This window comes from Bhargavaea beijingensis, from assembly GCF_900101985.1.
GTDB classification, from domain to species: Bacteria; Bacillota; Bacilli; order Bacillales_A; family Planococcaceae; genus Bhargavaea; species Bhargavaea beijingensis.
Map to the genome: position 1 here is coordinate 1 of NZ_FNAR01000004.1, position 115,343 is coordinate 115,343.

The 115,343-nt window shown below is 53.8% G+C and carries 112 protein-coding genes, 1 rRNA gene, 1 other RNA gene, 1 pseudogene and 2 riboswitches (1 of these 117 running past the window's edge); of the genes and pseudogenes, 11 read left to right on the top strand and 104 right to left on the bottom strand.

All coding sequences use genetic code 11. From position 1 onward, the window contains the following. The 7 genes from BLT01_RS04395 to BLT01_RS04420 all read right to left on the bottom strand — a co-directional run. Positions 1 to 167: ribosomal RNA gene (locus BLT01_RS04395) — 16S ribosomal RNA — on the bottom strand; the annotation flags it as partial. 704 nt (positions 168 to 871) lie between these two features. After that, positions 872 to 1,696 carry an alpha/beta fold hydrolase gene (locus tag BLT01_RS04400; RefSeq protein ID WP_092095013.1) on the bottom strand — a complete coding sequence of 275 codons (825 nt, stop codon included), beginning with the start codon at positions 1,694 to 1,696 and terminating at the stop codon, positions 872 to 874. Positions 1,697 to 1,809: 113 nt separating this feature from the next. Beyond that, on the bottom strand, positions 1,810 to 2,169 hold the full coding sequence (locus tag BLT01_RS04405) for a hypothetical protein (RefSeq protein WP_092095015.1): 360 nt from the start codon (positions 2,167 to 2,169) through the stop codon (positions 1,810 to 1,812). A gap of 30 nt (positions 2,170 to 2,199) precedes the next feature. Continuing rightward, positions 2,200 to 2,769, bottom strand: coding sequence for a hypothetical protein (locus BLT01_RS04410; protein ID WP_092095017.1), 570 nt, complete (start codon positions 2,767 to 2,769; stop codon positions 2,200 to 2,202). 101 nt (positions 2,770 to 2,870) lie between these two features. Then, positions 2,871 to 3,023, bottom strand: a complete 153-nt coding sequence (locus tag BLT01_RS15185; RefSeq protein ID WP_176765040.1) for a hypothetical protein — start codon at positions 3,021 to 3,023, stop codon at positions 2,871 to 2,873. 138 nt (positions 3,024 to 3,161) lie between these two features. Next, a complete protein-coding gene (locus BLT01_RS04415; RefSeq protein WP_092095019.1) occupies positions 3,162 to 3,905 on the bottom strand; it encodes an alpha/beta hydrolase in 744 nt (247 codons plus the stop codon). A gap of 272 nt (positions 3,906 to 4,177) precedes the next feature. Then, positions 4,178 to 5,305 carry a DUF4145 domain-containing protein gene (locus tag BLT01_RS04420; RefSeq protein WP_092095021.1) on the bottom strand — a complete coding sequence of 376 codons (1,128 nt, stop codon included), beginning with the start codon at positions 5,303 to 5,305 and terminating at the stop codon, positions 4,178 to 4,180. A 120-nt stretch (positions 5,306 to 5,425) separates the two neighbouring features. On the opposite strand from BLT01_RS04420, the gene BLT01_RS04425 reads away from it, so the two are divergent. Then, positions 5,426 to 6,010 (top strand): hypothetical protein, encoded by a 585-nt coding sequence (locus tag BLT01_RS04425; RefSeq protein ID WP_125904284.1) that lies wholly within the window; start codon positions 5,426 to 5,428, stop codon positions 6,008 to 6,010. Positions 6,011 to 6,134: 124 nt separating this feature from the next. Here the strand turns inward: BLT01_RS04425 and BLT01_RS04430 are convergent, their stop codons facing one another. The 6 genes from BLT01_RS04430 to BLT01_RS04455 form a co-directional block, all read right to left on the bottom strand. Further along, complete coding sequence (locus tag BLT01_RS04430; protein ID WP_092095025.1) at positions 6,135 to 7,772, bottom strand: thiamine pyrophosphate-binding protein; 1,638 nt, start codon at positions 7,770 to 7,772, stop codon at positions 6,135 to 6,137. 13 nt (positions 7,773 to 7,785) lie between these two features. Beyond that, the gene (locus tag BLT01_RS04435) at positions 7,786 to 10,590 is read right to left on the bottom strand and encodes a sensor domain-containing phosphodiesterase (protein ID WP_092095027.1); all 2,805 of its coding nucleotides are present in this window, start codon (positions 10,588 to 10,590) and stop codon (positions 7,786 to 7,788) included. 111 nt (positions 10,591 to 10,701) lie between these two features. Continuing rightward, positions 10,702 to 11,640 carry an HPr(Ser) kinase/phosphatase gene (gene hprK / locus BLT01_RS04440; RefSeq protein ID WP_092095029.1) on the bottom strand — a complete coding sequence of 313 codons (939 nt, stop codon included), beginning with the start codon at positions 11,638 to 11,640 and terminating at the stop codon, positions 10,702 to 10,704. A gap of 90 nt (positions 11,641 to 11,730) precedes the next feature. Next, positions 11,731 to 12,936 (bottom strand): YcdB/YcdC domain-containing protein, encoded by a 1,206-nt coding sequence (locus tag BLT01_RS04445; protein WP_092095031.1) that lies wholly within the window; start codon positions 12,934 to 12,936, stop codon positions 11,731 to 11,733. Positions 12,937 to 13,081: 145 nt separating this feature from the next. Then, complete coding sequence (locus BLT01_RS04450; protein ID WP_245696875.1) at positions 13,082 to 13,786, bottom strand: nuclease-related domain-containing protein; 705 nt, start codon at positions 13,784 to 13,786, stop codon at positions 13,082 to 13,084. 318 nt (positions 13,787 to 14,104) lie between these two features. Next, the gene (locus tag BLT01_RS04455) at positions 14,105 to 14,644 is read right to left on the bottom strand and encodes a hypothetical protein (protein WP_092095035.1); all 540 of its coding nucleotides are present in this window, start codon (positions 14,642 to 14,644) and stop codon (positions 14,105 to 14,107) included. Positions 14,645 to 14,970: 326 nt separating this feature from the next. Between BLT01_RS04455 and BLT01_RS04460 the strand changes: the two genes are divergently transcribed. Together BLT01_RS04460 and BLT01_RS04465 are read left to right on the top strand one after the other, a co-directional pair. Next, positions 14,971 to 15,303, top strand: a complete 333-nt coding sequence (locus tag BLT01_RS04460; RefSeq protein WP_092095037.1) for a KGG domain-containing protein — start codon at positions 14,971 to 14,973, stop codon at positions 15,301 to 15,303. 47 nt (positions 15,304 to 15,350) lie between these two features. Continuing rightward, positions 15,351 to 15,581 carry a KGG domain-containing protein gene (locus BLT01_RS04465; RefSeq protein WP_176765041.1) on the top strand — a complete coding sequence of 77 codons (231 nt, stop codon included), beginning with the start codon at positions 15,351 to 15,353 and terminating at the stop codon, positions 15,579 to 15,581. Between the two features lie 147 nt (positions 15,582 to 15,728). Here BLT01_RS04465 and BLT01_RS04470 read toward each other — a convergent pair whose 3' ends face one another. The 7 genes from BLT01_RS04470 to BLT01_RS04505 all read right to left on the bottom strand — a co-directional run bounded on the left by BLT01_RS04470 (position 15,729) and on the right by BLT01_RS04505 (position 26,476). After that, positions 15,729 to 15,926, bottom strand: coding sequence for a DUF2188 domain-containing protein (locus BLT01_RS04470; protein WP_092095039.1), 198 nt, complete (start codon positions 15,924 to 15,926; stop codon positions 15,729 to 15,731). 393 nt (positions 15,927 to 16,319) lie between these two features. Further along, positions 16,320 to 20,696: a S8 family peptidase gene (locus BLT01_RS04475; protein ID WP_092095041.1), complete on the bottom strand. Its 4,377-nt coding sequence runs from the start codon at positions 20,694 to 20,696 to the stop codon at positions 16,320 to 16,322. Between the two features lie 782 nt (positions 20,697 to 21,478). Then, positions 21,479 to 21,946 (bottom strand): 6,7-dimethyl-8-ribityllumazine synthase, encoded by a 468-nt coding sequence (gene ribH, locus BLT01_RS04485; RefSeq protein WP_092095045.1) that lies wholly within the window; start codon positions 21,944 to 21,946, stop codon positions 21,479 to 21,481. Positions 21,947 to 21,958: 12 nt separating this feature from the next. After that, positions 21,959 to 23,152, bottom strand: a complete 1,194-nt coding sequence (locus tag BLT01_RS04490; RefSeq protein WP_092095047.1) for a bifunctional 3,4-dihydroxy-2-butanone-4-phosphate synthase/GTP cyclohydrolase II — start codon at positions 23,150 to 23,152, stop codon at positions 21,959 to 21,961. Positions 23,153 to 23,169: 17 nt separating this feature from the next. Next, complete coding sequence (ribE, locus tag BLT01_RS04495) at positions 23,170 to 23,814, bottom strand: riboflavin synthase (RefSeq protein WP_092095050.1); 645 nt, start codon at positions 23,812 to 23,814, stop codon at positions 23,170 to 23,172. A gap of 701 nt (positions 23,815 to 24,515) precedes the next feature. Then, positions 24,516 to 24,651: riboswitch (FMN riboswitch) on the bottom strand. 197 nt (positions 24,652 to 24,848) lie between these two features. After that, positions 24,849 to 25,628, bottom strand: coding sequence for an enoyl-ACP reductase FabI (gene fabI / locus BLT01_RS04500; protein WP_092095052.1), 780 nt, complete (start codon positions 25,626 to 25,628; stop codon positions 24,849 to 24,851). Positions 25,629 to 25,753: 125 nt separating this feature from the next. Next, positions 25,754 to 26,476, bottom strand: coding sequence for a gamma-glutamyl-gamma-aminobutyrate hydrolase family protein (locus BLT01_RS04505; RefSeq protein ID WP_176765042.1), 723 nt, complete (start codon positions 26,474 to 26,476; stop codon positions 25,754 to 25,756). A gap of 193 nt (positions 26,477 to 26,669) precedes the next feature. On the opposite strand from BLT01_RS04505, the gene BLT01_RS04510 reads away from it, so the two are divergent. Beyond that, the gene (locus BLT01_RS04510) at positions 26,670 to 26,879 is read left to right on the top strand and encodes a cold-shock protein (protein WP_008296927.1); all 210 of its coding nucleotides are present in this window, start codon (positions 26,670 to 26,672) and stop codon (positions 26,877 to 26,879) included. A gap of 41 nt (positions 26,880 to 26,920) precedes the next feature. Here the strand turns inward: BLT01_RS04510 and BLT01_RS04515 are convergent, their stop codons facing one another. Further along, positions 26,921 to 27,109, bottom strand: a complete 189-nt coding sequence (locus BLT01_RS04515; RefSeq protein WP_092095056.1) for a zinc-finger domain-containing protein — start codon at positions 27,107 to 27,109, stop codon at positions 26,921 to 26,923. A gap of 95 nt (positions 27,110 to 27,204) precedes the next feature. On the opposite strand from BLT01_RS04515, the gene BLT01_RS04520 reads away from it, so the two are divergent. Beyond that, a complete protein-coding gene (locus BLT01_RS04520) occupies positions 27,205 to 27,591 on the top strand; it encodes a reverse transcriptase-like protein (protein WP_092095058.1) in 387 nt (128 codons plus the stop codon). A gap of 86 nt (positions 27,592 to 27,677) precedes the next feature. Here BLT01_RS04520 and BLT01_RS04525 read toward each other — a convergent pair whose 3' ends face one another. The 7 genes from BLT01_RS04525 to BLT01_RS04555 form a co-directional block, all read right to left on the bottom strand. Beyond that, positions 27,678 to 28,277 (bottom strand): metallophosphoesterase family protein, encoded by a 600-nt coding sequence (locus BLT01_RS04525; RefSeq protein ID WP_092095060.1) that lies wholly within the window; start codon positions 28,275 to 28,277, stop codon positions 27,678 to 27,680. Next, positions 28,274 to 28,978 carry a DUF421 domain-containing protein gene (locus BLT01_RS04530; RefSeq protein WP_092095062.1) on the bottom strand — a complete coding sequence of 235 codons (705 nt, stop codon included), beginning with the start codon at positions 28,976 to 28,978 and terminating at the stop codon, positions 28,274 to 28,276. The genes BLT01_RS04525 and BLT01_RS04530 overlap by 4 nt, the downstream gene beginning before the upstream one ends. Before the next feature lie 85 nt (positions 28,979 to 29,063). Then, positions 29,064 to 29,891: a sulfurtransferase gene (locus BLT01_RS04535; RefSeq protein WP_092095406.1), complete on the bottom strand. Its 828-nt coding sequence runs from the start codon at positions 29,889 to 29,891 to the stop codon at positions 29,064 to 29,066. Continuing rightward, positions 29,888 to 33,511: a dynamin family protein gene (locus BLT01_RS04540; RefSeq protein WP_092095064.1), complete on the bottom strand. Its 3,624-nt coding sequence runs from the start codon at positions 33,509 to 33,511 to the stop codon at positions 29,888 to 29,890. The genes BLT01_RS04535 and BLT01_RS04540 overlap by 4 nt, the downstream gene beginning before the upstream one ends. Before the next feature lie 342 nt (positions 33,512 to 33,853). Continuing rightward, positions 33,854 to 35,749: an ATP-dependent DNA helicase gene (locus BLT01_RS04545; protein ID WP_092095066.1), complete on the bottom strand. Its 1,896-nt coding sequence runs from the start codon at positions 35,747 to 35,749 to the stop codon at positions 33,854 to 33,856. Positions 35,750 to 35,880: 131 nt separating this feature from the next. Further along, entirely contained in the window at positions 35,881 to 37,185 is a 1,305-nt protein-coding gene (locus BLT01_RS04550; protein ID WP_092095068.1) for a DUF4179 domain-containing protein, read from the bottom strand. Beyond that, entirely contained in the window at positions 37,178 to 37,696 is a 519-nt protein-coding gene (locus BLT01_RS04555) for a sigma-70 family RNA polymerase sigma factor (RefSeq protein WP_092095070.1), read from the bottom strand. Before BLT01_RS04555 ends, BLT01_RS04550 begins: the two co-directional genes overlap by 8 nt. Positions 37,697 to 37,932: 236 nt before the next feature. Here BLT01_RS04555 and BLT01_RS04560 point away from each other — a divergent pair, with 236 nt between their 5' ends. Next, positions 37,933 to 38,937 (top strand): nuclease-related domain-containing protein, encoded by a 1,005-nt coding sequence (locus BLT01_RS04560; RefSeq protein WP_176765043.1) that lies wholly within the window; start codon positions 37,933 to 37,935, stop codon positions 38,935 to 38,937. Positions 38,938 to 39,179: 242 nt separating this feature from the next. Here BLT01_RS04560 and BLT01_RS04570 read toward each other — a convergent pair whose 3' ends face one another. The 6 genes from BLT01_RS04570 to BLT01_RS04595 form a co-directional block, all read right to left on the bottom strand. Next, positions 39,180 to 40,313 (bottom strand): THUMP domain-containing class I SAM-dependent RNA methyltransferase, encoded by a 1,134-nt coding sequence (locus BLT01_RS04570; protein WP_092095408.1) that lies wholly within the window; start codon positions 40,311 to 40,313, stop codon positions 39,180 to 39,182. 121 nt (positions 40,314 to 40,434) lie between these two features. Then, positions 40,435 to 40,815: RNase P RNA component class B (rnpB, locus tag BLT01_RS04575), an RNA gene on the bottom strand. Positions 40,816 to 40,909: 94 nt separating this feature from the next. Then, a complete protein-coding gene (gene gpsB / locus BLT01_RS04580) occupies positions 40,910 to 41,209 on the bottom strand; it encodes a cell division regulator GpsB (protein ID WP_092095076.1) in 300 nt (99 codons plus the stop codon). Positions 41,210 to 41,368: 159 nt separating this feature from the next. Next, entirely contained in the window at positions 41,369 to 42,616 is a 1,248-nt protein-coding gene (locus BLT01_RS04585; protein WP_092095078.1) for a ribonuclease H-like domain-containing protein, read from the bottom strand. 6 nt (positions 42,617 to 42,622) lie between these two features. Then, on the bottom strand, positions 42,623 to 44,845 hold the full coding sequence (locus tag BLT01_RS04590) for a DEAD/DEAH box helicase (RefSeq protein ID WP_218123188.1): 2,223 nt from the start codon (positions 44,843 to 44,845) through the stop codon (positions 42,623 to 42,625). 34 nt (positions 44,846 to 44,879) lie between these two features. Then, a complete protein-coding gene (locus BLT01_RS04595) occupies positions 44,880 to 45,248 on the bottom strand; it encodes a YppE family protein (RefSeq protein ID WP_092095082.1) in 369 nt (122 codons plus the stop codon). A gap of 189 nt (positions 45,249 to 45,437) precedes the next feature. On the opposite strand from BLT01_RS04595, the gene recU reads away from it, so the two are divergent. Together recU and BLT01_RS04605 are read left to right on the top strand one after the other, a co-directional pair. After that, on the top strand, positions 45,438 to 46,043 hold the full coding sequence (gene recU, locus BLT01_RS04600; protein ID WP_092095410.1) for a Holliday junction resolvase RecU: 606 nt from the start codon (positions 45,438 to 45,440) through the stop codon (positions 46,041 to 46,043). A 24-nt stretch (positions 46,044 to 46,067) separates the two neighbouring features. Continuing rightward, positions 46,068 to 48,794, top strand: a complete 2,727-nt coding sequence (locus BLT01_RS04605; RefSeq protein ID WP_092095084.1) for a transglycosylase domain-containing protein — start codon at positions 46,068 to 46,070, stop codon at positions 48,792 to 48,794. A gap of 199 nt (positions 48,795 to 48,993) precedes the next feature. Here the strand turns inward: BLT01_RS04605 and nth are convergent, their stop codons facing one another. The 16 genes and pseudogenes from nth to BLT01_RS04685 all read right to left on the bottom strand — a co-directional run bounded on the left by nth (position 48,994) and on the right by BLT01_RS04685 (position 63,719). Further along, positions 48,994 to 49,662 (bottom strand): endonuclease III, encoded by a 669-nt coding sequence (gene nth, locus BLT01_RS04610; RefSeq protein WP_092095086.1) that lies wholly within the window; start codon positions 49,660 to 49,662, stop codon positions 48,994 to 48,996. Positions 49,663 to 49,728: 66 nt separating this feature from the next. Next, the gene (locus BLT01_RS04615) at positions 49,729 to 50,442 is read right to left on the bottom strand and encodes a DnaD domain-containing protein (RefSeq protein ID WP_092095413.1); all 714 of its coding nucleotides are present in this window, start codon (positions 50,440 to 50,442) and stop codon (positions 49,729 to 49,731) included. A gap of 23 nt (positions 50,443 to 50,465) precedes the next feature. After that, the gene (gene asnS / locus BLT01_RS04620) at positions 50,466 to 51,761 is read right to left on the bottom strand and encodes an asparagine--tRNA ligase (protein WP_092095088.1); all 1,296 of its coding nucleotides are present in this window, start codon (positions 51,759 to 51,761) and stop codon (positions 50,466 to 50,468) included. 23 nt (positions 51,762 to 51,784) lie between these two features. Beyond that, positions 51,785 to 52,978 (bottom strand): pyridoxal phosphate-dependent aminotransferase, encoded by a 1,194-nt coding sequence (locus BLT01_RS04625; RefSeq protein WP_092095090.1) that lies wholly within the window; start codon positions 52,976 to 52,978, stop codon positions 51,785 to 51,787. Positions 52,979 to 52,993: 15 nt separating this feature from the next. After that, positions 52,994 to 53,473 carry a cell wall elongation regulator TseB-like domain-containing protein gene (locus BLT01_RS04630; RefSeq protein WP_092095092.1) on the bottom strand — a complete coding sequence of 160 codons (480 nt, stop codon included), beginning with the start codon at positions 53,471 to 53,473 and terminating at the stop codon, positions 52,994 to 52,996. 7 nt (positions 53,474 to 53,480) lie between these two features. Continuing rightward, positions 53,481 to 53,651, bottom strand: a complete 171-nt coding sequence (locus tag BLT01_RS04635) for a YpmA family protein (protein WP_092095094.1) — start codon at positions 53,649 to 53,651, stop codon at positions 53,481 to 53,483. A gap of 20 nt (positions 53,652 to 53,671) precedes the next feature. Continuing rightward, on the bottom strand, positions 53,672 to 56,455 hold the full coding sequence (gene dinG, locus BLT01_RS04640) for an ATP-dependent DNA helicase DinG (RefSeq protein WP_092095096.1): 2,784 nt from the start codon (positions 56,453 to 56,455) through the stop codon (positions 53,672 to 53,674). Positions 56,456 to 56,772: 317 nt separating this feature from the next. After that, positions 56,773 to 56,967 (bottom strand): annotated as a pseudogene (locus BLT01_RS04645) (aspartate 1-decarboxylase); the annotation flags it as partial. Continuing rightward, complete coding sequence (gene panC, locus BLT01_RS04650) at positions 56,909 to 57,808, bottom strand: pantoate--beta-alanine ligase (protein WP_245696872.1); 900 nt, start codon at positions 57,806 to 57,808, stop codon at positions 56,909 to 56,911. The pseudogene BLT01_RS04645 and the gene panC, both read right to left, overlap by 59 nt. Continuing rightward, a complete protein-coding gene (panB, locus tag BLT01_RS04655) occupies positions 57,795 to 58,643 on the bottom strand; it encodes a 3-methyl-2-oxobutanoate hydroxymethyltransferase (protein ID WP_092095415.1) in 849 nt (282 codons plus the stop codon). Before panB ends, panC begins: the two co-directional genes overlap by 14 nt. 253 nt (positions 58,644 to 58,896) lie before the next feature. Continuing rightward, complete coding sequence (locus BLT01_RS04660; protein ID WP_092095101.1) at positions 58,897 to 59,886, bottom strand: biotin--[acetyl-CoA-carboxylase] ligase; 990 nt, start codon at positions 59,884 to 59,886, stop codon at positions 58,897 to 58,899. Further along, the gene (locus tag BLT01_RS04665; RefSeq protein ID WP_176765044.1) at positions 59,864 to 61,057 is read right to left on the bottom strand and encodes a CCA tRNA nucleotidyltransferase; all 1,194 of its coding nucleotides are present in this window, start codon (positions 61,055 to 61,057) and stop codon (positions 59,864 to 59,866) included. Before BLT01_RS04665 ends, BLT01_RS04660 begins: the two co-directional genes overlap by 23 nt. Further along, complete coding sequence (gene bshA, locus BLT01_RS04670; protein WP_092095105.1) at positions 61,054 to 62,193, bottom strand: N-acetyl-alpha-D-glucosaminyl L-malate synthase BshA; 1,140 nt, start codon at positions 62,191 to 62,193, stop codon at positions 61,054 to 61,056. Before bshA ends, BLT01_RS04665 begins: the two co-directional genes overlap by 4 nt. Next, positions 62,190 to 62,606 (bottom strand): methylglyoxal synthase, encoded by a 417-nt coding sequence (mgsA, locus tag BLT01_RS04675; RefSeq protein WP_092095107.1) that lies wholly within the window; start codon positions 62,604 to 62,606, stop codon positions 62,190 to 62,192. The genes bshA and mgsA overlap by 4 nt, the downstream gene beginning before the upstream one ends. 13 nt (positions 62,607 to 62,619) lie before the next feature. Next, entirely contained in the window at positions 62,620 to 63,387 is a 768-nt protein-coding gene (gene dapB / locus BLT01_RS04680) for a 4-hydroxy-tetrahydrodipicolinate reductase (protein ID WP_092095109.1), read from the bottom strand. After that, positions 63,384 to 63,719 carry a nucleotide pyrophosphohydrolase gene (locus BLT01_RS04685; RefSeq protein ID WP_092095111.1) on the bottom strand — a complete coding sequence of 112 codons (336 nt, stop codon included), beginning with the start codon at positions 63,717 to 63,719 and terminating at the stop codon, positions 63,384 to 63,386. Before BLT01_RS04685 ends, dapB begins: the two co-directional genes overlap by 4 nt. A gap of 112 nt (positions 63,720 to 63,831) precedes the next feature. Here BLT01_RS04685 and BLT01_RS04690 point away from each other — a divergent pair, with 112 nt between their 5' ends. After that, complete coding sequence (locus tag BLT01_RS04690) at positions 63,832 to 64,701, top strand: YitT family protein (protein WP_092095113.1); 870 nt, start codon at positions 63,832 to 63,834, stop codon at positions 64,699 to 64,701. An 86-nt stretch (positions 64,702 to 64,787) separates the two neighbouring features. Here BLT01_RS04690 and BLT01_RS04695 read toward each other — a convergent pair whose 3' ends face one another. From BLT01_RS04695 to prsW, 38 genes are all read right to left on the bottom strand, one after another. Next, positions 64,788 to 65,456 (bottom strand): zinc metallopeptidase, encoded by a 669-nt coding sequence (locus tag BLT01_RS04695; protein WP_092095115.1) that lies wholly within the window; start codon positions 65,454 to 65,456, stop codon positions 64,788 to 64,790. A gap of 27 nt (positions 65,457 to 65,483) precedes the next feature. Then, complete coding sequence (gene lhaT, locus BLT01_RS04700) at positions 65,484 to 66,104, bottom strand: lipoprotein heptaprenylglyceryl N-acetyltransferase LhaT (protein ID WP_092095117.1); 621 nt, start codon at positions 66,102 to 66,104, stop codon at positions 65,484 to 65,486. 54 nt (positions 66,105 to 66,158) lie between these two features. Then, positions 66,159 to 66,941, bottom strand: coding sequence for a menaquinol-cytochrome c reductase cytochrome b/c subunit (locus BLT01_RS04705; RefSeq protein WP_092095119.1), 783 nt, complete (start codon positions 66,939 to 66,941; stop codon positions 66,159 to 66,161). Positions 66,942 to 66,981: 40 nt separating this feature from the next. After that, the gene (qcrB, locus tag BLT01_RS04710) at positions 66,982 to 67,656 is read right to left on the bottom strand and encodes a menaquinol-cytochrome c reductase cytochrome b subunit (RefSeq protein ID WP_092095121.1); all 675 of its coding nucleotides are present in this window, start codon (positions 67,654 to 67,656) and stop codon (positions 66,982 to 66,984) included. A gap of 23 nt (positions 67,657 to 67,679) precedes the next feature. Further along, positions 67,680 to 68,183, bottom strand: coding sequence for a QcrA and Rieske domain-containing protein (locus tag BLT01_RS04715; protein WP_092095417.1), 504 nt, complete (start codon positions 68,181 to 68,183; stop codon positions 67,680 to 67,682). 150 nt (positions 68,184 to 68,333) lie between these two features. Beyond that, positions 68,334 to 68,780, bottom strand: coding sequence for a YpiF family protein (locus BLT01_RS04720; RefSeq protein WP_092095123.1), 447 nt, complete (start codon positions 68,778 to 68,780; stop codon positions 68,334 to 68,336). 92 nt (positions 68,781 to 68,872) lie between these two features. Beyond that, positions 68,873 to 69,427 (bottom strand): ReoY family proteolytic degradation factor, encoded by a 555-nt coding sequence (locus tag BLT01_RS04725; RefSeq protein WP_092095125.1) that lies wholly within the window; start codon positions 69,425 to 69,427, stop codon positions 68,873 to 68,875. Between the two features lie 18 nt (positions 69,428 to 69,445). After that, a complete protein-coding gene (locus BLT01_RS04730) occupies positions 69,446 to 70,699 on the bottom strand; it encodes a tetratricopeptide repeat protein (RefSeq protein WP_092095127.1) in 1,254 nt (417 codons plus the stop codon). Positions 70,700 to 70,945: 246 nt separating this feature from the next. Then, positions 70,946 to 72,238: a 3-phosphoshikimate 1-carboxyvinyltransferase gene (aroA, locus tag BLT01_RS04735; RefSeq protein ID WP_092095131.1), complete on the bottom strand. Its 1,293-nt coding sequence runs from the start codon at positions 72,236 to 72,238 to the stop codon at positions 70,946 to 70,948. Between the two features lie 21 nt (positions 72,239 to 72,259). After that, entirely contained in the window at positions 72,260 to 73,366 is a 1,107-nt protein-coding gene (locus tag BLT01_RS04740) for a prephenate dehydrogenase (RefSeq protein WP_092095134.1), read from the bottom strand. A gap of 23 nt (positions 73,367 to 73,389) precedes the next feature. Further along, positions 73,390 to 74,493 (bottom strand): histidinol-phosphate transaminase, encoded by a 1,104-nt coding sequence (hisC, locus tag BLT01_RS04745; RefSeq protein WP_092095136.1) that lies wholly within the window; start codon positions 74,491 to 74,493, stop codon positions 73,390 to 73,392. Then, entirely contained in the window at positions 74,490 to 74,879 is a 390-nt protein-coding gene (aroH, locus tag BLT01_RS04750) for a chorismate mutase (RefSeq protein WP_092095419.1), read from the bottom strand. Before aroH ends, hisC begins: the two co-directional genes overlap by 4 nt. After that, entirely contained in the window at positions 74,879 to 75,970 is a 1,092-nt protein-coding gene (gene aroB, locus BLT01_RS04755) for a 3-dehydroquinate synthase (protein ID WP_092095138.1), read from the bottom strand. The genes aroH and aroB overlap by 1 nt, the downstream gene beginning before the upstream one ends. Before the next feature lie 2 nt (positions 75,971 to 75,972). Further along, a complete protein-coding gene (gene aroC, locus BLT01_RS04760; RefSeq protein WP_092095140.1) occupies positions 75,973 to 77,154 on the bottom strand; it encodes a chorismate synthase in 1,182 nt (393 codons plus the stop codon). Positions 77,155 to 77,470: 316 nt separating this feature from the next. Further along, the gene (ndk, locus tag BLT01_RS04765; protein WP_092095142.1) at positions 77,471 to 77,917 is read right to left on the bottom strand and encodes a nucleoside-diphosphate kinase; all 447 of its coding nucleotides are present in this window, start codon (positions 77,915 to 77,917) and stop codon (positions 77,471 to 77,473) included. A 102-nt stretch (positions 77,918 to 78,019) separates the two neighbouring features. Further along, positions 78,020 to 78,994 carry a polyprenyl synthetase family protein gene (locus BLT01_RS04770; RefSeq protein ID WP_092095145.1) on the bottom strand — a complete coding sequence of 325 codons (975 nt, stop codon included), beginning with the start codon at positions 78,992 to 78,994 and terminating at the stop codon, positions 78,020 to 78,022. Positions 78,995 to 79,024: 30 nt separating this feature from the next. Further along, positions 79,025 to 79,726 (bottom strand): demethylmenaquinone methyltransferase, encoded by a 702-nt coding sequence (locus BLT01_RS04775; RefSeq protein WP_092095147.1) that lies wholly within the window; start codon positions 79,724 to 79,726, stop codon positions 79,025 to 79,027. Positions 79,727 to 79,731: 5 nt separating this feature from the next. Next, on the bottom strand, positions 79,732 to 80,523 hold the full coding sequence (locus tag BLT01_RS04780) for a heptaprenyl diphosphate synthase component 1 (protein ID WP_218123187.1): 792 nt from the start codon (positions 80,521 to 80,523) through the stop codon (positions 79,732 to 79,734). A 72-nt stretch (positions 80,524 to 80,595) separates the two neighbouring features. Next, positions 80,596 to 80,820 (bottom strand): trp RNA-binding attenuation protein MtrB, encoded by a 225-nt coding sequence (gene mtrB, locus BLT01_RS04785; RefSeq protein WP_176765056.1) that lies wholly within the window; start codon positions 80,818 to 80,820, stop codon positions 80,596 to 80,598. Positions 80,821 to 80,892: 72 nt separating this feature from the next. Further along, positions 80,893 to 81,462, bottom strand: coding sequence for a GTP cyclohydrolase I FolE (gene folE / locus BLT01_RS04790; protein WP_092095153.1), 570 nt, complete (start codon positions 81,460 to 81,462; stop codon positions 80,893 to 80,895). Between the two features lie 233 nt (positions 81,463 to 81,695). Next, entirely contained in the window at positions 81,696 to 81,968 is a 273-nt protein-coding gene (locus tag BLT01_RS04795; protein ID WP_092095156.1) for an HU family DNA-binding protein, read from the bottom strand. 491 nt (positions 81,969 to 82,459) lie between these two features. Next, positions 82,460 to 83,938 (bottom strand): stage IV sporulation protein A, encoded by a 1,479-nt coding sequence (gene spoIVA, locus BLT01_RS04805; protein ID WP_092095160.1) that lies wholly within the window; start codon positions 83,936 to 83,938, stop codon positions 82,460 to 82,462. Between the two features lie 75 nt (positions 83,939 to 84,013). Next, positions 84,014 to 84,721, bottom strand: a complete 708-nt coding sequence (locus tag BLT01_RS04810) for a hypothetical protein (protein ID WP_092095162.1) — start codon at positions 84,719 to 84,721, stop codon at positions 84,014 to 84,016. 4 nt (positions 84,722 to 84,725) lie between these two features. Beyond that, positions 84,726 to 84,926 carry a DUF2768 domain-containing protein gene (locus tag BLT01_RS04815; protein ID WP_092095164.1) on the bottom strand — a complete coding sequence of 67 codons (201 nt, stop codon included), beginning with the start codon at positions 84,924 to 84,926 and terminating at the stop codon, positions 84,726 to 84,728. Between the two features lie 30 nt (positions 84,927 to 84,956). Next, on the bottom strand, positions 84,957 to 85,979 hold the full coding sequence (locus tag BLT01_RS04820; RefSeq protein ID WP_092095165.1) for an NAD(P)H-dependent glycerol-3-phosphate dehydrogenase: 1,023 nt from the start codon (positions 85,977 to 85,979) through the stop codon (positions 84,957 to 84,959). 19 nt (positions 85,980 to 85,998) lie between these two features. Then, positions 85,999 to 87,309, bottom strand: a complete 1,311-nt coding sequence (gene der / locus BLT01_RS04825; protein ID WP_092095168.1) for a ribosome biogenesis GTPase Der — start codon at positions 87,307 to 87,309, stop codon at positions 85,999 to 86,001. Positions 87,310 to 87,884: 575 nt separating this feature from the next. Then, entirely contained in the window at positions 87,885 to 88,097 is a 213-nt protein-coding gene (locus BLT01_RS15560) for a hypothetical protein (protein ID WP_407639305.1), read from the bottom strand. Next, a complete protein-coding gene (locus BLT01_RS15565; protein WP_143020579.1) occupies positions 88,009 to 88,377 on the bottom strand; it encodes an N-acetylmuramoyl-L-alanine amidase in 369 nt (122 codons plus the stop codon). The genes BLT01_RS15560 and BLT01_RS15565 overlap by 89 nt, the downstream gene beginning before the upstream one ends. Positions 88,378 to 88,990: 613 nt before the next feature. Beyond that, positions 88,991 to 89,236, bottom strand: coding sequence for a phage holin family protein (locus BLT01_RS04835; RefSeq protein WP_125903222.1), 246 nt, complete (start codon positions 89,234 to 89,236; stop codon positions 88,991 to 88,993). Between the two features lie 552 nt (positions 89,237 to 89,788). Then, positions 89,789 to 90,031 carry a hypothetical protein gene (locus BLT01_RS04845; protein ID WP_092095177.1) on the bottom strand — a complete coding sequence of 81 codons (243 nt, stop codon included), beginning with the start codon at positions 90,029 to 90,031 and terminating at the stop codon, positions 89,789 to 89,791. A 127-nt stretch (positions 90,032 to 90,158) separates the two neighbouring features. Continuing rightward, positions 90,159 to 90,434: a hypothetical protein gene (locus tag BLT01_RS04850; protein WP_092095180.1), complete on the bottom strand. Its 276-nt coding sequence runs from the start codon at positions 90,432 to 90,434 to the stop codon at positions 90,159 to 90,161. A gap of 451 nt (positions 90,435 to 90,885) precedes the next feature. After that, on the bottom strand, positions 90,886 to 91,062 hold the full coding sequence (locus BLT01_RS15190) for a hypothetical protein (protein WP_176765046.1): 177 nt from the start codon (positions 91,060 to 91,062) through the stop codon (positions 90,886 to 90,888). A 610-nt stretch (positions 91,063 to 91,672) separates the two neighbouring features. Then, complete coding sequence (gene rpsA, locus BLT01_RS04860; protein WP_092095186.1) at positions 91,673 to 92,848, bottom strand: 30S ribosomal protein S1; 1,176 nt, start codon at positions 92,846 to 92,848, stop codon at positions 91,673 to 91,675. A 73-nt stretch (positions 92,849 to 92,921) separates the two neighbouring features. Then, positions 92,922 to 93,515 (bottom strand): lysophospholipid acyltransferase family protein, encoded by a 594-nt coding sequence (locus tag BLT01_RS04865; RefSeq protein ID WP_092095189.1) that lies wholly within the window; start codon positions 93,513 to 93,515, stop codon positions 92,922 to 92,924. Further along, a complete protein-coding gene (gene cmk / locus BLT01_RS04870) occupies positions 93,515 to 94,189 on the bottom strand; it encodes a (d)CMP kinase (protein WP_092095192.1) in 675 nt (224 codons plus the stop codon). The genes BLT01_RS04865 and cmk overlap by 1 nt, the downstream gene beginning before the upstream one ends. 87 nt (positions 94,190 to 94,276) lie before the next feature. Then, the gene (locus BLT01_RS04875; RefSeq protein WP_176765047.1) at positions 94,277 to 95,566 is read right to left on the bottom strand and encodes a PepSY1/2 domain-containing protein; all 1,290 of its coding nucleotides are present in this window, start codon (positions 95,564 to 95,566) and stop codon (positions 94,277 to 94,279) included. An 8-nt stretch (positions 95,567 to 95,574) separates the two neighbouring features. Then, positions 95,575 to 96,372: a spore cortex-lytic enzyme gene (sleB, locus tag BLT01_RS04880; protein ID WP_092095197.1), complete on the bottom strand. Its 798-nt coding sequence runs from the start codon at positions 96,370 to 96,372 to the stop codon at positions 95,575 to 95,577. Positions 96,373 to 96,582: 210 nt separating this feature from the next. Beyond that, positions 96,583 to 97,263 carry a glutamic-type intramembrane protease PrsW gene (prsW, locus tag BLT01_RS04885; protein WP_092095200.1) on the bottom strand — a complete coding sequence of 227 codons (681 nt, stop codon included), beginning with the start codon at positions 97,261 to 97,263 and terminating at the stop codon, positions 96,583 to 96,585. A gap of 75 nt (positions 97,264 to 97,338) precedes the next feature. Here prsW and BLT01_RS04890 point away from each other — a divergent pair, with 75 nt between their 5' ends. Next, positions 97,339 to 98,313 carry an asparaginase gene (locus tag BLT01_RS04890; protein ID WP_092095203.1) on the top strand — a complete coding sequence of 325 codons (975 nt, stop codon included), beginning with the start codon at positions 97,339 to 97,341 and terminating at the stop codon, positions 98,311 to 98,313. Between the two features lie 112 nt (positions 98,314 to 98,425). On the opposite strand, the gene BLT01_RS04895 is transcribed toward BLT01_RS04890, so the two are convergent. From BLT01_RS04895 to BLT01_RS04920, 6 genes are all read right to left on the bottom strand, one after another. Continuing rightward, the gene (locus BLT01_RS04895; RefSeq protein ID WP_092095421.1) at positions 98,426 to 99,394 is read right to left on the bottom strand and encodes a YpdA family putative bacillithiol disulfide reductase; all 969 of its coding nucleotides are present in this window, start codon (positions 99,392 to 99,394) and stop codon (positions 98,426 to 98,428) included. 23 nt (positions 99,395 to 99,417) lie between these two features. After that, complete coding sequence (locus BLT01_RS04900; RefSeq protein WP_092095206.1) at positions 99,418 to 100,185, bottom strand: metallophosphoesterase; 768 nt, start codon at positions 100,183 to 100,185, stop codon at positions 99,418 to 99,420. Between the two features lie 188 nt (positions 100,186 to 100,373). Then, positions 100,374 to 101,006: a CBS domain-containing protein gene (locus tag BLT01_RS04905; protein ID WP_092095209.1), complete on the bottom strand. Its 633-nt coding sequence runs from the start codon at positions 101,004 to 101,006 to the stop codon at positions 100,374 to 100,376. A gap of 84 nt (positions 101,007 to 101,090) precedes the next feature. Next, positions 101,091 to 101,912, bottom strand: a complete 822-nt coding sequence (locus BLT01_RS04910; protein ID WP_092095212.1) for a LysM peptidoglycan-binding domain-containing protein — start codon at positions 101,910 to 101,912, stop codon at positions 101,091 to 101,093. 65 nt (positions 101,913 to 101,977) lie between these two features. Next, a complete protein-coding gene (locus tag BLT01_RS04915; RefSeq protein ID WP_092095215.1) occupies positions 101,978 to 103,450 on the bottom strand; it encodes a RecQ family ATP-dependent DNA helicase in 1,473 nt (490 codons plus the stop codon). Beyond that, entirely contained in the window at positions 103,392 to 104,483 is a 1,092-nt protein-coding gene (locus BLT01_RS04920; RefSeq protein ID WP_176765048.1) for a helix-turn-helix domain-containing protein, read from the bottom strand. The genes BLT01_RS04915 and BLT01_RS04920 overlap by 59 nt, the downstream gene beginning before the upstream one ends. A gap of 101 nt (positions 104,484 to 104,584) precedes the next feature. On the opposite strand from BLT01_RS04920, the gene BLT01_RS04925 reads away from it, so the two are divergent. Beyond that, positions 104,585 to 104,836, top strand: a complete 252-nt coding sequence (locus BLT01_RS04925) for a ferredoxin (protein ID WP_092095222.1) — start codon at positions 104,585 to 104,587, stop codon at positions 104,834 to 104,836. A 247-nt stretch (positions 104,837 to 105,083) separates the two neighbouring features. Here the strand turns inward: BLT01_RS04925 and BLT01_RS04930 are convergent, their stop codons facing one another. From BLT01_RS04930 to BLT01_RS04975, 10 genes are all read right to left on the bottom strand, one after another. Then, positions 105,084 to 105,671, bottom strand: coding sequence for an ECF transporter S component (locus tag BLT01_RS04930; RefSeq protein ID WP_092095225.1), 588 nt, complete (start codon positions 105,669 to 105,671; stop codon positions 105,084 to 105,086). Between the two features lie 164 nt (positions 105,672 to 105,835). Continuing rightward, positions 105,836 to 105,967, bottom strand: a riboswitch (FMN riboswitch). Between the two features lie 108 nt (positions 105,968 to 106,075). Further along, positions 106,076 to 107,290 (bottom strand): Ish1 domain-containing protein, encoded by a 1,215-nt coding sequence (locus tag BLT01_RS04935; RefSeq protein WP_092095227.1) that lies wholly within the window; start codon positions 107,288 to 107,290, stop codon positions 106,076 to 106,078. After that, complete coding sequence (locus BLT01_RS04940; RefSeq protein ID WP_092095230.1) at positions 107,287 to 107,820, bottom strand: RNA polymerase sigma factor SigX; 534 nt, start codon at positions 107,818 to 107,820, stop codon at positions 107,287 to 107,289. Before BLT01_RS04940 ends, BLT01_RS04935 begins: the two co-directional genes overlap by 4 nt. Positions 107,821 to 107,869: 49 nt before the next feature. Beyond that, entirely contained in the window at positions 107,870 to 109,648 is a 1,779-nt protein-coding gene (locus BLT01_RS04945) for an ATP-binding protein (protein WP_092095233.1), read from the bottom strand. Further along, positions 109,641 to 110,354 (bottom strand): response regulator transcription factor, encoded by a 714-nt coding sequence (locus BLT01_RS04950; RefSeq protein WP_092095235.1) that lies wholly within the window; start codon positions 110,352 to 110,354, stop codon positions 109,641 to 109,643. The genes BLT01_RS04945 and BLT01_RS04950 overlap by 8 nt, the downstream gene beginning before the upstream one ends. A 291-nt stretch (positions 110,355 to 110,645) precedes the next feature. Next, positions 110,646 to 111,830 carry a c-type cytochrome biogenesis protein CcsB gene (gene ccsB / locus BLT01_RS04955; RefSeq protein WP_092095238.1) on the bottom strand — a complete coding sequence of 395 codons (1,185 nt, stop codon included), beginning with the start codon at positions 111,828 to 111,830 and terminating at the stop codon, positions 110,646 to 110,648. After that, the gene (gene resB, locus BLT01_RS04960; RefSeq protein ID WP_092095241.1) at positions 111,827 to 113,488 is read right to left on the bottom strand and encodes a cytochrome c biogenesis protein ResB; all 1,662 of its coding nucleotides are present in this window, start codon (positions 113,486 to 113,488) and stop codon (positions 111,827 to 111,829) included. Before resB ends, ccsB begins: the two co-directional genes overlap by 4 nt. Positions 113,489 to 113,503: 15 nt before the next feature. Then, entirely contained in the window at positions 113,504 to 114,055 is a 552-nt protein-coding gene (gene resA, locus BLT01_RS04965) for a thiol-disulfide oxidoreductase ResA (protein WP_092095243.1), read from the bottom strand. 113 nt (positions 114,056 to 114,168) lie between these two features. Continuing rightward, on the bottom strand, positions 114,169 to 114,900 hold the full coding sequence (locus BLT01_RS04970; protein WP_092095246.1) for a pseudouridine synthase: 732 nt from the start codon (positions 114,898 to 114,900) through the stop codon (positions 114,169 to 114,171). Positions 114,901 to 114,984: 84 nt separating this feature from the next. Next, a protein-coding gene (locus tag BLT01_RS04975; protein ID WP_092095248.1) for a D-alanyl-D-alanine carboxypeptidase family protein crosses the window boundary here: on the bottom strand, positions 114,985 to 115,343 show its end. Its footprint extends 622 nt past the window's final position; the window shows 359 of its 981 coding nt (coding positions 623-981); its start codon lies off the right edge, out of view — the gene reads right to left on this strand; it ends in the stop codon at positions 114,985 to 114,987.

Here is a 115,343-nt window from a genome sequence, read left to right on the forward strand (position 1 = left end):
AGCCCCGGTTTCCCGGAGTTATCCCGATCTTACAGGCAGGTTGCCCACGTGTTACTCACCCGTCCGCCGCTGAATCAGGGGAGCAAGCTCCCCGTCATCCGCTCGACTTGCATGTATTAGGCACGCCGCCAGCGTTCGTCCTGAGCCAGGATCAAACTCTCCATAAGAGAGTATGAGTAAGCTCATACTTTAAAGCTGGCATATCAAGTGATATGTCCGATATCATTTGTTCCGATCTCGCCCGACGGGGTCGGGGATCGGGAACTCATTTCATCAGCGTTTTGCTGTTCAGTTTTCAAGGTTCATTAATTGTTGTTGTATTTTTCATCGACTGTTATTAATATAACACGCTGTGCTGATTGCGTCAACAACTTTTTCTTGTCTTTCCGTTCGCCGCGTCACTTGGAAACGCAACGTTGATAACTATACACCGCATTCCTGAACAGCGCAACCCCATATTTGATTATCGGAATCTTTCATTTTCAGCACTCATCTTTTTGATCTGCATATATAATGAAGAACTTCATTTATGTCATCAACCAAGCCATACATCTAAGCGAGGAGCGATGTCATCAACCGTCGGTTAATTTATCTTTGCAGATAGCTGTTGTGAGGCATCTTTCTTGGCGCGGGGATCAACGGATATGTCGTCTTTTTCAGATATGAGCCTTGAATTGCGACCAGTCCGGAAGCCATGGCGCTGTTTATGCATGATGGTCAGCATACCGACAAACGGCGCATAAAGTAGATACTTCCCGCAAGATAAACACCAGGTCCACACACCGGCTCGCCAAAAGCGCCAGCAGGAAAACAGATGAAAAACAACTGCAGGGATCGGCTATCGTCTGCAGTTGCTATTGGCTTCGGTCATTCAGGCTTTGGTTGCCGGAGTTCCTGCGGCCTGCCGGATGACTTCCTCTACCCTTCCCGGATTCTCTGCCGTCAGCATATGGGTGCAGTTTTCGAACGCGATCACCGTTGAATCCGCGATTCGTTCGTTCAGATAGTCCGCGGTTTCTTTGGAATACAGCGTGCTCTTTTCACCATAGACAATCTGTGCCGGCACCGTGATGTCAGCAAGCATGTCCCGGTAGTCGGCCGTCACCATGGCATGCCACATGGCGGCCAGCACATGCGGCGAATTGGCAGCGGACAATTTCAGCGTTTTTTCAAGCTCGGTTGCGTTCAGGTATGGTACTGTCCGCTTCATGAAGGTTCTCGAGAAGCCTTCGAATTCTTCATACATCTGTGTCAGGTCCCGGTCGGCATCCGAGCGGGTGTATTCCCCGTGCCATAACCCCAGGTTCCATCCTTCGTCGTTGATCAGTTTCGGTGTCATATCCAAAATCGTGAAGGTGCGCAGCCGATCAGTGCCATGGTTGCGGATGTACTCAAAGCCGGTAGATGCCCCCATCGAGTGGCCGGCCAGCGTCACCTCACTCAGGTCGAGATGTTGCATCAATTCTTTAAGATCCCGGGCAAAGCGGCGGAGTGTCAGACCCTGATCGGTACGGTCAGATTGTCCATGCCCCCTCAAGTCATAAGCCACCACCCGGAAATTGTTGCTCAGAGATTCGATCGGCTCAGCGAAGGTCGTGTGGTCGCCCGACCATCCATGAACGAGCACTATTGGTTGTCCCTTTCCTTTATCCACATAAAACAGCTTGACTCCATCACTAGTTTCGAAAAACGCCATTTGCTCTCCCCCTATCCAAGTCTGACTGATTGTTCCGAATCCAGTATACCAATAGAATTGGGTTTCATATAAAAAGACACCCCGCAGGGTGCCTGTTGGCGTAAAGACTCAGTTTAAAGATTCATCTTGTTGAAGAATTCCTTGCGGTACTCCGGATAAAACCGGGTCCAGTATAGCTGTGTGAGCTTCAGCGTGACGATGCCGACCAGCGGAAGCAACAGCAACGCAAAAAATCCTGGGTGGTCCGTGATTCCGAGAAACAGTCCCATCCCAATCCCCAGAATGACAAACAGGGCACTGACATACCAGCTGGCCAGGAACGCCAGCAGGAAAACGGCGCTCATAAAGAGGAACGTTAACATTCTGGTTTTGTCGCCACGGGTCTTCAGGCTGCGGAACTTGTTCCAATTCTGTTTGACTTCTGCGGCGATTTCCTTGGTGATGGCCCAGTTTCTTTTAATGAAAAAATCCATTTCTCTTCCTCCGTCGTCTTGCCTGGTCCGTCAGTTTTCCAGTTCGAAGTTCGCATTTTCAAGTTTGACGACTTTGTTCTCTTCCGTGATCGACCCGAGAACTTCTGCGCCCTCAGGCGTGACCGGAACAGTGAACGGGATCACATGGCCCGGCTGGATGGTGCCCGCGAATGGCTCTAAAAGCTCGACCCGTTCCTTTTCCAAAACATATGCGATTCCGTTGCCCGTATCCACACCGAGCGTATAGTCGAATGTAATGTTCTTGATCGGCTTCTCAAGTCGGTTGACCCCCAGGAAAAACATCGCCTGGCCGCCTTCCGTCTGATTGGCCAAGGTCAGCGGATGGACACCAAAGTCGTCCGGAACCCCGACTTCAGGATTGCTTTCGAGGAAGGCAGACAATTGCTGGCACATCCCATTTTCAAGTGTCACGCCGTTTTCTTCGTCAGCCTTAAGCACTTGGATCTCAACGGGCTCCATTTCTTGTTCTTGACTCACAGCTTCCTGTTCCTCCTTCACTTCCGGTTGGTCGCTGTCCGCCTGATCTCCGCAGCCGGCCAGGAGCACGGTTAAAGTTAAAAACATCGCAGTTCGTTTCATGATGCATGCACTCCCGAAATACCGGATGATTTATCCGGTCATTAGTTTTTTCTGCCGTCAGGCGCTCAAGCTCTTTTCTGAGCTCAATTTCACCTAAGGTTTCAAGTTCCCGGATGTGTCGCCGCTTTGATCAAGTCCATTCGTTCTTGCATGCACATGAGCTTTTTTAGATTCTGCTGCAAGCCCTCGCGAAATAAGGCTACGTTCAATCCTTTCATGCCTTTCATGCCGTTGTCACCTTTTTCATTGATCATTCCCGTGACCCGGCCGACATGCAAACAACCCGCCGTGGATTACCGAGTCCGGGCGGGCTGTTTAGTATTTTAAGGCGTGTCCCCGGCAGATTCAGCCGTGCACGGTTCAAAATCCTAAACGTTGTTTAAGCTTGGATTTTAGGAATACTCCTTGAAGAAGCGCAGCACATTCTCGATTATTTTATCCTTATCATTGTCCAACGTCGCGACATGATAGCTATTCTTAAGCTGCACTTTTTCGATTGCCTCGGATGAGAGCCCTTCACCGATGATATCCGAGTTGCCCGGCGGTACAACATGATCTTCATCAGAAACGAGAAGCAGAGCAGGACAGCTGATCTTGCCGAGGTCCGCACGCACTTCTTCCATCAGGGCAAGGATCTCCTTTACCGACTTGACCGGTGTTTTCTCATAGGCCAGTTCGGTGACGTCCGGCTTTTTGATATCCGAGCCGATCGCTTCAAGGAAGCGGATCTCTTCCGGGTCGCCGACTTCTTTGAGTGCAGGCATGTCGATGGCGGCGTTGATGAGCGCGATTGCCCGGATGTCCGGGTGCCGTTTCGCCATATAAAGCGTCAGCGTACCGCCCATCGACAGACCCGCCATGTAAATGGTGCCGCTGCGTTCCTTCAGCCAGCGGTAGCCTTCCTCGACCGATTCAATCCAATCATGCCGGCTTGTCCGTTCCATGTCTTCGTAATGGGTGCCGTGCCCTTTGAGGCGCGGAAGGCAAACGGTATAGCCCGCCTCCGCCAATGCTTCTGCGAGCGGCCGCATGCTTTGTGTGGAACCGGTGAAGCCATGCGAGACCAGAACCCCTTCCTTCCCGCCTTCCGCATAATAAGGTTCGGCGCCTTTTAGAACCGGATACTTTTCTTCCATATTGATCCCTCCCCGTGTGGAATGCCGTTTTGCTCTTTTTCCTATTCGTTATGAGTTTCCGTTTTCCTTCCTCGGCGCTCCGAATTGTTTACATAATAATTTTATCTTCAACTAATCAGTTTTCTCCCCGATCTGTTATGTACAAGATTGGACTGCTAATACAGCCGTCCCACCTGTTCGCTATCTTGGCAAGCTTGCATTTAGTTTACCATTCCTGTTGCTTTTGAAGGATGATGAAATCAAGCACCCGAGAATTGTCGGGTACTTGAGCGTTAGACTTGTGCGGTCTCTTTCTGGGTGTTTTTCAGGTCTTCGAACAGTTTCTCGATCGTTCCCGCCCCGACATGTTTGTACTTGGCTAGAATGACGAGTTCCTGCGGCAGCTGGCCGGCCTGCCGGATGCCCGATTCCCTCAGCTGGCGGATGAACCCGGGCGTGAGGGAAGGGAAATTCTCCTTGTTCAGCTCGGATTGGGCAAGCGTCTCCGTCACGATGATCGCGTCGCCTTTATGGAACAGGAACAGCTCGCCCGGGCGTTCGATGCGGATCCGGCGGCGGGCTTTTTCTTCTTCGATGAATTCTTCAAGTTCCCCGAAAAACTGCTCATCATTTTTCTCTGTGTACCGGGTAACCGAAAGATGAAGGCCTGCGAGATCAGCCGGCAATTCGCTCATGATCCGGGCTTCTTCCGCTCCGTGCAGCTTGACAAGGAAGCGGACCGACTTTTCAAATCGCTGCGGCAAGAGGAAGGCGTCGCGGAGAAAATATGGGACGTCGAGTGTCCTGCCACCATAGCGGATCTGCCGGACAATCGTGTTGCCGGGGGATTCATCAAAAGGATGCTCTTGGGAGATCAGGGCTGCTGGTGCTTTCTCAGGTGCGTTGTCTTTCGCCTCACCACGAAGCGTATCTTTCAGCAGTTCTTCCAGGCGGCCGAGGCGGGATTCCAGCTCCGGCAGTTCGAAAGCCCGTTCCTTCGGCGGTGAAGGGTCACGGTATTCCGGGAAAGTGAATGTCGGATTTCCGTATACCTCTATGTACCATTTCATGACGATATACAACTGTTCCCACGCCGCGAGCGACTCGGTCACCCGGAATGCCCTCGGCTGATGGGCGGCGCGGTTGCCGGCCATGCGAATTTCATGAAGGGCATCCCTCACTTCTCCGGTCAGCAACCCCTGGCTGCCGATTTCGTCGAGGCGTTCTTTCAGGGATTTGTGCTGTCCGTCAGGGATCCTTTCTTGCTTCATGACCAGTTGCAGGACCGAGTCGATCAGCACCCGGGCATGTGTCAGCATTGTCCGGGGGCTTGTATAAACCGATTGTTCCAACTCCGCCGCCACGAGGGCGAGGTGCCGATTTTCTAAAAATGCGTAAAAATGTTCACCGTTTCCGTTCACAGCGTTGCTCCTTCTCTATTACAATAAACATAGTTTAACATTTACAAAACTAAGCCGACAAAGCATGTTTGATTGTGTCATAATAAAACGAAATAAAAGTCGTTCAGGATGGTGGATGAAGTGACAGAAAGAAAGTTAAACCGGATCGATGAAATGGAAAAACGGCTTGCGGCAATTGGCGACAGGGACCCTGCGGAAGCGGTCCATGACATCGTGCAGGATTTGTTCGGATTTGACTATGATTGCGTTCCTGTTCTCCGGGGCAAGCGGGAAGGTCTCACGAACCGGGAAATCCTTTTGGCAGAGCTGAAAAAACTGCCCTCTCTCACCGCCGATCACCTCTGCCCGCTTCTCCTGCATCTGTTCGGCACGAACCTGAAAGGGATCGTCTCTATTGAAGAAGCGCCCATTTCCATCCGCTCCAAGGAAAACTGGGTCAAGCGCCATGACGGGGACCTAGTCATGATCACAGGCGGCTACGAGGATCTGGATGTTCTCGTAGCACCCACCGAGGAATTCATGACGGTCAATGGCGATGAATATCTCCCGGACAAGCTTCTGGATCGCCTGATCGCAATCGGTTATGTAAACCGGAACGGCCATGCTTTTTACGCAGATCCGGAAGGCAAACCGGTCTCCGACGACTTTAAGACGCTGACCATCCGGACGATCACCGAATACTTTGAAGAGAATCCTTATGATTGACCGCATCAGAAGAGCCCTGATCCGAATCGGATCAGGGCTCTTGCGTTTTCCCGGTGAAAGAAAAAGAGTATGTCGATGTCACCATTCGGTAAGGCAACGTCTCACTCCATACCCGCGACCAGCCTTATTCTGCAAAGCCGGCCAGGAATTTGACCCGGTCGCCCATCGGTGGCGGCGTGTCGTCGGTCAGGACGATTTCGAGGAGTGCCGGTCCGTCTGCGGACATCAGCTTCCCGATCGACTCAGCGTTCAGATCCTCCATCGATTCCACACGGGCGGCCGGTATACCGAGACCTTCAGCCATCTTTGCGAAGTCCATCGGTTGGGTGGAAAAGGTTTCGTGGACCCGCTTGAATTGCAGGCTGTGGCCATGGTAAACCAATCCCAGCCGGGAATTATTCATGACGATGAACAGGACGGGAACGCCGTATTCCTTCGCCGTGAGGATCTCCATGCCATGCATATGGAAGCAACCGTCACCCGTGATGATCACCGTCGGGCGTTCCGGGTCTGCCATTTTGGCAGCGATTCCGACGGACAGGCCGCTCCCCATCGCCCCGAAGTGAACGTTGATGTCAAAAGCATCCGGTGAAAGAACGTTCAGATCATGAATGACATAGGCTTCCGTCTCCGTGATATCGACTGCGTACCTTGTCTGCTCGGGAAGCAGCTGCTGGAGTTTCAGCACGACGTTTTTTGTCGTGAATTCTTTCCCGGGTTCCAGCCGCTCCGGATTGTAAGGCACCTTAACAGATTGCTCTGAAGTACCGAGGACGTTTAGCTCTGTCAGGATGGCCGGAAGCGTGTCGGCAAGATCTCCCAGGACAGGCAGATCCACCGGGTACTTCCTGGCGAACACGGTTTCGTCCCGATCAAGCTGGATGACGAAACGGCCCTGTGCCAATCCGGCATTGTAGTTGCTCGTAGCCGTCTCCCCGAGGCTCGAGCCGAGTATGAGCAATGTGTCGGAATCACCTTCCTGGACGAGCTTGCCCGTTGATTCGTGGCCCGCAAACCCGTATACGCCCGCGAAATTGGGGTGCGTATCCTTAAACAGACCTTTGGCAACTGGAGTTGAGACGACCGGCCAGCCGAGCCGCTCGGAGAGGCGCATTACTTCCGGCACCATTCCCCTGACCCCCTGCCCGCAGAAAATCAGGCCGGAATTCCGGCTTTTGATCTCCCGCGCAGCTTGCCCGGCCGCTGCATAATCCGCTTTTACCCGGACTGTGCGGATGCCGTCCGGAATCGTAGCCGGATCGATAGCAGCCATCTGCACATCAAGCGGCATGGCAATATGTACAGGGCCCGGTACACCGCTCACGGCGATTTCAAGCGCCTTTGCCACTTCGCTGACCAGATCTTCACCGCGCTCAACGAGTTTGGAATACTTGGTGAGCGGCGCAAAAACCGGTGCAGCATCAAGCTCCTGTGAGGAATTCATGCCGACCGTGCTGCTCGGTACAGCTCCTGTCAAAAAAAGAACCGGAAGCTGTTCCCGCATGGCGTTCGCCGCCGGCGTGATCAAGTTCATCGCCCCGGGCCCGCTCGAACCGATGGCGACTGCCGGACCTCCCGTATATTTCGCAAATCCTGCGGCCATATAGCCAGCTGCACCTTCATGTTTTGTGATGATCGGGCGGATGTCTGCGTAATCATTCATCCCGTCAAACAACACATTCACACTGCCTGCCGGTATGCCGAAAATCCGGTCGATGCCCACATTTTTCAGAAACTCAAGAACTGCAATGCCTGCTTTCATCGAACCTACCACCTTATTTGTTGGTCAAGAAGTCACTTTCAAGCTTTCTGGCTGGGATCGGCGGACTGAAATAATACCCTTGCATGAGTGTGCAATTGCGGGAAACCAGATGATCGGCCTGCTCAACCGTTTCCACCCCTTCCGCTATCACCTCAAGGCCCATATTCTTCGCCATAGTAATAATCGTATCGGTCAATGCCCGGTCATCTTCGTCATGAAGAATGTCGCGGATGAACGTCCGGTCGATTTTGAGCGTGGATATCGGGAATCTCTGGAGATAGCTAAGAGACGAATACCCCGTCCCAAAATCGTCGATATCCAATTGGACACCCAGCTCCTTCAATTTGTTCATCGTGGAGATGGCCAGGTCCGTATTGCGCATGATCTGGTTTTCCGTCAGTTCAAGGTGAAGATGATCGGGGCGGATGCCCGTCTCGGCCAGCACCTGTTTGACGCTGCGATGAAGATTGCCCTGTTCAAACTGGGCAGCCGATAAGTTGACGGCCATGATCAGATCCGTGAAGCCCAGATCATGCCATTTTTCAAGCTGGAAAACGGCCTCCCTTAGAACCCATTCGCCAATCGGGACGATGAGTCCTGTCTGCTCGGCTAGCGGTATGAAAATATCCGGTGGAACAAGCCCCTCTTCCGGATGATTCCAGCGGATCAGCGCTTCTACTCCGAACAGCCGGTTGTTGCAATAATCAATCTGCGGCTGATAATACAGCGTGAACTCATCCCGCTCCAGCGCCCGGTATAGCGCGTTTTCGTATTTGACATTCTGTATCGTCCGCTTGCCGATTTTTTCATCATAGAAATGATAGCTTCCGCCGGCCACTTCTTTGGAGTGATACATCGCCGTGTCGGCATTTTTGATAAGCTGCTCGGCGGTGTCGCCGTCTTCCGGAAACATGCTGATGCCGATGGAATTTTTGATGAACAGCTCATGGTCCTCGATCAGGATCGGTTTCGCAAAAGCTTTGTTGATTTTGGCAACTGCGCGGATGACTTCATTTCTGTTTTTGACATCTAGAAGGATGATCATGAACTCGTCGCCGCCCTGCCGTGAAACAATACCGTTCACAGGGATCGCTCCACTCAGCCGATGCGCCACTTCCTTAAGGAGCAGATCGCCGAAGCTGTGTCCGAGCGTATCATTGACAAGCTTGAAACGGTCGAGGTCAAGAAACAGCACGGCCACTTTTTCGTTGTCCCTTGATGCGTTCTGCAGGGCCTCATCCAGTCGCTCTTTCATCTGCAGCCGATTCGGCAGATTGGTTAGGCTATCATAGTAAGCGTAGTATTTGATCTCTTCTTCCAGGTAACGGCGTTCGGTAATATCCTTGAAAATGACCACTTGGCCGAAGACCTGATCGTCTTCCTGGATAAACGAGATGTCATACTCGACCGGGAAGACGGAGCCGTCTTTTCTGTAGAAAACGTCGACTTCGTCATTTTGGCGCGGAAGCTCCCCGCCGGGCCGGTCTTCTCCGTGAAAAATCTTGGCGAAGGTCTCCCTTTCCAGTTCTTCAGGGCGGGAATATCCGAGCATTTTTAACGCAGCCGGGTTGCTGAACGTGATCATTCCATCGAGACCGATGCCGAATATCCCTTCCCCCGCGGATTTAAGGATCAGCTCCTTTTCCCTCGACAGTGATTCCAATTCGGTGATGACGCGCTGAAGTTCTTCGTTCTTTACTGTAACTTCCCTTGTGCGGCGGTTGATGATCATCTCCTGCTTCTCAATATATAGAAGGTTTGACAAAGTGGAAGCCGTCATGTCGACGACCGACTGGGCAAGCTCAATGGTGGCTTCCGGGTACTCGATGACCTTCCCCGAACGGTTTGGAACAGCGATGAATCCCAGAATTTCGTTCATCGCGATCATCGGCAAAATCACCATTCCGGTGATCGCGAATGTCCGGCAGATTTCCTGATTTGGACGGTTGTCTTTCGTCACGTCCGGGATATAGACAGGGCGGCGAGTGCGGATGGCGTCCTGATACATTCTGTCCTCCAGGAGATCATCGAGCTGCGCCTGGTGCATCTCCAGCCACTGATCCTCATTCATATCACTGCTTTTGGACAAATGGGCCGGCTTGATCTTTTTTCCAGCGACCGGGTCCAGCAGATGCACAGCAGGGTCATCGTTTTGAAGAAGTTCGCCGACGTACCGGAAACAGGTCTGGATGGCCTGGTCCATCGTCTCCGCCCTTGAAAGTTCACTGTTTGCATCAAGAAGCATCTGTTTATCTCGGATCAGATTCTCTTTGCGGGTCAGGTCATTGGCATTGCGGATGGCAACGGCCGCCATGTTGACAAATGCTTCGACGGTTTCCCGCTGCTCGCATGTGATGTTCATCGGCTGACCATAGTTGAACAGGAAGACGAGTCCATAAAGCTCGTCCCCGTATGAGATCGGCATCCCGAGAAGGGAACGGATATGAAACGAGTCGACTGCCCATCCGCTCGGCCTGGCATCCGACCGCGTATCTGGTATGTATACTGCCCGATTGGTTTTCGTGACTTCCCGGACAAGCGCGTCATCCTTCGGGTTGATTACGTGCATGCCAAGTGTCATGCCGTTCAATACATCCGGTTTTCCGGTAAAGCCCCGGAATGTGCCGTCATCCTGAGGGAGATAGATTCCGACAGAGTCACATTGGAAGACTTCCTGGGAAATCGCATCCGTCACGGCGGACAGCATGTCTTTCAGATTGAGTTTCGTGTTAATCAGTTTGGTCAAATTGGCTAATTGCCGGTATCGGGATTGGTCATTCACTGCCCCCACCTCCTCATGGAAACTTGTTCCTCTCATTATACTACCCTATTTATAGTGGTGTCCCAACATCTGAAAAAAACGGCCTTCACCGGCATCATGGGTCAATGCAGGTGAAAGCCGCCGGAACGGGCTTTTTGCCCGAAACCATTATTCATCTTCCTCGTCATGGAATGCTTCCTCAAGCCGGTGCCTGAACTCTTCGGCCGCACTGTAGCCTTGCATCCGCAAATACCAGTTGTTCGCAGCGGCTTCGATCAGGCCGGCAACATCACGTCCCGGCTGCAGCTGGATCTGGATGTGCGGGATTTTGACACCCATATATTCCTTGTATTTCACATCCACCTCAAGCTCGTTGTTGAGCGCGTCTTTTTGCCACTCGATCAGTTCAATATCCAGTGCGATCCGCGTCTCTTCCTGGAAAGACGTCCTGCCGTACATCCTGACGACATTCAGCAGGCCGACACTGCGAAGGGCGAGAAATTCCTTGTTGCTGCCGTCATGGGTGCCGAGAAGTGTTTGCGGGCTAAGTTTCCGCAACACGACAATGTCATCGCTCACGAGCCGGTGTCCGCGGCCGATCAGCGTATGTGCTGTTTCGCTTTTCCCGACTCCGGATTTCCCGCGCAAAAGGACGCCGATGCCGGATACATTCACACAGACCCCGTGTATTGCGATTTCCTCCGCCAGCTGATTGAGCAGGAACCGGTTCAGTTTCTGCACAAATTCGGTCATCGAGTCAGGCGTCCTCAGCACCGGGATATGCGCTTCGCCGCAGTGCAGCAGCAGTCCGACCGGCTCTTCCTGGTTGGACGTGATGACGACACAAGGCGGGTCATATGTCACCATGTTCCCGATCCGGTGCCTTGCCTCATCCGCATCCAATGTCCGCAGATAGCTGATTTCGTTGCGGCCCAATATTTGGACATGCCCCTTTGCGATAAAACTGAAATGATTCAAAAACTCCAGGCCCGGGCGCCGGACCTGTGATTTGGTAATGAACCGTCCGAGCTCTTCTTCGCCGCCCAGCACTTCAAGCGAAAAGGCTTCGGCTGCTTGTCTGACTGTTACATGTTTATTTTCCATCATTCTATCTGGATCCCGACTTCCTGTAATATGATTCGTTCTGTCTGATACGTTGTCCATTATACAATTTAAAAAAACGATTGTAAGCGCAAACTATCCTTCCAGAAGCGAGCCGGTGTCGACCGTCCACTTTTCAAGCGAATGGGCGTCGATTGCATGGACATGGCCGCCGGGATCCGGGAAAACCGGGATATACACCAGCTCGTAGACCGGCACGCCACCCGCCGCCTCGTTCCTCGTCCGAACCGGGCGCATGCTGATATCCGATACGAACAGCGCTTTTGCCGCACGCATGCTGATCGGCCGCTCTCTCAAAAGATGACTGAAGTCTTTTCCGGCGGCCCCGCTAGTATCAAACCGGACCACTTTTCCGGTATGCCGGTCCACTTCGATTTCCACACCTTCATCCTCGACCTGGATGCCGTATTGGTGCCGGTCGAAAACAAATGTGAATGTAGATTTTTGTGTCTCATCGGAATTGCCGCTTTCTTTTCTCATGAGAAATCGCTGCTCAGCACCGGGAAATCGCTTAAACAATGTTTTGATTGCAACATCAAGTGCCATTCTGTATTCAGCACAAGAACAGCTTTCTGCCTTCAAGGTTCCCTTACCGAGCGGTTCATGATCCGGCGGCCTGATACCCAAGTCTTCCGCAAGCGAGATGACCGTGCCATCCATCTTGACTTCATCGGGAGAACCGGTAAGAAAATCATAAATAAGATGAAATTCATCGTCACCGTCCACATAGATTTCCGAATCGTATTTGCTGACCTTGAGCTCTGCGGATAAGTTGGCCATGTACAGATCGAGGGCTGCGTCGGAACTGATTGTTTTTTGCTCATCGATCAACACGAGCGGTCCCAGATAGCTGACAAGTTCGTATAACACCCCGTCTTTCTGGAAGGCAAGGCTCACCCCTGAGTTCGGAAGCTCCAATCCATCCTCATCGACTCTGACAAAATCGATCGTATACACATTTTCCAGGTCGACGACGGATGAGAACTGAAGGCCGTCAGCGTCCGAACCGAACACCTCAGCGACGAATTGACCGGCGCGGTCGCGTATTCCTGGAGGAGACAGGACAACAACCGGAGTTCGCTCTTCCGCATGGACATTCTGGAAATAACGGATGTCGCCCCTGCTGTCCAAGTGGAGTTCGCAAACGGAGTCCCCTCCATTTTTCTTACTTAGCATCCAGTTCCCGGGCGAACACTCCGTTTCCTGTGCTTCGACATCTTCTATATTCAGACCATCCAGATACGGAAGGAATTTTTCAAACCATTTCATGACATTGTCCATCGACCGACCCTCCAATTAAAGCAGTATTTCTATATGGTATTACCCAATTTCGCCGACCAATGAGCAATCTTCATAAAGAAACGCCCCGGTCATGAGCAAAGTTACACGCCGGGGCGGAGTTCCGCTTTTCTTTATTTGGGTGTTCTTAGCTTAATCGATCCTGGAGGAGTTTCTTCTTCCGCTCATCAGCGATTCCGGCAAAATAACGGGTATAGGCAGATTCCCCCGAGTAAGTGAGACACAGGTATTCCTGTGCCCGGGTCATCGCGATATATAGAAGGGATGCTTCCCGCTCCTCATCCGTTTCCAATAGGAACGGCAGCATGTCCAAATGCACGATAAAGACGGCGCGGAAGTCCAGCCCCTTGCTGCTGTCGATCGTGCTGATCGTGACCACTTCGGCGCTGCGGTCATAGTTCCGCTTGGATTCCGTTGTTTCGGTCAGCCAATAATAAGGAAGCCCTTCTTTTTCAAACGCTTTTTCAGAGAAACCACACTGGTACTTTCCCTCAAGATGGACAAGAGCCTTGTCCTTCTCCAATACGTTCTTTATATGGAACATGAATTCTTTTGCCTGCAGCGCCGGGTTCTTGACAGTCGCATGAGTGCCACAGGACGTCAACAGTGTCCACTCATCCTTATTCAATTGGAAGAGTGTGTTCCGGGTATAGTCTTTGACTTCGAGAACGGCCATTCCAAACTCCGGACTGATCAGCACGAAGTCCGGCCGGCGGCCATGGATTTCCGGTACGTAGTAAACGATAACATCGTCTGGAAGCACTTGTTTCATCGTACGGAAAAGCAGACGTTCGCCTGCAGTCGCCGATGAGCGGATCGTTTCGGGGATCATATACGCCAACCGGATCCCTCCAATATGAGTTAAGTACATTTATTGTAAGGAATCCGACAAGTTTTGGCAATATCCGGAACGACTATTCATTCCATGGAAAAAGCATCGTGATGGCAGACGCATTTCATTGCAGAGGCACACGTTAGCCGGGGAGCGCTGCCTTAGCCGAGGTCCAGACACAGATTGGCATCGGCGCACAAAAGCACAGTGTAAATCAGGCCATCCCCTCACTAAATTGCATTTCTCCAAACCGGCATTTTTAAATCCAAAAAAATCGGGCCAGGAAACATTCTTCCAGGCCCGATTTATCTAACGGATTTACTCCCCCACGTCTTCCCCGGCAGCCGCGCGAAGAATTTTGACTTTGCCGGCAAGGCGGCGCTCATAGGTGGACAGTGACTGCCGTTTGATCGCCTCGAAATCTTTTTCGCTGACAAGCCGATATTTCCGGTTGAGCTCTTCCGCGTTTTCCCAGGCTGTTTTCTCGGCGAGCAGGTTTTGCTCTTCTTCCAGAATGACTTTCGCCCGGTACTCGGGGTTCCGTTCCAAAATCCTTGATGGCGTCGTCTTTTTCATCTGATAAACCTCCCGGGAGAGTGACAGCCCTGCAAGAAGGGCCCTCCGGTCAAGTGCATGGCCAAGTTCGTGCATGGTAATGGCAGCCACATACGTTTTAAGCGAAACCGGGTACTCCTGTTCCGCTACCGCTTCAGGAATCCGGTCAGGATCATACGTGATATAGTCATGTATAAAGTGATAGGTCATATTGATGCCGTTTCTCTCCAAACGGACTTCACGCGTTACTCCGACACGGATCATCGTCTCACGGATGACAGTTTCTAATTGATGTCGTTTCACTTCTCATTTCCCCATTTTAGAATTTCTTTTTGTATAGTTTAACATTATTTCGATATAAAGTCTTTAAACAAGCAACTAGACGGAATTGGCATAGAATTTAAGAGTGTAAGAAAATTGTATCTTGTGGAAAATAGCATTGTTTCAAGACGTACAATGATCTTAAAACCCTTATTGAACCTGCTTTTATAGTATATGGAGAAGACGTTAAATATATTACAAATATTACGCTTCTTCTTCTTTAGTTTAGATGCACAGGAAACGGAAATACAGAGGGTGAGGCTGCGATAGCTTCTTTCCAATAACAACAATTTGAGGAGGAATGCAACATGGCAGACAAAAACAAAAACAACAAGATGTCCGTAGAAGAAGCAGGCCGCATGGGCGGAGAAGCCACTTCCCGCAATCACGACCGTGATTTCTATGAAGAAATCGGACAAAAAGGCGGAGAAGCGACCGCAGAAAATCACGGCAGCGAGTTTTATGAAGAAATCGGTAAAAAAGGCGGAGAAGCCACGGCGGAAAGCCACGACAGCGACTTCTACGCTGAAATCGGCAAAAAAGGCGGAGAAGCCACTTCCGACAATCACGACCGCGAGTTCTATGAAGAAATCGGCGAAAAAGGCGGCAACGCCCGCAATAACAACAATAACAACAATTAATGAAGCAATCCCCTACCAAAAACGAGATGAATAAAGGAGGATTCACCATGGCTAAAAACGACAAAAACAACAATAACAACGGTAAAATGACGGTTGAGGAAGCAGGCCGCAAAGGCGGCGAGGCGACTGCGGAAAACCATGGCCAGGAGTTCTACGAAGAAATCGGCCGCAAAGGCGGAGAAGCAACTTCCAAGAACCACGACCGGGAATTCTACGAAGAAATCGGCGAAAAAGGCGGCAACGCGCGCAACAACAATAACGACAATAATAACAACTAATGATAGCTTTTGTCAAAAACACGGATGAGGGTCTCCCTCTCCGTGTTTTTGTGTTGAATTTTTTTGCGAAAAACCGGAGAGCAGAATGATTCTGCTCTCCGGCCGGTGTGATCGGAAGGATAAATAATACAAAAGATAAAGACATGATCAATACTTGCGTTTGTCGACCACCGCGTGTGCTTCATCACAGATTTCGATTTTGCTTGGACTATTTGCCTTAGCCAGCATGATGGCTAAGGCAATCGCTTCATCCTTATAAATAAACAGCTCTTCCAAATCCTGATTTCCCTTGGTAATCATCCAGCGAGAAGCTTCCTTGTCCGGTGCAACACGATAGCACTGCATGAACGGTTTCCACTCCTTGTAAAATGGTCCCGGCTAAGCCGAGTTTTGTTGCTTATAAGTATTTTGTATCTTATTCACCAATTTGTCAAACTTTTTTTAGGGCTTTTGGACATGGCTAAATTGTAGACAGACCAAAGGTTCTTTGTGAAGTATTTCCCATACTTTTTTGAGTATGACCAGACCCCGGTCTCTGGTCGGACAGGGCATTTTTCTGTGCTTCATTCATGTAGCCGGATCCGGTATGGATCCGGCTCTCACGATCTTCCCTTCGTTAGCTTCCCTTTTTTGGTTCCGTCATTTGCGACGATCATTTCGACATTCAGCCGAATCCTTTCCGTTCTTCCGCAATGCAGAAAAAGCGCCCGAGGCTTTTGGGCCACAGGCGCTCATTTTTTAATCGATGTTGATAAAGATCTTACCTTCTGCTGTTTTGCGAGCCTCATTCCCGAAGTCGTCCTTGATCTTCACTTCGAGCTGTGCTCCATTCGCCTTCATGTCGGCAGGTACCGTCCAGTATCCGACGTAGTGGCCCGGCGATGTTTCCATCATCGGAAGTTCCGTCGGGTTGGCGGAAGGCAGGTTCGTCAATGGCATGTGAATGACGTAGCTTGCCTTGAGGCCCGGTGTGCTGTCGAATTCGAACTTGAACGACTGGCCCGTTTTCAGGTGTACATCTTCGGCAGGTTTCAGGTTTTCAATGGCTGGTGCTTCATAGTTCGCCCGGATTGTGACACGCTTCGTCACTTTGTTTCCTGCACGGTCCTGCGCGACCACGCGGATCACATTTTCTCCATTGTCGAGAAGAATCCGCTTGGAGTACTTGCCGTTGCGGACATCCGCTTTCTGGCCGTTGACTTTCACCCAGTCAAGGTGCAGATCGGCAACGGTTCCCTGTACTGTGACCGTTTCTTTGTTGGTCTTTTCCCCGTCAGCAGGGCTGGCGATCGTCAGTTCCGGCTTGGTTGTGTCCAGTGTGATGGTGACCGGGGCAGATGTGCCCGTCTCACGGCCATCGAGGATTGAGGTAGCCGTAAACGTATTCTCCCCTTCAACCATAGTGACATCAAACGAGAACTTGCCATCTGCTCCGACTGTCACCGTACCGACTTCCTCGCCGTTGTTGTCGAGACGCAGATCGGTTGTAGCCGATGCCGTCCCCTCGATGGTGATGCCTGACTCATTTGTCAGCAGTCCGTCCTTGTGACTCGTGATGGCAGGCTTTGTCACTTCATAATCCACGCGCGCGCGGATCATGTAGTTGCCTTCTATTGCAGGGGACGGGGACCATGCGCCACCGACAAACTGATAGCTGCGCTTGGAATTCGGTCCGTCTTCATCCGTAGCAAGTCCCGGAGTGTTCGGATTGGCGCGGGATTGGATATAGACCATGTAGAAGTCTTTGCCGACATTGATACCGTGCTCTTTCAGATCCACCACCGTCCATTCGCCATTGCGGAGAGCCGTCGCTTTGAAAGGTCCGGCAAGTTTCTTGCCAGGAGCCCCGTCCGCTCCGGATGCATCCCAAACTTCCACCGCAAAGTCTGTTCCGCCAGGTTCTGGCCAGGATGTATCCCAGAATCGGAAGACACCTGCGGAGACGATGCCTTGCTCTTTCCCGTCAGGAAGGGTCATCTTGACTGCCCAGCCGTTTCCGGCATCGTAAAATGCACGGGCATTCTCCCCTGTTCCATCGTCATATCCGATTTCTCCTCCCGGTACCGTGTAGAACGGCTCGAGGGCGATATCATGCACAGCCGGCTCGTTGCCGATAGTGACCGTCACTTCAGTTCCATGATAGCCGGAAGCGACAATCTTCAGGGTGTAGTCGCCTTCGTAGGCTTCGAGCTGGTAGCGGCCATCTGCATCGGTTGTGACCGGGGAGATGTTCGCATCTTCCACGAGAAGGACAGTCGCGCCTTCAACCGGCGAACCGTCCGCCGAATCGGTGATGGTGCCGGATACCGTGTTCATCGGAACTTCTTCCAGCACAAAATCGGCTGTTGCCGTTTCATCGGCTCCGACGGACACGCTTTGATTTTTGGACCGGTATCCGTATGCCTCGGCAATCATCGTATAGTCGCCTGCTGCCGTCCGCATCGAGTACGATCCGTCGGCAGGATTCGTGTAAACGGAAGACCCGGTTTCGAGCACACTCACCTGAGCATTCAGCGGAAGAAGCATCGGTGCCGGGCTTTTGCCGTCTTCTACAGGCTTCACTTCATTTTTAGGCATGACCGGCTTGATGGTTGCCGGGTCGACCGGATCGCCCTTTTTCAGCTCTTCGTTTTCTTTATTGATCACTCCAAGCTGATTACCGTTGTTGTCTTTCCCATTTTTATCCGTTTTGCCTTTTGCTTTGCCCTTGCCTTTATTCCCCTTAACTGCTGTGGATGCCGCATTGGAAGTGTCCGAAAGGGTGACATCGTCCAGATACCAGCCATCACGGTTTACACTTCCGTCCGAGAAAGCGTTGAAGCCGATGTATACGCGCTGGCCGGCATACTCGGAAAGGTCGACCTCAACCTCTGTCCAGTCAGAGGACTGTCCTTGGACCTTGAGAAGCTGTGTCCAGTTTTCATAGTCGGTGGAGATGACCACGTGTCCGTAATCCCACGCACGCCCTGTGGAAGTGGACTGCTCAAAATTGTGCCAGTGCTTGAACTGCAGGTAGCTGTTGCCTTCCGGCAGGTCGACCGGAGGCATGACGAGCGTGGCGTTCATGCGGCTCGAATAAGTACCCGCAAGGTTGGTTGCATAAACGTTTTCGCCGGAAGCCGCATTGCCCGGCCCGGAAGTCGGTACGCCCTGCTCCCAGCTGTTCTCCTCACCGAACGATACCCAGCCGTTCGCTTCCGCTTCGAAGTCAGTCGAGTAGCCGGTCGTGATGCCCGCTTTGACTTCAACGGAATACTCGTCGGTAGTCACTTCATTGTTGCCGAAGTCATTGATTGTGAACGAGTATTTAAACTGCTCGCCCCCGATATGGTCACCCGGAACGGTGAACGCATAGGTTCCGTCCGTGTAGCTGCCTGCCGTGCGGACGAGTTCTTCGGACTGGGCATTGCCCTCCGCATCAGTATAATTAATCACTGCCGATCTGACCGAAATATTGTCCGTGATATCGACGGCAAGCGTCAGGTCCATCCCGGCGTAGGTCTCAGCAGGTGCCGTATGGCTGAACGCCGGCGCTTCTTCGTCATCGCCTTCCTTCATGACCTGGCCCTCGATCGTGCCGATGCCCGACATGAGGGAGGACACTGCAGCCATCGCGTCAACCAGTCCATGCCCGTAGGCGTGGTTCGGCACAGTCGGATATTGGCTATCCGTCAGTGGAACGGCCGTATCGATGAGGATCTGTTCCATATCATCGACTGTGATGTCCGCATCCACCTGTCGCAGCATCGCCGCTACTGCGGAAACTGCAGGCCCGGACATCGAAGTGCCATTCCACCCGCCCTCATAGCCGTTGCCCGGCACAGTCGAGCGGATGTTCACACCCGGAGCGGTAATGTCCGGCTTGATTTCGTCATATGGAGATGGACCCCGAAGAGAGAAGCCGGCGACTTTGTTGTTGATGTCGGTCGCCCCGGTTGCGAATGATTCAGGATAGTTGGCAGGAGCTGCCACCGATCCAGGCCCTCCCGGATTGAAGAGTGTCGTATTCCCCGCAGAGAACTCCGGGAAGATTTGCGCCGCGCGCCAGTTCTGAACGACTTCGCGGTACCACTCGTCAAGGCCCGGTCCGCCGCCCCACGAGTTATTCACGACATCCGGCGCCATATCCACACGGGCATTGCCCTCGGAGTCAGTCGGCGCAAGGATCCACTGTGCCGCCGCGAGAAGGTCGCTGTCCGTTCCGCCCGCTGCGGTGAACGCCTTGACTGCAATCCACTTCGCGCCCGGGGCGACACCGACCTGGTTGCTTCCGTTCGGCTCCGCACCGACCATCGTGCCGGTCACGTGCGTGCCGTGGCCCTGGTCGTCATAAGGCGTCGTGTTTCCGGCTGTTGCATCGAACCAGTTAAAGTCGTGGTTCACATCCCCGCTCGCCGCATTGTACCCGCGGTACTTTTCTTTCAAAGCCGGATGGTCCCACTGGACACCGGTATCAATGCTTGCGACAACCGTGCCCGTGCCGTCGATTCCGAGGTTCCACGCTTCAGGCGCCTTGACCCGCTCGACGTTCCACTCGACATTGGTCACTTTGGACTTTGGCGATTTTGCCTCAGGCGTCTTTGTTACGGACAGCTGGCGCTGTTCATCCGGAAGAATTTTTTCGACTTCGCTGAAGCCTGCAATCTTCTCTGCTACTTCCTTTGTCGATGTCACTGCCATGCCATTGACGATGTGGTATGGACGGATGTTTTCCGCTTTCCCGCTTTTCTCAAGTTGGACCAGATACTGTTTGACTTCCGCCTGCGAGGACTGCGCGGTCGCTTTCAGTTCGGAGACAACTGCGGAACGTGCCGCCAGCTTGGTCTGGCGGGAAGACAGGTCAGCTTTCTGGGCTGCTTTCCGTGCGGCTGATGCTGCCTTGGCCGTATCCGCTTTGTCCTTGAATTTGATGAGGAATGTGACTTTCTCATCGTTCTTGAACTCCGTCAAGAGCCGGTCGCTGAGTTTTTCCTGCGCTTCTTTGGCCGTATCGACCGCCGACACGCTCGTCCGCTTTTCCGCGGATACGAGACCCGGTGCGATCAGTGACGACACCATCAGCACCGTGGCAGCCATGCTCAGTAACTTTGTGGATTTCTTCTTCGATCCCGGCATTGCGTTTCCTCCCCTTCGAATGGTGTGGCCCGGTCCTGTTCAGGCCGCCCATTCCCCGGGAAGAAAAAAGACAGCCCATGCCCCACTCCTCCTTTCCGATCGTGAGTGATCCCGTCATGATGCCGTCTTGCCTCTTTGCTGTTAGCACTACTATACAACGAAAAAACTGATATTTTCGAATTGTTCCAAGGCCGTAAATGGAAATGATTCAATGGAACCGTCGGCATTTAGGAAAAAAGCCATAAATGCCCACCACGCTTAATCCTGTAAACACCAAGATTATCAATCTTCCCATGGGGTCGGGGATGGGACTTTCGGATATGCATGGATGCATATTTTTCTTTAATATGGAAAATGATTATTTGGGAGGATGACGGTCAAAACCGCAACCGCGCAGTGCGGCCTCCAGTTGGGGCAGCTGGGCAAAAAGAGCTAGAGAGGTCCTTCCGAGCCGGACTTAATTCACATTACGGACATCAATAAACAACAAAAGAAGTTGGAGGGCATGATTGAACCAACCTTTTGCAATGGAAATCTTATACATGTCTTTATGTCCAGGTTTGTCATCTTTTTGTAATAATCCGGGTGAGGCACGGAGCGGAAAATCGTGGAGCTGCGGTCGCGGAAGATCGTTTTGCGGATGCGAAGCATACAGCCGCCACGGATACAAACGGTTTCGAACCTATTAAAAAGGCCACCCTATTTGCATACGAAACCGGGAAGTTTGCGCATGCAAAGTGGTGGCCCTCCAACCAGATTAATCAACTAAGAAATTGTTCCGTTTAGCCCAGCTGCCGCAGCAGGTTCGCCATTTCAATGGCGGCTGTCGCAGATTCGGCGCCTTTGTTGCCTGCTTTCGTGCCGGCTCGCTCGATGGCTTGCTCGATTGTGTCGGTGGTGATGACGCCGAACAGGACCGGGACACCTGAGTCCGCAGCCGCTTTTGCGACACCTTTTGCAGCTTCGTTGCACACATAGTCAAAATGCGCCGTTGCACCGCGGATTACGGCGCCAAGCGTGATGACAGCGTCATATTTGCCTGATTCGGCCAGTTTCTGCGCGGCAAGCGGGATTTCAAAAGCGCCCGGCACTTTCGCCACATCGATGTCTTCCTCGCTGACCCCGTGGCGGCGGAGCGTATCCAATGCACCTTCGACCAGTCTTCCCGTGATGAATTCATTAAACCGACCCGCGACGATTCCGATTTTAAGACCCGTTCCTACGAGATTTCCTTCCAGTACGTTAACCATTCCATGTCCTCCTCATATGTGGAGCAGATGCCCCAGCTTTTCCATTTTTGTATTCAGGTAGTGATGATTCTCTTGAACCGGTTCCATCTCAATCGGAAGCCGCTCCGTGATGCGGATTCCGTATGCGGTGAGCCCGTCCAGCTTTCTCGGATTGTTTGTCATGAGACGAATGTCCCCGACGCCGATATCTTTCAGCATCTGCGCGGCAATTGCATAATCCCTCATGTCATCAGGGAAGCCAAGCCGTTCATTGGCCTCGACAGTATCCAGCCCTTCTTCCTGCAGCCGGTACGCCTTGAGCTTATTGATCAGACCGATGCCGCGGCCTTCCTGTCTCATATAGAGCAGGACCCCCTCTCCTTCTTCCTCCATCTGGCGAAGGGCGGCATGTAGCTGAGGGCCACAGTCACATCTGCGGGAACCGAACACATCGCCCGTCATGCACTCTGAGTGGATGCGCACGGGTACAGTCCTGCCATCACTGATTCCTCCCTTGATCAGGGCAACATGCTCCTGGCCGGTCAGCCGATCGGTATAGCCAATCATCCGGAACTCCCCAAAGTCGGTCGGCATCCGGATTTCCGCTTCCCTTGAAACGAGTCGGTCATGCGTTTTCCGGTATTCGATCAGTTGCTTGATCGTGATCAGTTTAAGTCCGAACTGCCTGGCCATGACCGTGAGCTCGGGAAGACGCGCCATCGTGCCGTCTTCATTCATGATTTCACAGATGACACCGCCCGGTGCATGGCCGGCAAGCTTTGCCAGATCAACGGCCGCTTCCGTGTGGCCGGGCCGCTGCAGCACCCCGCCAGCTTTCGCGATAAGCGGGAAAACGTGGCCCGGACGCCGGTAGTCCTCCGGCACGGCATCGTGATCCATTGCACGCCGGATGGTTTCAGCCCGCTCTCCCGCGCTGATGCCGGTAGTTGTACTGATGTGGTCGATGCTGACAGTAAAGGCCGTTCCGTAAGAATCGGTATTTTCAACAACCATCAGGGGGATTTTCAAGGAATCCGCTTTTTCTTCAGTGATCGGCATGCAGATCAGTCCCCGGCCGTGCCTTGCCATGAAGTTCACGGTTGCTGCATCAGTCAGTTCTGCGATGGAAACCAGATCCCCTTCATTTTCCCGGTCCTCATCATCTGTGACAATCACGGGCCGTCCTGCTTTCAGGTCTTCAAGCGCTTCTTCAATCGTTGAAAACATCTTTCCCTCTCCCTTCATCAGGCAAATCCGTGTTCCTTGAGCGTATTGAGAGATAGGCCAACCGCCTGATTGGCAGAAGGCTGCAGCATCCGTTCTGCATATTTCGCCAGGATGTCACATTCCAGATTCACCAGGTCACCCGGCTTTTTCGCTCCGAGGATTGTCGCGGCACGGGTATGCGGGACGAGCGAAACTGTGATCAGATCCTGTCCGACATCAAATACCGTCAGCGAGGTTCCATCCAGTGCTACGGATCCTTTGCGGACCAGATAGATCAAGTACTCTGCCGGTACAGCAAGTTCCATGTAAACCGCGTTGCCTTCCGCCCGCATTGCCCGGATTTTCGCTGTACAATCGACATGGCCCGAGACGATATGGCCGCCAAGACGGCCGTCGGCCCGGAGTGCCCGCTCCAGGTTCACGCGGGTTCCGTGTTTAACCGTGGCAAGAGAGGTAGCCTTGAGCGTTTCCGGCATGAGGTCTGCCTTGAAAGTGTCACGGCTGAATTCAGTCACGGTCACGCATACGCCGTTGACCGCGATGCTGTCGCCGATCCGGACATCTTCCAGGACAACCGATGCAGCAATCTCGAGCGTGGCGGCATCCCGTCCGGGTGTCACCGACCGGACAGTGCCGGTTTCTTCAATAATTCCGGTGAACATGCGATCTTCCTTTCTTCCGCAATGCGATGAAGGGCACGGTACGGACCGGACAGCTATAAAGACAAGCAGGATAGAGATCCACGACAGACCTTCAACCTGGTGCGGTTGCTGCTTCCGGCCGGACAATGATCTTCGGCATTGCGGTTCTAATTGGTGTTGGATGGGACCGGCATCAGGAGAGCCGTGTCCTTCATGACTTGAATGGGATGTTTTCCTCCGCGGGGCAGACGGGAGGTCAGAAGAGGGGGGTGTGAAGGCTGGTCATTTTCCCGACAGAACATGAAGACTTCTGATCGGGCATCTTACTTTGCATGCTAGATGATTGCAGCGGCTGAATCCTGCAAAAGCTGACATCCTGCCGCCGGCTAATACGGCAGAAGGTTTTTTTGTAAAAAGGGCTTCTAAGCAGCTGGAGAGTACGGACGGAAGAATATTGAACATTGTCCGCTTTCAATAAGCATCTAATTTTCCGACAGTCACGGGCCCAACGAAGCCAGGGATCTGTCCAGAAGTGCATCCGGCCTGCTTCGACGGACAACAGCGCTGGAATATTACGGGAATCATCAGTCAAAAAACAGGGCTCCTTTCACTTCTTTCAAAATCAGCCATCGTGCCGCAAGCATGCAAAAGCCCCGCATCAAAAAACGATACGGGGCAAAAAACATAGCTAAATAAACGTCGGACACAGGTGTGTTCAGACGCGGCTCCTTCTCCCATCCAGACTTTCACTGTCGGTCCCGGAGTTGCACCGGGTCCACCGTACGAATACGGGTCACGGACTGAGGGCATGCGCCCATCACCGCCGGCCGGGAATTTCACCCTGCCCCGAAGGATTGCCTATTCAAGTATACAGATATTGTTTCATAGGATACGGGGATGCGCAAGAGGAAATTGGAAGGATGCCGATTAGACTACACACACACCAGACAAAATGCCGGCATCTCTTGCTGCAATAACGGAGGCCATGGTGCAAATGGACGGTTCCGTAAAAAACCGGAAAGCTCGTTTGCTTTCCGGTTAAAGGTCTAATAGGATTAGCCCATAATATGATAGCCGCTATCGACATAGATGACTTCACCTGTCACGCCTGTTCCCATATTTGAAAGAAGCGCGACGGTCATGTCGCCGACTTCGCGCTGATCGACATTTCGCTTAAGCGGCGCAGTCTCTTCGATCTGACGCAAAATCGTGTTGAACGAAGGGACTCCTTTTGCCGCGAGCGTACGGATGGCGCCTGCAGAAATTGCATTGACACGGATGCCGTCCTTTCCAAGGTCGTTGGCAAGGTATCGGACCGAGGCTTCAAGTGCCGCTTTCGCAACGCCCATGACATTGTAGCCGTCCAGCACACGTTCCGCTCCCAGGTAGGTCATGGTCACGATGGCGCCGCCATCTGTCATATATGGCTTCGCTTCCCGTGCGACCGCCACCAGGGAATAGGCACTTGTATCCTGTGCGAATGCATAGCCGTCACGGGATGTCTCGACAAAGTCTCCTTTCAGGTCTTCCCCTTTCGCAAAGGCGACAGAGTGAACGATTCCGTGGATGGTTCCCACTTCTTCACCGATTGTGCGGAAAGCCTCCCTGACGCTTTCATCATTATTTACATCACACTGGACGATCATGCGGGCTTCGTATCCTTCTTTGTCGAGCGCCCTCTCAAGCTTTGTCCGCGACCGCTCCTGGCGGTTTGTAAAGATCAGGTTCGCCCCCGTCTCGTAAAGTTGCTTGGCAACACCCCAGGCAAGGCTGCGCTCATTCGCCACGCCCATGATGACAATGTTTTTACCTTCAAGTTTCAGCAAATCTCCCATTCAAAAAACCTCCCGGACATTAATACCAGTCATTAGCATCTGGTGCTAATGAGAGTATAGCACAGGATAACGGATCGGGGTGCAGTAGAAATAAAAAAAGCACCGGATACCCGGTGCACATGGGATCATGATTTGCTTTTCTTGTACTCCGCAGCAGCTTCGATAAATCCTTTGATAATGGATTTCGATGGCTCATGTCCCTTGAGCGCGAAGTTCTCCGGATGCCATTGGGTGCCAAGGACAAAGCGCTTATCCGGCATTTCAATGGCTTCCACCAGGCCGTCAGGTGACTGTGCCGCAATTTCCACCCCTTCTCCGACCGTCTTGATCCCCTGTCTGTGGGACGAATTCACACGTGTCCGGCCGCCGGGATAAAGTGGCGGGAGGATTTCACCGCCGATAATCTCAACGTGGTGTACAGGATGTTCACGGCCATGCTCCTGCAAATGTTTGAGGGGCTCATCCAGTTGCTTTTCGATGCATTGATAAAGCGTGCCGCCGGTCATGACATTGAGCATCTGTGCGCCGCGGCAAGTCCCAAAAAAGGGCATGTCCCTTGCCATCACATTCTTGATGACCGAAGAATCAAATTCGTCCATCTCGAAATTGATCTGGCCTGTTTCCGGCATCGTTTCCTCTCCGTAAAGGTCCGGATCGATATCCCAGCCGCCTGTCATGATGACGCCGTCCACCCGGTCCAGCACGTCGTCCAAGTGTTCGGAAGGAACAATCGGAATGATGATCGGAATGCCGCCTTCCTGAATGACAACCTCAGGATACACGGGCTGCATTTTATAGTCGTACAAGTTCTCCTGCTGCTGTGCGGTAATGCCGATAATCGGTTTCATATGCGTCAACTCAACTTTCATTTGGATAGGTATAGTATTTCGTTCCCTATTCAGGGGACCTTCCAAACCTGAAAAAATATCCTGATTCCTCAGAGTATTCATGCGTCCATTGACGCTCTTTGTCAATTCATGTATATTGAAGGGTAGTTCCGGCCATGCTGGACAAAGACATTTGCGCTTTGGAGGGATGGGCATGTACCAGGGCAAGGTGAAATGGTTCAGCAACGAAAAGGGCTACGGTTTTATCGAACTCGATAATGGCGAGGACGTCTTCGTTCACCATACCGGCATCACCGGTGAAGGATTCAGGACACTGGACGAAGGTGAAACGGTTTCGTTCGAAGTGGTGGAAGGCAACCGCGGCCCCCAGGCGGCAAATGTCGTAAGATTAGACGCGCAATGATAGGCACAAATCCCGCTTTGCACAGACGCAGAGCGGGATTTTCATTGGCCGAGTTTATTTAGTTCTGAACCAAGGAAGCGGAGCTGTTCCCCCACGGTGCATTGCTTGATGCAGAAGCGGTGGGCGGTCGCCTTTCCCTTTTCCGTCCGAAGTTGTTTTTTCAGGAAACAGCCGTCGCAATATTGGTCCAGCAGTTCATCGATATCCTGGATCAGGTTCATTTTGTTCAACAGCGTTCACTCCAGTTTTCTGATTCCCACATTGTACCGGCTTCCCGCTTCCATTTCAAGCAGGTTGTCCGGCCCCCCAAAAAGGAGGTGCTTGGGTGCTTGAAGTGTACATAGACGGCGCAGCAGCAGGAAATCCGGGCCCTGCCGGCATCGGGGTGCTGATCCGCGGCGAAGGACATGAGGTCAAAGTGTCGGAACCACTCGAAGACCTTGATAACCATACCGCCGAATTCCGGGCGTTTGTCAGAGGTGTCGAAGAAGCCGCGAAACTGACTTCCGGGTTGGTGTCAGTCCGTTCGGATTCCAAGGCTGTCGTCAGCGCGGTCGAAAAGCGCTATGCGAAAAACCCTGTACATATGGATATGCTTGAGCGTGCGCTCCGAATCGCTGACGGATTTGATTTCTTTTTCATCAAGTGGATTCCCGACAGCCAGAACCGGGCCGCAGATGCGCTTGCCAGAGCCGCCATCCGGAGGAAGTGATGGTTAGTATGGCCCGGCATATCAGCTAAATTCACCGAAGAACAGAATAAAAAACGGAAGTCGGCACTGGGCCTGCTTCCGTTTTTTTAGCCGATTACTTTCATGAATGTGACGGTTCCCTTGTCTGCCTCGTATAAAACCCAGTTACGGTCTCCTACAACCGCACCCACATTCACGAATGTCCGTCCTTTCCTGACGCTATACGGAACACCGAAACCGACCTCTTCCATTTGGCGGTCAATAGTCAGCCCGGAATCGTGGCTGTGGCCGTAGAAGATGAGATCCGGCCCCGTTTCCGGGAAAACTGGCATCCACGGGTCTCCTCCCCACTTCCACTGGTGGCCGTGGATCACCTCGGCTGTTTTTTCAATGAGGATTCTCTCTTCCATCATCCGGATTCTGCGCAGGAGCGGCTCATCTGACTCGGTGATCAGCTCAATTCGCTCCTCCTGATTTCCCCTGACGGATGGAAAAGACAACATGTCGATCAGCTCATCTGAATAGAGCATCACATCCTCCAGCTTGTTGAATCGCTCGAATGGCGCCCGCTTCTTACTGATGATGCACTCAAACAGGTCACCGGTGCCGATCAGTTCAGCATCCGGTGCCTGTTTTTTGATATCATTCAAAACATCCTTCAAATCTTCCACGGATGAATGGATGTCTCCCAATAATGCGTACTTCATTCTCTACCCCCGGCATCGATCGTATCGTCACACGTATTAATATAAAAACCTTCTGTCTCGGACCATTCACAATATAATATATGGTCTATGTCGTGGTAACCCATTTCTGAGAGCTGGTCATGGAGCCATTGCTTGTCCTTGCCGACCAATTTCAGCATGTCCTCTTTGAGGAACCCGCCATCGATCAGCAAGACGGAAGGATCTTCTTCCGCCTTATCAATTTTCAGGTCGCCGACAGTAACCGGCTTATACTTGGCAAATGTATTGACCGAGACAGAACCGCCCGGCTCGATGACCAGGTCTTTCACCTCGCGCAGCGAGAAGATGCCCTCTTGGCGGAGCATGATCCGCAACTGCTCCATTTCCAACATGTTCCGGCCCATTTCCTTAATATTAAGTTTGCCATCCTTGATGATATAGTCGGGTGTTCCCATGAGTGCAATCCTTGCCTTATCCGACTTTTCCGCGAACTTTTCAATGATGAATACAAGAAGGCCGAACAAAATAAGGGAAAATATCAGCATCAAAATTGAAATTTTTTCGTCGTAGATGGATTCTTCAAGAATCCCTCCAAAAATCAAGAGATAGACAATATCGAATGGTGTCATCTCTGCGAGCTCTTTCCGCCCGAGAAGGCGGATGATGACTAACAGGAATACGATTCCAATCACCAGTTTCGCTGAAATCAGCAAATAGTCCAAAGCAATCCCTCCGTGACAATAATTCTTTTATCATCACGGTAGATACCCTATTCCTGCCTATCTGAATCTGGCAAAGAGTGCCGCTTCAATTACTGTCTTTCTCTACCGGGTTGTCGGGATCACTCACCCAGTCGCTGTAGCTGCCGACATAAAGGCGGAGATTCTTCTGCCCGACATGGTCCAGCATGGCGAAAAGCGGAGCGGCTGTCACACCGCTTCCGCAGTATACCGTCACCGGTTCATGGTCGGCGACAGATTCCATGAGAGATTGCTCCACTGTTTCTCCTGTGTCGAAGTAACTCCCCTTTTTCAGTCGGGTCCAGTCGTAATTCCGTGCGCCTGGAATGTGTCCGGCTACCGGATCCAGCGGCTCATGTTCCCCGCGGAATCGCCCGGAAGCGCGGGCATCAAGCAGAACGCCCTCTTCCCGGCCTTCCGATACCTTCTTCACTTCTTCTCTGGATGCCAGAATGTGTTCCTGCCATTGCGGCTTGACATCCGAAAGTTGCGGACGGCACGGCTCGGCATCGACCGGATAACCGGCTGTCCGCAGGCCTTCAAACCCTTCCTTCAGGATGAAAGCCTGTGTGAATCCGCCGTAGCGAAGCAAAAAATAAGCGCGTGCGGCAAACGGCTCGCCGCCCCCGTCATAGATGAGAATCCGGTCATCCAGGGACAGGCCGCTCCGCCGGAACAATTCCGTGAGTTGCTCGCGGGATGGCATCGGATGGCGTCCGTTCTTCGATGCCATGTCCGACATGTCTTTTTCGAGATCCCAGTAAACCGCACCTGATATATGGCCTTCCAGATAGGCTTTTCTGCCCGCTTCCGAATCACCGAGCGAAAACCTGGCATCAATCAGCTTGTAGTAGCCTTCCGACAAATCGTCAACCGACTTGAACACGTCCGTCACCTGGAACCCTCCCATTCACAAATGGCTTCGTAAACCTCTTTCCACTCCTGCAGATTCACAGTCTTCTCAAGCACTTCCCGCTCGGAAGCGATGCGGGCCAGCGCGCCGTGCAGCAGATGCTGGCGAAGACCTTCCGCCTCCAGCTCCGTCCACTGGGTAAAGGCTTCGATCATCCGTTTCTTCTCATTCTCCATATAGACCTCCGCATCCTTCCTAGCTGCAGTTTCAAGTGCATCCCGCAGCTTGTCACGTCCGCCGCCCTCGAAGAAGTCTTTGTCGTTTTTAAACAGACGATTGACCGATGCGTGCTTTTCCGGATCGGGGTAAACCGCCGGGAATGTGAGGGTTTCCTTGTCCTTGGGCTCATACGGCGTCAGAGAGAACATCGGGTCCAAGTCACGGAGCTTCCGCTGTTCTTCGACATACCGCATGCCAAGCCTCCGGATGGTGAAGTTCATGAGCCGGAAGTCGGTGACCTTCATTTCCTGGACGATGTCGAAACCGACGGCGTCCAGAGCTTCACGCAACGCGATGGCAAGGGCTTCCCTGGAGGGCTTTGAGGCAAATGTCGCCGGGTTATAGGCTTCGCCGAAAAACTCATTGAACCGGAAGAACACGCGTTGGATCACATAGTACATCAGCTCGTCCAGTTCAGCCTTGGAATCGTTCAGGATGACCGGCGCAGCCGATTGTGCGTAACGCTTCCGCAGTTCCTGTTCGAAACGGCGGAGCTCTTCCATCCTCTCCGCTTTCCTGGACCGGTTCCGCTCGGTGCGCTCAATCAGATCGCCGAGCCGCTCCGCAGTCTTTCGGCTTTCCTCGTTGAGCCCCTGGACCGCGAGACCGCTCAGTTCATCCCCAAGGAAGCGGTGGAAGGCTTCTTCGAAGTCCGGCATGCCGGAGTGATAATCCGCCTGTTCCCGCTTTTCTTTCAGGGCGAGCAGGCTCGAGATGCCATAGAGCCGCGGATTTCGGATGCCGAAGCGCTGGAGTTCGCTGCCGACATATTGTTTGACCATATCCGCTTCCTCTTCGTTTGCCGCGAGGTCGATCGCATTGACGAGGAAGAACATCTTATCCATCTCGAACGCGTCTTTCACCCGGCCGAGCTGGATGAGGAACTCCCTGTCTGCTGCCGCAAATGCGTGATTGTAATAAGTGACGAACAAAATCGCGTCCGCATTACGGATGTACTCAAATGCGACATCGGTGTGACGGGCGTTGATCGAGTCTGCGCCAGGCGTGTCGACAAGCGTGATGCCGCGCCGTGTCAGCTCGCAGTCATAGTAGAAATCGATAGATTCGACAAAGCAGCTTCGGCTTTCCTCGGCAACATACTTGCGGAACTCGTCTTCCTCCACATTGACCGTCTGGCCGAGCAGCATGCCCCGCTCCGGATAGCCATCGCGGAATGCACGGATAAACGAGCGGTGCAGCTGCTTTCCGTCTTCGATGTCTTCCTTGCCGATTGCCTCATCAGCTAGTCTGAACGCTTCGTCGAGCGAGCGCACGGTCATGCCGAGATGGGCGAACGCGCGTGTGACGTCTTCTGTCATGGCGTCCGCCGATTTCAGATGGATATCCGCAGTGCCGCTTACATGGCGCTCGTCTGCCGGCCGGATGCGGTTAATTGCGGCGGTTGTCGGATTCGGGGACACCGGAAGCACCGATTCCCCGATCAGGGCGTTCGAGAACGACGACTTGCCGGCGCTGAACGCCCCGAACAAGGCGATTGTAAAGTCCTGCTTGCCGAGCCGGTCGGCTTTCCGCATCAGGTAATCCGCAGTTTCCTGGAAGCCCGGTATCGGCCTGACTTTCTCTGCGATCATGCTTGCCTGGCGGATCGCGCCTTCCGTATCGACATGGCCGGCTTCTTCACGTTCGGTATCTTGTTCGATTATCCCCTGTTCCTCTTCCTTGTCAGGTGCCATCGACGGGTCGAATTCGAGCACCGACTCCCTCATCGTCCGCTCCCTGGCTTCCCAGTTTTCGGCGAGCACTCCGGCTTCCTTCGCCAATGCCGGAGTCGGGGCATCAAGGGATTTACGGAAATCGGCGATTTCGTTATCGGCTTCTTCAATGGCCCGGATGGCATCGGCTTTCCTGCCGAGCACGGAAGACTGCTGGAGCTCGGAATCTGTCCGCTCATTGGCGGCATCGGCAATCCGGGCTGCCTGCTCTTCTTTCCATCCGTCGGTTTCCCGGATAAACCAGCGAATTGTCGACTGCCGGACCGATTCCGTGAAGTTTAGCACCGTATCCCCTGTAACGAGCGCTCCTTGCGGCACCTGGCTTTCAATGACGGAAAGAGGCACATCGAATGTCATGCCATCAATCCGGAGTGCTTCCTCGTCCGTCAGGAGCCCTGCTTCCCTGAGCGCCGTCTTCATCAGGCCTCGGAGGTGTACGGATACTTGCGCATCAACCGTTTTCCGGTATGTGGCAAGAACCGCATCAGCTCGATGTTGCCGCTCTTCCTCGGTCTTTTTCCCGCTGAACAGGAAACCGACCTTGAACGATTTGGACTGCGCTTCCAGATAGTCCTTCATGAGGTCACGGACTTCAAACGGCATAAGCCCTGCGTTTTCCAGCAGATCTTTCCGCTTGGATTCAAAATCATCCTGCCAGCGCTCCGGCGACAGCAGTTCGACCCGCCTTGAGGCATCGGCCGCTTCTTCCTTGATTTCCTCACGGCGTTGCCATTCCGCTTCGGACAGGACATCGGCATAAGTCGACTTCCGCTCTTCACGCTCATCCTCGAGGAACCGGATGTGCTCATCGGCCAGCTTCCGGAGGGTTCCCTCAGCCGACGTCCGGAGGGATTCCTCGCGATTATGGATGGACATCGCGACCAGCGTCTTCACTCTTTGGAAATCGTTGTTCGGAAGGTCCGGTTCACGGAGCGAGGTGAAAAAGATTCCTTTCGGGTGCACACCCCAGGAAGCGAATGATTCACGCACAGACGTTCTGAAGTCTTCAAAACTCAGCTCCGCCTCGCGGTGTTTGTCAATCTGATTGACGATCAGGTATACATTTTCATTGTAGGTCATGAGGTTCTTGGTGAACGTGAAGTTGAGTCCCGACTGGACATGGTTATAATCCATTACGTAGAACACGAGGTCCGCCACATGCAGGGATGACTCTGTCGACAAGCGGTGGGCATCATCGGTCGAATCTACACCCGGCGTATCCATCACCTTCACGCCCTCCGGAAGCTCGGAATCTTTGTGTCCGACTTCAATTTCGGAGACGGCCTGTCCGTCTTTCGAGAACTCTTTCACATATTGGACGTCGACCTCACCCGAGAACCGGATCGGCGCGCCATCCGTCCGGTGGATGATCGCGAAATCATCATCTGCTTTATGGACGTTTACGATATTCGCACTTGTCGGAATCGGCCCGGTTGCCAGGATATCCACACCGGTCAGCGCATTGATCATGCTGGACTTACCCGCGGAAAAGTGGCCCGCAAACCCGACAATATAATCGTTTCTCATCAGTTTCCGTGCAAAACGTTCCGCCTTCTCGGCGCGCTCCCGGTCCCCGTTTTTGCGGAACAGGACCGCCAGCTGTGCAGCCTGCCGGATCAGTGGTTCGTGATGCTGTTCAAATTGCGCCATTGGCTAAATATCTCCTCTACGTCTGTTTTCTTGTGCTATCATATCATTTTTTTGCTTAGGCGTGGCAGGGCGGATGGAATTGGGAATGAGGCAGGACGGGAGTGTCTGGGGATGTTGAGAAAAGCCCGGGTTGGTTTCGTCATTCGTCTATCCGGTTTCGTCATTGGAGCGGCAAGTTTCGTCATTGGCCTCGGGAAACGGGATGAATGATGAAACTATTCGCCTGAATGACGAAACTGAATCGGCGAATGCAGAAACCGCAGCAGGCGTGGGTGTTGCTGAAACAGGTCTATGCCTAGCAGCTGGCCCACTCTTTTCCAACTTAATAAAAAACCTTCCGCATTACACGGAAGGCATACTGTCTGGCTGGACGGGAAGCACCTTTAGGATATCCTCCTCAGCCTTTATTTCATTTTCATCAAGCAGCAGTTGAATGTCGCCATGGTCTTCGGATGTCCGAATCAGGCGGCCGATGCCCTGCCGCAGACGCAGGAGCATGTACGGCATATCGATGTCACGGTGCGGATTTTCGGCAAAACGGCGCTTCGCTTCAAAGAGCGGGTCGTCCGGAGGATACGGAAGGTCATGGATGATGACGCGTGTGAGCGCCTCCCCCGGAATGTCGAGCCCTTCCCATAGGTGCCAGGAGCAGAGTGCCTGTGCCTTGCCCTCCTGGAAGTCACGGACCATTGCCGACAGCGCGCGGTCCCCTTCGAAAAGGTAGCGGGAATCCTGGCCCACCGCTTTGCGGAATGCATCCATCGAAGCCTCCGACCGGAAGAGGATGAGCGACTGCATTCCGTCTTCTGTGAGCCGCGCGACTTCGGCCGGCTTGTCGGCAGCGCGGCTCAAACGGATCGCCATCACTTCTTCATAGTCAAACGGCGACTCGACGGAGAAAGACCTGTAATCCCGGATGCCGAGTGAGCCTGCAAGGAACGAGAAATCTCCATTCACAGACATCGTCGCGGATGAGAAGATGACCGGCATTTCTCTTGAAAACATCAATTCCTCCAACATGTCTGTCACGAGCCGGGGCATGATAACCAGCGTCTCTTCGCCGTTCTCATCTTCCAGCCAGTCGACCGCTTCACCATTTTCCGCGAATAGTTTCATCGAGTGGATGTATTGCTCAAGGTATTCCTCGGCGATTTTCAGATCGTAGTCCGGTATCACATAAAGGTCCGCATCGAAGACGAGTTCCTCCAGAATATCGACAGCGAGCTTGACGACGGCTGCCGCGCGGTCGCTGATTGCCTTGGATCGGACGATGGCACGCCGGTCGCCCTCTCCTTCCGCCGCCTCATGAAGCAGGCGGAACAGTTCTGCGTGGTGATCAATCAGCGCCTCCATGAGGACGAGTGTCTTTTCGCGCACACCGTCGACCATGATGCGGGACAGCACCGTGTCGATCGTGCGCTCTTGGACGCGGTACGAAAACGCTTTTTGCGCAGCATACTCCAGCAGATGGCCTTCGTCAAAGACAACAACAGAAGACTCCGGCAGGAGCGGAAGCTGTCCCTGTCGGCTGCGCGACTCTTTCGTCCAAAGATGTTCCATATAGAAATCCTGAGAGCAGATGATCAGGTCGGTCGATGCCCGGTAGTGGTTCCGGTGCAGCGTCTGGCCGCACCGGTTCCGAAGCTCGCAAGAACCGCACTGATAAAGCGGATGATAATTGACCGAGTTCCAATCCTCGTCGGACAGGTCCGGATAATCAGAGCGCGCACCGTACGGATCCAGACGCATCATCGAGCCGTGGCCACGCACGAAGTCCGGAAGGCTGGCATCGATGGCGTCTGCAACATCCGTCACACCCTTTGATTCATCCAGGCGCTTCAGACACAAATACTGTTCGCGGGACTTGGCGAGCCGGACGTCCACCTTCAGATCGAGCGCCCGCTCCAGTTTGCCGATGTCCCCGGTTTCCTTGACCAGCTGGTCGATGAGGGTCTCGTCGGCACATGCGATAATTGCAGGCTTCCCGGTGTACCGCGCATACGCGACCGCCGGCAGCAGATAGGCGATCGTCTTGCCAGTGCCGACCCCCGCCTCCGCGAACAACACCGATTTGTCCTTGAGCGCCTGGCCGATCTTGAACGCCATGAACACCTGCTCATCGCGGAGGTCAAACCCCTTCTCGGTCAGTTCATCGTACAAAACATCCCCGATCCAGTCGTCGAGCGACTCAAAAAACGACCGCTCCCGGTCCAATGCAAACGGAATCGCCTGTTTCAATCGAAAGCCCCCTGTAAACGTAATGAAAGCATTTTTCCATTCAGGCGGAAAAATGCACGATTTTATGAGTATAGCATGACATGAAAAAAGTGGGAAGCATTTAAGTGTATGCTTCCCACCCGTTGTCCCTTTCATTCAAGACGGACGGTGACGTCTCCCTCGATGTAATTCGGGTAGGCGAAGAAATGGATGGTGATCGGATTTGAGTAGTCTCCGTTCTTGAAAGTGAGGTCGCTGTAACTGTAATCGTCGATCTGCCAGGATCCGCCGGAAGCCAGATCAATCGTCTTTCCGTTTGAATCCACTGCATCCCGTAGGTATCCATAGCCGAATTCAGCACCTGTTTTCAGTTTTGTTTCAACCAATGTCGGTGAGAGTTTCGTCACCTCCAGCTTTCCGTCGGACGGCGTCTCCAGAACTTTCCCGGTAAGTGTATTGACGACCAGCTGTTCGGTTTTTTGAAGGGCCTGCAGGCGACTCATGCGGAACACGAGCCGGTCAGGCTGTGTGAAAAAGTTGCTCTGCAAAAAGTATGTCTCGCTTCCGTCTTCTTCCCATGTCGCTGTGATGCCGTTGGAAATGCTGCTCCATACCTCACCCGATTCGCTTTCGAGCCGCATGTCTTCATATTGAAGGATATCCATCGTATTGTCCGGATCCTCCATGACGTTCACCTCGACACGGAGCGGATGAATGTCAATCGAGCGGATCGTCAGCTTTTGGCCGCCGATCGTGACAGTCTGGTTTAGCTGATGGGATTTTGACTGGGCAATTGGTTTCTTCAAAGTAAACGGCAAGCTGAACACACTTGTATCCCCTTCGCGAAGCTTGAGCCTCAGCTCAAAGTCCGTGACATCCGGTGCAAGGGGCTCGGCGAAATTGTAATGGATCAGCTGCTCGTTGCTTATCTTACCGTCATCTGAAGGATAGTTGAAGCTGATTCCCCGATGTTCGATCAGCTGGCCATTGTGGTAAAGCTCCGGTGTTTCCAGGAAAGGATCCTTTAATCCCGCCGCTGAATCCACCGTGAAGGAAATCACCATCCCCGACTGATCGGCGATGATGCCATTGAGTGTGATGGTAAAAGACCCGTCATTGTCCGTCACATGGAGTTCTTCGTAATACTCGTTGTCGATGATCGCCTTCATGCCTTTGTCGTTTTGGATCAATTCGACGACCGGGGCCATTCCGGGCAAGCTGGAGACTGCCTGTGCAAATGCAGGCGAGATCCTGATTGACAAGACAAATGCCAAAAGCAAAACCGCTGCGGCCGCCGCCGGCCAAATCATCTTGATCGCTTTCTTTTTCAGGGTGCGCCCCTGGCTTTCCTGGCGGACACCCGCCCTGATCGCACAGGACAGCGCTTCCTCCGGAATAGGAATCTTATCCAGCCGGTCCTTCATATGCCGCAGCCGCTCCTCTTCACGATCAATCATCTGAACGCCCTCCCTTCCCGTTGATGAACTCCCGCAGAGTCCGTAGTGTGTTGTGGAGTCGTGACTTCACCGTCCCCTCCGGAAGCTCCTCGATTTCTGCGATATCCTTGATCTTCATCTCCTCGAAATACTTCAGATGGATGAGCCGGCGCGACGGGTCCGGCAGGGCCAGGAGCGCTTCTTCCAGCATGAGGAGCTCATCGCCGGATTGGGCGATGCGTTCCGGAATCAGGTCGGTCACCGGCTCGCGTCTTCTCTTTTTCAGTTCATCCTGGCAGTAATTGATCATGATTCGCGTCAGCCATGTTTTTGCATAAGCCGGTTCTTTCAGCCGGCGGATGTTGCGGAACGCCCGCGCCGTCACTTCTTGAACAGCCTCGACGGAAGCGTGCTCGCTTTTCAGGAAGGCAAACGCCGTGCGGTAGAGCGACGTTTTATGCAGTTCCATCAAACTGACGAACGCCTCGGCATCTCCCCTTATTGAACGCTCAACCAGCTCTTTTTCTTCCATGGCCTACCCCCGCTTCCTGTGTCTCTGTACTTATTAGACAGGCGAAGAGCAAGAAAGTTCAAGGGAATTGGCGAAATTCGAATTTAATTTTGGACGAATCGCGGCGGGACGGTATTTGTTAGGAATTGAGAAGCGGCAAAATCAGATTTTGGTGCGATTTTGCAGGGGAAAATCGAAAAATGGGGATTTGCCTTTTCTCCCGTTCCCGACTTAAATACGGGAAAGGGGTGGGTGCAATGGAGGAGCGGAACTATCCGCTGTACTTGTACGCGGCAGAGCGCATGTTGCCGAGAATGGCAGAGCAGGATCCGAAATACATCGAGGTCGAAAATGAAATCACGACTACCCGCATCGGCTATGAAGGGGAAACCCGATCTGACCAGATGATCCGGAGGGCCTGCCTGCCCCGGCACTCCCGGGTTCTGCATGATTTGACGATTCGGGTATTTGGTGAAGATCCCGTCCAGATCGACACGCTCGTCATCACGAAGCATTTCGCGTTTATCATCGAGGTGAAAAACATCAGCGGAACCTTGGAGTTGGAGCGGCATCCCGCGCTGCTTAAACGGACGGCAAAGGATGGCAAAGTGAGTTACTTCCAATCCCCCTTTGTTCAATTGAACATGGCGATAGACACCGTAGCCTACTGGCTGCTTGCGCAAAATATCGAGATACCGGTCAAAGGCGCCGTGTTCCTGGCCTCCAAATACGCCGAGCCCCATTTTGAACCAGGAATGCCGATCCACTTTATCCGTGAAATCCCTGACCTTTTCCGCAATGAACTCAAAAACCATCCTCCCGCAATAGACGAAGCAGCTGTTGAGTGGATTGCTTCTGCCTTGCGATACCAGGAGGAACCTTATGACCACTTTCCACTGGTACAGCATTTCAATCACACTCAAGACAACCTCCATACGGAACCGCTCTGCACGGAGTGTCTCGGCAGACTGGAGACGCACACCAAACGAATGGGGACCTGCATGAAATGCGAATTGCGGCAATGGATTCCGTACACCGAAACACTGGTCGACTATTTCCTGATCTACTGCAAAAAAGCCTCACTCACGGAGTGCTCCAACTTTATTAATCTCGGACGCTCCAAAACAGCTGAACTATTGAAATCGCCTCTTTTCTTGCGGCACGGCAAAACCAACAATACTGTTTTCGAATTGAACCGGCCGAATATCCGCATTTCCCGAGAAGGAAAACTTATCGTGCCGGGGGATGAGAAAGTGAAATGAGGTTATTTGTGTTCCGGGAACGGGACGGGAACCCAGGTAGCAATGATTTTTTCGCACGCGAACTTCTTTGATTCGTACGCGAACCCGAAAGCGGAGAACTTTTCGTACGCGAACTTCTTCGATTCGTACGCGAACCCGGGGAGCGACGGACTTTTCGTACGCGAACTTTCTAGATTCGTACGCAAACCCGGGAGTTTCTGAATAAAAAAACCGGGCATCCGCCCGGTTTTCCCAAATCCATATCAATCCCGTTTCTTCTGTCCCCAGAACTGGTAATAGTCCGTGCGGATGAAGCCGTTGAAGAGTTTGCGTTTTTTCGTGGCCTGACGCCCATAGAGCTCTTCGAAGTTTTCCATCGAAGAGAGCATGTAGACGGACCAGGTCGGATAGTGTTTCATCACTTGGCCGAGTCCGCGGATGGCTTGTTCGACTTCTTCGACTTCGCCGATCCGCTCGCCGTATGGCGGGTTGGAGGCCATGACGCCGTTGTCTTTGTCGGAAGTGAAGTCGGCTGCCTGCATCTGTTTGAAGTGGATCAGGTCGGCGAAGCCGGCTTCTGCTGCGTTGGCTTCAGCGATTTTGATCATACGGTGGTCAATGTCGGTGCCGGTGATGTCGAGTTCGACGTCATAGTCAGCAGCGCTGTCCGCATGGGCGCGGACGTCTTCCCAGACAGAGGCGCTCATCCATGGCCATTGTTCACTCACAAATTCACGGTTGTAACCGGGTGCGAGGTTCTGGCCGATCATCGCAGCTTCGATTGCAAGTGTGCCGGATCCGCAGAACGGGTCGTGGAACGGGCGGTCCGGGCTCCAGCGGGTCAGCTGGACAAGCGCTGCGGCGAGCGTTTCCTTGAGTGGCGCGTCGCCCTGGCCCACCCGGTAACCCCGCTTATGGAGTCCGGCTCCGCTCGTATCGATCGTGAGCGTCGCCATGTCTTTCAGGATGGACACTTCGATTTTGAATAGCGCTCCCGTCTCGGGCAGGATGCCCCGCCGGCCGTATGCCCCGTTCAGCCGCTCGACGATGGCTTTCTTGGTGATGGCCTGGCAGTCGCGTACGCTGCCGAGCTGGGATTTGACGGATTTCCCGCTGACCGGGAATTCCGCATCGGCAGGTAGGAACTCTTCCCACGGGATCGACTTCACCCCTTCGAACAGATCGTCAAATGTGTACGCCTTGAACTCGCCCGCCACAATCTTAACCCGGTCCGCGACACGGAGCCATAAGTTCGCGCGTGCAATGGCGGTTTCGTCTCCTTCGAAATAGATCTTCCCGTTTTCAACGGTCGGCTCGTAGCCGAGCGCCCGGACCTCGTCGGCGACCGGCTTCTCCAGCCCCATCGCGGCGGTCGCCACCAACTTGAATGTCGTCATCGTATCGAACCACTCCTCACCGCCGGTACATTGCCCGGCGAGTCTGCTGTATGTATCGTACAAAAGAAACGCCCTCCTGTCATGGGAGAGCGTTCCGTTGCATGCAAATATACCGTCGCCATTCGATAAGCCATGTTTTGTTCCTTTGTACTCAGACGGCTTACGCCTCGTACTCCGGCGGTAATCATCTATCTACAGGCGGCTGCCTGTCCCTTCCTCCGTTCAGTTCCTTCGGAAGGACGCCCCTACCAAAATTTGGGTTTCTCGCTCGAGGGGTTTACCCGTTCCACCCGCACCGTTTCCGATGCGACTACGTCACTGTGGCACTTTTCAGGGAATCTCTGCCGTATCCCGGAGGACTTAGGCATTATTCCCGCCGTCAGACCCGGAAGGATCTGCCCCGGCTTATGACTTCGCCGGGCACGAACACTACGGTCATCTCAGAACCGTGCGAGCATGGACTTTCCTCTACAACCCGAAGTTGCAGCGATTACCTGAATGGCGACTTTGGCAACGTTCATCATACCATAAACGCGCCCCGGAATCAACAGGAGACAGGCTTCTGCCTTTCTCCAATCCGGGGCGCGTCCTTGAATTCAGTCGCTCAGTTTATTTCCGAATACGTGGCGTTCCAGATTCGACAATCGCTTCAGGATGTCGAAATTCGTCGTACCTGTCTGCTGAGGCGCCGGTGCGGATGAACGGCTTTTCAGCTCTTCGATTTCCTCGGTAAGCCGCTTGTTTTCTTCAGTGAGCGCGGCAATCTTCTTGTTGAATGCTTCATAGTCTTGGATGATTTCATCGAGAAAATGATCGACTTCGTCCGGCTTGTATCCCCGGACTCCAGTTTTGAACTCGTGTTCGAGGATTTCCTTGGCGGTCAGTTTAGTCTCCATGACTCTCGTCCTTCCGTCTTTGCTAGCTTCCTTAAATTATAGCATATTTTGCCCGCGGGTGTTTATCCCTGTCGGAAAGAATAGGACCTGATGTCGCAATCTGCGCTTGCCCGGGAAATATCCGCAACACTTCGGAGGAATCGTTCCCTGCTCCGGTGGCTATTTCCCCTGTTTCCTGCGGACTCTTGCCAGGCGGGTCTCGAAGCGCTCCTGCCACCGCTTTTTGCGGACGGGTTTCAGCGCCTTCATGTTTTTCAGGAGACCTGCCGCCCGAAGGCAGTTCATCTCCGCTTCCGAAAGCTTGCCCAGTCGGTGTTCCTGCAGTTTCGCCAGTTCCTCGAGTGCCTGGAGGGTCTTCCCCTCATCAAGTCCGCCTTTATAAGCCTGAAGAAAAGCGGATTCCGCATCTTCGTAGCGCTTTTCTTTTTTCAGAAGAAAGCCGAGGTAATAATACGCTTCGTCGGTTTCATCGAAAAAGACGTTCGTCACTTCCTCCAGCACTTCGCGGCTTTTTTCGTACGCTTTCAGGTCACCGAACCATTTGCCGATGTTCGTATGCGGAAGCGGGGTCTCTTCTTGATTCTCTTTCATGAGCAATGTGGTCAGCTTGGTGAACAGCGTGACAAGAGACAGCAGGTCCCACTCATTATGACGAAGGACGCGGAGCAGGAGGTCGGGGTTCCCGCTACGTACAGCATCGTTATAAATAATCGGCGCGAGAAACCCCGGAACATCGTCTTCCCGGTGAAAGCCGAGCACTTCCTCTTCAACAGATTTCAGTGAGAAGCTGTCGAGGCCTCCCTTCCACACACGCCGGGTGCCCTGGAGAAGATCGATATGCGCCGGGTCAGGAAGTTTCGGCAGGTGTTGGCGGTTCATCGTCCACCGGGTCTGCAGCTGGGGCCAATCAAAACTTTTCCCATTATAGGTGACAAGGGTATGTCCCGGCTTCCAAAGTCCCGTCTCAAACAGGAACGCCGTCTCATGTGCCGGGTCGGCCAAGACGTATTGATCGAGTATGAAATCCTCACCGTCCGTCGAAAGCAGGCCGGCCATGAAGATAAGCGAGCCGGTCCCCTTGAGACCTGTTGTTTCCGTATCAAAAAACAGCAGCTTTTTCTCGTCCCCTTCCGAAAACGGATGGACGCCGTCCGAGCCGGACCAGACCGAGGCGGCTTCTTCAAGCAAACCAAGTGCCAGTCCTCCATGCACGGTGTCCGCCGGGTAATGAGTCCGCTTCAGGAAAACCGTGCCGAATTGGTTGCCGATGCGCTCCAGTCCGGCAGCTTCCCATCGTTCTGAGTACGCCGGTACGGGCGGCTTCTTAAATGCGGTCTCCTTCACTTTTTCCGCAGGCGCCTTTTTCAGCATCTTCTTCATCTGCATCAGCCGGTTTTCATAAGACATGATGCATCACCCCGCAAGCTTTCTGAGAAGCTCGGCGACGCGGCGCTTGATGTTCCCCCCGGATTCCTGGGCACCGATGCAGACCGGGCATCCGGATTCGCACGGGCAATGTTCAACGTGGCCTGCCGTCTGCTCGAGCAGATCCGGCCACATGCCATGGATCCGCTTACTGAGGCCGATGCCGCCGGGATAGCTGTCATAGACGAAGATTGTCGGCCGCTTGGTATGGACCGCTTTTACCTGAGGGACGACATGGATGTCAGACCGGTCACAACTGACGAACAACGGGATAAATGAATGCATCGCGTAAGCCGCTCCTGTCATCGTGTCGGTCAGGTCGGATTCGGTCCAGTCTGCCGGCCGTTCGAACGACAGCCAGGCGGAAGACGTGTGCATCTCTTCTGCGGGGAGCGTGATCGGCCCGGAACCGATATTGTCATGGGTGTCAAAACGGATCTTCTTGAAGATGGTCGGCATGGCAAGCACCGCGATGTCTCCGAATGATTCCGTATGGCCGTTCCGTTCTTCGCATTCGTCTTCCGCGATGACCTTAAGCTCGACCGCCAGGTTGGCATCGGTAAAGTAGTCCACATCGACTTTGCGCACATACGCTTTCTTTTCTTCCCAATCGAGTTCCTCGACCTGGTATTGGGTGCCCTGGTGGATGTAGATCGCTTCTTCGTGAAGGAGCGTCATCGCGCTGTACCGGTCCATCTCACCGATGACCGTCGTGTCGCGCGGGACCGATTTGTCGATGATGATGACGTTTTCCTGCGAAGCGGAACGCAGGCTGATCTCGCTTGCCGGGAAGCGCTCGCTCATCCAGTGCCATTTGTCTCCGGCCTGGACGAGGATGCCTTCTGACGCCAGGAATGCAAGCAACTCCTGCACGTCAAATTCGCCGTACTGTTCGTCAAGCGTGAACGGAAGTTCGAACGACGCACATTTCAGGTGGTCCATGAGAATGAGGATATTGTCCGGATGGATGCGCGCCTCTTCCGGTGATTGGCCGAACAGGTACTCCGGATGGTCGATCACATACTGGTCAAGGGGCAGCGACTGGGCGACATAGATGATGAGCGCCTCGTCCTGCCGGCGGCCGGCGCGTCCTGCCTGCTGCCAGGCACTCGCGATGTTGCCCGGATAGCCGGTCATGATGCATGCCTGAAGCTGGCCGATGTCCACCCCGAGCTCAAGGGCATTCGTCGAGACGACCGTCTTGATGTCGCCGTTACGGAGGCCTTTCTCGATCTCCCGCCGCTCCGACGGCAGATAGCCGCCCCGGTATCCGCGGATCGTCGTGTCCGACAATTTCTTTTTGGTCATTTCTTTCATATAGGTCACGAGCATCTCGACACGCACCCGGCTTTTTGCGAATACAATGGTCTGGATGTTCTCCTGGTAAAGCCTGCGGGCAAGGTCGCGCACTTCAAGCACCGCCGACCGGCGGATTCCGAATGTCGGATGTACCACAGGCGGGTTATAAAAGATGAAATGCTTTTTACCCGCGGGTGCGCCATTGTCCGCAATCAGTTCCATCTGCCGGTTTGCAAGCGACTCCGCGAGCTCCTTTGGATTGGCGATCGTGGCAGACGTACAGATGACGACCGGGTCGCTGCCATAATAGCGCGCAATCCGGATCAGCCTGCGCAGCACATGAGAGACATGGCTGCCAAAGACCCCTTTATACGTATGAAGCTCGTCGATCACGATATACTTCAGATTTTCGAAAAGCGATACCCACTTTGTGTGGTGAGGCAGGATGCCGGAGTGGAGCATGTCCGGATTCGTCATGATAATATGTCCGGACTTCCGGACTTTCTGCCGGATGCCCGGGCTGGTATCGCCGTCATACGTGTGGCTGAGGATCTCCTCCCCGCTTTCCTCGATCAGCCGGTGAAGGTCCGCCATCTGGTCTTGCGCAAGAGCTTTTGTCGGGAACAGATAAAGCGCGCGGGACGACCGGTCTTCTAGCACCGACTGTAAAACGGGGAGGTGATAGCAGAGCGACTTCCCCGAAGCGGTCGGCGTGACCGCAGTGAACGACTTGCCCGAAAAAGCCAGGTCGAACGCCTCCCTTTGGTGCGTATAGAGCCGGCTGATCCCCCGCGACTCGAGCGCTTTCCGGATCGATGCATGGAGCCGTTCCGGAAACGGCGCGTATCGCGCCTCCTTTCCCTCGACCACCCGGTGATGACGGATCGATTCGCGCATTTCCGGGTCCGACATCCACTCGCTGACCAGCTCGCTGATGGCCTTTTGCTTATTCAGCACGATGCGTCTCCTCCTCCATTGACATCAACATCGTCTTCAGCAAATACTCTGCAGACTGGATTGAATCATAGAAACGCTTTTTTCCGGTTTTCGGATAAAACGACTGGACGACAAACTGTGTCATCATTTCAGCCGCGTTTTCAATTTGCGCTTCCCGAACATGTTTCGGGTGTTCTTGCAGGATCCATTCTTTCGATCGGTTCTGCCACTCGGCAATCAATGAGTGAACTTGGTCAGCGTAGGGCTTCACCTCGCCGAAAAAGTCCGGCTCCCTCTCTTCTTCCCTCATGCGGGCATGACGGGGGCGGCATTTGCCGCATTCGTCCAGCAGCTGTGAAGTCAATTCATGAAGTTTCATATATAAGGTCTTCCTTTTTAGTTGGTTTTCTTCATCCTACCAAATATGATAGTAAGTGACCACCAAGAGGGGAACAGACATTCCTCGGACGGCGACTGTTAAAATAATCCATGCAGGCATCCGCAACCCTGGGCTGCCATAACCCGTCCTATGATTGTGGTATGATAGGTGGAATGCGAGGTGAGAAAGATGGCAATTCGCTACCCCGGCGGAAGAAAATATACTCAGGCCGCCAAGCCTGCTGTGAAGTCGGCGAAAAAAGACTACTCATTCAGCAACAGGGGGAAAACATTGGAGGATGAATTGGACGAGTCCAATGCCTACTATCTCGCAAACGGCATCGCGGTTATCCACAAAAAACCCGTACCCGTCCAGATTGTGAAGGTCGACTATCCGTCCCGAAGTGCCGCGGTCATCCGCGAAGCCTACTTCAAAACGCCCTCGACGACCGATTACAATGGGATTTACCGTGGCCATCATATTGATTTTGACGCGAAGGAAACCGGAGTCAGTTCCTCCTTTCCGCTGAAAAACATTCACGGACACCAGATCGAGCATATGCGGAGTGTGACGGATCAGGGAGGCATCGCTTTCCTGATCGTGAAGTTTACAGAAACCGAACGTTATTTTATCGTGCCGTTTGATCTGGTCGACCGCGCATGGAAGCGGATGAAAGACGGCGGCCGGAAATCGATTCCGGTTGCCGAACTGGAGGAAGAGGCCGTCGAGTTTCACGCCGGATTCCGGCCAAGGCTCGACTATCTGGGCGCCATCGCGAAATTAGGCATTTCTTGACGCAATAGAAAGAGAGGAAAACCTATGAGTGACCAGATTCAATCACGCTCCGAAAGGCGAAAACAGCAGGAGCAGGCCCGCAAGACGGACCGCAAAAGCGCCAAAAAACCCGGCAACAATAAGAAACAGCCACTTTGGAAAAAAATCCTCAGAATTGCCGTTGTTTTGGCGGTCATCGGCTTCGTATTCGGCGCCGGGCTATTCACCTACTATGCAGCGACCTCGCCAAAACTGGACGAAGAGTCACTGAAAGACCCGCTTGCGTCTGAGCTGTATGTGCAAGGCTCGGATGAACCGCTCCTTACACTCGGTCCAGAAAACAGGGAGTATGTGGAATACGATCACATTCCGCAAATCATGGAAGACGCCATTCTCGCCACCGAGGATGTCCGTTTCTACAAGCACCACGGGATGGACCTGTGGCGACTTGGCGGAGCGGTGCTCGCCAACTTCCGCGACGGCTTCGGCGCTCAGGGCGCAAGCACAATCTCCCAGCAAGTCGTGAAAAACTCATTTCTCCAGAACGAGAAAACGCTCAAGCGGAAAGCCCAGGAAGCTTGGCTCGCTTTCCAGCTTGAGCGGAAGTACGAAAAAGAGGAAATCTTCGAGATGTACTTCAACAAGGTTCTGATGACCGACAATATCTATGGCTTCGGTACAGCGGCCGAACAGTTCTACGGCAAGGAGCCGGAAGAACTCAAGCTGCATGAAGCGGCCCTTCTCGCAGGGATGCCGCAAAGTCCGAACCGCTATAACCCGTACCGTCATCCCGAGCGGGCCGAAAAGCGGCGGAATATCGTCCTTGGCCTGATGGTCCAGCACGGCAAAATTTCCCAAGAGCAGGCGGATGCGGCAAAAGAAGTGCCGGTCACAGAAGGGCTGATTCCGCCCGAGCAGCAGAAACATCACGGCAGCAACAAATATGCTGCATTTGTCGACATGGTGAGGGAAGAACTTGAAGAACATGACCTCTCCATTGCCGACGGCCTGAAGATTTACACCACGCTGGATCCGGCAGCACAGGAAACCGTCGAATCCACCATCACCCATGAAAAGATTCCGGGCGAAGCGTCATCAAGTGCAGTGGTGATCGATACAAAGACCGGCGGTGTCAAGGCGGTTGCCGGACGGCCCGATTATAAACCGCGGGATAAAAACCTTGCATTGGTGACCAGCCGTTCCGTAGGGTCGACGATCAAGCCGATCCTGGATTATGGCCCTGCTATCGAATACCTCGGCTGGTCAACCGGCCAAACGGTAGATGACACGAGCAGAACGTATAAAGGCAGCGACCAGGTGATCCGAAATGCGAACGGCCGCTACCTGGGCAAGATGACGATGCGCAAAGCGCTCTATCTGTCCCAGAACGTACCGGCTATATCGACATTCGAGGAAGTCGGCGCTGAGAAAGCGGCCGATTTCGCAAAGAAAGTCGGTATCGATGTGGAAAGCCCTAATCCATCGTCCGCCTTGGGCGGCGGCGTCGGCGCTTCCCCGCTCCAGATGGCCAGCGCCTATGCGGCATTCGGCAACGGCGGGATGTACACCGAACCATACACGATCACTAAAGTCGTCCTTCGTGACGGCAAGACGGAACGTAATCTCCGCCCGAAACCGGTCAGTGCCATGAAGGACTCCACCGCATACATGATTACGGACATTCTGCGTGATGTGGTGAAAAACCCTCAGGGTACAGCATACAGCAATGTGAAATCATATGGTCTAGACGTTGCAGGCAAGACGGGAACGACCAACTATGATACGAAAACATTCGAGGAACGATTCAGCGGCCAGAAAATGGCGGTTCCGGACAGCTGGTTTGTCGGCTACACGCCGGAATACTCCATTGCGGTCTGGACTGGACATGAGGACTACTACACGCCGCTTACCGAGTGGGAAGAGCGCTGGTTCCCTCAAAAAGCCTTCTCCGAGATTCTTGGAGACCTTGCCCAGCGCGGAGAGCACTCGTCGTTCAAGAAACCGAAATCTGTCGTGGAAGCGACGATCGAGATCGGCACTGACCCTCTCCGGCTTGCAAGTGACTGGACACCGTCCGACCGCAAGAGTACGGAACTGTTCGTCCGGGGCACAGTCCCTGAACGCGTGTCCAAAAAATACGAACCCAAGGAAGAAGAAAAAGAAACGCTGCCGGCACCGACCGGACTCAGCGCAGACTATGACGAAGCACAAAACCTCGTCCGCCTCAGCTGGAACCACAAAGGCGGAGAAGATATCGAATTCGCGGTTACCTACAATGTCGACGGGGGCAGCGCCAAGAACCTGACCACCACTACCGAGAAGACTGCTGCGGCCACCGGAGTCGAACCCGGCAAGACCTATACATTCTCGGTTGTGGCGAAATCCGGTGAAGCCACCAGCGCCCCTGCTACCGTTTCCATCCAGATCGAGGGCGCCCCTGAAGAGGAGCAACCGGAAGAACCCGAAGAAAATGAACAGGAACCGGATGAAAACGAGCAGGAGCCGGGTGCAAACGAACCAGAACCGGATGAAGAGGAACAGGGTGACGGCGGCAATGCCGAAAACCCCGGAAACCAAAATCCGGGCCCTGGCCAGGGTGACGGGTCCGGCAACCAAGGCAATCCGGACAACGGCCAAGGCGGACAGGACGGTTCAGGCAACCAGGGCGGCGGACAGCAGCAAAACCCTGGCGGCCAGACCAATCCCGGTAATGGCAATGGCAACGACGGCCAAGCCGATGACGGGAACGGCGAGGAAAACCAGAATCCATAATGAAAACGGCCATGCGGTAAAACGCATGGCCGTTTTTCTGTGCATACAACTGGGGTGATTCACTTTTCGCAGAGAACACAGGGACCTCTCTTTTCGTGCGTGAACTTCCCAGTTTCGTACGCGAACCCATACCCCCCCACTTCCACCCGTCCGACAGAAAAACCCGGGATTGCCTGGTCATCGCAATTCCGGGTAGTATTCACTCGGCGTCTTCCTCTTTTTTATTGAGTCCCATGCGCTTGCGCCCTTCGCGGCACATGTTGAGGATCGGACAGATGCCGCATTCGGGTCCTTTTGCTTTACAGAAGTAGCGTCCGAAGAAGATCAGCTGATGGTGGGTCTGGGACCATTCATCTTCCGGTGTCCAGCGCATGAGTTTCTGCTCCACTTCAAGCGGGCTGTCTTTCCAGCGGTTGAGGCCGAGCCGCTTGGAGACCCGTTCCACATGTGTGTCGACGGCAAATGCAGGGACGCCATATGCGACGGAGACGACGACGTTTGCGGTCTTGCGGCCGACGCCGGGCAGCGTCATGAGGGTGTCCCGATCGTCCGGCACGATGCCGCCGTGCTTCTCGAGCAAGATTTCGCTCATCGCCCGGATGTTTTTTGCTTTGTTGCGGAACAGGCCGATTGAACGGATGTCGTCTTGAAGCTCTTCCAGGGGCACACCGAGGTAATCTTCCGGACGTTTATACTTTTGGAAGAGATCTTTTGTCACCCGGTTGACCAGTGCGTCAGTGCACTGGGCCGATAGCATTGTTGCGACAAGCAACTCGAACGGATTGTCGTGGACGAGCTCGCAGTGCGCTTCCGGGTACATGTCGGCAATTTCTTCACGGCAAACATTCCATTGGGCTTTCGTCAGCATGTCGATGTCCTTTCTGAAACGGCCGGCTCCCCATTGTGGGAGCCGGCCGTCCGGTTATTGTGCCGGTCAGTCGCGTTCTTCCAGCCAGTTGTAGAACGGGACTTTCCGGTTGGTTTCGTTGCCGGATGCATGCCGGGGCTGCTGCTGGGAATGGCCGCGGAAGTTCCGCGCCTCTCCTTCCGCTTCCTGGACGGTCCGGATATTTTTCTTTTTCCACTCGAAAAGGATCCTGTCGATGTAGCGGAGGCTCACCTTGCGGGCGATCACCGCTTCGCGGAGCGCCGCCTTGATAAGGTCGGCGGAATGGCCGTCCTGGTCAAACCACATGGAAATCGTCTCGCATTCCATCGGAGATAGAAGCCGACCAAACTCCTGCTCAAACAGGGCAAAAATCTCCCCTTCTTCCGCTTGCCGATTTTCTTCCTCCTGTCCCGAACAGCCGAGCAGCCGGGCATCGACCAGACGTGTCCAGAGCGGCTGAAGGCTGTAGTTTTCGTTCAGCACGCCGTTTTCATCCATTGTTCGCTCGATCGTCAGGAATCCTGATTGCATCAGGCGCTGGAGACCGTGGCCGATCTCCTCATCGGACAGTGACATCCTTGCCGAAAGATCCGACGGTCCGGGAAGGCCCTGCCCGCCTTCTGCAAACGACAACAGCTGCAGGACCAGCAGGGCATCGAGATCCCGGATGCCGAGCTGCTTGTAAGAGCTAAAAAAGAGCTGGGAAATGGAAACATTCCCCTGCTCAATCCAGATGTGGAGCCGATCCTGACTGTTCACCGAATCAACCTCCTTCATCTTCATCATGGGTAGAGCCTGTTCAGAAGACGCGGGAACGGAATTGCTTCGCGTACGTGTTCTGCACCGGAGATCCATGCGACCGTCCGCTCGAGCCCGAGACCGAAACCGGAGTGCGGTACGGAGCCCTGCTTGCGGAGTTCGAGATACCATGCGTATGCTTCGGGATCAAGCTGATGCTCTTCGATCCGCTGTTTCAGAAGGTCATAGTCATGGATCCGCTCGGAACCTCCGATGATTTCACCGTAGCCTTCCGGCGCAATCAGGTCTGCGCAAAGTACAACATCATCACGGTCCGGATGTGGCTGCATGTAGAAAGGCTTGATTGCCGTCGGGTAATTCACGATGAATACAGGTTTGTCATAATGTTCGGCGATGGCTGTTTCGTGCGGTGCGCCGAAGTCATCCCCCCATTGGATGTCATCGAAGCCTTTTTCATGAAGGAATTCGATTGCGTCATCGTAAGTGATCCGCGGGAATGGCGCTCGGATTTTCTCGAGTTGGGACGTGTCGCGGCCGAGCACGCCGAGTTCAAGCCGGCAGTTTTTCAGCACGGATTGGACAATGTGCTCGATATACTGCTCCTGGACCTCGAGACTTTCCTCGTGTTCCGTGAATGCCATTTCCGGTTCCATCATCCAGAATTCGATCAGGTGGCGGCGGGTCTTTGACTTTTCCGCACGGAATGTCGGTCCGAATGAGAAGACCTTGCCCAGCGCCATCGCTGCTGCTTCCAGATGCAGCTGTCCGGACTGGGACAGGAATGCGTCTTCTTCAAAATATTTGGTGTGGAACAGTTCGGATGTGCCTTCCGGCGATGAACCCGTCAAAATCGGCGGGTCGATTTTCACGAATCCGCGGTCATTGAAGAATTCATACGTCGCGCGGATGATTTCGTTCCGGATTTTCATGATGGCATGCTGCTTCTTGGAACGGAGCCAGAAGTGGCGGTTGTCCATCAGGAATTCGGTACCGTGTTCTTTCGGGGTGATCGGGTAGTCTTCCGCTTCTCCGATCACTTCGATGCCTGAAACCTGAAGCTCGTATCCAAATGCGGATCGCTCGTCTTCGACGACTGTGCCGGTCACGTACATCGACGTTTCCTGGTGGATCGATTTCGCTGTGCCGAACACGTCATCCGGAACATCCGCCTTGACGACGACGCCCTGGACGAAGCCGGAACCGTCGCGGAGCTGAAGAAAAGCGATCTTCCCGCTCGAGCGCTTGTTCGCGAGCCAGCAGCCGATGCGGACTGTTTCCCCGACATGCTGCGGCATTTCTTTGATCATGATTTTATCCATAAAGAAAACCTCCGATTATCGTTTCAGTCTTGCCAGCGGGCCTCCACAAATTCACGGATCCGGCGAACGGCTTCCTTGAATTGCGAAAGTTCGGTCGCGTAGCTGAGCCGGATCGTGTCCGGTGCCCCGAAGCCGCTTCCCGGGATCACCGCGACCTCCGCTTCTTCGAGCAGGGCGCGTGCAAAGGCATCCGTGTCTTCGAAGCCGGTCTTCCGGACCGCCTCTGACACCTCAGGAAGCAGGTAGAATGCCCCCTGCGGCTTCAATACGTTGAAGCCTGGAATATCGGAAAGGAGCGGATACACGGCATCCAGGCGCTTTCCGAAGTCCTTGCGCATCGTCTCAACCGCATCCTGCGGTCCGTCATAGGCTTCAATCGCCGCGTATTGCGATGTCGTGACCGGGTTTGACGTGGAGTGGCTCGCAAGGTCCGTCATCGCTTTGATGACCGCCTCGTCGCCGCAAGCGTAGCCGATCCTCCAGCCTGTCATCGAGTGGGATTTCGAGACGCCATTGATGACGATTGTGCGGTCTTTCGCATCGTCCGAAAGCGTCGCGATGGAGACGTGCCTGGCGTCCCCGTAGATCAGCTTTTCATAAATCTCATCGGAGATGATCCAGATGTCTGCTTCCCTGCAGACTTCCAGGAGAGAGTTCAACTCCTCCTCGGTATAGATCATGCCGGACGGGTTGCTCGGTGAGTTCAGGATAAACGCTTTCGTCTTGTCCGACACCGCTTCTTTCAATTGTTCTGCCGTGATCTTGAATCCGGAATCGACGGATCCTTCAACGTATACAGGCACTCCTCCCGCAAGCTTCACTTGTTCGGGGTAGCTGACCCAGTATGGGATCGGGATGATGACTTCGTCACCTGGGTCCAGGATGACCTGGAAAAGCGTATAGAGAACGTGCTTCGCCCCGATGCCGACGAGCACTTCAGATGGCCTGTATGTAAGTCCGTGGTCCCTCGACATTTTCCGGATGATGGCATCCTTCAGCTCCGGAAGACCGCCGGCCGGCGTGTATTTCGTCTTGCCTTCCTTCATCGAGGCGTAGGCCGCTTCGATGATAGGGTCCGGCGTATTGTAATCCGGCTCCCCGGCACCAAGTCCGATGACATCGATGCCCTCTTTTTTCATCTGCTTCGCTTTGGCCGTGATCGCGAGCGTTGAAGATGGTGTAAGCGTTTCAGTCCGTTTTGCAAGTCTGCGGTCCATGCCGGGAACCCCTTCCTATAAGTTCAATATTTTCTTTCGGGTGCTGCCGTCCTTAAAATTCATGTAGACATAATTCAGCTTGTCATCCTGCCCGACAAAGGCGACTTCCCAGAACGGTCCGGAACCGTCTGTTCCGAGATGGACGTGAAGAATGTCCGATACATTCATTTCCTCCCGAATAGCCGAAAGCACTTCTTTTGAGCTGATGCCCTCCGATAGGAGAACGCTACGTATGTCCCCTTTTTTCCCGTCCGGGACAAATGCTGCCTTCGGGCGGCCCTCCTTGTCTTTACCAAGCACCGTAATCGACGGCTCGGTGCCGTTCACCGGATAAGATCTGGTGATTTCAATAAGGTGGCCCTCCTCGATTGCACGCGCTTCCGCTTTCTCTTCCGCTTTTCCGATCGGCTTCTGTGCCTGATAAAAGACGATGACACCGATCAGCGTGAAAAAGGCAAGCGAGAAGATGACGATGAACCTGATCCAGTTTCTCATGAAGCCATCACGTCCTGTAGATCGTGAAAACAGCCGTTTCCTGATCTTCCGGGTCGAGCGCCAGGCCGAACATCAGGTCGTCTTCCTTCAATGTCCGGTTGAGCGCATCAACGATTTTGTAAAGGTCCGGCTGATACTTGACCTTGACTGTGTTCACAATTTCAATTCTGCTTTCCATATTAGACCTGCCTTCTGTCTTCATACTTCGTCATTATACCAACTTTCCAATTCAATCACCATATCGGCGAGGCCGACTTTCTCGACCGGAACGGGCGGCAGTGCGCGGATAAACTCGCTGCCGTATGATTTCTTTTCAATCCGGCGGTCCAGGACGATGTAAGCGCCACGATCGGCAGTGGAGCGGATCAGCCGCCCGAATCCCTGGCGGAACTTGATGATGGCCTCCGGCAGGGAAAGTTCCTGGAACGGGTTTTTCCCGGAGGCAGCGATTTTTGCCGCTCGCGCCTTGAACAGCGGGTTCTCCGGAGAACTGAATGGCAGCCGGACGACGATGACGGCTGCCAGGGCATCCCCCGGCGCGTCGACGCCCTCCCAGAAGCTGTCCGTGCCGAATAGGACGGAATGGCTGAACCGCTGAAACGACTTCAGCAAGCGCATCCGGCTCCCGGGCGTAATCCCCTGCGCAATCAGCATATACTCCGCGAGCAATTCACTATCCACGATCAGCTCGTAAGTTTTGCGGAGCATGTCATGGGAGGTGAAGAGCACGAAGCACCTGCCGCCAGTCGCGATCACCGCCTGGACAACCGCATCGGCAACGGATTCGATATATTCCTGCTGCGGAACATTCAGGATATCCGGCATATCGCTGACGATGAACATTTTCGCCCCCCGGTAAAATTCCGGAGGTGCGGTGAACTTCCGGATCTCAACCGTCTCGGGAAGGCCGATCTGATCGGCGATGAATCGCTCCCTGCCCGGGAGAGAAAGCGTCCCGGAAGTCCAAACCACGCCAAATCGCCCGTCCGGGTTCACCGCTTTCCGGATCATGCCGGAAACGTCCGCCGGCTGCCGGACTATCTTCAGACTGCCAGGGATGCTTCTCATATCCGCCTCGATCCAGGCAGCCGCATCATCCATGCCCGCCGGGCCAAACAATTCCATCCAGCCGGCAGCCTGGAGTCTGATTTCGCGGATCCAATGCTGCCATTCTGACAGGAACCTGGCTATTTCAGGCTCATGGTGCCAGGAAGAGACGAGCGGCACAGTGAGTTCCGTGACTTTGTCCAGATACGCGTACAACCGCTCGCCCGCCTCCCTGCACACATGAACAAGCGGTTCGAGATCAGCAAGCGCATACGTCCGTTTTTGTTCATGCGGGCGATCCTCTCCCAACGTCTGGATGAGTAGCTGGATGCCCTCGAAAGCGGCATCGAATGCATCCATCGCCCGTTCGTACTGTTCGGTCGCACGTACGGCTTCCCGCTCTCCGGGCATGCCGTTTTTGCGGGCAAGTGAAACAAACCTGTCCTGAAGAAGGCCCTCGCCGGACCTGCCCATCTGGCCGATCGTGTACTTAAAGTCTGTGTACGAAAAGAGCGTCTCCGCATGGGAGCGCGCCGCCGTGATAAACTGGTGGGCCTCATCAATGATCATTCCCGACAGAGGCGGAAAAGGAGACTTGCCCCTGTCCTGCGCTGAAAGGAGCATCGCATGGTTGGTCACAATGAGATCCGAATTCCTCGCAAAATCCAGTGTCCGGAGATAAAAGTCTATCTTCTCCAGTTCCCCGTCCCGGACGGCAGCCCGGTATTTGCGGATTTTGTCCAGGAACAGCCGGCCGCCGCCGGAAACATTGAGTTCTTCAAGATCTCCGGTCTTGGTTCCCGCCAGCCAGACCACCACCTGCAAGATCGCAAGAGTTTCGTCATAAGACTCATCGGTCGCCGCCAGGATGCCGGCAAACCGCTCGAGATCGATATAATGGCCGACCCCCTTCAGGAGGGCAGCACGCAGCGGTACGCCGATGGCCCGCTCCGCCTTCTCCAAATCACGACCGATGATCTGCTCGGTCAGGTGGTTGGTGTACGTGCTGATAACAGCCGGTTTTCCTTCACGCAAAGCGTATACCGCGGCCGGGAGAAGATAAGCGAAGGTTTTGCCGATGCCGGTCGCGGCTTCGGCCGCGAGCTCGGACTTCAACTCGAGCGTATGGTGCACAGCATCCATCATCGCGCTTTGTGCAGGCCGCTCCTCATACGGATCAAACGCATGCCGCAATAACGATTCCTTCTCCTGAGGGTCCCCGGGATAGGAGATATCGGCAGTGATCCTTTTTTTTTGATGTGGCGGCTCTTTTATGGCCATGCCTTTCCAGACCAGATAGCCGCCTTCAGTGGCGGCATGCCTGCGCTTTTTCCTGAGCGCGCTGTAGAACAATGAGCTCAGGTCCGATTTCAGTCGGAATGACCGCTTATGGAGAAGGGAGAGCGTCGGCTCCGGAAGCCGTTCGGTCTCTTTTTGCAGGCGGATCAGGAGTTCGGCGGTCGCTTTGGCATCCTCAATGGCGCGGTGGGCGTTTTCCAGGCCGATGCCGAATTCTGCGGCAATATCCTGAAGTTTGAAGCTTGGTGCGGACGGACAAATCACTTTTGCGAGTTCCACCGTATCGATTGTTTCCCCGCTCCATTTGGGCAGCCCCGCCCGCCGGAATTCATGCTGCAGGAACGGCAGGTCAAACGACACATTGTGGGCGACAAACACGCAGCCCTCCAGCCACTCTCTGATCTCGGCGGCCCTATCCTCGAATATGGGAGCATCCGCCACATCGCTGTCGCGGATGCCGGTCAGGTTGCTGATGAAAGCGGGAATTTTCCGTCCGGGATTAAGAAAAGTGGAGTATGTTCTCGTCACGGTTCCGTTTTCCACGAGCGCCATGCCGATCTCGATCATCCTGTCTCCGCTTTTCGGTGAATGTCCGGTCGTCTCAAGATCCACGACCGCATATCGTTTACCATCCATCTATATCATCTCGCTGTCCGTCGGTGTCTTACCGAAATTGTACCACATCCCCGCGCTTAGAATCGTCCGGCCCGCTGCCCCGAAAGTTGCGGACATAAAATCACGGGGTGCGGTCGCGAATTTCATGCATTACGGTCGCGAGCTCCAATCACACATATTCCGAGTGACTCCCTTGCACACCTGAGGTGACCCCGTTCCGGCAACAAACCATCCCTGCATAAAAGAAAAACACCCTGGAATCGGATTCGCTTTGAACAACACGCAAACCCGATTCAGGGAGTCTTCCCTGCGACCGTGCAGTTACTGCACGCCTCGTCTCAGTAAATAGTCGCTTCCGGCTCGTAGCCGATGACTTCATCGATCCGGTTGTTTACTCCCATCAGCACGATGTTCGGCCTGTGCTGTTCCGCTTCTCTCGCATCGACATGGACGTAGCTGAGGATGATGACGATGTCACCGGGCTGGACAAGACGGGCGGCGGCTCCGTTGACACACATGACCCGGCTTCCCTTTCAGCGGAATCAGGATGTTGTCGATCAGGCGCGCGCCGGAAAACCGGACCGCCGCGGCGATGATGGCTTCCCGCGATTCCGAAGAAAGCGGGAAAAGGGATGGGTATTCAAGGATTTCCGCGTAATCGGTCTCTGCCCCAGGGATGCTTCCGAGACTGTGGCCGACTGTGCCAAGCGCCAGTTCCGCATCGCCGGTTTCCCGGAGCACCCTGGCGCCTTCACGGAGCGCTTCATAGATGGAGGGCGCTTGCCGCCTCTCTTGGGCAGTCAGCCGCACATTCCGCGAGCTTTTCGCCAGGCCGTCTTTTTCCCGGACGGTCGGCACACGCCGGATTTCCAGCGGGAAGTTGTAGTCCCTGACAAACGTTTCAATGATAGCCAACTGCTGTGCGTCCTTCTGGCCGAAGTAGGCCCGCTCAGGCCTTGCCAGGTGGAACAGCTTGGTAAGGACCTTCAGGACGCCGTCAAAATGACCCGGACGGCTTGCGCCGCATAATACGCCCGCCTGCCGGCCCGGCAGGATGCGGATATCACTGTCTTCCGGATACATTTCTTCAGACGACGGATGAAACAGGAGGTCGACGCCCGCTTTTTCCGCGAGTTCCGCGTCCCGCTCCAAATCCCTCGGGTAGCCCTCGAAATCTTCGCCCGGCCCGAACTGTGCAGGGTTCACAAAAATGCTCATGATGACAACGTCATTTTCTTTCCTTGCTTCTGCCGCAAGCGCCAGATGGCCTTCGTGAAGAAAGCCCATCGTCGGGACAAAGCCGATGCTTTTCCCTTCCGACGCAAGGCGTCTTGCCGCTTGCGCCATGTCGGCGACTTTCTCAATGCGCTTCAACGGGATCCCCTCCATACAATTTCCCTGCCTCTTCCTCTTTCATCGTGAAGCGGTGTGCTTCTGTCGGGAAAGAACCGTCCCTCACCGCTGATGCGTAGGCAGTGATGCCATCATGGATCGGCGTGCCGGCATCGGCAAACTGGCGGACGAACTTCGGCACATGGTGGCTTCCATAGCCGACCAGGTCATGGAAGACGAGCACTTGGCCGTCTGTTTCCGAACCGGCCCCGATCCCGATGACGGGGATCGACAGCTCTCCGGTGATCCGGCCGGCCAGTTGGTGCGGAATGCATTCAAGGACAAGCATGCAGGCACCGGCCTCCTGGACTTCTTTTGCCTCCCGGATGAGCCGGAGCGCATCTTCCGCCGTCTTGCCCTGTACTTTGTACCCGCCTGTCACGCCGGCTGACTGCGGCAGGAGCCCGAGGTGTGCCACAACCGGGATTCCCGCCGAAACGAGCCTCCTGATGACGTCTGTGACGATTCCCGCACCCTCCAGTTTCAGGGCGTCCGCTCCGGTTTCACGGAACATGCGGACGGCCGCTTCGAGCGTCCGGTCGATACTCCCATGGTAAGATCCGAACGGCATGTCCACCACCGTGAATGTCTGTCCTGCTCCGCGTCGTACCGCCTTGCCGTGATGGATCATGTCCTCCACCGTCACCGGGACGGTCGATTCATAGCCTAGCACGACCATCCCGAGAGAATCGCCGACAAGCAGGACCTCGATTCCAATTTCGGCTGCCATTTTCGCCGTCGGAAAGTCGTACGCCGTCATCATCACAATTTTTTCACCGTTCTTCTTTTTGTTCATGAGATCTGCAGTGGTGATCATCTGTTCTTCTCCTTTCCTGGAGAAAACCAAAAGCCCTCCCGCCAAAAAAATGGCAGAAGGGCTGAATAATCATTCCGGTCTTCTCCGTCCCTGTCTTTTCGGATCAAGGCGGATCAAGTGTAGTGGCGACCCGTGCCGCTCGGGAACGGGTTCGCTTGTCCGGTCGTTCAGCTTTGTTTCAGGTGCAGTTCGGTTACGATACCGCCCTTCTCCGCCTTCAATATAGCAGAAAGCGGTTTCGGGGCGCAAGCGGTTATTCTGCCGGCTCGATGTCCGCCGAATAAATGCCTCGGATAGCGCCATCTTCCGTACGGATTTCAAGAACGCCTTCTTCTGTGATGCCGATGGCCGTTCCGGTGACCGTTTCCCGCATCATGACTGCGTTCACTTTCCGGCCGATCGTGTCGGAGTTTTCCTCCCAAAGCGTCTTGATGGGCGCAAACCCCTCTTCAAGATAGATTTTCGAATAAAAGCCGATATTCCGCAGTACAGCGGCTGCAAGTGCCGCACGGTCAATCCGATGTCCGGATTGGATCCTGACTGAAGTTGCGATATCCGCAAGTTCTTCAGGGAAGTCTTCGGTTTCCTGGTTGACGTTGATGCCGATGCCGATGATGATTGCCTGGACACGGTCGGGGTCGGCCTGAAGCTCGGTCAGGATGCCGGTCACCTTCCGGCCGCCGATCAGCAAGTCATTCGGCCACTTGATACGCGCTTCCACCCCGGCCGTCTCGCGGATCGCCCGGCAGATGGAGACGGCGGCGATCAGGGTGAACTGGGGCGCCCGGTGCGGCGGGATGTCGGGTTTCAGGATAACGCTCATCCAGATTCCCTTGCCGGCAGTGGAAGACCACGGACGGGCGAGCCGCCCGCGTCCCTCCGTCTGTTCTTCCGCGACGATCACCGTTCCACCGGAAGCACCGTTTTGTGCTTCCCTATGGGCAATCGGCATCGTCGAACCGACGGATTCATAGTGGATGATGTCGCTGACAAACGGATCATCTTTAAGATGCCTCCTGATCAGCGCGGGCGTCAGCAGGTCTGGCATGGCTTCCAGCACATACCCCTTTTTCCGGACGGACCGGACGGTATAACCTTCCTCCTCCAGTTCACGCACCCACTTCCAGATGGCCGTTCTGGAAACACCGGCCTCATCCGCCAGCATCTGTCCCGAAACCGGTTCTCCGCCGGCTTCCATGAGCCGCCTCAGTAAACTGTCTTTATCCTTCACTTTCGATTCCATTTAAAAACCATCCTTTTATGTCTTCCCGGTTATTATCCAGATGCCCGGTGACGACCGCTTCCTCGATATTCGCCAGCCACTCCTTCACCCAGGGCCCGCCTTTTTTGCCGCACCATTTGATCAGATCGTTGCCGGTGATGGCCAGATCCTTCAGGGAAGAAATCGGAAGACTGTTTTTCAGCCTGCTGATCGCCCCGGGTTCAGCTGATACGGAAGCCTCTCCCGTCATATTGGCCAAACGGGCGCCTGCAATAAGCGCGGTTTCCGGAAGCCGGTAAGCATCCATCCGGCTGTACGGGCGCTCCCGTCCAATTCTGAAGGCGGCCAGAATGTCCCTGACCGACCGCTTTTCGGAGTTCGATAGTTTATATGGGTTCCCATCCGGCTCCCCGGCCAGGAAGCAGAGCAGCGCCCAGCCTTCGACTGTCCGCTCCGGTTTGTCGAATTTTTCCCAAGTGCCCAGTGTCTCGCCTGAAAATGCCCGGTCCATAAGCGGAAGGTGTCGCGCAAGACCTGTCTCTGCCATCAGCTGTACCGCCAGGCCCGCCCGTCCGCTTGTCCAGATTTTGTCCATTTCCATTTTGACGCGTTCCACGGACACATGGCGGATGCTCCCGGCATGCCTGGAGATGGCGGCTTTTGTTCCGGCTTCAATTTCAAAACCGGTTTTCGCTGCAAACCTTACCGCACGCAGCATCCTGAGCGCATCTTCAGCAAACCGCTCGTCCGGCTTGCCCACTGCACGGATGATGCCCCGCATGATGTCTTCTTCCCCGCGGAATGGATCGTAGAGCGAGCCGTCCCCGCGGATTGCGATGGCATTCATCGTAAAATCCCTGCGGCGGAGGTCCTCTTTCAGCGAAGTGACATATTCCACATGGTCGGGCCGACGGTGGTCGGTATAGGTGCCTTCCGTCCGGTAGGTAGTCACCTCCACCGGCGGCGCCGGATCGAGCACCATCACTGTGCCATGGGCGATTCCGACGTCAGCCGTTTTCGGAAAAATCGCCTTGACCTCTTCCGGCAATGCTGCCGTCGCGACATCCACATCATGTGCCGGAAGTCCCATCAGCCGGTCACGGACCGCACCGCCGACAATGACCGCCTCAAAACCGGCTTCCCTGAGGCGCCCAACAATTTCAAATGCTGACTGCCAGTGCTTCTCCGTCAAGGTTCCTTCCGCTCCAGCAGTTCGTAGTAAGCCGACTCGTATTCCATGACGATGCGCTCCGAGCTGAATCGCTCCCGTACCGACCGGATCGCTTCCTTAGAGAACCTCGAAGCAAGTTCGGGGTCTTTCAGGATGCGGATTGCCGCCTCAGCATAGCCCTCGATATCACCGAGCGGGCGGATAAATCCATTTTTTCCGTCTTCGATCACTTCCGGAATCCCGCCGATGTCTGAGCCGACGCACGGAACGCCGCACGCCATCGCTTCGATGAGGACAAGACCGAACGCTTCTTTTTCGGATACGAGCATGTTCAGGTCGCTGATTGAAAACAGGTCGGGCAAGTCATCGCGCTTACCGAGGAAGAGCACTTCAGTCCCGAGCCCTTCCTCCGAGACAAGCGTATGGATCGACTCGACTTCCGGCCCGTCTCCGACAAGGAGCAGCTTGGACGGTACTTCCCTGTTAATGATGGCAAAACTCCTGACGACATCCTCGATACGCTTGACCTTGCGGAAATTCGATACGTGGATGACGATCTTGTCCGACTCGGCGAGACCAAGGCCCGCCTTCATGTGGTGCGCATTGACGGGACGGTAATGCCGCTCATCTATAAAGTTGTAGATGGTCCGGATTTCCTTAGCCGGCCGGATCAGTTCATAAGTCTCTTCCTTGAGAGAATGAGAGACAGCGGTCGTCATATCGGATTTATTGATCCCGTATTTGACAGTTCCGGAAAGTGTCCGGTCGTGGCCGAGAATGGTCACATCTGTCCCGTGGAGCGTCGTGATGATCGGAATTTGTACACCCGCCATGTCGCGTCCCAGCGCCGAGCAGATGGCATGCGGGACGGCATAGTGGGCATGCAGGATGTCGAGATCTTCGTCGACGATGACTTCCGATATTTTATTGGCAAGCGCGATATCATAGGGCGTGAACTTGAAAACAGCGTAAGAGCCGACTTCCACTTCATGCACGGTGATATTCGGCTGGTCCATGTAAAGACGGAACGGGCGGCCGGAGGTGATGAAATGCACGTCGTGGCCCCGCTCCGCCAAAAGGATGCCGAGCTCGGTTGCGACAACTCCCGATCCGCCGAGTGACGGATAGCAGGTGATGCCGATCCTGAGTTTTCTCATGTCAGGTCACCGCCTTCCGGATTCTTGTTGAGCCGCCAGTCGAGATGGTCCTCCGACAAGCCTCGCAAAAGTACTTCTGCTGTGCCCATATTCGTGGCAAGCGGCACCTTGTACACATCCGACAAGCGGAGAAGCGCCGACACATCAGGCTCATGGGGCTGCGCGGTGAGCGGATCGCGAAAGAAGATGACGAGGTCGAGGCGGTTTTCCGCCACCATTGCCCCGATCTGCTGGTCGCCACCGAGCGGCCCGGACTTGAACCGATGAACGTCCAGCCCAGTCGCCTTCGCGACCAGCTTGCCCGTCGTACCGGTCGCAAACAAAGCATGTTCCTTGAATATGGGCAGGTAGGCGATGACAAATTGGATCAGGTCATCTTTCTTCCTGTCGTGCGCGATCAGTGCAATATTCATTCAAACCCTCCTGTTACCCGATGATTTTATCTAACCCGTTTATGAGGCAATCCCTGTTCATGACTTCTTTTACGGCGAGCACCATACCGGACACGTAAGACTGCCTGCTGAATGAATCATGCCGGAGAGTGAGCAGTTGCCCCTCGCCGCCAAAAAGCACTTCCTGATGGGAAAGCAGGCCCGGCAGGCGGACGCTGTGAATCGGGATTCCGGAGACGTCTGTACCCCGCCCGGCCCCCTTTTCTCGGGCTCCGCTGTCTCCGGACGCTTCCTCCATCATCCTTGCGGTCAGTGCCGCGGTGCCCGACGGATAATCTTTCTTGCCGTCATGATGAAGCTCAATGATTTCCGCGTCCGGCATATAGCTGACCGCCATCGAGGCGAACTTCATCAGGAGGGCCGCGCCGATTGAGAAATTGGGGGCAAGGATACAACCGACTCCGTGCTTCCTGGAGAGTATGTCGAGTTTCCCGATTTGCTCCTCTGTCAGCCCGCTCGTCCCGACTACCGGGCGGATCCCGTGCAGAATGGCGTCACGTGTATTCGGATAAACGGATTCGTGGTTGGTCAATTCGACCAGCACATCCGGCTTCGCCTCATCGGCGAGCGTGAACATATCCGTATAGATCGGCACGGCCCCCCCCAGCGTATTCGCTCTTTCTGCCATTTTCCTGTCCAGGACACCGACGAGCAAAAATTCCCGGCCGGTGATCATCGCCTCGACCGCGAGCGCGCCCATGCGCCCCCGGGGCCCTGCTACTGCCACACGGATCATCGTCATTCCTCCCCAATTTTTGTCCAGCGTCCACTGTCACGGCGGTTGAACTTCTCCATGACCCTGGCCAGTGCCCGGTCAAGGTCGATTCCGTTCGCATTGGCAAAACAGACGAGGACGAATAAAAGGTCACCCGTCTCCTCCTCAAGGGACTTCTCCGCTTCCCCGGGCTTTTTCTTTTTCGTGCCGTGCACATGCTGCACTTCCCTCGACAGCTCGCCCAGTTCTTCAGTCAGCCTGGCAAGCATCTCCATCGGCGGGAAATAGCCCTCCTTAAACTGGGATATGTAACGATCCACTTCTTGTTGCATGTCCTTCATTGTACGGGGTTCTTTCATTTCTCAGATCACTCCTTTGTCAATCGTATATAATCCCCTGCTCTATTGTCAAAACTAATTGAATACAGGATACTTGATATGGGGTGAAGACTTGTTCGGAGGGGTGATGTGATTGTTGCGCGGAATCAAAATTAAAAACCTGATCATGATTATAGTGGGTGCGGCCATCTTCAGCTTCGGCCTTGTCCATTTCAATATCCAGCATGAACTGGCGGAAGGCGGTTTCACCGGCCTGACACTCATCCTGCTGTTTGTTTTTGATCTGGACCCGGCTATCATGAACCTGGTCCTGAACGTGCCGATGTTCTTTGTCGGCTGGAAGCTGCTCGGCAGAAAAACGTTCGTCTATACGGTAGTCGGGACCGTCGCGGTTTCGGTCTTTCTCCGGCTCTTCACGACGTATCAATATAGCATCCACATGGAGGACGACCTCCTCCTCGTTTCCCTGTTTGCCGGGGTGTTTATCGGAATCGGGCTCGGGATCATCTTCCGGTTCGGCGGAACGACCGGAGGGGTCGATATCATCGCCCGCCTGGCGAACAAGTATTACGGCTGGAGCATGGGCCGCACGATGTTCATCTTCGATGCCGTGGTCATCCTTCTGTCATGGGCGACCTATCTGACCATGCCGAAAATGATGTACACACTGGTCGCGGTCTATGTCGGCGCCAGGGTCATCGATTTTGTGCAGGAAGGCGCGTACTCCGGACGGGGCGCCTGGATCATCTCCGAATGGCAGGATGAGATCGCGGATAAAATCACGCTGGAGATGGACCGGGGTGTCACCGTGTTGAAAGGGCGCGGCCACTATACGAAACAGGAACGCGAAGTTCTGTATTGCGTCGTCGGCAAAAACGAGATCGTCAGGCTTAAGAATATCATCAACAGCGTGGATCCGTCTGCATTCGTCTCCGTGACGGACGTGCATGATGTCATGGGCGAAGGCTTCACGCTGGATGAGGAAAAAAAGCCGCTTGACTGATGTCCTGCATTCCTGCGCATCAATCAGAATCGGACTAAAAACACCCCGGCACTCCTAATTGGAATGCCGGGGTGTTTTGCATGCGTTTATTCGCGGTTCTGGAAAATCAAAACCAGACGGAGGAGTTCAAGGACGGCAACGGCTGCGGCTGCAACATAAGTGAGTGCGGCTGCGCTGAGCACCTTCCGTGCATGAGGCTCTTCTTCGTTCCGGATGATTCCGAGTTCGACGATCTGGTTCATTGCACGGCTTGATGCGTTGAATTCGACCGGAAGCGTCACAACCTGGAAAAGGACACCGACTGCCATGAGCACGATCCCGATACCGAGCAGATTGTTCATGCTGGAGAAGAACAGGCCGGCCATGATGAAGATCCACGACGCATTCGATGTGATGTTTGCGACCGGTGCCAGCCGGTGACGGAAGCGGAGGAACGCATAGTCATGCGCATCCTGGATAGCATGGCCGACTTCGTGCGCCGCAACTGCTGTGCCGGCGACGGATGCATGATGGTAGTTGTCCGACGAAAGCGCGACCGTCTTGGTCAGGGGGTTATAGTGGTCTGACAGGACACCTTGTGTTTCGACGACTTTGACATTGTCCAAGCCGTTGCGGTCAAGAATCATCCGTGCCACTTCAGCACCGGTCAAGCCGGATGTGGAGCGGACTCGTGAATACTTGTTATACGTGTTTTTGACTTTGAACTGCGAATAGAGGGGCAGTGCAATGATGATGATCAGGTAGATCAGGAACATTCGTCTTCCTCCCTTTTGTCTCTCTCATTATTTTACCGGCTCGGGGGCTTTTGCCGCAACTGAAACGTTCCGGCGGCGCCAGGCATATATTGCGAGGGCAATGCAGGCGATTGACAGCCAGAACGTGAAGTACCCGATGATGCGGATGTGCTCCATAATCCGTCCGTAGATCGGCATCTGCCCGAAAACATAGTCGATGACATCATTGTGCAGTGTCCAGACGGCGGCAATGGCGATATGCCAGATACCGAACGCGTACTTCGGCAAATAAAGAACCGCCTGTACAGCCATCAGAAAGTGTGAAGCGACGAGCATCCAGCCGGTGACACCAATGGTTCCGGCCTCAACAAGCGTCCAAATATTCATGGCGACTGCCCACAAGCCGTATTTGACAAGAGTGATCAGCGCAAGCGCCTCGATCAGCTTCCAGTGCCTCCCCCAGATCCAGGCGGCAATGGCCAGCGTGAAGAACAAACTGGCTGTCGGGCTGTCCGGTACAAACAGGAGGAAAATCGGTTCGGTCACCCTTAGCTGGGACTCATACCAGATATAGCCGTAGATCGTGCCGCCGAGATTGATGAAGAATAACAGGATCAGGAAACGCCGGTCTTCCAGGACCGCGCGGATGTACGGGATCACGGATTGCATGACTAACCTCCGGGTAAGAAAAAAGAGCCAGTTCCCTGGCTCTTTCTTCCGGAATTATTGCTGGGTGACAGTCGAGAGGAACTCGGCAAGCTGCTGGAGCTCTTCTTCACTGCCTTCGAATGCGTCAGCCGGCATGACCTGCTGGCCGTCTTTCACGATACCGTTGACGGCGATATCCGCAACTTCTTCAGGTGTGTGGCCTGTACCTGTTAGCGGAACCCCGGCAGGAGTCCCTTCGAAGTTCTCGCCATGGCAGGTGACACATGATTGGCCCATGTAGATTTCATAGCCCGGATCGGATGTGTCGAACTCAGCCTCTTCAACGATTTCACCTTGTGCTTTAGCGGCATCCCAGTCATGGTTGACGACGGATTCCCATGTAAGGTAAATCATCGCAAACAGTGTGAGAAGCATGAAAGCTGTAGGCAGCGGACGCTTGAACGGACGGCGTTCCTTGGATGTATCCAAGAATGGCATAAGCAGGAGCGCTCCGATTGCAAGGCCCGGAATGATGATGGCGCCGACAATGTTATACGGGCCGGAAGCAAATTCATATTTCAGAAGCTGATACATCTGTAGGAAGTACCAGTCAGGCAGCGGGATGTACCCGGTGTCTGTTGGGTCGGCCTGCCGCTCGAGCGGCGACGGATGCGCGACCGTTAGAATCAGGTAACCGACAAGGAAGATGGCGCCGATGATCCATTCTTTCAGAAGGAAGTTCGGCCAGAACGCCTCCGTCTTGCCTGGATACTCTGAATAGTCTTTAGGGATCCGGTTCTTCTCGTAAGAACGGATACGGGAATCCCCGACAAATTTCATCCCTTTACCGCGATGCATAGTGTCCCCTCCTCTATAAGGATCTTAGTGTCCGCCAATTTTACAACGGACCGGAAATACCTTGTCTCCGGATCATGATAAAGTGCGCTGCGAGCAGTCCGAGAAGAGCAGCCGGCAGGAAGAAGACATGAATCGCGAAGAAGCGTGTCAGTGTCTGCGCACCAAGGATCGTGGCGTCCCCGGCAAGGAGGATCTTGATCCATTCCCCGATGAACGGTACGGAAGCGGCAATCTCGATGCCGACCTTTGTAGCGAACAGGGCTTTCATGTCCCATGGAAGAAGGTATCCTGTAAAGCCGAGTCCGAGCATGACGATGAAGATCAGGACACCGACCATCCAGTTCAGCTCACGCGGCTTCTTATAGGAGCCTGTGAAGAATACCCGAAGAGTATGGAGGAACATCATGACAATGACAAGAGAGGCTCCCCAGTGGTGCATACCGCGCACAATCTCACCGAATGCCACTTCGTTCTGAAGATAGTAAACGGATCTCCATGCATTTTCGATGTCCGGCGTGTAGTACATGGTGAGGAACATCCCGGACAGGATCTGGATGACCGTGACGAAGAATGTCAGGCCCCCGAAGCAATAAATGAATGCAGAAAAGTGATGCGCAGGGTTTACGTGCTCAGGTACTTCATGGTCGGCGATATCGCGCCAGATCGGCGTGATGTCCAACCGCTCGTCCACCCAATCGTAGATCTTGTTCAGCACGGTTGTCTTACCCCCTAACTAGATTAAACTAACGTATTCGGTTTTGTGGCTCCGAGATAGAGCAGGTCATCTTCGATTTTTACATCAAATTCGTCCAGCGGCCCGGTCGGTGGCGTGCCCGGAACGTTTTGGCCGTTCTTCTCGTAGCGGCCTGCGTGGCACGGGCAGAAGAACTGATTCGGGTGTTCCGAATCCCCGGCCCAGTTGACGGTGCAGCCAAGGTGCTTACACACAGGCGAAAGCGCGACCACCTTGTCGCCTTCCCTGTACACCCATGCGGTACCTGTCACTTCGGACTCGTACCAGCCGTCAACCTGATCGTACGTGAAGTCAACGCGGACAGGTTCTTCTGTCAGCTCGCTAACCTTTTGGCTCGTCGGAATGTAATCTCCCGCAGCACCGGCTTCGAGGACAGGGTCCACAGCGAAACGGATCATCGGCATGAGCATTCCGGAAGCCATGAATCCGCCGACGCCCATCAATGTGTAGTTCAGGAATTGGCGCCGTGAAACTCGAGTATTGCTCATCATGTTCCCCCCTCTTACTAAAGGTTCAGTCCATCGGACAAACTTTTACTGAATAGCTTAGCTAGGACATATCTATGATAGCCCAATCAAATTCGAAATTCAACAAAGCATTTGGCGGTACATGGAGATTGTGAACTTTTTTTGTCGACTTTATTCGCTTGTCCATCGTGCGGTGAGAACCGGGATGATCTGACGCACTTGATCCTCCAGTACGGACTGTTTCAATTTCTTATCCATGCTCTCAAGCGGGATGGAGGGAATCCAGATGGCATCGCCGATAATGCCCTCCCTGGACCAGGATGGATCAGTCGTCAGGTAGAAGACATGCTTGAACGGCATGTCGGAAATTGAGGCTTCCCATTCGGAAGCAAGACGGCTTTTGTCATTGCCATCTGTATAGCTGAAAGCCGGGAACAGCACGACACGCCCCTTGAACTGCCGCTCGATGAATGCGGAAAGATTCATGAGAAACTCCGCCGAGGAGGCACTTTGCTTCATTGCGCCCCCGCCGCCGATATGGACAAGAGGAATAAGGGCGGTATCGATATATTCCTGCTGCTGCATATAAAGATCAAGGTCATTCGCTGTCCAGTTCATAGAAAAACGCCTCCTAAAACTTCCATCCGAACATTCCTGCCCTCTTACTTTAACACAAGCAAAAGAAAAAGACTTCATCAGGATAGATGAAGTCACTTGGAGCCGATCTCCTTGATTGATTGGAGCGTCTTGGAGAGGGCGAAAAATTTGTCTTTGTCGTTCTGGTCGAGGGCTTCGTCAATCTGTCGGAGAAGCTGTTCCTCCCGGAAAGCGAGAACACTTTCCTCAAGAAGCTGTTCGGCTTCAAGGCGGTCTTTGTCGCTGATTTTGATGTATTCCGGTACGTACGGATTGTCCTCCAGCACGGCCGCATATTCAGGACAAGCATGCCGGTTCGGGAAATTAAGCTGAAGGTACATGTTCTCTTCCGGATGGAGCCTTAAGTCATGGAACGACTTCTCCGCATCCGCAGTCATCAGATTCCCTTTGTAAAAACGGAATGGGATGCCGTCCGAGTCGGTTGTGGACATGACCATCGCCCTCGGACAGTAGTGCGCCTCATCGACGAAACGCACATGGTTCAGCAGCTGATCATGGCTCAGGAGATAATTCAGGATCCAAACGCACTCCCGCCGTTTCAAATGGTAGGTTTTCAGAAACCACCTGACAAACTCCTTTTTCTCGGCGACCGGGACTGACGCTGTCACACCATCCCCTCCTTTCCCTTACATTTCCGTCTCCAGGAATGAAGACCATCTCGGATCGTCCGGCATGAGGACGGCGAGTTGCTTTATCAATTCGATGGCCTCTTCCCGTTTTCCTTCATCCAGCAGGAAAAGGGCGAATTTCTCAAGGAACTGCGGGTCTTCCCTGAAATCATTATATGCAAGCCGGTAAAATTCATATGCCTCTTTGTACTGTTCTTCACGCTCGTGTGCGGCTGCCGCGAATGGATAAAGTGCCGGCCAGTCGCGGCCTTCCTCCCTGAGCTCACCGATTGTCGCGATAATGTCTTCGTTCCGCTCCTGTTGATTGTACAGGGAAATGAGTGCATGGAGTGCATCCATATACTCGGGATCGAGTGCAACTGCCTCATTGAAGTGGCTTTCCGCTTCTTCCGGACGCCCGGTTTTGAGCGCGAGCTTCCCTGCGGACAAATAAAGTTCCTTGTCGTACTTATCCCGGGCAAGCCCTTCCCGAAGCGTTGAATAGGCGGCTTCATCCTCCCCTTCCATCATCTGTGCCTGGGCAAGCAGGGCATAGGCGGAAAAGTAATCAGGATCCATCGCTTTCAGCTCAACGAGTGTCTTGATGGCCTCACCGTACTGTTTGCTCTGATAAGCGGCATAGGCATAGCCGAACAGCATATCGGGCGTTCTCGCATCTTCAAGCGATTCCGCGTAGTATGGCAAGGCTTCTTCAAATGCTGCTCCGGCTGCATAGGCTTCGGCGATCCGGTCGGTAAGCCGGACACCCGCCATCTCCTCTGTGGCCTGGCGGACTTCCTTGTACAGCCTGCCCGCTTCTGCATAGCGTCCTCCGTCCAGCAGCAGCTCGGCTTTTGCGAACTTCACCGCAGGTTCGTCGGGAAGGATCGTTTCGGCCTCCTCGACTTTCCTCAGTGCAGCTTCCGCCAGCCCGGCCATCTGATAGTAGTCTGCGAGAACGAGGAGCGCCTGAGGGTACTCTTCGTCCTGCGGTCCTACTGCCGTCAGCAATAGAAGGGCGTCGTCTTCCTCTCCGAGCTCGATCAGCACTTGTGCCCGGTCTATTTTCAGTTGTGCCTCTTCCGGCATCAGCGAAATCATGTCTTCGTAGAGCGTGTCCGCTTCCTGCAAGAACCCATACTCGGCAAGAAGTCCTGCTGCCATGTATCGCGTCTCCATGTCGGGAGAAGCTCCGATTTCAAGCGCAAGCGATTCCGCTTTCTTGAATTCGCCCTCCAGAATATATTGTTGAAGTTGTTCAATTGTCTCCATCAGTATTCACCCGTCCCCGCCTTTTTCATACTTCAATGCTACTGGATGCAGGCCTTCCTTCACAAGAAAAAAGCCCCTGCAACGATGACTGAACGTGCAGTAGCTGATTTATGCTTCGGGCACTCGCTTTCCCCTGCACAGAAAAGCCTCCCCGATTTTGCTTTGCACGAAAGAGGTGCGCTGCATTTGCCGGGGAGTCTCGGGCCGTTCGTTTTATCAGCCATATAGTTGCAGGCCTCCAGGGGCTCAGTTTCCGCGGAGGTTGTTCAGGTGTTCGAAAAATTCCGGATAGGAGATCGCGATGCAGCCGGGGCCCCGGAGTTCCACGGGACCGTCCGTAATGAGCGCCGCGACCGCAGCCATCATGCCGATGCGATGGTCTCCTCTTGAGTCCAGCACGGCACCCGACAGTTTCGTCGGGCCGTTGATGATCATCCCGTCGTCTGTCGGGATGATGTCCGCCCCGAGTTTGCCCAATTCCTCCGCGACGGCCGCGATGCGGTCCGTCTCCTTGACACGGAGTTCTTCCGCGTCACGGATTACGGTCGTCCCTTCTGCTTGTGTGGCCAAAAGGGCAATGATGGGGATTTCGTCGATCAGGCGCGGAATCAGGTCGCCGCCGATCTCGGTCGCTTTCAACGAAGACGAACGGATGGTGACCGTTCCCCGAATCTCGGAATCATCCGAGCGGGACACGTCCACCCCGAAGTCAGTCCCCATCGCTTCCAGGACGTCTATCATACCTGTACGCGTAGGATTCAGACCGACGTTCTCGAGCACCACTTCACTGCCCGGAACTAGCGCTGACGCGGCGAGGAAGAAAGCCGCCGACGAGATGTCGCCCGGCACGTCAACATGGACGGGAACGAGCTCCTGGCCGCCCTGCAGCGTGATGACGCCTTCTTCCGCCTGAACCCGCATCCCGAAGTTTTGCATCATCCGCTCCGTATGATCACGGGATACTTCTTTCTCGCGGATGACCGAAGTGCCTTCCGCGCGCATTGCGGCAAACAGAATGGCCGATTTCACCTGGGCACTGGCGACGGGCATGTCATAATCGATCGGGCGGAGCGGTCCGCCGAGGACCGAAACCGGCGTGTACTGGGCCCCCTTGCGGCCACGGATGTCCGCTCCCATCTGTTGGAGCGGACCGGTCACTCTTTTCATCGGCCGTCGGGCGATTGACTCATCCCCCGCAATGACCGAATGCACGCGGGACCCGGCCAGGATACCAAGCATCAGCCGTGTCGTCGTTCCTGAATTTCCGGTGTAAAGAATATCTGCTGGCTCCTGCCATCCGTCAATGCCGGGGCTGTCGATCACCAGATCCGTTCCAGTGCGGCTAATATCCGCTCCAAGCAGGCGGAAGCATTCAATTGTGCGCAGACAATCCTCGCCCGGCAGGAAACCGGAGACGGTCGTGCGCCCCTTTGCCATTCCGCCGAACATGACCGCCCGGTGCGAAATGGATTTGTCCCCCGGTACGGCGATCGTTCCGCGGAGAGGTGCCTGCGGGTCATTCAATGTCATTTTGTCCATTTATTCCGGCCTCCTGCCTTGTTAGGAAATATAGATGTCGTAATTCGTCCGGTCGCTCAGCAGGACGCGGCCCTTTTCCCTGTCCTCTGTTGTCTGGAAACTGACGACCATGATCCCGAAAACATCCGCTCGGGATTCCACGATGCGCACATTCGTGATCGAAATGCCGGCCTCTGCCAGATAGCCAGCGATTTCGGAAATCGCACCCGGGCTGTCCGGAATGTTGACGTTGAGGTCGAACGTCGTATAAAGCGCACCCTGAGATTTGGCCGGCAGTTGATCCCGGTAGGCTTTCGCTCCGCCGTAGAAGTCCTGGATCGATTCGGCGTCTCCCGACTCGATCATATCGCGGACGCAGTTCATCTCTTCGATCCACAGGTCCATCTGGTCAATCAGTTCATCCCTGTTCTGCAAGGTGATGTCCCGCCACATAATCGGGTCGGAGGAAGCAATCCGCGTAATGTCACGGAACCCGCCTGCAGCCAATACCCGTGTAAACGGCATGTCTTCCGTCTCCTGTTCGAGCCGGCGGACGAGGGAGGCCGCGATCACATGCGGAAAATGGCTGACGACGGCAGTCATGGCGTCATGCTCTTCTGCAGAGACGACCGCCGTTTTCGCCTTTGTCACCGACAAAAAAGATTCCAGTTTCCTGACAGCCGGAGCATCCTCACGGCCGGCAGGCGTCAGGAGATAATAGGCGTTCTCGAAAAGGTGCTCACGGGCTGCGCGGACGCCGCTCTTGTGAGAGCCGGCCATCGGGTGGCCGCCGATAAAGGAAGCCCTGCCCCCCGAGAGCTGCCGGGCCTCTTCCATGATCCAGGTTTTCGTGCTTCCCGTATCGGACAGGATGGCGCCTTCTTTCAGTTTCCAGCGGGCAGCGGCCTCTTTCAGCATCCGCACCGTCTCATTGACGGGTGTGGCAAAAAATATGTAATCACAGCCTTCGGCAGCCTCCGCTGCCGATCCGGCCGCATGATGGATCACGCCAAGCGTTTGCGCTTCACGTAATGTCGTCGGATCAGCATCAAAGCCTGTGACCGCAACATTCCCGTGGCGCTGGATCGCCAGGGCAAGTGATCCCCCGATCAGACCGAGGCCGATGATCGCAGCTTTTAACTCAGACAAATCCCAACACTCCCATCAACTGCTTACGCTTCGGACACTTTCTGTGCAAGGACTTCTTCAAGAGCGGCAAGCAGGCCTTCATTATCTTCACGGGTCCCGACTGTAATGCGCAGGTATCCCGGTGTGCCGAGCTTGTCGCCGCTCCGTACGATATATCCGCGCTTCAGCAGTTCATCCGCTGCAGCGTCTGCGCTTCCTCTCACTTCCATTAGCACGAAGTTCGCTTCCGAACGCGGGCAGTTTAATCCATGCTTCTCCGCAAAGCGGGCGTATTGCACTTTGCCCGATTCGTTTTGCTTGTTGGTGCTTCCGATAAACGCCTGGTCTGCGAGCGCAAGGGCAGCGGCCTGTTGGCCCAAAAGGTTCGTGTTGAACGGCGGCCGCACGGGATCCAGCTTTGTAATCACTTCTTCCCGTCCGATCGCGTAGCCGACGCGGAATGCCGCGAGTCCGTAGGCTTTCGAGAATGTCCGGAGCACAAGGACGTTCGGAAATTCTTCGACCAGGTTAAGCGGATCTCCATATGCCCGGTCAGTCACAAATTCATGGTAAGCATTGTCCACGATGACGAGCACATGCTCGGGAACCTTGCGGATAAAGGCTTTTAGTTCCTCATGAGGGATGATGCCCCCTGTCGGATTGTTGGGCGTGCACAGCCACACGAGCGAAGTGTTTTCGTCGATGGCTTTCAGCATGCCGTCAAGGTCATGGCTGAAGTCTTTGCGAAGCGGGACTTCTCTGATCTCCGCCCCCTGGATACGGGCATTGTGCCGATACTGCGGAAATGACGGCCACGGCATGACCGTATTGTTGCTTTCGGACAGGAGCGCGCGGGAGAGAATGACAATCAGTTCATCCGACCCTCCTCCGAACAGGAGTTGCCTTGGGCTGACGCCGAGCTTGTCCGACAGAGCCTCACGCAGTTCTGTTGCATACCCATCCGGATAGAGCGCAGTTTCAAGCCCTGCTTGTGTGATGAATTTCTTTACTTCAGGGGAACAGCCGAACGGGTTTTCGTTTGAAGCGAGCTTCACGATGCGGCTCAGGCCGAATTCTTTTTTTACTTCTCCGATTGTCTTGCCCGGTTCGTACGCCCGCATACCCTCCAGCCTAGGATTCCATTTCATCTTGCTTCCTCCTTTTCGGCAGCCGCTCCGGTTAAATCCGGTCGCAGGCGGACAGCTTCGTTTTTATAGACATGCCTGATTTCCTTTTGCGTCTTTGTGGTGTTTGCATGCATCAGCAGCCGGATGCAGAGCGGCAGCGAGCCGGGCACATCCATCTCGTGGGTGCACATGACCGGCACATATTCCCAGCCAGCCATTGACCTCACCGCTTTTGCCGGGAAGCCGGAAGAAATATCCGTCGTGGTCGAGATGATCACCGAGACGATTTCTTCCGGTTCCAGCCCGTTCTTCTCCGCCATTTCAAGTGCCAGGGCGGCGGTCTCCTGCAAAATCTGCTGTTCCTCATCTACCGTGATGCATGTCGCACCGCGGATGCCCCTTACCATCATTCCGGTTCCACCCCCGTCCGTATTCTGTATTCCCTGTCTGCTGCCTTGCAGTCCCCTTCCGAGACACGTCTCACTTCAGGCGCGCCCGCTTCCGGCAAAAGGACGAAATGGAGATCGCCAAAGGAAGCTTTTTTGTCTTTTTTCATATAGCCAAGCAACCCATCAAACGGATGTGAGGAAATTTCCTTTAGCGGATAACCATTTTTTTCGGCAAACGCCTGGAGGGCATCAGTGAGTTCTCTTCCGGCTCCCGTTATCCGCTCGCTCAAGATCAGCGCATAAATCATTCCGGTCATGACGGCCTCACCGTGTGTGATTCCGCCGTAACCTGCGGCCGCCTCTACCGCGTGCCCATAGGTATGGCCAAAATTGAGATACTTGCGGACAGACCCCTCCCGCTCATCGCGGCCGACGATATCCGCCTTGACCCGGATGCCGCGGACGATGAGGCGGATCAGCTCCTCTTCGCCCATCTCGGCAAGTTCCATTGTGTGGAGCAGTCCCAAAGCGTCTTTCTTGGATGAAATCAGCACATGCTTGACCGCTTCCGCCATTCCGGAACGCACTTCCACATCGGGCAATGTCCGGAGAAGATCCGTATCGTACAGGACCCCGATCGGCTGATGAAACGCGCCTGTCATGTTTTTGCCGCCGGGAAGGTTGATCGCCGTCTTGCCGCCGACAGAACTGTCATGGGCCAGAATGGTCGTCGGACACTGGACAAACCGGATGCCCCGCATGTAAGCGGCAGCTGCGTAGCCGGCAAGGTCACCACATGCGCCCCCGCCAAAAGCGATCATCACAGATTTCCTTGTGCACCCCGCATCCAGAAGAAATTGCTGGGTGCGCCCGAACCACTCAAGTGTCTTGCAGGATTCTCCTGACGGGACATCCATCCAGGCCGCATCCACACCCGCTTCATCGAGCACTGCCCGCAGACGGCCTCCATGAAGCCCGGCCACCTTTTTGTCCGCTATGACGGCCACCCTGTCGGCATCGGCAACAAGGCCTTCAAGCCCATTTAGCGCACCTGGTCCCACCACCACATCGTAGCTGCGGTCCTTCGTCTCTACTTTGACTGTCTCCATTATCAGAACTCCCGGGCGTAAGCGAGAAATTCCCCGATGTTCTTTTTGAGCCCTTCGATGGTATCGCTATGGAACGTCTCGGAGATGGCTTTCGCAACTTCCCAGGCGACGACATGTTCGGCGACGACCGACGCCGCCGGCACCGCGCAGCTGTCGGAGCGTTCGATACTTGCCTTGAAAGGCTCCTTCGTATCAATATCTACGCTTTCGAGTGGCTTGTAAAGTGTCGGTATGGGCTTCATGACACCGCGGACCACGATCGGCATGCCGGTTGTCATGCCTCCTTCGAAACCGCCGAGGTTATTCGTGCGGCGACTGTAGCCGGACTCCTCTGTCCATTCGATTTCATCATGCACCTCACTGCCCGGCAGCCGTGCCATTTCAAAACCGAGGCCGAATTCGACGCCCTTGAATGCATTGATCGAAACGATCGCTCCGGCAATTTTCGAATCCAGCTTTCGGTCGTACTGAACATAACTGCCGACTCCCGGAGGGCAGCCATCGACAATGACTTCCACGACCCCGCCGATCGAGTTGCCCGCTGCCTTCGCATCATCGATGGCCTGCTTCATCTTTTCCGATGCTTCCGGGTCGATGCAATAAACGTCATCGGCAGACGCAATTTCGCGGATTTCGTTGACCGTCTTGCCGTTTCGGAGGGTCATGTCCGCCTTCACGCCGCCAATTTCGGCCACATGAGCCGTCACTTCGATGCCCAGTGCCTTCAGAAAGCTTTTTGCTACGGAACCGACCGCAACTCGCATGGTCGTTTCCCGGGCTGACGAGCGTTCAAGCACATTCCGGAGATCACGGTGGCCATACTTCATCCCGCCCACGAGGTCGGCGTGTCCCGGACGAGGACGCGTCACACGGCGCTTGATGTCATCCGGGTCGACGTCTTCCGGCAGCGGCTCGATGCCCATGATCTTCGTCCAGTGCTTCCAGTCATCGTTGGTCACGGTCAGCGCAACCGGGGCACCGATCGTCTTGCCGTGACGGACCCCCGCCGTGATCTCAACGGTGTCTTTCTCGATCTGCATCCGCCGGCCGCGGCCGTATCCGCCCTGCCTTCTTGCAAGGTCACGGTTGACGGCCTCCGCCGTCAGCTCAAGATTGGACGGCAGTCCTTCTATAATCGCGGTCAGCTGCGGACCGTGGGATTCACCCGCTGTCAAGTATCTCATTTTGCTACCCCCAGGCTTTAAATACATTTAATTTTCTTACCACTATAACACAACCCAACCGCCGAATCATTCGGATTTTTTCAGAAAAGACGAGGGTTCAGCCCCTGCCCGGAAATGAAAACGCTCTCTTTGTAAATGAGGAAGTCAGGTGATTTCCGCATGCATTTAATTGTCGCATCGCGGCCGTTCAATTGCCGGCGGACATCTGCCTAACATTGACGGTGGTTGCTTAACACGCCCTGCTTTTCACTCGGGTTGCGCCCGAATCGAACAGTTTACAAATATAAAAAAACCCGGCTTGCGCCGGGCGTCGGGGTCAGTTGACCCAGTTATTGATTTGCTTTTCGTAGGAAACGAGTTCTTCTTGGTTGAAGAACAGGTTGATTTCGCGCTCGGCGCTTTCAGGAGAGTCGGAACCATGGATGATGTTTTTGCCGACTGTGACTGCGTAGTCACCGCGAACCGTACCCGGTGCGGATTCCTTCGGGTTGGTTGCACCCATCATGAGGCGTGCCGTCGAGATGACGTTTTCCCCTTCCCAGACCATTGCGAAAACAGGGCCGGATGTGATGAATTCAACAAGCTCGCCGAAGAATGGGCGTTCTTTGTGCTCGCCGTAGTGCTGTTCTGCGAGTTCCTGAGGAATCTGCATCAGTTTCGCACCTGCGAGCTGAAAGCCTTTCTTTTCAAAGCGGCTGACGATTTCGCCGATCAGGTTCCGCTGGACGCCATCAGGCTTGACCATGAGAAATGTTTTTTCCATTTGTTTGTACACTCCTTATGAGTTGAGGGTGTGCGGCGATGCCGCCTTCAAAATGGTACCACTGCAACGGCCGCTCTTTCAACAAAAGATGCGCCCGTGCGTTCAGAATTTCCGTTTTCCGATAAACTTTGCGATTCGGATAAGCGAATCACGGTCAGGGATATCCGGCAGGGACTCCGCTTCACGGAGTGCTTTCTCCAGATACCTGTCGCTGATGCGCACGGATTCCCGGATTGCCTCGGAATCTTTCATGCTGCCGAGCAGTTGGACGACATCTTCCGTACTCATCCTGCCTTCCAATGCATCGAGCAACTTTGGCCGCAATCCGGGATCACGGAGCCCGATAATTGCGGGAAGGGTGATGTTCCCTGAAAGAAGGTCCCCTCCTGCAGGTTTTCCGAGCTGCTTTTCCGTGCCCGTGAAATCAAGAAGATCGTCCGTAATCTGGAATGACATCCCGACATAATAACCGAACCGTTTCAGCTTCCTGACCGTCTGCGGGTCTGCACCTGCAACGAGGCCTCCCAGCTCACAGCTGGATGCGATGAGCAAAGCAGTCTTTCGCTTGATCCTGCGGAGGTAATCCCTCAGATTCTGCTCCGTCGCGAACTTGTCTTCAATCTGGATGATTTCGCCGACGCAAATCTCGATCATCGTCTGCGAGAGGACCCGATGAATCTCCGGGTCTTCCAGTTCTCCGATGATTTCAAGCGATCGGCCGAGCAGGAAGTCACCGACATACATGGCTGCGTGGTTCCCGTACATCGACTTGACCGTCCGTTCGCCGCGGCGCAGATCGGCATCATCGATGACATCGTCGTGGACGAGCGAGGCCATATGGATCAGCTCAAGCGGAACGGCCGCCTTTGCGGTGATCGCCGGGTTGTAATCACCGAACTTGGATGCGAGAAGCGTGAAGACCGGGCGGATCCGCTTACCACCCGAACCGATCAGTGCCAGGCAGGCTCCTTCCAGCATGGGCGATTCCGAATGGACCGACCGGTTCAGCTCCCGCTCTATATATTCGAGATCCGGACGGAACTCTGAGTAAATGGACTTGAGTTTCAACTTCTCCAAGAGAAAAACCTTCCCCGCTTTTTGTTCTCGTTATCTCCGTTTGTATCCGATATGCCCCGCAGCTGCTCCGCCGCTGAACGGTTTGTAGCGGATCCCTTCAAATCCGGTCTCCGCAAAGATGCCGGCAAGCGTGCGTGCATCCGGGAATGTGTCTGCAGATTCTTGGAGCCACTGGTACTCTTGATAGCTTTTTGCAAACAGCCGTCCGAAGAGCGGCATGATGTGGTTAAAGTAAAGCTTGAACGCCTGGCGATAGCCGGGCATTGTCGGTTGGGAGGTTTCCAGGCAGGCAATCATTCCGCCCGGCTTCAGAACGCGGTACATCTCGGAAAGCGCCTTTCGGAGATCCGGAACGTTGCGGAGGCCGAAACCGACTGTGACATAGTCAAAACTGTTGTCAGGGAACGGCAGGTCCATGGCATTCCCCTCGACAAGCCGGATGTTCGGATGGCCTTCAGTCTTTTCCTTTGCCACGCTCAGCATGTTTGCCGAAAAGTCGAGACCTGTCACTTCGCACGAAGGTCCCGCCGCTTCGGCAAGCGCAATGGTCCAGTCACCTGTTCCGCAGCATACATCCAGAGCGGATGCCCCTTTTTCGACATCCATTTTTTTCATCATCTCTCTGCGCCACGCCTTATGCATCTGGAAACTGATGACCGAGTTCATAGTATCGTAGTTATCCGAGATCTTTTCAAACACGTCATGGACCCGTCTCTCTTTTGGTGTCTCCAAATCGCTCATTCCTCTTTTCCCGTCTGTATGGAAGCCACTTCGGTGATTCCGTAGATTCCGTCGATCGCCGAAACCAAATCCCCGGAACGGTCTCCGAATGCTGCGGTTTCTTCAATCAGCCGGCCCGCGTGAAACAGGCGGCAACGGTCCAGGATTCGGGCCGCAGCCGCCGTGTTGCCGTGGATTCCCCCTGAACGGAGGAAAGCATCCAGGAATGTCGTGCGCCCGCCCTCATGGAGGGTTCTGCATTCCGCGCCGAGCCGGCAGGCGGCCAGACCATGACGTGCTGCCGCCTCGTACTGCCCGTACCCCCGCTCCACGAGAAAAGCGGAAACCGTTCCAGCTTCAATAATTTCGATATAAGACAAAAGTTGTTCCGGCGGATCTCCCTCACGGTGTTCGTAAAGCCGGATTTTCTTTTCGCTCATCTCGGTGACCGATTTCGAAAGCCTGCGGATCAGTGGGATGTCCTCGATTTCCGCCAAAATACGGTAGTGGATGCCGCTGTAATAGTCCCCGCCCAGGACGGTCAGCTGGCCTTGCCGGCTCTCTGAAGCTTCCTGGCCGATCGAATCGTGCGCGGTGAATGCAGCATAAAGCGCACCAGCCGCAACAGCAGACAGCCGGTCCTTCTCCTCCCATCGTTCGCCGAATAGTTTCGGCAGCAAGAGGGAAGCCAGAACCGGGACCGGAATGTCCGGACGGCCGGTGTGCTTCAGAAGCGTCCGGTTAGCCAACAGGCGGCTGATTTCATCGTTCAATTGTTTAACTTCTGTATGTAGACTTGTTGAATTCATCTTCCGCCGCTCCATTTCCACACGGGTCTGACGGTTTGCCGGCCCCCGTCCGCACAGCCGGACGGAAGCCCGTCATTTCCGTGATTCGCCCTTCACCACGCCATGTGCGGTATGCACTTCAGCATCGCCCCGCACTTTGATGGCAGAAACATGCTCGGTGAACTGGGCGACAAGGATTTCGCCGCTGTCCAGTTTCTCCGAATGACCGAATTTCGTGTCCGCCCCGCGGGTAAGGCCGATGACTTGGACACCGTCTTCCAGGGCTTTGATGACGACATAATCGTTTTGTGCCATGATTAGTCACAGTCTCCTATCTAGAATCTTTCCTATCATATCACAGTACGGAACAGGCCCGCAAAATGCCGGAAATCAGGACATTTTAATCAGTGAAATGACCTCTGCGCGCTTGTTGTCATCCTGATTGAAAATTCCCCGGGCTGCTGCGGTGACTGTCTTGGAACCCGGCTTCCGGATGCCGCGCATGGTCATGCACATATGCTCGGCCTCGACAACGATGTAGACGCCAAGCGGATCAAGCATTTCGGTCAGCGCATCTGCCACTTCCGCTGTGATGCGCTCCTGAAGTTGCGGCCTGCGGGAAACGGCTTCGACTGCACGTGCAAGTTTGCTCAGGCCTGCCACTTCCCCGTTACGGGGGATATAAGCGACGTGCGCCTTCCCGTAGAACGGAAGCAGGTGATGTTCGCACATTGATTGGAAATGAATATCTTTAACGAGGACCAGTTCATCGTGGTCTTCGTGGAATACCGTTTTAAAATACTCACGGGGATCTTCGCCGATGCCCCCAAATACTTCTTCATACATTTTGGCAACCCGTTTGGGTGTATCCAGCAGGCCTTCACGATCCGGGTCTTCACCGACCGCTTGAAGAATCATCCGGACCGCTTCCACGATCTTGCCATGATCCACTTTTCCCATTTACGTCCCTCCATATACGGAAAACACTTGCCGAAAAAAGGCTTCGGAAGCCCGTCCGGCTTCTGTTCCGCATTACTCCTAAATGTTAGCACAACCGGGGTCTGGGTACAATTCACCGGTCCCGTTTAGTTACTGTGACTTCATTCCCTCTTTTTGGGCATCTTGAAGGCATATTAAAGGACGGCCCCTCTCCCGGAACCGGAAGTTTGGGACCGCCCTATGTAGTCAGGATATCATTTTACCGCGTCTTTGAGAGCCTTTCCTGGTTTGAACGCAGGAACCTTGCTCGCAGCGATTTCGATTTCCTCACCCGATTGCGGGTTGCGGCCTTTGCGGGCTGCGCGCTCACGTACTTCAAAGTTGCCGAAACCGATCAGCTGGACCTTATCGCCATTAGCAAGTGCGTCGGAAATTGTGCTGAATACGGATTCAACAGCATTAACCGCGTCTTTGCGGGAGAGGCCAGTCGCTTCCGCTACGGAGTTCACCAAATCTGTCTTGTTCATACCATTCACCTCCTCTCAAAGAGAAAGTTTGCTTAAGCATGTTCAAACTGTATCACAACCAAACCCGCACCGCAACTGGTTTCACGGGCTTTCCGAGCCTTTTGCGCCCCTGCTCCTCATGCTTCCCCTCAATTGAGGATGCTAAACTGCCCGATTGTCATTTTTCGTTCAAAAAATGCGAAAATACAGGCTGGAAACCAGTCATCCCCCGGACACCAGTCTCCTGCACCAAGGTTCTTCAGACCGGGGTCTTTCCTTCTCCAAATCATCTCCGTGATTTCCGCATCGGGAGCTTGTCGGCCAGGGCTAACGCTCGTGGCCGCAGATGCGTTCTGCGTGACGGCGTTGCCGGCCCCAGAGCGGAAAGCGAGGACCCGCTGTTGCAGTAATCCCGGGGACTTACCGTAAAAGCAAGACCGACCGAGCCCCTGGTTCTTGAACGGAATTTCCACTCAACCAAAAAAGGCACCTTCACGGGTGCCGGGATGAGTTCATAGAATGAACGTGACCATGCCTTTGTTTCCGTCGTTGACCATCTGCTCCATGGTTTCGCGGATTCGGTTACGGGCCCGTTCAGGCACGGCTGTTGTCTTGAAGCGGATGCTTTCTTTCATCACTTCGTGCAGCGGCGTGCCGAACAGCTGGGTGGACCAGAGGGCTTCACGGTCGTTCAGATAAGCTTCTTTCAGATCCTTCAGCAACTGAAGGCTGTGGAATTCAGAGCCGATAAGCGGAGAGAACTCAGCTTCCATGTCGATCCTCATAATATGGAGCGACGGAGCTTTCGCCTTCATCCGGACGCCAAAGAAGTTATTTTGCTTGATGAGTTCCGGCGGCGTCGGCTCAAAGTCGTTGATCGCAGGGAGGGTGACCCCGTATCCTGTTTTCTTTGCGGAATCGATCGCTTCCTCATATTGGCCAAACGCTTCCTTTGACTTCACCGCATCCCGGATAAACAGCAGCCAGTCTTTTTTGGTCCGGATCGGCTCGCCCATCATCTCATCACATACTTCGTGGAAGACACCATCTTCGGCCTCTACCCGGATGTTCGCCTTGCCCTGTCCGGCATCCACACTGACCACTTCCGCCCGGCGGACAAAGTCTTCTTCCTGGATGGAAGCGGCGAGGCGCTGGACGTCACGGATTTTGGACACCGCGGAAAGCCCTTCGTCAAGCCGGTTCCTGATGGACGTGTTCAGGTAATGATCATCCGCCAGGACGTCCATCCACTCGGGCTTTTGAAGCTCGATCTCGGAAATCGGGAATTCGAACAGCGCTTCCTGCAGGATCAGCTGGATTTCATTGGCATTCAGCTGGTCGGCACTTATGGCGATGACCGGCACTCCATACTTATCTGTCAATTCGTCGCGGAGCGCGACCGTCTCCGAATGGGCCGGCATCCGGCTGTTCAGGACGATGACAAACGGTTTTCCGATTTCCTTCAGCTTGCCTACGATTTCTTCTTCGGCCTTTAGTGCGGCAGCCCTGGGAATGTTGTTCACCGTGCCATCTGTTGTCATGACGATGCCGATTGTCGAGTGGTCACGGATCACCTTATCGGTGCCGATGCGCGCAGCCTCCTCGAACGGCACGGGTTCATTGTGCCAAGGCGTATGGACGTATTTCGGGCCGTCGTCATCCATATGGCCCTTGACGCCATCAATCACGTATCCGACACAATCTGCGAGGCGGATCTGGAATGTCAGGTCTCCGTCGCCGACCGAGATGCCTGTCCCCCGCGCCGGTACGAACTTTGGTTCCGCCGTCATGATGACAGGTCCCGGCGAGCTCTGCGGCAGCTCATCCTGGGCACGGGTCCTGTCCGCTTCCTCGACCATGTTCGGAATGACGACTTCTTCCATGACCCGTTTTACGAAAGTCGACTTCCCGACCCGTACCGGGCCGACAACGCCGATATAAATATCCCCGTCGGTGCGTTTTGCCAATTCTTCATACAATGCTTCGCTCAAACCTTTCGCCCTCCTTTTCTGCGCAATTCATTGTATGCATGAAAAAAGCGCTTCATGCCAAAGCATGAAGCGCGATTATTTCTCGGTCATGAAGATGACGTTGTCCTCCTCGTCCACCGTGTACGGAAGACTGTATGCAGGCAGAATCGGGTTTTCGTCGTACAGAATATGCCGGATATCTTCTCCGGATTCAACATCCGCCTTTTTGTCCGCAACTGCATCGTGCAGATCGGCCGTATAGTCAATGTAGAAATTTCCGTCCGAAGACAGGATGATGGGCAGTTCCCGGTCGCTGTACGGACTCTTTACCGTCGGCGCTTCTTTAAGGCCCATCGCAGAGAAGTTCGGCAGAAATACGTCTTTTGTCAGCATCTCTTCGATCGGCACATGGCCATTGACACTTTTTCGCAGATTCAGTTCCCTGATCCTCTCGGGACCGTTGAGGTCAACGAGCTTGACTGTCGGATTTTCTTCAACATCTATGATGACGTACTGATAAATCCCGCCGGTTTCATAGGCGTTCGACGGAATCTTTTCAAGATGGGCCGGCACAATTTTCGAGAAATCGATCGGGTATTTTATGAATGCGTCCACATCCTGGTCACGTGTCTTGATCGGCAATAGGCCGCCGCTGTTTTCCTGGTACTGTTCGACCGCGGATTGAACGGCCCTCAGCTGCTCTTCGTAGGGTATGGTGCTTCCGGAACGCTCGCTGTCGGGATACATGCATCCCGACAATGCGAGTACCGTAACCATTAACAGGATCATCCATAGTTTTTTCATGCCATCACCCTCCCGTCGGCCCGCTGAATACAAGATAGACCATAGAAAAGAAAGCGAAGAGCAGGAGCAGCCAGGCAGTCAGGCTGAACACGAATTTCAACAATTTATTATTAAGCTTGTTGCGGCTGATATTGATGAGGAGCATACAGACGAACATCGCCCCCATTGCATAGAATGACAGCCACATTTTATCCAGGGATGACAAAACGGGTCCACCTTTCAAGACCGGTCAGGTTCAGGACCAGCCGGCCAGATCTTCAGTTTCATGCTTTTTCGTGCGGCCCATGAGAAGGTCCACCATATCGCGAGGCTTTTCACCTTCAAATAGAACCGCATAGAGAGCTTCGGTAATCGGCATAGGCACGCCGCATTCTACCGAAAGCTGATGAGCAGCTTTGGTTGTCCGGACACCTTCCACGACCATGCCCATGCTGTCGAGCACCTCTTCCAGGTTTTTGCCTTTGCCGAGCATATTGCCGGCGCGCCAGTTGCGTGAATGCACGCTCGTGCATGTGACAATCAGGTCACCGAGGCCGGAAAGACCGGAAAACGTGAGCGGGTTGGCCCCCATTGCAACGCCAAGGCGGGTGATTTCTGCCAGGCCCCGCGTGATCAGGGCTGCCTTGGCGTTGTCGCCAAAGCCGAGGCCGTCCGTGACGCCGGCGGCAAGCGCAATGACGTTTTTCAGGGCACCCCCGATTTCCACCCCGACCACGTCATCGTTTGTATAAACGCGGAAGTCCTGATTCATGAACAGATCCTGGACCCTTCTTGCGTGGTCCATGTCTTTTGCGGCAGCCGTGACGGTGGTCGGCTGGTTCCGGATCACCTCTTCGGCATGACTCGGCCCGGACAACACGGCGATCCCGTCGCAGACGGCCCGGTCCAGCTCTTCTTCCATCACTTCGCTGATGCGCTTGTGCGTATCGGGTTCAATCCCTTTGGAAACATGGGCGAACAGAACGGGTCTGTCCAACGCGCCATTCAGTTCCCTGCATACTTCACGTATCCCCTTTGTCGGTACGGCCATGACAATGACTGATGCATCTTTTACGGCTATGGCAAGGTCATGGTCTGCCTTGAGGGTTTCCGGTAAGACCGCCCCCGGTAAATATTGTTCGTTCGTATGTTTTTCTGTTATCTCTGCCGCCTGCTCAGCCCGGCGGGACCAGAGCGTGCAGTCATGATCGTTGGATGCAAGGACGGCTGCGAGGGCGGTGCCCCAGCTGCCGGCTCCCAACACGGCGACTTTGGTCATTGCGTTCAAATCCTTTCCGTCAGCTGCGTTTTCTTGTGATGAGTCGGATCGGTGTTCCCTCGAATCCGAATGCCTCACGGAGCTTGTTCTGAAGGAACCGCTCATAGGAGAAATGCATGATCTCCGGATCGTTGACGAAGACGACGAATGTCGGCGGCTTCACTTGGACCTGGGTCATGTAGTAAATCCGGAGCTTGCGTCCCTTGTCGGAAGGGGCAGGATTCCTCGTTACCGCATCCTCAATCACTTCATTCAGGATGCTGGATTGGATGCGCAGCGCGTGATTTTCACTCACCATGTTGACGGTCTCGAGAATGGACAGTACACGTTGTTTGGTCTTTGCGGAGACAAAGACGATCGGCGCGTAGTCAAGGAATTGGAAGTTTTTCCGGATGTCTTCTGTCATCCGGTTCATCGTCTTCTCATCCTTTTCGACCGCATCCCACTTATTCACGACTATGATGACCCCACGGCCGGCATCATGGGCATAGCCGGCAATCCGCTTATCCTGCTCCCGGATACCTTCCTCGCCATTCAGGACGACAAGAACCACATCCGATCGTTCAATGGCTCGGAGTGCACGGAGAACGCTGTACTTCTCGGTCGATTCATACACTTTCCCTTTTTTGCGCATTCCCGCCGTATCGATGACTTTGTACTTCTGCCCGTCATGGACAAAATCGGAGTCGATTGCATCACGCGTTGTTCCGGCGATATCGCTCACGATGACACGTTCTTCTCCCAAGAACACGTTTGTCAGGGAGGATTTCCCCACGTTCGGGCGCCCGATCAGGGAAAAGCGGATGACGTCATCCTCAATCTTTTCCTCTTCGGAGTCAGGGAAACTGCGGACGACCTCGTCCAGCAGATCTCCCAGGCCAAGTCCGTGAGAACCGGAAATCGGGAATGGCTCGCCGAAACCTAGCGAATAAAAGTCATAGATCATGCTCTGCATGTCCGGATTATCAATTTTGTTGACGCCGAGAACAACCGGCTTTTTCGTGCGGTAAAGGATTTTGGCGACCTGCTCGTCCGCCGCGGTCACCCCTTCGCGTCCGTTCGCCAGGAAAATGATGACGTCTGCTTCGTCCATCGCAATCTCAGCCTGATGCCGGATCTGCTCCAGAAACGGCTCGTCCCCGATGTCGATGCCACCTGTGTCAATCAGGTTAAATTCATGGTTCAGCCACTCTGCGGGGCTATAGATCCGGTCACGCGTTACGCCCGGTACATCTTCGACGATTGAAATCCGTTCGCCGACGATGCGGTTGAAGATCGTTGACTTGCCGACATTCGGCCGCCCCACGATCGCTACAATCGGTTTGGTCATCTGTTCCACCCTTCCGGTTTCTTCTTGTGTCATTATACAACAAAACATTTCAGTAATCAGATGTTAGCATATAGTTTCACAAAACGTTGATTTTACGGCATTTCTGAACAATGGACTATCCGACTCGATTTCCAAATATACTTATTCATCCCCAGGCATTTTGGGGAGGTTCCGGGGGACATTTACATAGTGGACAGACGATGACCGCTGCATATAGTTGCAGCGGTCTTATGTTGCATCCTATACAAGGACTTGATGTAGTTGCTAGTGCTAGTCGGGAGGCGGCCAAATTCACCAATTTATAGCCACTTCATTTATAGCCACTTCATATATAGGAAATCAAAACGAGCGACGTTCAAAGCTGATTGCGTATGTCAATCCTTAGTGGGAGCTTGGGGATGAGCCGGTGTCTGATTAGTTTGTGTGGTATGAGGTAGGTTGGTTTTATAGCTTCGTTGTTCTTAGATGAAGGCTAACTATTATAAAACAACGGAACTAACATCATGGCGTTGTGAGCTAACGTCACAATACAACAAGAAGCGACCGAAACTAGATCTGATGTAAAAAAGATATCACTATAGATCAAGACAAAGCAGTAGAGATAATGGGAGTAAAAGGTTTTCTAGTAAAACTGCGGTCAACATACTCGTCTGAGCGATCGCATCCGCCACTGCCTCGCTCTGCGCCTCGAGCCGTGCATCACTCCGCAAGGCCTTGATGTCCGCCTCCACCATGCTGCCCATAAAGCCGCCCTCCACGAGGATTGCAGGCATGTTGGCATATCGGATGACATAAAAAGTAAGCTCGCTTAACTCCTCGATTGTTTAGACCCATCGCCTGTGCAATCTTAGGCGCAGTGGCATTGGTAAGGCTGACAGATTTGGCACTTGAACCAGTAGATACATGAACCTCTGTACCTTCACCGCTATGCCACTCCCCGGTAAAGGCGTTGTGATGGAGCGATGCAAAGACATTCGCACCCGCTGAGCAAGGCTCACATCTGTTTGACCCGTCGGATCTGTACGCAGAATCTGGACGCCGCTGTACTGTCGCAGACGCGCCACACAAGCCTTTAGTACTTTGTTGTTAAAGGACCACTGTCGCTCACCATCTGGAGACCGTTTGCCGGGCGTGTTAAATCCGCGCCCTGCGTCTAATGCGATTTTTGTCCTTACAACCTACCTCCCTTTCGTCGTTTCATAGCTTCCATCTTCTCATGTACTTCCCGTTCCTCTGGTGTCATCGGCTGTTCTTCCACTAGGCCCACAAAGCGGCAACGGCCAGCATAACAGCATTAAAGCCTGCTTCGACCTTCTGCTCCTCAAACGGTAGCGGGGACCATCCGACCGTGATGAGGTCTGGTTGATGATTAAAAACAGCAATACAAAAAGCCGCGCGATGGCGGTGTGTTGTGGATCCATTGTTATTCCTCCTCATTATTCTTTTCGGCTTTTAGTTTCTGAAGCTCGTAATGCTGTGCCTCTCGCTACTTGAGCAATTCCTTCTTGTCGATTCGATCCATCACGGGATGAGCGCTCAAGGCGGTGGTCCTTACCCGTCGGATCACGGTGCAGTTTTTCGAGCGCATTAAAAAGGACCGCCGGGGTCGGCAGTCCAATCTGTGCGCAGTTTCAAGGAGGGAGATCACCTCATTTAAGATGAAAAACGAGGATACACCAAGCTACAGCAATCCCCTTGAATCTTGTCCTGCAGCCATGACCATGTATTCCACTGCCGCGGCCATTCCGACCTTAACAAAGATGGCGACCTTCTTGACGACTCCGGCTAAGCCGATTGTGCTGTCCATGTATTTCGTCACCCATGACCGCAACAAGCCGGTGATCAGATCGAGGAGCATAAAAAATACGAGGACCACGATGGCCTCGTTGACTACGTCGATCTTGGAAATGATAAAGCTAATAATCATGGCACCGATGCCCTTAATGCCGGTGGTCTCCAATAGGCTTACCTCGGCCACTTCCTTTCTTCACGCTCCCCCTTCAACTTTTATCTGATTGGCCTCGGACTCAATGGCCTTAATATAATCTCTTTTTTCTCTATATAAACGACTCGATATCTACCTTGGATGTGGTGAATCATATGATTAGAGACAGACAAGTCGGTAACTGTCGTCTTTTCGTTCTTACAATCATTGAAAAATGACAAAACCTCCTCATTCAATGTCTCGATATGGACGCCGTATTTATAATACCTAACTCTCCCCAACGCAAAAGCATTCCAGCTCCCTACAAAGATCTCTTTAAAATCTATGACCGTCATTTTTTCCTCCCGAAAGTTATTACCAAAATCAACATTCGGGTAAAATCGTGCAAACATGAGGGTATGAGAAACTTAATAATATTTCTGATGGGTGAGAATATTACTGAGTCTGAATATTTTCGATACACCTCAAGATTTAATTACAACATGAAAAAAGCGCCCGCGAGGACGCGCTCACGTTTCCGGTCTATGGGTTTAATTATTCCTGTCTAGTCACTAACCGTTCAAATGCGATAGCTTCTTCTTCCAGTATCGCAATAATTATTTTTTCAATAGCTGAAAGGTAGGCGGCAGTGTATTCTGTATCACCTGACTCTGCCTTTTCTATTCCTTCAGGTATAGTCTCGAGCAGAAGTTCAAGTTTTCTCCTAATTCGTTCTCGAGATTCCCCTAGATATGTCGTTTCATTAGTTTCTGACTTTTTGAGCACATCATCGTTCATAACTTTTGTTCTCCTTACGAAACCATTATCGAAACATTATTTTTATTCCTACTTCATTTCGTCGCCTGCCTTCCTTTCACCTTCATTCAATTTTAATAAGAGCACCCTAGATGGATGCTCTTCTCTACTAAAACAACACTTCATTAAATAACTTCCTTAAAATCATCTTATTTTCATCAATATGAGCGACTTCGTAGTTTCCCGCATAGCAGTGTATGCCTTGTCCTACACTTATTAGAGGATTGCTGATTACTTCCTGATTCTCCATACAGCGGGAAAGGAATGATTTAACTTCCTCACTCTTAGTAAGCAATTCGAGACTACTTGCAGAAATTCTTAATTTACCATTTACATTACAACCCCAATCGTTAAATGAAATCCTCCAAAATTCTATATCTGTCATTGGAGCCCCTCCCTTCCAGCGTCACAATTCGACAAATAAGAAGGCACTCCTTCCCAAAAGTGGTATAAATGTTGTTTTGGCTGTTTCTTACTATTTAACCTTGCGCAATACAGTGCCTTGATCGTCCATGTGGATGACCTTAAAGGCACCGGAGTGTACGTAATAACTTTCGTCAACCCAGACAACCGGATTCGAAATAACTTCTCCGCTTCTCCTGCAGCGACAGAGGAAGGACAATACGGCCTCGTTATCCGTCCCGATCTCCAGATAACTGGCATTCTCCTCGATTGTTCCTCGTGCAATTCTTACCCAATCACCGAATGCAATTTTCCGAAAAACTCTTTTTATCATCGGACGATCCCCCTTCACGTGTCATATTTCGATACCTCAAAGTGGAATCCTTTATACATCTTATTTTATTCAGAGAACTTTTCGAGTTAACCTATCGTTTTTAGGTGATTAACTCTTCAAGAAAGAAAATAGCGCCTGTACGGACATTTAAAATTGCCAGAAAGGCCATCTCCGATTCCACAAGCACTTGTTTCACTTCTGCTTTAAGAACTTCCGGCACCTCCGCAAACGTCAACTTGCTTAGGATGTTTCTTTGCGCAAGTAACATAGCAATCATAACCGCCTCCCTCCTCTCTACTCATAGATCGAGAAAATCATTTCTTCGAGCACACTCAAGAAATCCACACGGTCTTTGACAATGCTTTGTTTTCCTCCTTTAGCTGTTCCTGCTTCTTGCAGTCGTAAAGCGGAACTTCAGACGTCACTTTTTGGGCGTCGTGAGGGTACAGGGATCCGGTCCAGATAACACATCCGGATCCGGTAGCGGCCGGACAAGACTTTCCAGACGGAATCCTCTGGCTGGTATAGTGAGGGCTTGCCGACATCCGCCGAAATGCGATTGAGAGGCATATCAAACCGCTCATTGGTCGCTATAAGCTTTCTTCGCTTACCGCAACCACTTATAAGTGTGAGTTTCTAAACGTGCTTCTATTGAAGCTTGCGCGACAACTCATCTGGGGACAGGAAGTTCCCTTTAGTGTCATCACGCGAGGTTCGGATATCACTCCTTCGCCATGTGAACCGAAACGCCATGGAAACCCACCGGATGCTACTTCATCTGCTTGGCCGGGCGCTCATTGGATGGGAGTTACGGGTCTGTCTCCTCCAAATAAAAAGGTGATGGCATATGGATCTGCCATCACCTTGTGTGTTTCTTAAGATTAAACTCAGTCCTGGAAGCCCTTCAGCTTGTCGCCGATGACATCGCTGATCGAGAAGCCTTTGGACTCTTCCGGCATCTCGTATTCGTCAGGCTGTGCTTCGCGGCGGTCTTCGCGCGGGAGCGTCTCTTTGATGCTGAGGGAGAGACGCTTGTCCAGCTTGTTGACATCTAGCACTTTCACCTGGACGGTCTGGCCTTCCTCGATCACTTCATGAGGCGTGCCGATGTGGTGGCGGGCCATCTGGGAGATGTGCACCAGTCCTTCCACACCAGGGAACACTTCGACGAATGCGCCGTAGGAAACGATGCGCTTGACGACGCCGTCAAGAACAGAGCCCTTCGGCGCTTTTTCTTCGATGTCTTCCCATGGGCCAGGGAGCGTTTCCTTGATGGAAAGCGAGATGCGCTCATTGTCGCGGTCGATCGAAAGTACTTTGACATTCACTTTATCGCCTTCGGACAGGACATCGCTTACCTGCTCGACATGTCCATGCGCGACTTGGGAGATGTGGACAAGCCCGTCCACGCCGCCGATGTCGACGAATGCGCCGAACGAAGCGATGCGCTGGACTGTACCTTCAATGACATCGCCTTCTTGGATGTTATTCAGGACTTCACCCTTCTGGGCGTCCTTCTCTTCTTCAATCACCGCACGGTGAGAGAGGATCAGGCGGTTTTTCTCCTTGTCCATCTCCACAATCTTGAATGTCATTTCGCGGCCTTTGTAGTCGTCGAACGACTCGACATAGTGGTCCTCAACGAGGGAGGCCGGAACAAATCCGCGGACACCGAGGTCGACAACAAGGCCGCCCTTGACGACGTCCTTCACTTCGGCAGTGATTGTTTCCTGGCTGTCAAATTTCTCCTTCAGGCTATCCCAAGCAGCTTCTGCATCGACTTTGCGCTTCGACAGGACGAAGTTCTCATTATCGTTTTCTACTTTGAGGATGATGAGTTCCAGTGTGTCGCCAACCTGGACTGCATCGGATGCCTTTTCTATATGGAGGCTCGACAGTTCGCTGATCGGGATGACACCGTCAAACGGTGCACCGGGGATTGTAACCGTCACCGATTTATCTTCGATCTTTTCAACTTTCCCCGTTATGCGATCTCCTGTTTTGAAGTCGCGGATTTCTTGTTCTTCCATGTGTTGTTCCATGTTATTCATCTCTTCACTCATGCCTAAGTCCTCCTCCATAAAGGTTCCTTACCCCATTTTATTAGAAAACGCCTGTAAAAACAAAATATTAAGCTTATTTAGCCGGTTTTTCTTTTTCAATCAGCAGGCGTATTTCTTGCATGATCGCTTCCGTCACTTCTTCCGCACCTGCTTTCCGCTCCCTGAAAGGCGTGATATCAAGCGGTTTTCCGTATCGGACCTTTACTTTCCGGAACGGCCGGTAAGGCCCGATGATCGCGCAAGGGACGACGACTGCATCGCCGCCCTTCAATGCGAAAAAGCCGGCTCCGGACATGCCCTGGCCGAGAGTTCCGTCTTTGCTCCGCGTCCCTTCGGGGAACATCCCGACAACCTGTCCGCCCTTCAGCAGGCTGACAGCCGTGCGGATGGCATTCCGGTCGCTGAGCCCGCGCTTGACCGGAAAGACATGAAGATTCGGAAGCAGATTTTTCAGGATCGGGGCTTCAAAAAGTTCGGCCTTTGCCATGAAATTGATCGGGCGCGGTGCGGTGATTCCGACAACCGGGGGATCCAGTTCAGAAATATGGTTTGCACAGACGAGGGCGCCTCCTTCCTGCGGAAAGTGTTCGGTCCCCTTCACATCCAGCCGGTATAGCGGTTTGAGAACCCCGTAGACGACCGACTTTGCGAAATGGTAGAAGTCCATCAGTCCACCTTCTCCCTGACAAGATCCATGATCGCTTCAGCCGCTTCGCTGATGGACAGAGATGTCGTATCCAGAAGGGCGGCATCTTCTGCCTTTGTAAGCGGGGAGATCTCGCGCTCGCTGTCTTTCTTGTCACGGAGTGCGATTTCCTGTGCAAGCTGGTCAATGGAGGATTCAAATCCCCGCCTCAGATTTTCAGCATGGCGCCGGCGTGCGCGCTCTTCGACACTTGCCGTCATAAAGACCTTGAGCTCGGCATCAGGCAAAACCGCCGTCCCGATATCACGGCCATCCATGACGACGCCGCCCTCTTCCGCCATTCTGCGCTGGGCATCCACCATATAGGCACGTACGCCCGCATGCGCGGAAACGGCGGAAACGCCGTTTGTCACGGCGTCCGTGCGAATTTCGTCCGTCACGTCCTGGCCGTCCAGCCACACGGTTTGTCCTTTGTCTCCGGCCTTCAGTTCAATTTCAGTCCCCGGCAGGAGAGCCTCGACATCAGCGGCCTTGTCCAAATCTATGCCCGCTCCGATCGCTTTATACGTCAGCGCACGGTACATGGCGCCCGTATCAATATATGTATAGCCTAATTTCTCGGCAACTAACTTCGCAATTGTACTTTTTCCGGCCGCGGCGGGTCCGTCGATTGCAATGCGGATTTCTTTCGTCATATCGTTCAACTCTCCTCAAGTCAATTCGACCTCATTGTACCATATCAAAAAACGAAAAGCCCCCGCTGGCAGGGACTTTTCAATGGTTCATCGCAGAATTTCGCTCTTCAGCACTTCCCCGGTCTCAGTGTCGACCATGAGCCTGTAGGTGTCTGTCCTGCCCCCAGTTTTCTTGGTGACGACAAGAAGATGGCAGAGCCGCTGGACGAGCTCTTCGTTGGCGGTATAACCGAGCTCCTCGGAATGGACCTCCGTACCATCCGCAAAAAATTCTTCAGGATCAAACGGATTGATCGGCTGTGCCTTGATCTTCTCTTTCTGGATGTATTCCATCGTGTTGACACCGAGCACTTCTCCGTCGTCCTTCGCAAGTTTCACTTGTACGCCATCAGCAAACACCTTGCCGCCTGTGTCCGGATCGACCCTCACAAAACTCAGATGCCAGTAATGGCTGTTCTCCCTGGATTCTTCGAAGACAAGGTCATCATATCCCGCCTGTCGGAGAAATTTCTCCGCACGTCCGCGGATATCCGCCTCAGGCAGTACATCCTCTCCAACTGGCCGCTCCACAAGCAAGGACAGCAAATGTCCGCCGCGTTCGGTAAAATCGGCGTACCCGATCCTTGCCCCGTCCTGGAAACGGATGTGATAAAACGGGTACGGCGCATCCGGTTCGCTCTGGCTTACGTGCACAGTGGCACCGTCATAATCCGGGAACAGTTCCTTGAACCGGCTAAGCGCGCCATCACGTCCGATTGGCTCATCATTCAGATTCTTGAGGTCTTTTTTCTTCTGCTCATCATGCTCGCTTGCGGTCAGCGGAAAGTCGCTCTCTGAATAGGTTTTAACTGCCTGTCCGAGGTCTGCCCAGCGTTTGTCCGGCTTTTCGCTTTCCAGCTGTGCAAACCAGCTGTTGGGACCGGTGCCGCCGGCGAACATCCCCCGGGTCACGGATGACCATTCAGTAGAGAATTCATCCAAGTTCGCTGCGGCATTGCCAAGAGCCTTTCCCCACTTTTCCTGGGGAATTGCCCCTGTCGAAGCCAGATCCGCGTAGTCACCGAGACGGGTGAGGTAATTCATCCACTCTGATGAGAACTCACGGTCAAGCGGCAACGAAGAGAGGTTGTTTCGGATTTCCGAAGACAGCCTCCAGATGTTGTTGAGCGGTTCTTCTGCCGCGGACTGATCCTGATAAAGCAGGACCTTTCTGACTTCCTGTTCCAGTTCATTCATCTGTTCGGTCGCCTCGGTCAGCTTATTGGTATACTGGCCGTTCAGAAGTAGAGTCAGTCTCTCGTTTTTCGCCGATGCCGACCAGGAAAAGATGGCCAGCGCGGCAACCGTATATGCCAGTATAAATATCAGTTTTTTCATGGGATCCCTCACATGCAGAAGATATGCTGCCCGATTTTTTTGATCTGCGGTCTTGACCAGATCCATTTGCTGGTTGCCGTGACCGGGTTAAAGTAGTAAATGGCGTTTTCTGTCGGATCCCAGCCATTGATGGCATCGATGACCGCCTCTTTTGCTCGCTCATTCGGGGTAAGCCAGATCTGCCCGTCCGCAACTGCCGTGAAAGCAAGGGGCTGAAAGATTACACCGCTCACGGTGTTGGGGAAATCGGCATGTTCCAGCCGGTTCAGAATGACTGCAGCAACTGCGACCTGTCCCTCATACGGTTCTCCCCGTGCTTCCCCGTACACCGCATTGGCCATCAGCTGGATATCCTGTTCACTGTAGCCCGGAGGAATATTGGCGGTCTGGCCTCCGCCGCCTCCACCTCCGCCGCCTTTAACTTGGGCGTTAAGCGGCGTACCTCCGTAATGGGTAAACGCCTTTCCGGCTGCGATATTGTTCATGACAAAGTCTTTGTGATACTTTGATACTGACACAAGTTTTTCTTTTGTCGCGGCTCCCGCCACACCATCAATCGGAAGTCCATAAGCCTGCTGGAAATTCCGAAGAGCCCAATACGTTCCATAACCGAATTTCCCATCAATCTTCCCATCGTAAAACCCCGACCATTGAAGGCGTGCCTGCAGCTCGATGACGTCATCTCCAAATGATCCGCGTCCGATATTTTGCGCGGTGAACGCATCTTTGCCAGCCGGGACGGACAAAGCCATGACCAGAACCAGCACCGCCAGGACAGGTCTGCGCTTCCGGCGCGCCGATTTCATTTGCACATGAATCCCTCCTGTAATTTCCATCGCCCGACCCGGAGATGCCGGGGGGACTTTTGCATAGCGTGTGCAAAAACAGGCGGATTATAAACAGGAAAAGAACAAATAAAAAAGTTTGCTTGCCGAATATGGCTCCTGTTTTTTTTCAGTAGACAGTCCTTCTCATTGTTGCCCGAAAAAGCACGAAAAAACCCGGCGTCGGCCGGGTTATCGCGCAGTGCGCTGGTTTTTGATATATTGGTCAACGCTCAGTAGGTGCGCCCGCTTGACGTTTTTAAGGGCGAACCACCAGAGGAAGAGCATGAACGGAATCAACAGATACATCCGGATGCTTCCTGCCATCACGAAGGCATTATAGACGAAATGAAGCGCGAATGCGGTAAAGAAGGAAAGAAACAGCATCGGCTTTGTGCCTGAATCTTCTACGAACTTGGCGCGTCCCAGATAATAGCCCATGACAACACCGAACAGCGCGTGGCTGGATACGGGCAACAGCGCGCGGATCAAAGCCTCATCCATCCCGAACGTCAGGAGGAAAAGGATATTCTCGACGGTCGCAAAACCGAGCGAGACAGTTGCGCCGAATAATATTCCATCATACGGGTCTTCAAAGTCCACATGACCGTAAACAACGATCAGGAGGATCAGCCACTTGAAAAACTCTTCGAGCCCGCTTGTGAACAGGACGTCACTTACAAATACGGAAGCAAACACCCCTTCCTCCTCAAACACATATTGGACGAAGAGGATCGGAAATGTCAGCAGCATTCCATAAATATAGGTATGAAGCAGGCTTCGCGAAGGTTCTTTATGAATCTGCTTACGCAGGTAAAAGTAACTGAACAGCGCGAGACCCGGGGCGATCGCCACCGTCAGCAACATAAACATGGGCGTCTCCCCCTCCTTGCGAACTACTTCCATCATCCTATTTTAACATGTAAGAATCTACCGGGAGGTACCAATATGACAAAAACCTTGATTCTGGTCCATACGGGCGGCACAATTTCAATGACCACAGATGAACGCGGAGCCGTCACGCCGGGGCTGAATAACCCTCTCCTTGGCCAAATTCATAAACTTGGACTCGCAGACGAAATCATCGAGATCGAGGCCTTTAACTTTCCATCTCCGCATATCACTCCCGGCCATATGCTCGAACTGAAAAAGCTGATTGTCCGCTCACTTGCAGACCAACCCGCGGACGGGGTCGTGATCACCCACGGTACCGACACGCTGGAAGAGACGGCCTACTTCCTGGACCTTACATTGAATCTGGAGATTCCTGTCGTCCTGACGGGTGCCATGAGAAGTGCGGATGAAATCGGCTCGGACGGCGTCCATAATGTCCTGTCCGCCATCCGGGTCGCCTCTGATGAGGACTCGCGGGGCAAGGGGGTACTCGTCGTACTGAACGACGAAATCCATACGGCCCAGAATGTCACGAAGACCCACACTTCAAATGTCTCGACATTTCAAAGTCCCCAGTACGGACCGATCGGCCTGGTGACAAACGGCCATATTCACTACCACCATGCTCCTCTTCTGCGCGCCCGCTTTCATGTTGACGAGCTTTGCGGGCGGGTGGCGCTCCTGAAAGTGTATGCCGGAATGGATTCGGAATTCCTCTTTCATGCGGCGGATGCCGGCTATGAGGGAATCGTTCTCGAAGGGCTCGGCCAGGGCAATGTCCCCCCTTCACTCATGCCGGGAATCCGCAGGCTGCTTGAGGACGAGATCCCTGTCGTACTGGTGTCGCGCTGTTTTAACGGCATTGCGCAGCCGGTGTACGGCTACGAGGGCGGAGGACGAATGCTTCACGAGGAAGGTGTCATCTTCGCTCACGGGCTCAGCGGGCAAAAAGCCAGGATCCAGCTGCTTCTTGCCCTGTCGGCAGGCATCCACCCTGGTCAGATTGCGCAGTCTTTCAAGGGGCATTGAGCCCCTATATCTAATTACCAATGGAACAAGGAAGTTAACATAATAAAAATATTTATAATTAGCATGATAAAAGCCGGATCTGCAAAAGAAATCCTCTGCAGGTCCGGCTTTGTTATTTCACATATTCGATTGCTTTCCTGGCGAGAAGCCCGCCATGAAAACGCCCGTTCTCGATGAAAATTTCATTGGCGTTGTTGCCCGCCGCGATGACACCGGCAATAAACAAGCCGGGAACCGCTGTTTCCATCGTTTCCGGATCGTACTTCGGACGCCCGGTTTCATCGTCAACCCCGATTCCCATTTTGCGCAGGAATGTATGGTCCGGATGATAACCGGTCATTGCAAACACGAAATCATTGGGCACGGAACTGAGGTTCCCCTTCAGATCCTCCAGTTCAACCGCTTCTTCCGAAATGCGGACAGGAACTGTGCCAAACCGCATGTCGACCGCCCCATTCCGGACAAGGGCATCAAATTCCGGCAGCACCCATGGCTTGACGCTCGGGGAGTACTCCTTGCCGCGGTAGGATACCGTGACCCGGGCACCGGCTTTGTTCAACTCGATGGCGGCATCCACTGCCGAGTTCTTCCCGCCGATCACCAGCACATCCGTATCGAAAAACGGATGCGCTTCCTTGAAATAGTGGAAGACCTTCGGGAGGTTCTCTCCGGGAATCCCCAAGTAGTTCGGATTGTCATAATATCCCGTCGCGACGACCGCAACAGACGTACGGTAATGCCCCTTATCCGTTTTGATGACAAAACCGCCGTCATCTTTTTCGACACTTTCGACCCGCTCAAACCGATGAACCCGGAGCTGCTTTCTCCGAACGACTTCCCGGTAATAGACAAGCGCCTCATTCCGCTTCGGCTTCAGCCGCTCAGTAATAAACGGGATATCGCCGACTGACAGTTTTTCACTTGAGCTGAAAAATGTCTGATGGGTCGGATAGTTATAAATGGTATTGACAACGTTGCCCTTTTCGATGATGAGCGGGCGGATGCCTTCGTCCTGCAATGCGATGGCTGCAGCAATTCCGCATGGCCCTCCTCCGATAATGACGGCTTCTTCCTGCTGTATCATATCTACAACTCTCCATTACTTTACTTCTTTTTAGCCCTTAACCTGATTATGTGGCTTTCAGCCGGGGCTCCGAGCCTGAGCGGCACGAGAGAGGTCCCGTAGCCGTTGCTCACGAGTTCCACTTTTCCATTATCCGACCGGAAGCGGCCCTTTTCAAGCATCCCGAACCGTCCCAGCCGAATCTGGCCGCCATGGGTGTGACCTGCCATCCGCACTTCCGGATCTTTTTGGCCGAGCATTTCAAATACACTTGGCGAATGCGAGATGAAAATGACCGCATCCCCGCGCCTGACATTCCGGAAAGCTTGATCGACATCGACATTGAAAGACGATGTGTCGTCCGTGCCGACAAGCACCCAGCGTACCGGACCCGCCATCAGCACTGCTGACTCATTGTCAAGCACAGTCCCGCCTGCATCGGAGATGGCTGAACGGATCAGGGCTTCCCCGACTTCCCGGTCGTTGTTCCCCCATACATAGTAAAGCGGGCCAAGTGCGGCAAGCCGCATGATGTTCCTGCGGATGCGGGATTCCGGAACCCCGCGTTCCGCGAGGTCCCCGCCGATGATTACTGCGTCGAATGGACCGCCTGCCTTCCGGATCAGCTCCCTGGATACACGCCTGCGATGAATATCCGATATGAAGAAAATGTCAGGACCGCTCCCGTCCTGTTCAGCACAAATGGCGGCCTCATGCTCCCTGAGCATAGCCAACTTGGCGTTTGCATACATCATGGCCAGTCCGGCGCCTGCGGCCGCCAACACAGCAGCAACTGTTCTCAATTCCATTGCATCAACCCCTGTATTCGGGTATTGGACCCTCTCTTCATAAGACGCGCACTCTGACCCAAAGTATGCATACAAGTTGAACGCGCCTCATGAAAAACGGGATCCATGAAGGATTTCCCGGAAAAAGCAAACGGCAGCAGCTCGGGTCGCTCACCGCAGGCCGCTGCCGTCGCTATGAAATTAGATGCTCAGTCTTCCTCGTGGATGTGGAGCACTCGGAAACCGCTTTTCTCAAGCTGCTTCAGGAACTGCTCCTTGTTTTCGCTCTGTTCAATCTTGAGAACAATGCGCCTGATGAGTTTATCGGTCTCATCAAATGTGACCAGGGAAATGACGGACTCGTGATGCTTGTTGAGCAGTTCCCCGAGACGGGCAATCTGTCCTTCCGTCTCCACAGAAGTGAATGTAATGCGGACCCCTTCCCGATTCATCCCGAACGCGCTCTTTACCTGGTTGACAATGTCCGGTCGCGTGACGATCCCAAGGAACTTCCGGTCTTCGGTGACAGCAATAATCGGGAAGTCACTGATTTCCACGAATGACTTCTCGAAAACGTCATTGATCGTGAGTGTGATGTCCTTCCGGATGATGATGTCAGTCAGAGGGGTTTCGGAAAGGTAGGATTGCCGGTCCTTGCCGGAATGGAAATAGGATTCGTACGTCAGATACTGGTTGATGATTCCTTTGTACTCATCGCCATCCAATACCGGAAGCGCATCAATATCCTCTCGCCGGAGCAGTTCAAGCACGTTCTCAAGCGGCTCATCAATCTGGACGGTTACACATTTCTCTTTTGGAATCATGACACTTCGTACAAACATGGTCCCACCTCATCCTTTAGGTTTCTGTTACCTGCATATCCTTATTCGGCAGGAGAATCAGCCATTCCTTTCGATTACGAGTGGTCATGGGATGACCAGGGTCTGTCCAACGGAAATTTCATTGGAAGAAAGCCCATTTGCCCGCTTGATCTTTTCTACCCCGTCACCCGAGCCATAGTAATTCACCGAGATGCGGTAAAGTGTCTCTCCGGGCTGTACAGTGTGGGAACCGCGATTGGCCTGCTGCTTTTCTTTTTCCTTTTCTTGTTCCTTTCGTTGCTTTTCAAGGCGTTGCTGCTCTTCACGCTTTTTCTGTTCAGCGATCCGGGCCTGTTCTTCTTTGCGTTTCTGCTCCTCGATCCGCTGCTGCTCTTCCAGGCGCTTTTGTTCTTCAAGCTTTTTCTGTTCTTCGAGTTTTTTCTGCTCGTCCAGCTTTTTCTGCTCTTCTAATTTGTTTTCTTCTTCCTTGCGTTTCTGCTCTTCTTGGCGTTGCTTTTCCGCCTGTTCTTCTGCTTTCTTCTCATCATCGTCATCTTTGGAAGCGGCCCCGCCTTCAGACGGCGGCTCGGCCTTTTCTCCGGCGATGGATGTATCGATTCCAAGATTTTGCTCGAGCTCGGCCGCATTGCTGCTTTCCATCGGATCGTAAAATTTATAAACATAGATAAATAGGGAGATCGGAATCAACATGAACAAAATCAGCAACGTGTTGATCAACGTGCTTCCCTTTGTTCGTTTCTTTTTTCCGGATGCTTTTCCGGCTTTCTGTTTTTTCTTGGCTGACGGTTCTTTTCGGCCGAACAGCTCAGCTCTGGTCATCGGCTTGTCCGCAGAATCTTTGTCATCGGTCACCGCAATTTCCTTGCGGTGCTGCTCGAACTTCTGCCTGAAGTCATCATTCGTCATGGCCGTCACCCTCCAGTAAAAGGTACGTAAATATATTATGACGAATGATGTAGGAAAAGTAAATGTTATTCCTCTGCCGAAACTCCGAACAAACTGTTGATCCGCTCTCTCCAGCCTTGGAGGCCGGCAGTGTTTCTTGCGGTTGTCCTCACGGTTAGAATTTGAGCGGGATCAAGTCCGCATTCCGAACAGCAATGGGCCGGCCGAAACGTCGGCGAGTATCCGAACAGGCCGAGCGCCCTGGAACGGATACACCCGGCGCCTTCCGCAAATTGCACCATCGATTGAATTTCTTCCCTCTTCGCTTTGGCAAGTCTATCCATTTGGATTGCAGCCTGTGCTGTACCGAGTCTGTCCAGCCAATAAGAAATGACCCGGAGCGCAGTTTCAGAAAGGCCCGCGAGCTCTCCCGCTTCTCTAATGTCCATGCCTTCTGCTAAACACTTTCCGATAAAGTGAACGGTTTCCGGCTCCGGCAGATCATCTGTGGCGATAAATGCCGCTGTATCGGCGTCACCTTCCGAATAGAGCAGGGTGGACAGTGATTGTCCTCCGTCCCTTCCCGCTCTGCCGATCTCCTGGATATACTGGGCTGCCGATGATGGCAGATGGTCATGGATGATCCATCGGATATCAGGCTTGTTGATGCCCATTCCGAAGGCATTGGTTGCACAGATCCATTCAAGCTCCCCATTCAGGAACTGTTGCTGGACCAGGATCCGGTCTTCCCCTTCCATCCCCGCATGAAAGGCCGCTGCATGAATTTCCCTGTTCCTCAGGTGACCCGCAAGTTCTTCGGCCCGCTTTCTCGATTGCACATAGATGATGCCCGGCCCCTGCCACCGCAATAGGTTTTTGAGAATCCATTCCGTTTTTTCCTCCCGGCCGGCAAGTCGGACAAGTTCCATCGCGATATTGGGCCGGTCAGGCGTATGGATGAACAGCTCCGGCTGCCGCATCAGCAAATAGTCGGCAATATCCCGGATCGCCTTTTCCGAGGCGGTCGCCGTCAGTGCGAGGACAGGCGGCCTGTCCTCCAAAGCAGCAAGCCATTCCCTCATTCTGAGATAGTCCGGCCTGAAGTCGAATCCCCACTGGGAGATGCAGTGCGCTTCATCTGCCACGATATAAGCAATCCGGAGCTGCTTGAGCCGTTTTGAAATATGGGGTTGTACAAGCATTTCGGGTGATGTGAACAGAAAACGGTACCGACCGAGATTGGCCAGCACTTCTGCCCTTTCCTTTGGGGCGAGAAAAGAATTCAAAGCCGCGACCCGCTTCTCGCCCTTCATTTTCAGCTGGGCGACCTGGTCTTCCATCAGCGACAAAAGCGGCGAGACGATCAATACCGTGCCCCCGAGTGCATGGACCGGGAGCTGATAGCACAATGACTTGCCCGCCCCTGTCGGCAAGACGGCAATCGTGTCACGGCCCTGGATCACCGAGCGGATGACCTCTTCCTGGCCACGGCGGAATTCATCAAATCCTGTGACCCTTTTCAGCAGGCTTCCCAGGTTTTCCGTGATCGTCGTATCCATCTGCCCCTTCCTCCTTTCCTATCCTTGCCAGGATCAGCCTCAGCTGGAAATAGGCGAGTCCGGGAAACGCCTTTTTCAAAACGCTCAGCTTGCGCGTGGCCAGCCGGGCGGCTTGATCCCTGACAGCTTTGACGTCCTCCGGTGCCGCAAAATCCCGGATCGGAAATGCCGGATCATTAATCGCGATTTCGACAAAATGATCCTCAATCGTGCTCATTTTCAGGTTCCGCTGTTTCGCAATATCATCCATCCCCAACCCGGCACGGTACATTTCTGCCGTTTTCTTCGCCGAACCGGTCAGCGGACTTTCGGCCTTCACTCCTTTGGCCAGGGCGGCAAGGATCGGAGTCGGCCGTTTCGCCAGGCTATCCAGCCAAATATGAAGGGTTTCCACCCATTCCACTTTCAGGTCCATTTCGGATATGCCCGTCACCTCGGAAAGCTGATACCAGGTCATGCCGGACATGCCCTTTCCCGTAAGACGGGCCGCAAAACGGGATAGACGGTCATCTTCCATGCCGGCGGCTTCCAGACTGCTCCGCATCTCCCAAGCAAGATCTCCTGGCTTCTTCCCTTTAAGAACAGTTGAAAAAAGACGTTTCACATCCCGCTGGACGACCGGATCGGCGGTAACCGGCATAAACGACTTGTCCCCTGCGGAAAGATGGGACACCGTTTGTACTGCAAGGGCAAGCCGTGCAAAAAACAGCCGCTCCATGCCCCGGTAGCTCCAACCGTTCAGCCGGACCGGCCCTTGCGAAGCTGCCCTCGTTTTGCCGGAAGCGGACAAAAAGACAGTCCCGTCTTCCTTTTCGGCGATCAGACCGGCTGCCAGCAGCCTCCGGTAGGCCAGATCAAAATCATTTGCATGCAAAGAAGGCAGCATCCCGAAAAACGGATGCAGCCTGTAATACTCCGTATCCTGAAGCGTCTGGCCCGACCGCTTTCCTTTCATGAGGTGGAAGGCAGCATGCTTGTACCGCTCACCGTCGATCCGGCTGATGATGTTCAATAAAATGTCATCGAAGCTCATGGCACGCCTCCACATGATAAAGTGTTATCATTAGAACTGAAACAACATCGGTTCTGCCAAATACAGGACACGAGATTCATTTTTAAAAGGAGAGACCCAATATGCCGAAGTACACGATCGTCGATCAAGATACGTGCATCGCATGCGGGGCCTGCGGCGCAGCCGCCCCTGATATATACGACTACGATGATATGGGCCTGTCATTTGTTATCCTAGATGATAACACGGGCACAGCCGAAGTTCCAGACCTGCTCATTGAGGACATGGAAGACGCCCTTGATGGCTGCCCGACAGACTCCATCAAGATTGCGGATGCTCCGTTTGACGGTGATCCGCTGAAGTATGAAGGTTGATCTTCCGAACTGCAGACGAAGCGAGTGAAACGCTCCTTTGGCTGCAGTTTTTATTTTTTGCAACTCTCCCTGGGCGTTCTTCACGGGTGAACTTCTTGGATTCGTACGCGAACTGTGAAGGCACCCCGATTTTCGCAAGCGAACTTCTTGGATTCGTACGCAACCCCTCCATCCCGTCACGGCAAAAAGGGACCGACCCGGCGGTTCCCGGATCGGTCCCTGGATAGGTTTGATTGATGCCTGGGGATTATCCCAGGAAAACGGCACGTTGTTTCTCGATCCAGCGCCGCATGCTGCGGAACAGGAGAAGAACGATGCCCGCAAGGATGATTCCCTTCAGCAGGTTGAACGGTAGGATGCCCAGCACGATCATCTGGTAAAGTTCTTCTCCCGACATGACCGGGAAGTTCATGAACTTCACATACAGCGGAAGGAACAGCACATAGTTGAGCAGGCTCATGCCGACTGCCATCGACATCGTACCGAGGATCAGGCCGGTCGTCATCCCCTTGGCGTTGGACAGGCGGTGATACACCCACCAGACCGGAAGAATGAACAGGACGCCCGTTGCAAAGTTGGCCATGTGGCCGACCGGTACACCAGTCGGGCTACCAGAGAACAGCCAGTCGAGAACATTTTTAAGCAGTTCAACAAGGATTCCGGCAACCGGTCCCATTGTAATCGCAGCGATAATGGCCGGAACTTCACTAAAGTCGACTTGCAGGAATGCCGGGAATGGCGGCAGCGGGAAATTAAACAGCATGAGCACGAACGAGATGCTGCTCAGCATGGCAATTGCGATCAGTGACCGCAGGCGCGTATTTTTCTTCTTCATGATGCTTTCTCTCCTTCTGTTGATCCTCTTCAACGAAGGAAGGACGACGGCCCCGAACACCTGCCCCTAAATCAAAACCCCTGAACGGAAATCCGTCCAGGGGAGAAAGGCAAGTTTAATACAGGCGTCACCAGTCCGCAAAATGCAGACGATAACGGCCGTGCCTTCACCTTCTCCCATCCAGACTTTACTGTCGGCTTTGGAATCTCACCAAATCCTGCCTTGCGGCTCGCGGGCTTAGGGGCATGTGCCCCATCACCGCCGGTCGGGAATTTCACCCAGCCCCGAAGATGAATCATATGTGGTTATTTTTTATTACAACCCTATAATACGAAAAGTCAATTCATTTGTAAACTGTTCTGTCTCAAATTCAATCAGAAAATATTTCCGTTCCGAACAGGGGCTCAGCCTGGAAGACTCAAAATGATGCCATTCGGCCCTGCAGGAAGCGGGAGCACGTCTTCAAGCTGATAGCCGGCAGGCGGATTGACGGCATTTTGCAAGCGGACGCGAAGGTGATATTGCGCTGCGGTCAGTGCAATGCCGTCGATCATCCGGGCAGCATCCTGATCGTCCATCCTGCTGAAATCAAACGGCTCCTCAAAACGGATTGTCATCCTATCGCCTTCGGCGGGCAGTTCCACGATGAGATCGGCTTCTGCCGGGATGAGTGGTTCGAACAAATCGGTTGTCCGGCTTTTCATCAGTTCGATGGCCTCTGCTGCATGAGCCGGATCAAAACGGCGGTCCGGTGCAAGGACGGTGGTCCCATCGTTTTTCTCGTAGGCGAAGTATACCCCCTCAGGTTCGGTGGCGATTTCCGGGAGCGCCCCCACCTGGTCGAATTCTGCAGGTGCACCGCTCTCATCCCGTACCAGGACGTTCTCTTCGTTCCTGAATGTTTCCTGGACCGACTCCGCAAATGTGGTGATTGACGCACTTGCGGTGTCATAGGGGTGATCTCCGGACAAGACCAGCGTCACGCCTCCTTTGTCCGTACTGACTGTCCCTTGATAAGGGTGATAGTCATCAAAGCCCAATGCTTCTTCATCGATCTGGGAAGCGTAGCGGTTATACAGCTCAGCATCGCCCGGCGACACGCTTCCAAAATCCTCGGCAACCACTGATTCCGGGATCAGAAAAGTGACCGGCACGACTGTTGCCTCGTGGACAAGGCCAATCCGGAACGGCACGAAGCCTTCCATTGCTTCCGGATAGACGGCTGCCCCCATAAGGCCTTTTTCCATAACCGATTGGTCGCTGCGAAGGCTCATCTCTTCATCTGAGGCAGCGCTATTTTGTTCAATGGACCTTCCACTTTGAAAGGATTCACTTGTAGTCTGCGCTGCGTCGTCGGCGGACTCTGATGCAGAGTCGCTGACACTCACTTCACCGCCCCCATCCATCAGGGATGGAATGAGAATGCCCGCCGCAAGGAGAGCGGCAGCGGCCACTCCGGCAGGTATCCACTTGCGGCTCCTGGACGGCTGCTTATCCCGGAGGCGCGGATCGGCCTTTAGCCTTGCCAGAATGTCATCACGGCTCCGGTTATCTTCGGGTTTGGGAACGGACTTTAGCCAGTGACCAATCTCTTCATCATTCCATTTGTCTTTGCTCATCGTCCGCCACCTCCCCATCCGTCCATTCCTTCCAGAAGTTCCCTTGCTTTTTTGACTGCCCTGTGCTGGGTAGTCTTCACTTTGGCTTCCGTCCAGCCGAGCACTTCCGCTGTTTCCGCAATAGAAAGTTCCTGCAGGAACCTCATGATGAGGACCATCCGCTGGTCTTCCGTGCAATCATCCAGCACCTTGAAGAGCCGGTCCATGTCATCTCCGTGGACGGCCGCTTCCTCCGGTGTCAGTCCCCGGTCGGCAGGCTGTTCCGTTTCCCAATCAAACGACTCGTCCGTCCGTTTTCTCCGTACGGAAGACCGTCGGAAATGGTCAAAAGCCACATTTCTTGCAATGGAGAATAACCAGGTCCGTTCGCTGCTTTTCCCCTGGAAATTTCCGAATGATTTCAACACCCGAACATACACTTCGTGCAGCAGATCCTCGGAGAGCATCCGATCCTTCGTCAGGTAGATGAGGAACCGGTATACATCCTGGTGGTATTCCTCATAGATCCGGTGAAACACGGATTCATCCATCAACTGCCCTCCGTTCACTGGAATTGGTCGCCCGAAAGGCGAAAAGGTTTCATCGCTCTTCGAATGGGATGCTGAATGTCATCGTCGTCCCTTTTCCGAGGCGGCTGTCCGCACGGATCCATCCGCCGTGGGACTCGACGATGTTTTTAGCGATTGCAAGACCGAGGCCTGTTCCGCCTTTTCCTCTGGTCCTGGCCTTGTCAGCCTTATAAAACCGCTCAAACACGTATGTCAGGTCTTCTTCCGCAATTCCGGATCCGGTATCGGCAACCGCCACTTCAAGCAAGCCATCGTCAGCCGAAGATTTGACTTCGACTGTTCCGCCGGAAGGGGTATGACGGATGGCGTTGTCAATCAGATTGGTCATGACCTGTTCAATCCTGTCCTCATCCAGATCAACGATGGCTTCCCCGGCTCCTGCTGCATCTACCTTCAGCGTGATATCGGCATCCCTCGCCTTTTGGATGAACTTGGACGCAATCCGTTCCACCATCGGCCGGACGGCGGTGGGTTCCTTGTAGAGCCGCATATACCCGGACTCCAAACGTGTCAGGTCAAGTGTGTCATTGACAAGGCGCCCCATCCGCATCGCTTCGTCACGAATGATTTTCATCATCTCTTCCCGATCCTCTTCCGTCTCGACAATCCCGTCGCTCAGCGCTTCGGAGTAGCCGATCAGCATCGAGATCGGTGTTCTCAGCTCATGGGAGACATTGGCCAGGAAATCGGTCCGGACCTTGTCCAGCCTGTGCTGCTCTGTCATGTCACGGAATACCGCGACCGCTCCTCGGATATAGCTGCCGCTGTATAGCGGGCTGATCGTGATGTCAAAATATTGGCCGTCCAGGGGCAGTTCGTCCTCGACTTCTTCAGAGTACATGACCACATGGTTCAGCATGCCGGTGATTTCATCGGGAATGTCGCCTTCCTTGTCTTTCCTTGCATCCCGCCATTTCTTCAGCAGCCGGTCCGCCGGAGGGTTGGTCAGGAGAATCGAACCGTCGCGGTTAAACGAAATGACCGCGTCCGTCATCGATGTAAGGATATTCTGGAGCTGCTCCTTTTCCTGTCCGATCACTTCCAGGTTGTGCTTGACCTGCCGCCCCATTTTGTTGAACGCCACAGCCAGGTCCCCTATTTCGTCATGCTGCGGTGTCGGAACTTCTGTGTCATAGCGGCCTTCCGCAAGACTGTTCGCCGCTTCCTTCAGCTTGCGGAGCGGTGACGTGATCCTTGAAGAAAGGAAAAATGCAAAGAACGTCGTCAGGACAAAAGCGATAAAAGCGGATAGCAGAACAATATAGTTTGTCTGTCGGATGTTTTCATGGACGGCCTCCATATTCTGATAAACGAATACCGCTCCGTTCAGCCGATCCCCCTCATGGAGGGGGGCGGCCAGAACGGAATGCGCCTCCAGGCGGTCCGCATCTGCCGCAGACGGTAAATTCATCTCTTTGACTACCGGAGAGTCCTCGCCGAACACCCGTGAAAGCTCCTTGTCATTCAGGAGGATTTCCCGGATCTTGCTGCCGTTTTTTTCCTCATGAAAGGCATCGACCACTTTTCCCGATACATCAACGATAATTGCACTCGTATCCTCGCCAAGCAGATCGTCGATCACATAAATCGAGGCGGTCGGATCTTCGTGCTGATCAACGATCTTGGAGATGGTGACTGCCTGCTGGCGAAGCGTGTTTTCCGCCTGGTTTCCATAGAAGTTCCCGAGAAATTCAAGGAGCAGGACACTCACGATAAACAGGACAAATGAAACGAGAAGCAATATGGTTGCCCATAGCTTCCCGACAATGCTGTTCCATATCCTATTCATTACCGGCCTCGAACTTGTAACCGACTCCCCAGACGGTGACAATCATCTTCGCAGCACGCGGAGAAACCCTGGTCAGCTTTTCACGCAGCCGCTTTACATGGGTATCCACCGTCCGCAGGTCGCCGAAAAACTCATAGTGCCACACTTCCTTCAGAAGCTGTTCCCGGTCGAACACCTTGTCCGGGGTTTTCGCGAGGAAGTAGAGCAGTTCGTATTCCTTCGGCGTCAGGTTCACTTCCTTGCCCTCCGCCGTGACACGATGCGCATCGTTGTCAATCATGAGGTGAGGAAATACGACCAGGTCTTTCGGTGTCTGTGGATCGACCGAAGCATAATTCGCCGAGCGCCTCAGAACAGCCTTGACGCGCAGTACGACCTCGCGGGGGCTGAACGGCTTGACGATATAGTCATCCGCCCCCGCCTCGAACCCTTGGACACGGTTCGCTTCTTCACCTTTTGCCGTCAGCATGATGACCGGTGTCATCTTTTCTTCACGGAGTGCGGTGCACACTTCAACGCCGTCCTTGCCCGGCATCATGATGTCGAGGAGAATGCAATCATAGTCGCGGCCAAGCGCCATCTCAAGCGCTTCGTCGCCGTCGACAGCTTCATCGACTTCATAGCCCTCCCGCTCAAGGTACATTTTCAGCAGTCGCCGGATGCGTTCTTCATCGTCGACGACGAGGATGGAAACTTGTTCAGTCACAAACCATTTCCCCTTTCACCTACACTGCTCTTCACCTTCTATTGTACCTTTCAGAGCTGGAAAATGAAAACGAATCGTCTGTTGTCCCAACTGCCGGAAGGGCATGTCGTCCAGGGGGGCATCGCGGATTGACAAGTGCTCCGTTTTCCCATCGGCACACGGTATAGGAGGAACCCGCCATGTGTTGCATGATCTAAAACGGCAAACGGCCAACTTCCTGCTGGTGATGGATCAGGCATCCGTAAAAACGGAAATGCCCCTCCGGATCGGATTCCGGAGGGGCATTCGGATTTATGCGTATGAGTGGAGACCGGCGATGACGAGGTTGACGGCCACCAGGTTGAACATGATGATGGCAAAGCCGACAACCGCCAGCCAGGCCGACTTGCGGCCTTCCCACCCACGCGATAGGCGGAGATGGAGGTATGCTGCATAGAACAGCCAGGTGATGAGCGCCCATACTTCCTTCGGATCCCATCCCCAGAAGCGCGACCAGGCTTCGTGTGCCCAGATCATCGCGAAGATGAGCGCTCCGAGAGTGAAGACCGGGAATCCGATCAGGACGGACCGATAGCCGATTTCATCCATGAGCTTGGAGTTTGCTTTGACAGCAAGAGGCTTTACCAGCTCTGCGATGCGTCGGCGGCTGATCAGCCGGATCAGGAAGTAGATCAGGGTGCCCGCGATGACCGACCAGGTGAATGTCGTCAGCGTCTTGGCGTTGATGATCGGCGGCATCTCTGCCAGCGGCTCCATCGTCCCTTCCGTCTTGGCGCTGTATTCGTTCATTCCGAACAGCGGCGGGTTGTGGTATACCACTTCGGCCGGAGCGCCGTTTTTGTCGACATAGTCGAACGTTGCTTCATAGCCGACAGCCCGGAAGCCGACCGAAATCACGATGAATCCGAGGACCAGGACAATCGTATACATGATGAATTCAATCCACGCCCGTTCCTTGGACTTTTTCGTCAGATCGATGTTCTTCAGCAAATAGATCAGGCCGACAACAGCCGAAATCGCAAGGATGGCTTCACCGATTGCAGCCGTGATCACGTGGATGGTCAGCCAGTAGCTCTGAAGCGCCGGGATAAGCGGCTGGATGTCCCGAGGGAACATGGCCGCATATCCGAGAATGACAATGGCGATCGGGAGCGCAAAAAGTCCCACAAGCGGCGATTTGTAGAGAAAGTAAAACAGGATCGCCGCTCCGACTAGCAGCATGCCGAAAGCCGTAGTGAACTCGAACATGTTGCTGACCGGTGCGTGGCCTGAAGCCATCCACCTTGTGATGAAGTAGCCGAGGTGCGCCAGGAACCCGATGATGGTCACCGTTATGCCGAGCTTGCCCCAGCGTTTGTTGGAAGCGGAAGCCTCATTCTTCGACCCTTTCACCGCGCCGCCGAACAGGAGCGTCCCGACGAGGTATGCGATAAATGCAACGAAGAGAAGATTTCCGCTAAGGTCTACTAGGTTCATGATCTGGAATCTCCTTCCATTTTATCCGTTTGTGCTTCTTTGTCGCGCTGATCGGTGTATGCGGGAAGTCCGGCATAGTCACTCACCGCATCCAGTTCCCGCTGCAGGGCCACCCAGTTCTTGCTTGTATGGCCGGCAACCTGGATTTTTCCATCTTCCGACTTCCTGATCCAGAACCTGCGGTGATTAAAGTAGGATCCCTGCACGACGCCGATCATGAAGATCACACCGCCGAGCACGATGACCGGAATGGTCTTGTCCTTTCGGATCGTCAGGCCTGACACATTTCGTGTATCGGCCTTCTGGAAGGAAAGCTTATAAGTGTTTTCTCCCAGGGGCTCGAGGGTCTGGCGAATCGCCACAAAGCTTGTTTCGCCCTCCGGCGTTTCCGGAGTCGTCATTTTGAAAAGGAAAGCCGGATTGTTCGGAACGGGAGTCGCCGACTGGGGCTCGCCGTCCTCAAATCCGCTAAAGTCCGGGTAGTAGTCGAGCAGCTCCACTTTGGCTCCGTTTCCGATATCATACTCCTTCTCGGGATTGGCCAGGTTGACGGTCAGCTCACCGAGAGATTCACCGGTCTCCTTGTGTTCAAGCGCAAACGTCATCGCACTGATTTCATCCAGCTTAAAGTCCATCTGGAAGATATGGAAGCCCTCATGCTTGAGCGGCTTGTTGACGACGATGGAATACTCCTTGACGAATTCAGCGTTTGTCGAACCGGGAAGCGCCCCTTCAGGCGTTTCATAAAGTGCGACATCCGTCTGGTAATTCGAGGCGACTGTGCCTACCCGGTCGATCGCCTCGCTGAACACTTCATCGGTGTTTTCCTGTGTATACATGTCGTAAGTGAACCCTTTGTTTTCCAGATAAAGTCCGGGGGCGCCTTTTACCGCCAGGGTCTCCCCTTCGCGGATCCACATCGATTCATCGACATAGAAACCGGGAATCGCCCGGAGCATCACTCCGAACAGGAAAATAATAAGACCAAGGTGATTCACATAAGGACCCCAGCGCGCCCAGCGTCCCTTCTCAGCCAGAAGGGCCCCGTTCTTTTCCCGGATGTTGTATCGCTGTCCCTTCAGTTTTTCTGCGGCTTTCTTCATGACGGCATCCGGGTCATCCACGCGTCCCTCACCGTAAAGGCGTTGGCGCTTCAGAAAACTCGGGTGGCGGTCGATCCGCTGGTTTTTCAGGGACTTGTAGAGTGGGATTCCGCGGTCCAGGCTGACGACGACAAGCGAAATGCCAAGCATGCCGACGAGTGTCATGAACCACCAGGAACCGTACAGGTCACTTAGGCCGAGTGCGTTATAGAGCTTTCCGAATATGCCGTAATTGTCTTCATAATACTGGGCGGCCTGTGCCTCATTGGCGCCTCCGCCCGGGATGTAGAAAACTTGCGGCAGGACGGTCCCGATCGCCGATGCGACCAGGATGGCGATAATGATACTGACACCGACTTTGACACTGGAGAAGAAATTCCAGATTTTGTCGACCACCGTCCGTTTGTGGGTCTTTGAACGGATGGCGGCACCATCATAGCGCATGTCTGCCAATTTTTTTGATTTTTCTTCGGTTGAAAGCGGCCGTCCACAGTTTTGGCAGATGTCCGTCCCCTCAGGGTTAAGATGGCCGCATTCGCATTTAATCGAACTCATGGTTGTCAGGACTCCTTAACTGGGCATGATGCTTTCCATATAGGCTTTGATCTGTTCCTCGCTCATCTCCTGCTGGATGATTTTCTTCACTTTGCCATCCGGCCCGACAAGGAAAGTCGTCGGCAGCGGCCTTACATTGTAGGCATCCCGTACGCTGTTTGTTTTGTCGATGACGATTGGAAATGTCAGTCCGTAGGTATTCGCAAAAGACTGCACTTTCAGGTCCGACTCGGCAATGTTGACCGCCAGGATGTTGACTCCCTTGTCCTCAAATTCTTTAAAGTACTTTTCCATGTGCGGCATTTCTTTCTTGCACGGTCCGCACCAGGTGCCCCAGAAGTTCAGGAACACCCCTTCACCCCGGTAATCAGATAGCCGGTGGGTGTTTCCTTCGAGGTCGACCAGCTCAAAATCCGGAGCAGTGTCACCCACCTCGACGATATCTTCGTCTTTTGTGACGTTGACCACGATTGTATAAACAATGGCAATGGCCAGAACGGCCAGGATGGCGGTCCGGATGATTTGCTGACGCTTTCTCTTTTTTTCCCGTTCCTGCTGCTTTGTCATCCGAATGTCACCTCGATTTCAATAAGTACAGGATTGGAAAGACCCTTATCCATTATAACAAAGGCGGGACTTGCCAAAATCCTCACATATGAAGGGTTTGTGAACGTTCCTGATCAGTGAATGTTCCCTGTTTCAGCCAGCACGCGCAGCTGTTTCACTTCATGCGCCGTTAATTCCCTGCGTTCGCCGGCGTTCAGGCCGTGGAGGTTAAGGAAGCCGAATGACTCCCTTTTCAGCTTCTGTACCGGGCAGCCGATCGCTTCGAACATCCGCTTTACCTGCCGGTTCTTTCCTTCGTGAATGGTGAGCTGGACAATGCCCTTGTCCGTTTTTTTGTCCATGCTGAGAAGTTTCGCTTTAGCCGGAGCGGTCTTGCCGTCTTCAAGAACAATGCCGCGTTCAAGCTTTTTCAGCTGTTCCTTCGTCGGGATGCCTTTCGTCCGCGCGACATATGTTTTCTCGATCTCGAATTTCGGGTGGGTCATCAGGTAGGCGAAGTCCCCGTCATTTGTAAGCAGGAGAATTCCAGTCGTATCGTAGTCCAGCCGGCCGACCGGATACAACCGCTCCTCCACCTCCGGGAACAGGTCGACCACCGTCTTCCGGCCCTTGTCATCAGAGGCTGCCGACAATACGCCGCGGGGCTTGTAAAGCAGATAATACACTTTCTCCTCACGCTCCAGACGAACACCATTCACTTCTATTTTGTCGGCAGTGCCCACTTTTGTTCCAAGCTCGGTCACGGTTTTTCCGTTTACGGTTACCCGTCCATCGGCGATCAGCTGCTCCGCCTTGCGCCGGGATGCGATTCCGGCCGCCGCGATTACTTTTTGAAGTCTTTCCATCAGGTCACCCCATCATATTTACTGCACAAAATTATGTCACAACCATGGTGAAATGAAAAGAAGACCGCATCGGCAACGATACGGTCATCTTCGTGTGATCTTCAGTTTTGCGGTGGCGATCGGCACACCGTCCAGCCGGACCTGCCAGATGCCGTCCCCTGCGCCGCGCGGAATGATCGCGGCATGTGAAACGCCTTCCATCTCCTTTTCCGACAATAAAACGGCTAGCGGCTCTTCCAGTTCCCCGAGGATTCCCGGAAGAATCTGATACGTCCCTTCCTCCGCTACGATAACTTTCTTATAAGTTCTGAATACTTCCCCGGACAGGTCCCTGTGGGTATTCCAGTCGTCCCCGTCATTCAATGTGACGACAATCACCCGCTTGCCGTCTTTTTCGAACAGGGTGGCAAGCGTCCGGCCTGCAGTTTTTGTGAAACCGGTCT

Coding starts and splice junctions, on each gene's coding strand:
- asnS (WP_092095088.1), bottom strand. CDS start 51,761: ATGGATAAAATCATGATCAAAGAAATGCCGCAGCATGTCGGGGAAACA.
- BLT01_RS04540 (WP_092095064.1), bottom strand. CDS start 33,511: ATGGCGCAATTTGAACAGCATCACGAACCACTGATCCGGCAGGCTGCA.
- aroC (WP_092095140.1), bottom strand. CDS start 77,154: ATGAGATACTTGACAGCGGGTGAATCCCACGGTCCGCAGCTGACCGCG.
- BLT01_RS04935 (WP_092095227.1), bottom strand. CDS start 107,290: ATGAGCAAAGACAAATGGAATGATGAAGAGATTGGTCACTGGCTAAAG.
- BLT01_RS04780 (WP_218123187.1), bottom strand. CDS start 80,523: ATGAATTCAACAAGTCTACATACAGAAGTTAAACAATTGAACGATGAA.
- sleB (WP_092095197.1), bottom strand. CDS start 96,372: ATGAAATCGGCGCGCCGGAAGCGCAGACCTGTCCTGGCGGTGCTGGTT.
- BLT01_RS04590 (WP_218123188.1), bottom strand. CDS start 44,845: ATGTCGGACCCGGAAATGCGCGAATCGATCCGTCATCACCGGGTGGTC.
- BLT01_RS04865 (WP_092095189.1), bottom strand. CDS start 93,515: ATGGACTTCTACCATTTCGCAAAGTCGGTCGTCTACGGGGTTCTCAAA.
- BLT01_RS04715 (WP_092095417.1), bottom strand. CDS start 68,183: ATGAGCAATACTCGAGTTTCACGGCGCCAATTCCTGAACTACACATTG.
- BLT01_RS04435 (WP_092095027.1), bottom strand. CDS start 10,590: ATGAGAGGAACAAGTTTCCATGAGGAGGTGGGGGCAGTGAATGACCAA.
- BLT01_RS04915 (WP_092095215.1), bottom strand. CDS start 103,450: ATGGATACGACGATCACGGAAAACCTGGGAAGCCTGCTGAAAAGGGTC.
- mgsA (WP_092095107.1), bottom strand. CDS start 62,606: ATGAATATTGCACTGATCGCGCACGACAGGAAGAAAGATGACCTGATC.
- aroH (WP_092095419.1), bottom strand. CDS start 74,879: ATGGTAAGGGGCATCCGCGGTGCGACATGCATCACGGTAGATGAGGAA.
- BLT01_RS04930 (WP_092095225.1), bottom strand. CDS start 105,671: ATGAAGAAGAAAAATACGCGCCTGCGGTCACTGATCGCAATTGCCATG.
- BLT01_RS04835 (WP_125903222.1), bottom strand. CDS start 89,236: ATGATTATTAGCTTTATCATTTCCAAGATCGACGTAGTCAACGAGGCC.
- hisC (WP_092095136.1), bottom strand. CDS start 74,493: ATGAAATGGAATCCTAGGCTGGAGGGTATGCGGGCGTACGAACCGGGC.
- BLT01_RS04910 (WP_092095212.1), bottom strand. CDS start 101,912: ATGACGAATGATGACTTCAGGCAGAAGTTCGAGCAGCACCGCAAGGAA.
- BLT01_RS04685 (WP_092095111.1), bottom strand. CDS start 63,719: ATGAAAGAACCCCGTACAATGAAGGACATGCAACAAGAAGTGGATCGT.
- BLT01_RS04625 (WP_092095090.1), bottom strand. CDS start 52,978: ATGGACCGCAGACTTGCAAAACGGACTGAAACGCTTACACCATCTTCA.
- lhaT (WP_092095117.1), bottom strand. CDS start 66,104: ATGCAATCCGTGATCCCGTACATCCGCGCGGTCCTGGAAGACCGGCGT.
- BLT01_RS04400 (WP_092095013.1), bottom strand. CDS start 1,696: ATGGCGTTTTTCGAAACTAGTGATGGAGTCAAGCTGTTTTATGTGGAT.
- dinG (WP_092095096.1), bottom strand. CDS start 56,455: ATGGATGGTAAACGATATGCGGTCGTGGATCTTGAGACGACCGGACAT.
- BLT01_RS04525 (WP_092095060.1), bottom strand. CDS start 28,277: ATGAAGTACGCATTATTGGGAGACATCCATTCATCCGTGGAAGATTTG.
- der (WP_092095168.1), bottom strand. CDS start 87,309: ATGACCAAACCGATTGTAGCGATCGTGGGGCGGCCGAATGTCGGCAAG.
- BLT01_RS04970 (WP_092095246.1), bottom strand. CDS start 114,900: ATGGAAAGACTTCAAAAAGTAATCGCGGCGGCCGGAATCGCATCCCGG.
- BLT01_RS15190 (WP_176765046.1), bottom strand. CDS start 91,062: ATGATTGCTATGTTACTTGCGCAAAGAAACATCCTAAGCAAGTTGACG.
- BLT01_RS04475 (WP_092095041.1), bottom strand. CDS start 20,696: ATGCCGGGATCGAAGAAGAAATCCACAAAGTTACTGAGCATGGCTGCC.
- BLT01_RS04405 (WP_092095015.1), bottom strand. CDS start 2,169: ATGGATTTTTTCATTAAAAGAAACTGGGCCATCACCAAGGAAATCGCC.
- ccsB (WP_092095238.1), bottom strand. CDS start 111,830: ATGAACCTAGTAGACCTTAGCGGAAATCTTCTCTTCGTTGCATTTATC.
- folE (WP_092095153.1), bottom strand. CDS start 81,462: ATGGGAAAAGTGGATCATGGCAAGATCGTGGAAGCGGTCCGGATGATT.
- BLT01_RS04430 (WP_092095025.1), bottom strand. CDS start 7,772: ATGAAAGCAGGCATTGCAGTTCTTGAGTTTCTGAAAAATGTGGGCATC.
- BLT01_RS04720 (WP_092095123.1), bottom strand. CDS start 68,780: ATGAACTGGACAGCGAATGACCTTGATCTTTATATGCAGCAGCAGGAA.
- nth (WP_092095086.1), bottom strand. CDS start 49,662: ATGCTGACGAAAGCCCAATGGAATGTTTGCCGTGAAGAAATTGCCGAC.
- resA (WP_092095243.1), bottom strand. CDS start 114,055: ATGACAAAGCAGCAGGAACGGGAAAAAAAGAGAAAGCGTCAGCAAATC.
- BLT01_RS04705 (WP_092095119.1), bottom strand. CDS start 66,941: ATGCATCGCGGTAAAGGGATGAAATTTGTCGGGGATTCCCGTATCCGT.
- BLT01_RS04730 (WP_092095127.1), bottom strand. CDS start 70,699: ATGGAGACAATTGAACAACTTCAACAATATATTCTGGAGGGCGAATTC.
- BLT01_RS04635 (WP_092095094.1), bottom strand. CDS start 53,651: ATGGAAAGCAGAATTGAAATTGTGAACACAGTCAAGGTCAAGTATCAG.
- prsW (WP_092095200.1), bottom strand. CDS start 97,263: ATGTTTATGTTGCTGACGGTGGCGATCGCCCCGGGTCTCGCGCTGTTC.
- BLT01_RS04505 (WP_176765042.1), bottom strand. CDS start 26,476: ATGAAACCGATTATCGGCATTACCGCACAGCAGCAGGAGAACTTGTAC.
- aroA (WP_092095131.1), bottom strand. CDS start 72,238: ATGGACAAAATGACATTGAATGACCCGCAGGCACCTCTCCGCGGAACG.
- BLT01_RS04940 (WP_092095230.1), bottom strand. CDS start 107,820: ATGGATGAATCCGTGTTTCACCGGATCTATGAGGAATACCACCAGGAT.
- BLT01_RS04555 (WP_092095070.1), bottom strand. CDS start 37,696: ATGGAAGAAAAAGAGCTGGTTGAGCGTTCAATAAGGGGAGATGCCGAG.
- BLT01_RS04460 (WP_092095037.1), top strand. CDS start 14,971: ATGGCAGACAAAAACAAAAACAACAAGATGTCCGTAGAAGAAGCAGGC.
- BLT01_RS04490 (WP_092095047.1), bottom strand. CDS start 23,152: ATGTTTTCAACGATTGAAGAAGCGCTTGAAGACCTGAAAGCAGGACGG.
- BLT01_RS04695 (WP_092095115.1), bottom strand. CDS start 65,456: ATGTTCCTGATCTACCTGATCATCATCATTGCACTGCCCCTCTATTCG.
- BLT01_RS04410 (WP_092095017.1), bottom strand. CDS start 2,769: ATGAAACGAACTGCGATGTTTTTAACTTTAACCGTGCTCCTGGCCGGC.
- BLT01_RS04560 (WP_176765043.1), top strand. CDS start 37,933: ATGGAGGAGCGGAACTATCCGCTGTACTTGTACGCGGCAGAGCGCATG.
- BLT01_RS04845 (WP_092095177.1), bottom strand. CDS start 90,031: ATGAACGATGATGTGCTCAAAAAGTCAGAAACTAATGAAACGACATAT.
- BLT01_RS04445 (WP_092095031.1), bottom strand. CDS start 12,936: ATGGACAATGTCATGAAATGGTTTGAAAAATTCCTTCCGTATCTGGAT.
- cmk (WP_092095192.1), bottom strand. CDS start 94,189: ATGACGAAAGAAATCCGCATTGCAATCGACGGACCCGCCGCGGCCGGA.
- ribH (WP_092095045.1), bottom strand. CDS start 21,946: ATGGTTAACGTACTGGAAGGAAATCTCGTAGGAACGGGTCTTAAAATC.
- BLT01_RS04945 (WP_092095233.1), bottom strand. CDS start 109,648: ATGAATAGGATATGGAACAGCATTGTCGGGAAGCTATGGGCAACCATA.
- BLT01_RS04890 (WP_092095203.1), top strand. CDS start 97,339: ATGACAAAAACCTTGATTCTGGTCCATACGGGCGGCACAATTTCAATG.
- gpsB (WP_092095076.1), bottom strand. CDS start 41,209: ATGGAGACTAAACTGACCGCCAAGGAAATCCTCGAACACGAGTTCAAA.
- ribE (WP_092095050.1), bottom strand. CDS start 23,814: ATGTTCACCGGAATTATTGAAGAAACCGGCACTGTCCGGTCGGTGACA.
- hprK (WP_092095029.1), bottom strand. CDS start 11,640: ATGATGGAAAATAAACATGTAACAGTCAGACAAGCAGCCGAAGCCTTT.
- BLT01_RS04470 (WP_092095039.1), bottom strand. CDS start 15,926: ATGCAGTGCTATCGTGTTGCACCGGACAAGGAAGCTTCTCGCTGGATG.
- BLT01_RS04795 (WP_092095156.1), bottom strand. CDS start 81,968: ATGAACAAGACAGATTTGGTGAACTCCGTAGCGGAAGCGACTGGCCTC.
- aroB (WP_092095138.1), bottom strand. CDS start 75,970: ATGGAGACAGTCAAAGTAGAGACGAAGGACCGCAGCTACGATGTGGTG.
- BLT01_RS04820 (WP_092095165.1), bottom strand. CDS start 85,979: ATGACCAAAGTCGCCGTGTTGGGAGCCGGCAGCTGGGGCACCGCCCTC.
- BLT01_RS04415 (WP_092095019.1), bottom strand. CDS start 3,905: ATGGAAGAAAAGTATCCGGTTCTAAAAGGCGCCGAACCTTATTATGCG.
- fabI (WP_092095052.1), bottom strand. CDS start 25,628: ATGGGAGATTTGCTGAAACTTGAAGGTAAAAACATTGTCATCATGGGC.
- BLT01_RS04810 (WP_092095162.1), bottom strand. CDS start 84,721: ATGAAAAAACTATGGATGATCCTGTTAATGGTTACGGTACTCGCATTG.
- BLT01_RS04510 (WP_008296927.1), top strand. CDS start 26,670: ATGTACCAGGGCAAGGTGAAATGGTTCAGCAACGAAAAGGGCTACGGT.
- panB (WP_092095415.1), bottom strand. CDS start 58,643: ATGATCACCACTGCAGATCTCATGAACAAAAAGAAGAACGGTGAAAAA.
- rpsA (WP_092095186.1), bottom strand. CDS start 92,848: ATGAGTGAAGAGATGAATAACATGGAACAACACATGGAAGAACAAGAA.
- ndk (WP_092095142.1), bottom strand. CDS start 77,917: ATGGAAAAAACATTTCTCATGGTCAAGCCTGATGGCGTCCAGCGGAAC.
- BLT01_RS15185 (WP_176765040.1), bottom strand. CDS start 3,023: ATGATCAATGAAAAAGGTGACAACGGCATGAAAGGCATGAAAGGATTG.
- BLT01_RS04900 (WP_092095206.1), bottom strand. CDS start 100,185: ATGGAATTGAGAACAGTTGCTGCTGTGTTGGCGGCCGCAGGCGCCGGA.
- BLT01_RS04875 (WP_176765047.1), bottom strand. CDS start 95,566: ATGAAAAAACTGATATTTATACTGGCATATACGGTTGCCGCGCTGGCC.
- BLT01_RS04595 (WP_092095082.1), bottom strand. CDS start 45,248: ATGAAACTTCATGAATTGACTTCACAGCTGCTGGACGAATGCGGCAAA.
- BLT01_RS04550 (WP_092095068.1), bottom strand. CDS start 37,185: ATGATTGATCGTGAAGAGGAGCGGCTGCGGCATATGAAGGACCGGCTG.
- BLT01_RS04925 (WP_092095222.1), top strand. CDS start 104,585: ATGCCGAAGTACACGATCGTCGATCAAGATACGTGCATCGCATGCGGG.
- BLT01_RS04585 (WP_092095078.1), bottom strand. CDS start 42,616: ATGTCTTATGAAAACCGGCTGATGCAGATGAAGAAGATGCTGAAAAAG.
- BLT01_RS04605 (WP_092095084.1), top strand. CDS start 46,068: ATGAGTGACCAGATTCAATCACGCTCCGAAAGGCGAAAACAGCAGGAG.
- BLT01_RS04660 (WP_092095101.1), bottom strand. CDS start 59,886: ATGGAATCGAAAGTGAAGGATAAAGACAGTTTACTGAGGCGGCTCATG.
- resB (WP_092095241.1), bottom strand. CDS start 113,488: ATGAGTTCGATTAAATGCGAATGCGGCCATCTTAACCCTGAGGGGACG.
- BLT01_RS04920 (WP_176765048.1), bottom strand. CDS start 104,483: ATGAGCTTCGATGACATTTTATTGAACATCATCAGCCGGATCGACGGT.
- BLT01_RS04570 (WP_092095408.1), bottom strand. CDS start 40,313: ATGACGACATTCAAGTTGGTGGCGACCGCCGCGATGGGGCTGGAGAAG.
- BLT01_RS04905 (WP_092095209.1), bottom strand. CDS start 101,006: ATGTTTGTACGAAGTGTCATGATTCCAAAAGAGAAATGTGTAACCGTC.
- BLT01_RS04450 (WP_245696875.1), bottom strand. CDS start 13,786: ATGATCCCCGAAACGATCCGCTCATCGGCGACTGCAGGCGAACGTCTG.
- bshA (WP_092095105.1), bottom strand. CDS start 62,193: ATGAGAAAACTCAGGATCGGCATCACCTGCTATCCGTCACTCGGCGGA.
- BLT01_RS04465 (WP_176765041.1), top strand. CDS start 15,351: ATGGCTAAAAACGACAAAAACAACAATAACAACGGTAAAATGACGGTT.
- BLT01_RS04630 (WP_092095092.1), bottom strand. CDS start 53,473: ATGAGAAACTGGATCAGGTTCATCGTCATCTTCTCGCTTGCCTTTTTC.
- dapB (WP_092095109.1), bottom strand. CDS start 63,387: ATGACGATGATCCGTGTGGCAGTAGCAGGGCCCCGGGGGCGCATGGGC.
- BLT01_RS04850 (WP_092095180.1), bottom strand. CDS start 90,434: ATGACAGATATAGAATTTTGGAGGATTTCATTTAACGATTGGGGTTGT.
- recU (WP_092095410.1), top strand. CDS start 45,438: ATGGCAATTCGCTACCCCGGCGGAAGAAAATATACTCAGGCCGCCAAG.